100 protein-coding genes, 3 pseudogenes and 1 riboswitch (1 of these 104 running past the window's edge) are annotated in these 113,006 nt (G+C 72.5%); of the genes and pseudogenes, 64 read left to right on the forward strand and 39 right to left on the reverse strand.

What is annotated here, in order from left to right; genetic code table 11:
• Positions 1-15 precede the first annotated feature (15 nt).
• Positions 16-2,481, reverse strand: a complete 2,466-nt coding sequence (gene metE / locus ACH5HR_RS06650) for a 5-methyltetrahydropteroyltriglutamate--homocysteine S-methyltransferase (protein ID WP_416476917.1) — start codon at positions 2,479-2,481, stop codon at positions 16-18.
• Between the two features lie 106 nt (positions 2,482-2,587).
• On the reverse strand, positions 2,588-3,595 hold the full coding sequence (locus ACH5HR_RS06655; protein ID WP_416476919.1) for a methylenetetrahydrofolate reductase: 1,008 nt from the start codon (positions 3,593-3,595) through the stop codon (positions 2,588-2,590).
• A 5-nt stretch (positions 3,596-3,600) separates the two neighbouring features.
• A riboswitch (SAM riboswitch) is annotated at positions 3,601-3,708 on the reverse strand.
• Positions 3,709-3,802: 94 nt separating this feature from the next.
• Here ACH5HR_RS06655 and ACH5HR_RS06660 point away from each other — a divergent pair.
• The 10 genes and pseudogenes from ACH5HR_RS06660 to ACH5HR_RS06705 all read left to right on the forward strand — a co-directional run bounded on the left by ACH5HR_RS06660 (position 3,803) and on the right by ACH5HR_RS06705 (position 12,363).
• On the forward strand, positions 3,803-5,023 hold the full coding sequence (locus ACH5HR_RS06660; RefSeq protein WP_416476921.1) for an NYN domain-containing protein: 1,221 nt from the start codon (positions 3,803-3,805) through the stop codon (positions 5,021-5,023).
• A gap of 14 nt (positions 5,024-5,037) precedes the next feature.
• The gene (locus ACH5HR_RS06665; RefSeq protein WP_416476923.1) at positions 5,038-5,685 is read left to right on the forward strand and encodes a lysophospholipid acyltransferase family protein; all 648 of its coding nucleotides are present in this window, start codon (positions 5,038-5,040) and stop codon (positions 5,683-5,685) included.
• A gap of 12 nt (positions 5,686-5,697) precedes the next feature.
• Positions 5,698-6,564, forward strand: a complete 867-nt coding sequence (locus tag ACH5HR_RS06670) for a CPBP family intramembrane glutamic endopeptidase (protein WP_402374774.1) — start codon at positions 5,698-5,700, stop codon at positions 6,562-6,564.
• A 69-nt stretch (positions 6,565-6,633) separates the two neighbouring features.
• Positions 6,634-8,004, forward strand: a complete 1,371-nt coding sequence (locus ACH5HR_RS06675) for a sensor histidine kinase (RefSeq protein ID WP_416476926.1) — start codon at positions 6,634-6,636, stop codon at positions 8,002-8,004.
• Complete coding sequence (locus tag ACH5HR_RS06680) at positions 8,001-8,654, forward strand: response regulator (RefSeq protein WP_416476928.1); 654 nt, start codon at positions 8,001-8,003, stop codon at positions 8,652-8,654. The genes ACH5HR_RS06675 and ACH5HR_RS06680 overlap by 4 nt, the downstream gene beginning before the upstream one ends.
• 75 nt (positions 8,655-8,729) lie before the next feature.
• Positions 8,730-9,842, forward strand: a complete 1,113-nt coding sequence (locus ACH5HR_RS06685) for a hypothetical protein (protein WP_416476930.1) — start codon at positions 8,730-8,732, stop codon at positions 9,840-9,842.
• A gap of 60 nt (positions 9,843-9,902) precedes the next feature.
• Complete coding sequence (locus ACH5HR_RS06690) at positions 9,903-10,457, forward strand: DUF488 domain-containing protein (RefSeq protein ID WP_416476931.1); 555 nt, start codon at positions 9,903-9,905, stop codon at positions 10,455-10,457.
• Positions 10,458-10,721: 264 nt separating this feature from the next.
• On the forward strand, positions 10,722-11,150 hold the full coding sequence (locus ACH5HR_RS06695; RefSeq protein WP_416476933.1) for an FtsX-like permease family protein: 429 nt from the start codon (positions 10,722-10,724) through the stop codon (positions 11,148-11,150).
• Positions 11,147-11,687, forward strand: a pseudogene (locus tag ACH5HR_RS06700) (ABC transporter ATP-binding protein). Before ACH5HR_RS06695 ends, ACH5HR_RS06700 begins: the two are co-directional and overlap by 4 nt.
• A gap of 52 nt (positions 11,688-11,739) precedes the next feature.
• Positions 11,740-12,363, forward strand: coding sequence for a TetR/AcrR family transcriptional regulator (locus tag ACH5HR_RS06705; protein WP_416476935.1), 624 nt, complete (start codon positions 11,740-11,742; stop codon positions 12,361-12,363).
• A gap of 91 nt (positions 12,364-12,454) precedes the next feature.
• On the opposite strand, the gene ACH5HR_RS06710 is transcribed toward ACH5HR_RS06705, so the two are convergent.
• Both ACH5HR_RS06710 and ACH5HR_RS06715 read right to left on the reverse strand, forming a co-directional pair.
• Complete coding sequence (locus tag ACH5HR_RS06710) at positions 12,455-12,901, reverse strand: hypothetical protein (protein ID WP_402374759.1); 447 nt, start codon at positions 12,899-12,901, stop codon at positions 12,455-12,457.
• A 29-nt stretch (positions 12,902-12,930) separates the two neighbouring features.
• Positions 12,931-13,389: a DoxX family protein gene (locus ACH5HR_RS06715; protein WP_402374757.1), complete on the reverse strand. Its 459-nt coding sequence runs from the start codon at positions 13,387-13,389 to the stop codon at positions 12,931-12,933.
• A gap of 127 nt (positions 13,390-13,516) precedes the next feature.
• Here ACH5HR_RS06715 and ACH5HR_RS06720 point away from each other — a divergent pair, with 127 nt between their 5' ends.
• The 3 genes from ACH5HR_RS06720 (at position 13,517) to ccsB (ending at position 16,093) form a co-directional block, all read left to right on the forward strand.
• A complete protein-coding gene (locus ACH5HR_RS06720) occupies positions 13,517-14,653 on the forward strand; it encodes an App1 family protein phosphatidate phosphatase (RefSeq protein WP_416476937.1) in 1,137 nt (378 codons plus the stop codon).
• A gap of 121 nt (positions 14,654-14,774) precedes the next feature.
• Positions 14,775-15,122, forward strand: coding sequence for a hypothetical protein (locus ACH5HR_RS06725; protein ID WP_402374753.1), 348 nt, complete (start codon positions 14,775-14,777; stop codon positions 15,120-15,122).
• A 2-nt stretch (positions 15,123-15,124) separates the two neighbouring features.
• Complete coding sequence (gene ccsB / locus ACH5HR_RS06730) at positions 15,125-16,093, forward strand: c-type cytochrome biogenesis protein CcsB (RefSeq protein WP_416476940.1); 969 nt, start codon at positions 15,125-15,127, stop codon at positions 16,091-16,093.
• 105 nt (positions 16,094-16,198) lie between these two features.
• On the opposite strand, the gene ACH5HR_RS06735 is transcribed toward ccsB, so the two are convergent.
• Positions 16,199-16,915, reverse strand: coding sequence for an SDR family NAD(P)-dependent oxidoreductase (locus ACH5HR_RS06735; protein WP_416476942.1), 717 nt, complete (start codon positions 16,913-16,915; stop codon positions 16,199-16,201).
• A 95-nt stretch (positions 16,916-17,010) separates the two neighbouring features.
• Here ACH5HR_RS06735 and ACH5HR_RS06740 point away from each other — a divergent pair, with 95 nt between their 5' ends.
• Positions 17,011-17,958 (forward strand): LysR family transcriptional regulator, encoded by a 948-nt coding sequence (locus tag ACH5HR_RS06740; protein WP_416476944.1) that lies wholly within the window; start codon positions 17,011-17,013, stop codon positions 17,956-17,958.
• Here ACH5HR_RS06740 and ACH5HR_RS06745 read toward each other — a convergent pair.
• Positions 17,901-18,311 (reverse strand): RidA family protein, encoded by a 411-nt coding sequence (locus ACH5HR_RS06745; protein WP_402374745.1) that lies wholly within the window; start codon positions 18,309-18,311, stop codon positions 17,901-17,903. The genes ACH5HR_RS06740 and ACH5HR_RS06745 overlap by 58 nt on opposite strands.
• A gap of 79 nt (positions 18,312-18,390) precedes the next feature.
• Between ACH5HR_RS06745 and ACH5HR_RS06750 the strand changes: the two genes are divergently transcribed.
• Entirely contained in the window at positions 18,391-18,762 is a 372-nt protein-coding gene (locus tag ACH5HR_RS06750; RefSeq protein WP_402374743.1) for a winged helix-turn-helix transcriptional regulator, read from the forward strand.
• A 25-nt stretch (positions 18,763-18,787) separates the two neighbouring features.
• Here the strand turns inward: ACH5HR_RS06750 and ACH5HR_RS06755 are convergent, their stop codons facing one another.
• Positions 18,788-19,381, reverse strand: coding sequence for a DNA-3-methyladenine glycosylase I (locus ACH5HR_RS06755; protein ID WP_416476947.1), 594 nt, complete (start codon positions 19,379-19,381; stop codon positions 18,788-18,790).
• A 214-nt stretch (positions 19,382-19,595) separates the two neighbouring features.
• Here ACH5HR_RS06755 and ACH5HR_RS06760 point away from each other — a divergent pair, with 214 nt between their 5' ends.
• The 7 genes from ACH5HR_RS06760 to ACH5HR_RS06790 all read left to right on the forward strand — a co-directional run bounded on the left by ACH5HR_RS06760 (position 19,596) and on the right by ACH5HR_RS06790 (position 31,170).
• Positions 19,596-20,618 (forward strand): LacI family DNA-binding transcriptional regulator, encoded by a 1,023-nt coding sequence (locus tag ACH5HR_RS06760; protein ID WP_402374739.1) that lies wholly within the window; start codon positions 19,596-19,598, stop codon positions 20,616-20,618.
• Between the two features lie 132 nt (positions 20,619-20,750).
• Positions 20,751-22,019: a sugar ABC transporter substrate-binding protein gene (locus tag ACH5HR_RS06765; protein WP_416476949.1), complete on the forward strand. Its 1,269-nt coding sequence runs from the start codon at positions 20,751-20,753 to the stop codon at positions 22,017-22,019.
• A gap of 67 nt (positions 22,020-22,086) precedes the next feature.
• Positions 22,087-23,070 (forward strand): carbohydrate ABC transporter permease, encoded by a 984-nt coding sequence (locus ACH5HR_RS06770; protein ID WP_416476951.1) that lies wholly within the window; start codon positions 22,087-22,089, stop codon positions 23,068-23,070.
• Positions 23,067-23,885, forward strand: a complete 819-nt coding sequence (locus ACH5HR_RS06775; RefSeq protein WP_416476953.1) for a carbohydrate ABC transporter permease — start codon at positions 23,067-23,069, stop codon at positions 23,883-23,885. The genes ACH5HR_RS06770 and ACH5HR_RS06775 overlap by 4 nt, the downstream gene beginning before the upstream one ends.
• Positions 23,886-23,896: 11 nt before the next feature.
• On the forward strand, positions 23,897-25,891 hold the full coding sequence (locus ACH5HR_RS06780) for a glycoside hydrolase family 127 protein (protein ID WP_416476955.1): 1,995 nt from the start codon (positions 23,897-23,899) through the stop codon (positions 25,889-25,891).
• Positions 25,888-27,954 carry a glycoside hydrolase family 31 protein gene (locus tag ACH5HR_RS06785; RefSeq protein WP_416476957.1) on the forward strand — a complete coding sequence of 689 codons (2,067 nt, stop codon included), beginning with the start codon at positions 25,888-25,890 and terminating at the stop codon, positions 27,952-27,954. Before ACH5HR_RS06780 ends, ACH5HR_RS06785 begins: the two co-directional genes overlap by 4 nt.
• A gap of 237 nt (positions 27,955-28,191) precedes the next feature.
• Positions 28,192-31,170 carry a LamG-like jellyroll fold domain-containing protein gene (locus ACH5HR_RS06790; RefSeq protein WP_416476959.1) on the forward strand — a complete coding sequence of 993 codons (2,979 nt, stop codon included), beginning with the start codon at positions 28,192-28,194 and terminating at the stop codon, positions 31,168-31,170.
• 98 nt (positions 31,171-31,268) lie between these two features.
• Here the strand turns inward: ACH5HR_RS06790 and ACH5HR_RS06795 are convergent, their stop codons facing one another.
• The 4 genes from ACH5HR_RS06795 to ACH5HR_RS06810 form a co-directional block, all read right to left on the reverse strand.
• The gene (locus ACH5HR_RS06795) at positions 31,269-32,471 is read right to left on the reverse strand and encodes a beta-ketoacyl-[acyl-carrier-protein] synthase family protein (protein WP_416476961.1); all 1,203 of its coding nucleotides are present in this window, start codon (positions 32,469-32,471) and stop codon (positions 31,269-31,271) included.
• A 129-nt stretch (positions 32,472-32,600) separates the two neighbouring features.
• Positions 32,601-33,119, reverse strand: coding sequence for an O-acetyl-ADP-ribose deacetylase (locus tag ACH5HR_RS06800; protein WP_416476963.1), 519 nt, complete (start codon positions 33,117-33,119; stop codon positions 32,601-32,603).
• Positions 33,120-33,255: 136 nt separating this feature from the next.
• Complete coding sequence (locus tag ACH5HR_RS06805; RefSeq protein WP_402374722.1) at positions 33,256-33,480, reverse strand: PspC domain-containing protein; 225 nt, start codon at positions 33,478-33,480, stop codon at positions 33,256-33,258.
• 100 nt (positions 33,481-33,580) lie between these two features.
• Positions 33,581-34,171 (reverse strand): DUF421 domain-containing protein, encoded by a 591-nt coding sequence (locus tag ACH5HR_RS06810; RefSeq protein ID WP_416476965.1) that lies wholly within the window; start codon positions 34,169-34,171, stop codon positions 33,581-33,583.
• A 362-nt stretch (positions 34,172-34,533) separates the two neighbouring features.
• Here ACH5HR_RS06810 and ACH5HR_RS06815 point away from each other — a divergent pair, with 362 nt between their 5' ends.
• Together ACH5HR_RS06815 and ACH5HR_RS06820 are read left to right on the forward strand one after the other, a co-directional pair.
• Positions 34,534-35,325 (forward strand): ATP-binding protein, encoded by a 792-nt coding sequence (locus ACH5HR_RS06815; protein WP_416476967.1) that lies wholly within the window; start codon positions 34,534-34,536, stop codon positions 35,323-35,325.
• Positions 35,210-36,187 (forward strand): ATP-binding protein, encoded by a 978-nt coding sequence (locus ACH5HR_RS06820; RefSeq protein ID WP_416477230.1) that lies wholly within the window; start codon positions 35,210-35,212, stop codon positions 36,185-36,187. Before ACH5HR_RS06815 ends, ACH5HR_RS06820 begins: the two co-directional genes overlap by 116 nt.
• A gap of 6 nt (positions 36,188-36,193) precedes the next feature.
• On the opposite strand, the gene ACH5HR_RS06825 is transcribed toward ACH5HR_RS06820, so the two are convergent.
• From ACH5HR_RS06825 to ACH5HR_RS06835, 3 genes are all read right to left on the reverse strand, one after another.
• Positions 36,194-37,078, reverse strand: coding sequence for a DUF3418 domain-containing protein (locus ACH5HR_RS06825; RefSeq protein WP_416476969.1), 885 nt, complete (start codon positions 37,076-37,078; stop codon positions 36,194-36,196).
• Positions 37,079-37,119: 41 nt separating this feature from the next.
• The gene (gene hrpA, locus ACH5HR_RS06830; protein ID WP_518486615.1) at positions 37,120-40,620 is read right to left on the reverse strand and encodes an ATP-dependent RNA helicase HrpA; all 3,501 of its coding nucleotides are present in this window, start codon (positions 40,618-40,620) and stop codon (positions 37,120-37,122) included.
• Positions 40,621-40,856: 236 nt separating this feature from the next.
• Positions 40,857-41,468: a TetR/AcrR family transcriptional regulator gene (locus tag ACH5HR_RS06835; protein ID WP_402374710.1), complete on the reverse strand. Its 612-nt coding sequence runs from the start codon at positions 41,466-41,468 to the stop codon at positions 40,857-40,859.
• A gap of 68 nt (positions 41,469-41,536) precedes the next feature.
• On the opposite strand from ACH5HR_RS06835, the gene ACH5HR_RS06840 reads away from it, so the two are divergent.
• Positions 41,537-42,406, forward strand: coding sequence for a DMT family transporter (locus ACH5HR_RS06840; RefSeq protein WP_416476973.1), 870 nt, complete (start codon positions 41,537-41,539; stop codon positions 42,404-42,406).
• On the opposite strand, the gene ACH5HR_RS06845 is transcribed toward ACH5HR_RS06840, so the two are convergent.
• Positions 42,331-42,627, reverse strand: a complete 297-nt coding sequence (locus ACH5HR_RS06845; RefSeq protein ID WP_416476975.1) for a WCX domain-containing protein — start codon at positions 42,625-42,627, stop codon at positions 42,331-42,333. The genes ACH5HR_RS06840 and ACH5HR_RS06845 overlap by 76 nt on opposite strands.
• Here ACH5HR_RS06845 and ACH5HR_RS06850 point away from each other — a divergent pair.
• On the forward strand, positions 42,622-43,011 hold the full coding sequence (locus tag ACH5HR_RS06850; protein ID WP_416476977.1) for a hypothetical protein: 390 nt from the start codon (positions 42,622-42,624) through the stop codon (positions 43,009-43,011). The genes ACH5HR_RS06845 and ACH5HR_RS06850 overlap by 6 nt on opposite strands.
• 4 nt (positions 43,012-43,015) lie before the next feature.
• On the opposite strand, the gene ACH5HR_RS06855 is transcribed toward ACH5HR_RS06850, so the two are convergent.
• Positions 43,016-43,456 carry a DUF4190 domain-containing protein gene (locus ACH5HR_RS06855; RefSeq protein ID WP_402374702.1) on the reverse strand — a complete coding sequence of 147 codons (441 nt, stop codon included), beginning with the start codon at positions 43,454-43,456 and terminating at the stop codon, positions 43,016-43,018.
• Positions 43,457-43,534: 78 nt separating this feature from the next.
• Here ACH5HR_RS06855 and ACH5HR_RS06860 point away from each other — a divergent pair, with 78 nt between their 5' ends.
• Genes ACH5HR_RS06860 through ACH5HR_RS06870 form a run of 3 tightly spaced genes read left to right on the forward strand, consistent with a single transcriptional unit; the run spans position 43,535 to position 45,167 of the window.
• A complete protein-coding gene (locus tag ACH5HR_RS06860) occupies positions 43,535-44,383 on the forward strand; it encodes a siderophore-interacting protein (RefSeq protein ID WP_416476980.1) in 849 nt (282 codons plus the stop codon).
• Between the two features lie 47 nt (positions 44,384-44,430).
• Positions 44,431-44,751 (forward strand): FitA-like ribbon-helix-helix domain-containing protein, encoded by a 321-nt coding sequence (locus tag ACH5HR_RS06865; protein ID WP_402374698.1) that lies wholly within the window; start codon positions 44,431-44,433, stop codon positions 44,749-44,751.
• Positions 44,748-45,167, forward strand: a complete 420-nt coding sequence (locus ACH5HR_RS06870; RefSeq protein WP_402374696.1) for a type II toxin-antitoxin system VapC family toxin — start codon at positions 44,748-44,750, stop codon at positions 45,165-45,167. Before ACH5HR_RS06865 ends, ACH5HR_RS06870 begins: the two co-directional genes overlap by 4 nt.
• A gap of 13 nt (positions 45,168-45,180) precedes the next feature.
• Here ACH5HR_RS06870 and ACH5HR_RS06875 read toward each other — a convergent pair whose 3' ends face one another.
• On the reverse strand, positions 45,181-45,951 hold the full coding sequence (locus ACH5HR_RS06875) for a class I SAM-dependent methyltransferase (RefSeq protein ID WP_416476983.1): 771 nt from the start codon (positions 45,949-45,951) through the stop codon (positions 45,181-45,183).
• Between the two features lie 112 nt (positions 45,952-46,063).
• Between ACH5HR_RS06875 and ACH5HR_RS06880 the strand changes: the two genes are divergently transcribed.
• The gene (locus ACH5HR_RS06880) at positions 46,064-47,416 is read left to right on the forward strand and encodes a M20 family metallopeptidase (protein WP_416476985.1); all 1,353 of its coding nucleotides are present in this window, start codon (positions 46,064-46,066) and stop codon (positions 47,414-47,416) included.
• A 76-nt stretch (positions 47,417-47,492) separates the two neighbouring features.
• On the opposite strand, the gene ACH5HR_RS06885 is transcribed toward ACH5HR_RS06880, so the two are convergent.
• A complete protein-coding gene (locus ACH5HR_RS06885) occupies positions 47,493-47,909 on the reverse strand; it encodes an Hsp20/alpha crystallin family protein (protein WP_402374690.1) in 417 nt (138 codons plus the stop codon).
• A gap of 120 nt (positions 47,910-48,029) precedes the next feature.
• On the opposite strand from ACH5HR_RS06885, the gene ACH5HR_RS06890 reads away from it, so the two are divergent.
• Positions 48,030-49,316, forward strand: coding sequence for an amidohydrolase (locus tag ACH5HR_RS06890; protein WP_416476987.1), 1,287 nt, complete (start codon positions 48,030-48,032; stop codon positions 49,314-49,316).
• Positions 49,317-49,320: 4 nt separating this feature from the next.
• Here the strand turns inward: ACH5HR_RS06890 and ACH5HR_RS06895 are convergent, their stop codons facing one another.
• The 3 genes from ACH5HR_RS06895 to ACH5HR_RS06905 all read right to left on the reverse strand — a co-directional run bounded on the left by ACH5HR_RS06895 (position 49,321) and on the right by ACH5HR_RS06905 (position 52,345).
• Complete coding sequence (locus ACH5HR_RS06895; RefSeq protein ID WP_402374686.1) at positions 49,321-49,788, reverse strand: hypothetical protein; 468 nt, start codon at positions 49,786-49,788, stop codon at positions 49,321-49,323.
• Between the two features lie 74 nt (positions 49,789-49,862).
• Positions 49,863-51,557 (reverse strand): 5-oxoprolinase subunit B/C family protein, encoded by a 1,695-nt coding sequence (locus ACH5HR_RS06900; protein WP_416476989.1) that lies wholly within the window; start codon positions 51,555-51,557, stop codon positions 49,863-49,865.
• Positions 51,554-52,345: a LamB/YcsF family protein gene (locus tag ACH5HR_RS06905; RefSeq protein WP_402374682.1), complete on the reverse strand. Its 792-nt coding sequence runs from the start codon at positions 52,343-52,345 to the stop codon at positions 51,554-51,556. Before ACH5HR_RS06905 ends, ACH5HR_RS06900 begins: the two co-directional genes overlap by 4 nt.
• Before the next feature lie 139 nt (positions 52,346-52,484).
• Here ACH5HR_RS06905 and ACH5HR_RS06910 point away from each other — a divergent pair, with 139 nt between their 5' ends.
• From ACH5HR_RS06910 to ACH5HR_RS06925, 4 genes are all read left to right on the forward strand, one after another.
• Positions 52,485-54,803, forward strand: coding sequence for a M15 family metallopeptidase (locus ACH5HR_RS06910; protein WP_416476992.1), 2,319 nt, complete (start codon positions 52,485-52,487; stop codon positions 54,801-54,803).
• Complete coding sequence (locus ACH5HR_RS06915) at positions 54,800-55,135, forward strand: DUF2087 domain-containing protein (protein ID WP_402374678.1); 336 nt, start codon at positions 54,800-54,802, stop codon at positions 55,133-55,135. Before ACH5HR_RS06910 ends, ACH5HR_RS06915 begins: the two co-directional genes overlap by 4 nt.
• A complete protein-coding gene (locus ACH5HR_RS06920; RefSeq protein WP_402374676.1) occupies positions 55,135-55,629 on the forward strand; it encodes an aminoacyl-tRNA deacylase in 495 nt (164 codons plus the stop codon). The genes ACH5HR_RS06915 and ACH5HR_RS06920 overlap by 1 nt, the downstream gene beginning before the upstream one ends.
• A gap of 128 nt (positions 55,630-55,757) precedes the next feature.
• Positions 55,758-56,129, forward strand: coding sequence for an STAS domain-containing protein (locus ACH5HR_RS06925; protein WP_402374674.1), 372 nt, complete (start codon positions 55,758-55,760; stop codon positions 56,127-56,129).
• A 13-nt stretch (positions 56,130-56,142) separates the two neighbouring features.
• Here ACH5HR_RS06925 and ACH5HR_RS06930 read toward each other — a convergent pair whose 3' ends face one another.
• A complete protein-coding gene (locus ACH5HR_RS06930; RefSeq protein WP_416476995.1) occupies positions 56,143-57,186 on the reverse strand; it encodes a LacI family DNA-binding transcriptional regulator in 1,044 nt (347 codons plus the stop codon).
• Positions 57,187-57,246: 60 nt separating this feature from the next.
• Between ACH5HR_RS06930 and ACH5HR_RS06935 the strand changes: the two genes are divergently transcribed.
• From ACH5HR_RS06935 to ACH5HR_RS06970, 8 genes are all read left to right on the forward strand, one after another.
• Complete coding sequence (locus tag ACH5HR_RS06935) at positions 57,247-58,776, forward strand: alpha-N-arabinofuranosidase (protein WP_416476997.1); 1,530 nt, start codon at positions 57,247-57,249, stop codon at positions 58,774-58,776.
• 118 nt (positions 58,777-58,894) lie between these two features.
• Entirely contained in the window at positions 58,895-60,028 is a 1,134-nt protein-coding gene (locus ACH5HR_RS06940) for a winged helix DNA-binding domain-containing protein (protein ID WP_416476999.1), read from the forward strand.
• A gap of 4 nt (positions 60,029-60,032) precedes the next feature.
• Positions 60,033-61,286, forward strand: a complete 1,254-nt coding sequence (locus ACH5HR_RS06945) for an FAD-binding protein (protein ID WP_416477001.1) — start codon at positions 60,033-60,035, stop codon at positions 61,284-61,286.
• Between the two features lie 118 nt (positions 61,287-61,404).
• The gene (locus ACH5HR_RS06950; RefSeq protein WP_416477003.1) at positions 61,405-62,979 is read left to right on the forward strand and encodes a sodium-dependent transporter; all 1,575 of its coding nucleotides are present in this window, start codon (positions 61,405-61,407) and stop codon (positions 62,977-62,979) included.
• Complete coding sequence (locus ACH5HR_RS06955) at positions 62,976-63,143, forward strand: methionine/alanine import family NSS transporter small subunit (protein WP_402374662.1); 168 nt, start codon at positions 62,976-62,978, stop codon at positions 63,141-63,143. Before ACH5HR_RS06950 ends, ACH5HR_RS06955 begins: the two co-directional genes overlap by 4 nt.
• Before the next feature lie 141 nt (positions 63,144-63,284).
• Positions 63,285-64,229: an ABC transporter substrate-binding protein gene (locus tag ACH5HR_RS06960; protein WP_416477006.1), complete on the forward strand. Its 945-nt coding sequence runs from the start codon at positions 63,285-63,287 to the stop codon at positions 64,227-64,229.
• A 1-nt stretch (position 64,230) separates the two neighbouring features.
• Positions 64,231-65,220, forward strand: coding sequence for an amino acid ABC transporter permease (locus ACH5HR_RS06965; RefSeq protein WP_416477008.1), 990 nt, complete (start codon positions 64,231-64,233; stop codon positions 65,218-65,220).
• A complete protein-coding gene (locus tag ACH5HR_RS06970; RefSeq protein ID WP_416477010.1) occupies positions 65,217-66,008 on the forward strand; it encodes an amino acid ABC transporter ATP-binding protein in 792 nt (263 codons plus the stop codon). Before ACH5HR_RS06965 ends, ACH5HR_RS06970 begins: the two co-directional genes overlap by 4 nt.
• A 24-nt stretch (positions 66,009-66,032) precedes the next feature.
• On the opposite strand, the gene ACH5HR_RS06975 is transcribed toward ACH5HR_RS06970, so the two are convergent.
• Positions 66,033-66,773, reverse strand: a complete 741-nt coding sequence (locus ACH5HR_RS06975) for a hypothetical protein (RefSeq protein ID WP_416477012.1) — start codon at positions 66,771-66,773, stop codon at positions 66,033-66,035.
• Positions 66,774-66,955: 182 nt separating this feature from the next.
• Here ACH5HR_RS06975 and ACH5HR_RS06980 point away from each other — a divergent pair, with 182 nt between their 5' ends.
• The 3 genes from ACH5HR_RS06980 (at position 66,956) to ACH5HR_RS06990 (ending at position 68,860) form a co-directional block, all read left to right on the forward strand.
• Positions 66,956-67,489: an RNA polymerase sigma factor gene (locus tag ACH5HR_RS06980; protein ID WP_402374648.1), complete on the forward strand. Its 534-nt coding sequence runs from the start codon at positions 66,956-66,958 to the stop codon at positions 67,487-67,489.
• Positions 67,486-68,280 (forward strand): hypothetical protein, encoded by a 795-nt coding sequence (locus ACH5HR_RS06985; protein ID WP_416477014.1) that lies wholly within the window; start codon positions 67,486-67,488, stop codon positions 68,278-68,280. The genes ACH5HR_RS06980 and ACH5HR_RS06985 overlap by 4 nt, the downstream gene beginning before the upstream one ends.
• A gap of 100 nt (positions 68,281-68,380) precedes the next feature.
• Positions 68,381-68,860 (forward strand): hypothetical protein, encoded by a 480-nt coding sequence (locus ACH5HR_RS06990; protein ID WP_402374644.1) that lies wholly within the window; start codon positions 68,381-68,383, stop codon positions 68,858-68,860.
• 10 nt (positions 68,861-68,870) lie between these two features.
• Here the strand turns inward: ACH5HR_RS06990 and ACH5HR_RS06995 are convergent, their stop codons facing one another.
• Entirely contained in the window at positions 68,871-70,853 is a 1,983-nt protein-coding gene (locus tag ACH5HR_RS06995; protein WP_416477016.1) for an ABC1 kinase family protein, read from the reverse strand.
• A gap of 60 nt (positions 70,854-70,913) precedes the next feature.
• On the reverse strand, positions 70,914-71,855 hold the full coding sequence (locus ACH5HR_RS07000) for an excalibur calcium-binding domain-containing protein (RefSeq protein ID WP_416477018.1): 942 nt from the start codon (positions 71,853-71,855) through the stop codon (positions 70,914-70,916).
• A gap of 86 nt (positions 71,856-71,941) precedes the next feature.
• Between ACH5HR_RS07000 and ACH5HR_RS07005 the strand changes: the two genes are divergently transcribed.
• Entirely contained in the window at positions 71,942-75,616 is a 3,675-nt protein-coding gene (locus ACH5HR_RS07005; protein ID WP_416477020.1) for a TM0106 family RecB-like putative nuclease, read from the forward strand.
• Between the two features lie 53 nt (positions 75,617-75,669).
• Here ACH5HR_RS07005 and ACH5HR_RS07010 read toward each other — a convergent pair whose 3' ends face one another.
• Both ACH5HR_RS07010 and cspE read right to left on the reverse strand, forming a co-directional pair.
• Entirely contained in the window at positions 75,670-76,434 is a 765-nt protein-coding gene (locus tag ACH5HR_RS07010) for a hypothetical protein (RefSeq protein WP_416477022.1), read from the reverse strand.
• Between the two features lie 152 nt (positions 76,435-76,586).
• Positions 76,587-76,790 carry a transcription antiterminator/RNA stability regulator CspE gene (gene cspE, locus ACH5HR_RS07015; RefSeq protein WP_106265512.1) on the reverse strand — a complete coding sequence of 68 codons (204 nt, stop codon included), beginning with the start codon at positions 76,788-76,790 and terminating at the stop codon, positions 76,587-76,589.
• Between the two features lie 228 nt (positions 76,791-77,018).
• Between cspE and ACH5HR_RS07020 the strand changes: the two genes are divergently transcribed.
• Entirely contained in the window at positions 77,019-77,864 is an 846-nt protein-coding gene (locus tag ACH5HR_RS07020) for an aldo/keto reductase (protein WP_416477024.1), read from the forward strand.
• A 177-nt stretch (positions 77,865-78,041) separates the two neighbouring features.
• A complete protein-coding gene (locus ACH5HR_RS07025) occupies positions 78,042-79,340 on the forward strand; it encodes an ABC transporter substrate-binding protein (RefSeq protein ID WP_416477026.1) in 1,299 nt (432 codons plus the stop codon).
• Positions 79,341-80,742: 1,402 nt separating this feature from the next.
• Here the strand turns inward: ACH5HR_RS07025 and ACH5HR_RS07030 are convergent.
• The 4 genes and pseudogenes from ACH5HR_RS07030 to ACH5HR_RS07045 all read right to left on the reverse strand — a co-directional run.
• Positions 80,743-81,489: pseudogene (locus ACH5HR_RS07030) on the reverse strand (ABC transporter ATP-binding protein); the annotation flags it as partial.
• Positions 81,490-81,518: 29 nt separating this feature from the next.
• On the reverse strand, positions 81,519-82,430 hold the full coding sequence (locus ACH5HR_RS07035; RefSeq protein ID WP_416477028.1) for an ABC transporter ATP-binding protein: 912 nt from the start codon (positions 82,428-82,430) through the stop codon (positions 81,519-81,521).
• Positions 82,420-83,421 (reverse strand): branched-chain amino acid ABC transporter permease, encoded by a 1,002-nt coding sequence (locus ACH5HR_RS07040; protein ID WP_416477030.1) that lies wholly within the window; start codon positions 83,419-83,421, stop codon positions 82,420-82,422. Before ACH5HR_RS07040 ends, ACH5HR_RS07035 begins: the two co-directional genes overlap by 11 nt.
• A 13-nt stretch (positions 83,422-83,434) precedes the next feature.
• Positions 83,435-84,859, reverse strand: coding sequence for a branched-chain amino acid ABC transporter permease (locus ACH5HR_RS07045; protein WP_416477032.1), 1,425 nt, complete (start codon positions 84,857-84,859; stop codon positions 83,435-83,437).
• Between the two features lie 322 nt (positions 84,860-85,181).
• Here ACH5HR_RS07045 and ACH5HR_RS07050 point away from each other — a divergent pair, with 322 nt between their 5' ends.
• From ACH5HR_RS07050 to ACH5HR_RS07065, 4 genes are all read left to right on the forward strand, one after another.
• Entirely contained in the window at positions 85,182-87,401 is a 2,220-nt protein-coding gene (locus tag ACH5HR_RS07050) for a S9 family peptidase (protein WP_416477034.1), read from the forward strand.
• 84 nt (positions 87,402-87,485) lie between these two features.
• Positions 87,486-88,760: an inorganic phosphate transporter gene (locus ACH5HR_RS07055; RefSeq protein ID WP_416477036.1), complete on the forward strand. Its 1,275-nt coding sequence runs from the start codon at positions 87,486-87,488 to the stop codon at positions 88,758-88,760.
• Positions 88,757-89,047: a hypothetical protein gene (locus ACH5HR_RS07060; RefSeq protein WP_402374619.1), complete on the forward strand. Its 291-nt coding sequence runs from the start codon at positions 88,757-88,759 to the stop codon at positions 89,045-89,047. The genes ACH5HR_RS07055 and ACH5HR_RS07060 overlap by 4 nt, the downstream gene beginning before the upstream one ends.
• 260 nt (positions 89,048-89,307) lie before the next feature.
• Positions 89,308-90,045 (forward strand): hypothetical protein, encoded by a 738-nt coding sequence (locus ACH5HR_RS07065; RefSeq protein ID WP_402374617.1) that lies wholly within the window; start codon positions 89,308-89,310, stop codon positions 90,043-90,045.
• A 106-nt stretch (positions 90,046-90,151) separates the two neighbouring features.
• On the opposite strand, the gene ACH5HR_RS07070 is transcribed toward ACH5HR_RS07065, so the two are convergent.
• Both ACH5HR_RS07070 and ACH5HR_RS07075 read right to left on the reverse strand, forming a co-directional pair.
• Complete coding sequence (locus ACH5HR_RS07070; RefSeq protein ID WP_416477038.1) at positions 90,152-91,375, reverse strand: glycoside hydrolase family 3 N-terminal domain-containing protein; 1,224 nt, start codon at positions 91,373-91,375, stop codon at positions 90,152-90,154.
• The gene (locus tag ACH5HR_RS07075; RefSeq protein WP_402374613.1) at positions 91,372-91,821 is read right to left on the reverse strand and encodes an SRPBCC family protein; all 450 of its coding nucleotides are present in this window, start codon (positions 91,819-91,821) and stop codon (positions 91,372-91,374) included. Before ACH5HR_RS07075 ends, ACH5HR_RS07070 begins: the two co-directional genes overlap by 4 nt.
• A 458-nt stretch (positions 91,822-92,279) precedes the next feature.
• Here ACH5HR_RS07075 and ACH5HR_RS07080 point away from each other — a divergent pair, with 458 nt between their 5' ends.
• A complete protein-coding gene (locus ACH5HR_RS07080) occupies positions 92,280-93,212 on the forward strand; it encodes a hypothetical protein (RefSeq protein WP_416477040.1) in 933 nt (310 codons plus the stop codon).
• Between the two features lie 95 nt (positions 93,213-93,307).
• Here ACH5HR_RS07080 and ACH5HR_RS07085 read toward each other — a convergent pair whose 3' ends face one another.
• On the reverse strand, positions 93,308-94,582 hold the full coding sequence (locus ACH5HR_RS07085; protein WP_416477042.1) for a threonine aldolase family protein: 1,275 nt from the start codon (positions 94,580-94,582) through the stop codon (positions 93,308-93,310).
• A 196-nt stretch (positions 94,583-94,778) separates the two neighbouring features.
• Between ACH5HR_RS07085 and ACH5HR_RS07090 the strand changes: the two genes are divergently transcribed.
• The 4 genes from ACH5HR_RS07090 to ACH5HR_RS07105 all read left to right on the forward strand — a co-directional run bounded on the left by ACH5HR_RS07090 (position 94,779) and on the right by ACH5HR_RS07105 (position 100,250).
• Positions 94,779-95,801 carry a 3-oxoacyl-ACP synthase III gene (locus ACH5HR_RS07090; RefSeq protein ID WP_402374607.1) on the forward strand — a complete coding sequence of 341 codons (1,023 nt, stop codon included), beginning with the start codon at positions 94,779-94,781 and terminating at the stop codon, positions 95,799-95,801.
• On the forward strand, positions 95,795-98,644 hold the full coding sequence (locus ACH5HR_RS07095; RefSeq protein ID WP_416477044.1) for an alpha/beta fold hydrolase: 2,850 nt from the start codon (positions 95,795-95,797) through the stop codon (positions 98,642-98,644). Before ACH5HR_RS07090 ends, ACH5HR_RS07095 begins: the two co-directional genes overlap by 7 nt.
• Positions 98,641-99,669 (forward strand): NAD-dependent epimerase/dehydratase family protein, encoded by a 1,029-nt coding sequence (locus ACH5HR_RS07100; RefSeq protein ID WP_416477046.1) that lies wholly within the window; start codon positions 98,641-98,643, stop codon positions 99,667-99,669. Before ACH5HR_RS07095 ends, ACH5HR_RS07100 begins: the two co-directional genes overlap by 4 nt.
• Before the next feature lie 71 nt (positions 99,670-99,740).
• Entirely contained in the window at positions 99,741-100,250 is a 510-nt protein-coding gene (locus ACH5HR_RS07105) for a GNAT family N-acetyltransferase (protein ID WP_416477049.1), read from the forward strand.
• A 99-nt stretch (positions 100,251-100,349) separates the two neighbouring features.
• Here the strand turns inward: ACH5HR_RS07105 and ACH5HR_RS07110 are convergent, their stop codons facing one another.
• Together ACH5HR_RS07110 and ACH5HR_RS07115 are read right to left on the reverse strand one after the other, a co-directional pair.
• Complete coding sequence (locus ACH5HR_RS07110; RefSeq protein WP_416477051.1) at positions 100,350-100,988, reverse strand: response regulator; 639 nt, start codon at positions 100,986-100,988, stop codon at positions 100,350-100,352.
• Between the two features lie 55 nt (positions 100,989-101,043).
• Complete coding sequence (locus ACH5HR_RS07115; protein ID WP_416477053.1) at positions 101,044-102,411, reverse strand: sensor histidine kinase; 1,368 nt, start codon at positions 102,409-102,411, stop codon at positions 101,044-101,046.
• A gap of 174 nt (positions 102,412-102,585) precedes the next feature.
• Here ACH5HR_RS07115 and ACH5HR_RS07120 point away from each other — a divergent pair, with 174 nt between their 5' ends.
• Positions 102,586-103,410: a DUF4352 domain-containing protein gene (locus tag ACH5HR_RS07120; RefSeq protein ID WP_416477055.1), complete on the forward strand. Its 825-nt coding sequence runs from the start codon at positions 102,586-102,588 to the stop codon at positions 103,408-103,410.
• An 86-nt stretch (positions 103,411-103,496) separates the two neighbouring features.
• On the opposite strand, the gene ACH5HR_RS07125 is transcribed toward ACH5HR_RS07120, so the two are convergent.
• Complete coding sequence (locus tag ACH5HR_RS07125; protein ID WP_416477057.1) at positions 103,497-103,868, reverse strand: PepSY domain-containing protein; 372 nt, start codon at positions 103,866-103,868, stop codon at positions 103,497-103,499.
• Positions 103,869-104,453: 585 nt separating this feature from the next.
• On the opposite strand from ACH5HR_RS07125, the gene ACH5HR_RS07130 reads away from it, so the two are divergent.
• The 3 genes from ACH5HR_RS07130 (at position 104,454) to ACH5HR_RS07140 (ending at position 108,165) form a co-directional block, all read left to right on the forward strand.
• The gene (locus tag ACH5HR_RS07130) at positions 104,454-105,668 is read left to right on the forward strand and encodes a hypothetical protein (RefSeq protein WP_416477059.1); all 1,215 of its coding nucleotides are present in this window, start codon (positions 104,454-104,456) and stop codon (positions 105,666-105,668) included.
• A 422-nt stretch (positions 105,669-106,090) separates the two neighbouring features.
• Positions 106,091-107,500, forward strand: a complete 1,410-nt coding sequence (locus tag ACH5HR_RS07135; protein WP_416477061.1) for a DNA cytosine methyltransferase — start codon at positions 106,091-106,093, stop codon at positions 107,498-107,500.
• A 173-nt stretch (positions 107,501-107,673) separates the two neighbouring features.
• A complete protein-coding gene (locus ACH5HR_RS07140; protein ID WP_416477063.1) occupies positions 107,674-108,165 on the forward strand; it encodes a very short patch repair endonuclease in 492 nt (163 codons plus the stop codon).
• A 301-nt stretch (positions 108,166-108,466) separates the two neighbouring features.
• Here the strand turns inward: ACH5HR_RS07140 and ACH5HR_RS07145 are convergent.
• Positions 108,467-109,473 (reverse strand): annotated as a pseudogene (locus ACH5HR_RS07145) (IS481 family transposase).
• A gap of 289 nt (positions 109,474-109,762) precedes the next feature.
• Here ACH5HR_RS07145 and relB point away from each other — a divergent pair.
• Together relB and ACH5HR_RS07155 are read left to right on the forward strand one after the other, a co-directional pair.
• Complete coding sequence (gene relB, locus ACH5HR_RS07150) at positions 109,763-110,032, forward strand: type II toxin-antitoxin system RelB family anti-toxin (RefSeq protein ID WP_416477065.1); 270 nt, start codon at positions 109,763-109,765, stop codon at positions 110,030-110,032.
• On the forward strand, positions 109,974-111,380 hold the full coding sequence (locus tag ACH5HR_RS07155) for a HipA domain-containing protein (protein WP_416477231.1): 1,407 nt from the start codon (positions 109,974-109,976) through the stop codon (positions 111,378-111,380). The genes relB and ACH5HR_RS07155 overlap by 59 nt, the downstream gene beginning before the upstream one ends.
• Before the next feature lie 466 nt (positions 111,381-111,846).
• Here the strand turns inward: ACH5HR_RS07155 and ACH5HR_RS07160 are convergent, their stop codons facing one another.
• On the reverse strand, positions 111,847-113,006 hold the 3' portion of the coding sequence (locus ACH5HR_RS07160) for a DUF3352 domain-containing protein (RefSeq protein WP_416477067.1). Its footprint extends 736 nt past the window's final position; the window shows 1,160 of its 1,896 coding nt (coding positions 737-1,896); its start codon lies off the right edge, out of view — the gene reads right to left on this strand; the stop codon is at positions 111,847-111,849.

Raw genomic sequence — 113,006 nt, forward strand, 5'->3', positions numbered from 1 at the left:
CCACGACCGCGCCGCTCAGAGGCCGGCGCGCACCGTCTGCGCCGCCGCGACCAGGTGGCGCAGCGACGGCTCCACCTCGGCGTACCCGCGGGTCTTGAGCCCGCAGTCCGGGTTCACCCACACCACGTCCGGGTCGATCGAGCCCACCGCGAGCCGCAGCAGCTCGGTGACCTCGTCCACGGACGGGACCCGGGGCGAGTGGATGTCGTAGACGCCCGGCCCGACGCCCCGCGAGTACCCGGCGGCATGCAGCTCCGGCACGACCTCCATGCGCGAGCGTGCCGCCTCGATGGACGTCACGTCCGCGTCCAGCCCGTCGATCGCGCCGATGACCTCGCCGAACTCCGAGTAGCACAGGTGCGTGTGCACCTGGGTGGAGGCCTCCGCTCCCGCCGTCGCCAGCCGGAACGCCCCGACGGACCAGCGCAGGTACTCCGGCTGGTCGGCGCGGCGCAGCGGCAGCAGCTCGCGCAGGGCGGGTTCGTCCACCTGCACGACGGCGGTGCCGGCGTCCTCGAGGTCGCGCACCTCGTCGCGCAGGGCCAGCGCCACCTGGTTCGCGGTGTCCGCCAGCGGCTGGTCGTCGCGCACGAACGACCACGCGAGGATCGTCACCGGCCCCGTCAGCATGCCCTTGACGGGCTTCTCGGTGAGCGACGCGGCATACCGGGTCCACCCGACCGTCATCGGGGCCGGGCGGGTCACGTCGCCCCACAGGATCGGCGGCCGCACGCAGCGCGACCCGTAGGACTGCACCCAGCCCAGGTCCGTCGTCGCGAACCCGTCCAGCAGCTCGGCGAAGTACTGCACCATGTCGTTGCGCTCCGGCTCGCCGTGCACCAGCACGTCGAGGCCGATCTCCTCCTGGAGCGCGACCACCCGGGCGATCTCCGCGCGCATCGCGGCGGTGTACGCCTCGTCGTCGAGCTCGCCCTGGGCCCACGCCGACCGCGCCTTGCGGATCTCGGCCGTCTGCGGGAACGAGCCGATCGTCGTGGTGGGCAGCGGCGGCAGCCCGAGCCGCTCACGCTGGGCGGCGACCCGCTCGGCGTGCGCGCCGCGGGCGAAGTCGCCCTCGACGAGCGCGCCCAGGCGCTCGCGGACCGTGGGGACGACGACGCCCGGTGCGGTCGCCCGCTCGGCCAGCGCCGCGCTCGCCGCGTCGAGCTCGGCGCGCACCGAGTCCGGGCCGTCGGTGACGGCGCGGGCCAGCGTCGTGACCTCCCGGACCTTCTGGTCGGCGAACGCGAGCCAGCGGCGCAGCTCGGGGGAGCGACCCGCGCGCTCGGCGGCCGGCCCCTCCCACGACTCGTCCTCCACGTCGTGCGGCACGTGCAGCAGCGACGTCGAGGTGCCGACGGTCAGGGCGCCGGCGCCCAGCGGGCGCAGCGCGGCGAGCCGGTCGAACCGGGCGGCGAGGTCGGCGCGCCACACGTTGTGCCCGTCGACGACGCCCGCCACGAGGGTCTTCGTCTCCAGGCCGGGGACGGTCCCGTGCGGCCCGTGGCCCGTGGGGACGGAGCCCTTGACCAGGTCGATCGCGATGGCGTCCACGTCGGTCGCGGCGAGCAGCGCCAGGCCGTCGCGAGCGCCGCCGTCGGCCGCTTCGCCGGACGTGCCGGTCGCGAGCCCGCCGAACGGGGCGGCCACGAGGATGGCCGGGCGCTCCGCCTCGGCGTCGAGACCGTCGTCGTCGGACCGGGCGGCGAGGTCGGTCGCCATCGCGCGGTACGCGGAGGTGATCGCGGCATCGACCCGCTGGGCGGTAGCGTCGACCGTGTCCGAGACGAGGACGGGCTCGTCGAGCTGCACCCACGGCACGCCGACGGCGGCCAGCGCCCGGAGCAGCTCGGCGTACGCGGCGACCACGTCGTCGAGCCGGTCGAGGGGGTGGAAGCCCTCGCCCGCGTCGTCGGCGGCCTTGGACAGCGCGAGGAAGGTGACCGGCCCGACGAGGACCGGCCGGGTGGTGACGCCCGCCTCCTTGGCCTCGGCGAACTCACGGACGATGCGGTGGTCCGCGAAGGAGATCGGCGTCGTCTCGCTGATCTCGGGGACCAGGTAGTGGTAGTTCGTGTCGAACCACTTGGTCATCTCGAGCGGCGCGTCGTCGCCGCGGCCCCGGGCCACGGTGAAGTAGCCGTCCAGGTCGAGCGATCCGTCGTCGCCGTCGATCAGGTCCCGGAACCGGGTCGGGACGGCACCGAGCAGCGCCACGACGTCGAGCACCTGGTCGTAGAACGAGAAGGAGCCGGGGACGGAGCCGTCCTCGGGGTCCAGCCCGAGCGAGACGAGGCGTCGCAGGGTGTCGCGGCGCAGCGCGCCGGCCGCGACCTCGAGGTCGACGGCGTCGGCGCGCCCGGCCCAGAAGGACTCGACGGCGCGCTTGAGCTCGCGGCGGCGGCCGATGCGGGGATAGCCGAGGATCGTGCCGCCGGGGAACGCGGTGGTGGGGCGGTGGGGTTCGGTCGGTGTGGTCATGAGCACTCCAGGTGTCGGTGCTTCCGTGTCGCGACGTCGCCGAGCGTCGAGGTCGCGACCGCAATGACCGCGCATTGCGGGCGGGACCTCGATGTTCGGCAAGGCGTCAGACGGCGGGAGCCACGGTCGGGATGCCCGGTACCAGCGGCCTTCTGGCCAGGTCAGGGACGCCGTGCGGCGTCCGACCGCCGAGGTGAACACCCTCGAGCAGGTCCAGAGCGGGTCGGTACTTGTTGAACGTGTACACGTGCAGGCCGGGTGCGCCCGCGTCGAGCATGCGCTGGGCGAGCTCGACGGAGTACGCGGTCCCGTAGGCGTGCTGCGCCTCCGGGTCCGGCAGGGCGTCCAGCGCGTCCAGCAGGTGCTGGGGCGCGGGGACGCCGGTGAGCTCCTCGACACGACGGAGCCGGCGCGGCTCGGTCGTGGGCATCAGCCCGGCGAGGATCGGGATCGTCACGCCGGCCGCACGGGCCTCGGCGACGAAGTCGGTGTAGCTGTCCGCGGCGTAGAAGAGCTGGGTGATGGCGAACGAGGCTCCGGCCTGCTGCTTCTCCAGCAGGCGCTGCACCTCCTGCGTGCGGGTGGTGCCCGCCTGGCGGTTGCCGTCCGGAAAGGTCGCCACCGCGACGGTCAGCGGCCGAGCGGCGCCGCGGACGGCGGCGGCCGGGTCGACGGCGCAGCGCCGGGCCTCGACCTCGCGCAGCAGTGCGACCAGCTCGATCGAGGAGTGCACGCCGTCGGCCGGCGGGCGCCAGTCGGGCTGGTCCTTCGGCGGGTCGCCGCGCAGCGCGAGGAACGAGCGGACACCGGCCTCGAGGAACTCGTCGATGACGGTGGAGACGTCCTCGCGGGAGGCTCCGACGCAGGTCAGGTGGGCGATGGGCAGCACGGGGGTGCCGCCCAGCAGGGTCGCCACGACGTGCCGGGCGGTGGCGCGGTCGCCGCCGCCGGCGCCGTAGGTCACCGACACGAAGTCGGGGTTCGCCGCGACCAGTCGGCGCGCCGTCTCCCAGAACCGGGGGGCGGCGTCGGGCCGGCGGGGCGGCATGAGCTCGAAGCTCACCGTCGGGCGGTGCCGGTGTGCCGGGACGTGCGGGGGTGCCTCTGCGACCATGCGTCACTCCATCAGGCCTGGCGTTGAGCACCTTCGTCCTCGGGAGGCTTCCGTCGGAGAACGGGTTGCTGCGGCGTCGTCGAGCCAGGACTCTCGGCCGCTCTGGATGGCTTCGGGCTCGACTGTACGCATGGTTCACCCTGCGGACAACCGCGACCGTATGATGAGATGCACCGGTTCGGCTGGTGGCGCCGTAGGCTGGCGGGCATGGACACCGAAGAGCGCCTTGCCGTCTTCCTCGACTACGAGAACCTCGCGCTCGGCGCCCGGGAGCACCTGGGCGGGATGCAGTTCGACTTCCAGCCGATCGCCGACGCCCTCGCCGTGCGGGGCCGGGTGGTGACGCGGCGCGCGTACGCGGACTGGTCGTACTTCGACGAGGACCGCCGGATGCTGACCCGTCATCAGGTCGAGCTCATCGAGATGCCGCAGCGCATGGGCGCGTCGCGGAAGAACGCCGCCGACATCAAGATGGTCGTCGACGCCATCGAGATGGCCTTCGAGCGTGAGTACATCTCGACGTTCGTCATGTGTACAGGCGACTCGGACTTCTCCCCGCTCGTGCACAAGCTGCGCGAGCTCGACAAGCGCGTCATCGGCGTCGGGGTCGAGAAGTCCACCTCCCGCCTGCTGCCCTCCGCCTGCGACGAGTTCCTCTTCTACGACCGGCTCGAGGGCGTCGAGGTCCCCGACGAGTCCGAGGCACCCCAGAAGAAGAGCCCCGCGCGGCGCTCCGGCTCCGGCCGCTCGGGCAGCTCGCGCGCCACCGGCGGCCGGGCCAAGGCCGCGGCCGTCGCCGAGGAGCTGCCGCCCGCCGAGGAGGCCCCGGCCACCGCGGCGTCAGGCGGCAGGACCCGGCGCAAGAAGCCCGAGATCACGCTGCCCGAACCGGTCGACGTGCCCGACCGAGCGCCCGAACCGGCCACCGACGAGGACGACGACGCCCCCACCGGCGAGCCGCCCACCATGGAGGTCAAGGTCGCCCAGACCCTCGCCGGCCTGCAGGGCTCGGCCTCCGGCTCGGTGACGGCGTCGCAGCTGAAGCGCACGCTGGTGCGCAAGGAGCCGACGTTCAGCGAGTCCGACTACGGCTTCCGCACCTTTGGGGAGTTCCTGCGCTACCTCGCCGACCGGGACGTCATCGTCCTGAGCGACGGACCGTCGTCGGGCGACCCGGTGGTCGAGCTCCCGGAGCAGCCGGACAGCGCCAAGGCGTTCGACCTGCTGCGCGCCGTCGTGCAGGACGCGGGCGGCACCGCGGCCCTCTCCGGCCTGAAGAACCACGTGCGCAAGCGTCGCCCCGACTTCTCGGAGAAGGCCCTCGGCTACGGCGGGTTCCTCCAGTTCTGCAAGGCTGCCGCGGCCGCCGACGCCGTCCGGCTCGCCTGGGACGACGAGGCCGAGGACTACCTCGTCACCCTCGGCTGAGGGATGATGAGCCGGTGACGTACCGCATCCTCAAGCTCGTGTGCTCGCTCCTGGTGTACGTGTTCCTGCGTCCCCAGGTCACCGGGCTGCACAACGTCCCCCGCCGCGGGCCGGTCATCATCGCGAGCAACCACCTGTCGGTGATCGACTCGATCATCCTGCCGCTCGTGGTTCCGCGGCACGTCACGTTCATCGCCAAGGCGGAGTACTGGACGGGCCGCGGGCTCAAGGGTCGCCTCTCGCGCTGGTTCTTCACCACGATGGGCCACATCCCCGTCGACCGGGACGACCCGCGCGCCGGCCAGCGCTCGCTCCAGGACGCGCTGGACGTGCTCGAGCGCGGGGGAGCGTTCGGCATCTACCCGGAGGGCACCCGCTCGCGCGACGGGCGGCTGCAGCGGGGGCGCACCGGTGTGGCCTGGCTCGCGTTCGCGGGCGGGGCGCCCGTGGTGCCGGTCGCGATGCACGGCACCGACAAGGTCCAGCCGGTCGGACGGCGCCTGCCCCGGCCCGTCCGCGGCATCCGCGTCGACTTCGGCGTGCCGATCGACCCGAACCGCCAGATCACCGCCACGCTGCGGCCCGCCCAGGCCCGCCGCGAGCTGACCGACCAGGTCATGACGTCGATCCACCAGCTGAGCGGCCAGGAGCTCGCGGCGTAGAAGGGCTCGGGGATGGAGCAGGTGGCGGGGACCGGCGTGGGAGAGGGCGCGGCGGCACCGGACCGGCGTGCCGTGGTGCCGGCGCTGCTCGCCGCCGCGTGCCTCGTCGCGGCCGTCGTCGTGGGTGGGCACCCGGTGGCCGGGCCGCTGATCGCGGCGGCGGCGCTAGTGCTGGTGACGGCCGGTGCTGCGACGCGCGGCGGAGCGCCGTCGGGGTCGGGGAGCGTGGCGGCCCTGGCCCTCTGTCTCGTGGCGGTCACCGGGGTGCTCCGTGGCGCGGGTGCGGCTCTCGAAGCCGTCGGCGTCGCGGGTGCGGCGGGCGTGGCCCTGTGGCCGGTGCCGCTCGTCCTCGCCGTCGTGCTCTACGTCCTGGTGAGCCGGTGGCGCCGGCTCGCCCTGGTGACCGACTGGTTCCGGGCCGGGACGGTGAACCGGCCGGGGGTGTGGCTGACCGTCGCGATCGTCCCGGTCGCGGCGCTGGCCCTCGTGGTCTGGTCGTGGGCGGCGGACGAGGTCGGCACCGGACAGGAGGTCTACCGAGACATCCTCGACGGCCAGGGCGTCTGGGTGCTGGTGCTCGGGGCGCTGACGTTCGCCTTCGTCAACGCCGCGGCCGAGGAGTGCGCCTACAACGGGGTGGCGCAGCGGGCGTTGGGTCACGACCTGCGCGGCGCCGTCGCGGTCGTGCTCGCCGCCGCGATGTTCGGTGCCTCCCACTGGTACGGCTTCCCGAGCGGGTGGTGGGGTGTGTTCCTCGCGGGTGGCTACGGTCTCGTCCTCAGTGTGCTGCGCCGGGTCTCGCACGGCCTGCTCCTGCCGTGGGTCGCTCACGTGCTGGCCGACCTCACGATCGTGGCCATCCTCCTGGTCCTGTGGTGACCCGCCGGCGGTGACAGCTCCCCTGCGCGGGGGAGGCGCCGCCGCGCGCTCGTTGCCAGACTGACCGGCATGGACCCTGCACCCGGATCGCGCGGTGGGTGGCGCCGTGCGCTGCGCCCGTTGACGTCGGTGTCGACGCTGCAGACCGGGGTGTACCTGGTGCTCGGCGGCGTCGTGGCCGGCGCGTACGGCGTGCTCGTGACCGGGTTCGCGCAGATGTTCGCCGCGCCGGAGATCTCGCGGGTGGCCCTGGCGGTGCTCGTCGGCGTGACGGCGGCGATCGTGCTGGTGCCGCCGTTCCTGGGGGCGGTGCGCACGCTCGAGATCCTGGCGGTGCGGACGTTCCTCGGGGTGGAGGTTCCGGTCCCACGGTCCGACGGCGGCAGGCTGCTCGCCGCGACACGGTGGCGCGCGGCGGCGTGGTACGGCCTCCACCTGGCGGCCGGTGCCGCGGCGACCCTCGCGCTGCTGCTCGTGGTGCCGCTGGCGACGCAGCTCGTGCTGGTCGGGCTCGGCCTCGACCAGGACGTCGTGATCGGGGTGTTCCACGAGGTCGGAGGCTTCGGCGGCGGACTGCTGTCCCTGGCGGCGGCCCTGGTGCTGCTGCTCGCGCTCCCGTACGCGGCGGCCCTCGTCCGGGTGGTGCTGCGGCAGGCGGCGCTGCCGCTGCTCGGTCCGGACCAGTCCGAGCGGATCGCCGAGCTCGAGGCGACCGCCCGGCGCGCCGTCGAACGGAACCGGCTGGCGCGCGAGCTGCACGACTCGGTCGGGCACGCCCTGACCGTCACCACTCTGCAGGCCGCGGCCGCCGCACGGCAGATCGGGTCCGACGACGACGCCGCGCGGCAGTCGCTCGCCGCGATCGAGGCGACCGGCCGCGCCGCGATGGCCGATCTCGACCACGTGCTGGGGCTGCTGCGCGACCCGGGACCCGGTGGTGCCGCGGGCCGTCCTGCGGGCGACGGGTCGCCGACGGCGCCCGCACCGCCGGTCCGCACCCTCGCCGACGTCCCGCGCCTCGTCGAGGACGTGCGGCGCACAGGGGCCGACGTCGCGCTGGACGGCCTGCCGCCGTCGTCGGGCACGGCCGGCACGTCGCCGGAGCCCGACGTGCCGCAGGCCGTGTCGCGCGAGGCGTACCGGATCGTGCAGGAGTCGGTCACGAACGCGCTGCGGCACGCGCCCGGTACCCCGGTGGCCGTGCGGGTGACGGCCGACGACGGCGGGGTCGAGATCGAGGTGACGAACCCGCTGGCCGGGGGGCCGCCGTCGGGCACCCCACGCACCGGCCGCGGGACGGCGGGCATGGCCGAACGGGTGGGGCTGCTCGGCGGCACCCTGGAGGCCGGACCCCGTCACGGCGGCCAGGAGCCGGACCGGTGGGTCGTGCGTGCGCGGTTCGGCACCGCGGGCACCGGTGCGGCAGGATCGGTGCCGTGACCGAGGACGTCCGCGTCGCCATCGTCGACGACGAGCCGCTCGTGCGCGCCGGGCTGCGCGTGGTGCTCGACGCCGAGCCCGACATCGCGGTGGTCGGCGAGGCGGAGGACGGCGCCGGGGTCCCGCAGCTCGTCACCGACACCCGGCCCGACGTCGTGCTCATGGACGTGCGCATGCCGCGCGTGGACGGCATCGCCGCGACCCGTGCCGTCGTCGACCGTGCCGGCGGGCCGGTGCCGCGCGTGGTCGTGCTGACGACGTTCGAGAACGACGACCACGTGCTCGACGCCCTGCAGGCCGGTGCCCAGGGGTTCCTCCTCAAGCGGGCCCGCCCGGAGGAGATCGCCCAGGCGGTCCGGACGGTCGCGCAGGGGGATTCGCTGCTGTTCCCGGACGCGGTGCGCCGCCTCGCTGCCGGGCGTCCGCCGTCGGGCGACGCCCTGGTGTCCGCGCGGCTCACCGAACGGGAGGGTGAGGTGCTGCGGCTCATGGCCGACGGGATGTCGAACGCCGAGATCGCCGGCGAGCTGTACCTCGGCGTCGAGACGGTGCGCACCCACGTGGGCAACGTGCTGGGCAAGCTCGGGGTTCGCGACCGGACCCAGGCCGTGGTGCGCGCCTACACGTCGGGGTTCGTGCGGGCGGGCTGAGGTTCCCCCGCACGGGGGAGCGTGCTGGTCGCGGCGGGGGATCCGTTCGTGGGCGCGGGTCACGAGGCTCGAGACATGACCACACACGAAGCTTCGCAGCAGTCGTCACCACCGACCGGCCGGGCGCCGCGCGGCCGGCCGTCCCGCCCCCGCACGTCCCGCCGCCTCGAGAACCTCGCCGTCCTCTGGTGGGTGGCCGGACTCGTCCTGGCGCTCGTCTACCGGGGAGCGGTGGGCTCCGCCGTGGTGACGCCCGAGGCGATCAACCACGGCCTGCTCCGCGACGTGCCTGTCGCGACGCTGGCCACCGGCGTCACCGTCCTCGCCGCCGTCGGTGCGGCGCTCGCGGCGTGGCTGCGCTGGGGACGCTCCACCGCGAACGGCCCGCGCCGCGCTGCCGTCGGCGGCACCGTCGCGGTGCTGCTGGCCGCCGTCCTGCTCGTGGACGCCACCGTCCTGGCCGGGGTCGGCTACCTGCCTGCCGTCCTGGTGATGTCGCTCTTCAGCGCCGAGGTGCGGGCCTCGCTCGACCACTACGTGGCACCCGACTTCCTGTTCCAGGTCGTGGTGCTGTGCGGGGCGGTGCTCCTCACGGTCGCCGCGGTGCGCTCCACCAGGCGCGGCCTCGCCGCGTGCGACCGGTGCGGCCGACGGCACGACGGCGCCGACCCGGCCTGGACGACGCCGGCCGCGGCCGCGCGCTGGGGCCGGGTCGCGGCGCTCGTGGCCGCGGCGATCCCCGCCTTCTACGGCCTCACCCGCATCGCGTGGGCGCTCGGCATCCCTCTGGGTTTCTCCCGCGACTCCGTCGAGTCGATGCGCGGGCTCGACCTCATCGGCCCCATCGGTCTCGGTACGTTCGCGCTGCTCGGTGCGGTGCTCACGCTCGGGCTGTACCAGCGCTGGGGAGACGTCTTCCCGCGCTGGATGCTCGGTCTCGCCGGCAAGCGGGTCCCGGTGGGTCTCGCCGTCGTGCCCGCGACCCTCGTGGCCGTGGCCGTGCTGCCCGCCGGCGTCTCCATGATCGCCCTCGGGTTCTCCGAGGGGATGCTCGGGCTGGACGCCGGGACGTGGGGCGCCGTCGGGCCGGCGTTGCTGTGGCCGCTGTGGTCGGCCGCGCTCGGGGCGGCGACCTACGCGTACTGGCTGCGCCGTCGGGGCACCTGCGGAGCGTGCGGCCGGGGCTGAGCGGCGCTCGGCCGCAGGACCGACCTACGATGAGGTGGCCGCGGCGGGAGGAGGCCATCGGTGGACGTGACGGGGGAGATCTGGACGATCGGGCACTGGACCTGCCCGCGGGAGGTCGTGCTCGACACGCTCGCCTCGGCGGGCATCGAGCTGCTCGCCGACGTGCGCCGGATGCCCGGGTCGCGGCGCAGCCCGCAGTTCGACGCCGACGAGATGACCACGTGGCTCGCGGACGCCGGCATCGGCTACGAGCACCTCACCGAGCTCGCCGGGCGTCGGCCGAAGCAGCGCGACGTCGACCCGGAGCTGAACGCCGGATGGCAGAACGTCAGCTTCAAGAACTATGCCGACCACACGCTCACCCCGGAGTACGAGGCGGGCCTCGCGCGCCTGACCGGGCTGGCGCAGGACCGCCACGTGGCCGTCATGTGCGGCGAGCCGATGCCCTGGCGGTGCCACCGGCTGCTCGTCGCCAACACGTTGGCGGCGCGCGGCTGGCAGGTCGTCCACCTCATGAACGGCGCGAAGCCGCAGCCGCACGAGCTGGGGCGCTGGGGCGCGACGCCGTCGGTGGGCCCGGACGGTGCGGTGACGTACCCGCTCGCCGTCTCCTGACCCGTCCGCTGCTGCGGCCGTGTCCCCGCCGGTGGGGCCGTGCCGACGGCGGCCCACACCTCGGTCAGGTCGGCGACGAGACCGTCGCGTCGATGACCTCGGCGAGCTGCTCGACCTCCTCTCGGCGACTTCCACGCCGGAGTCCCCGAGGGGACCGAGGCGCGGCCCGAGATCTACGACGAGGCCACGGCGATCGCGCTCACCGCCGCCTCCGGGACGGACATCGACGCCGCGGCCGGGGACGAGGTCGCCGCCACCACGACCGTGAGCCTCGAGGAGTCCTTCGACGGTTCGCCCGGGTACTCCGCCGAGACGCTCACGCTCGAGCTCATCCAGGCGTTCCTGTACGCGATCTCGGCGCTCGTCGTCGGCGCGTTCTTCACCGTGTGGACCATCCAGCGCAAGCACGAGATCGCCGTCGCCCGCGCCATGGGTGCCTCGACCGCCTTCCTCGTCCGGGACGCCATCGGTCAGGCCGCCGTCGTCCTCGTCGTCTCCACCGCCGTCGGCATCGGCGTAGGTGTCGGGTTCGGCGCACTCCTGACCTCGACGCCGATGCCGTTCTCGCTCGAGGCCGGGCCGCTGGCCGCCGCTGCCGGACTCATGGTCGGTCTCGGACTCCTCGGCGCCGCCGTCTCCGTCGGCCGCATCGCCCGCGTCGACCCCCTGACCGCACTCGGAGGACAACGATGACGCACGCCGCCGAACAGCTCTCGAACTCCGCAGCACGCCACGCGGACGGCCTCGTCCTCGACCACGTCTCCCTGGAGCTGGGCGACGGCGACTCGACCGTCACCGCGCTGGACGGCGTGAGCCTCACCGTCCCGCAGGGCGAGCTCCTGGCCGTCCTCGGCCCCTCCGGTTCCGGCAAGTCGAGCCTGCTGGCCGTGGCGGGAGCACTCATCCAGCCGACGACGGGCGGCGTCCACGTGGGCGGCGTCGACGTGGGCGTGCTCAAGGCGAGCCGGCAGGCGGCGCTGCGGCGCGAGCAGATCGGGTTCGTCTTCCAGTCGGGCAACCTGATCCCCGCCCTGACGGCCGCACGAGCTGTCGGGAGGCGAACGGCAGCGCGTGGGCATCGCCCGCGCACTGGTCACCGCCCCCTCGCTGCTGCTCGCCGCCGAGACGCACGAGCACGGCGTGGCGACCGTCATGGTGACCCACGACCGTGACGTGCTCGAGCACCGCGACCGCATCGTCGAGATGGAAGATGGGAGACTCAGCGCTTGAGCTCACGCTCTCGGGCCCGGTCAGGGCCCGAGAGCCCGTCAGAAGGAGAGTCGTGCCGCGGATCAGCGCTCCCACGGTCGCCTTGCACCGTTCGGCACAGCAACGTGCGCTGCTCGACGCCGCCAGGTCCCTCCTGGCCGAGACCGGCCGTCCCCCGACGTTCGCGGCGCTCGCCGAGCGGGCAGGGCTCGCCCGGCCCAGCGTCTACCAGTACTTCCGCTCCGCCGAGGACCTGCTGCAGGCCATGGTCCAGGACGTCTTCCCCCGGTGGTCGGCGACGGTCGCACGCGCGATGGACGAGGCGCCCGACGAGCCGGCGCGCGTCCTCGCCTACATGCGCGCCAACCTCCAGCTCGTGGCCGAGGGAGAGCACGCGCTCGCGACGGCGCTCGCGAGCGTGGGCCCCTCCGGCGCCGTCGAGGAAGGCACCCGCGTGATGCACGACGAGCTCCTGCAACCGCTGGCCGACACGCTGGAGACGCTCGGCGTCCACGACGTCACGCGGTGCGCCGAGCTCATCAACGCCGTCGTGCACTCCGGGTCGCGGATGATCGAGTCAGGTGTGCCGCTGGGGCAGGTCTGGACGAGCGTCGAGGAGCTCGTCGCACCGTTCGTGGAGCGGCTGGCCCCGCACGGCGGGCCGAGTGGCGAGGCGAGCGGCTCCGTCCAAGAGTGAGGGGATGGCACGGATCCTGCGTTATCTCCCGTTCGTCGTCGCCGGGTGGCGGTGGTTCCGCAACCGTCGACGGCGGCCCGGCGCCTGAGCGCTAGCGGTCGACGTCGCCCGGCCCCACCTCGTGGCCGGGACGTGCGTGGGTGCGGCGCTCCTGCTTCATCCGCGCTTCCGCCAGGTGCCGGACGCCGTCGGCGAGCTCCTCACGGGCGTCCCGCTCGTGGGCGCGGAACGCGTGCCAGTAGCCGTCGTCGTAGTCCTCGACGATCTGGAAGGTCCAGCGGCCGGCGATCACGTTGCGGCCGACGAGGTCCTCGGAGATCCGGCGGGCGACGTCCTCGTGGCCGGCCTCGCGCAGCTTGTCCACCGCGTCCCCGAGGGCCAGGTCGGCCTCCCCGGTGAGCTGGTGGAACGTGTACAGGTGGCCGCGGGCGCGCTCGACGGTCTCCAACGCCTCGCTCAGCATGCCGAGCGCCTCGACGGTCGCGTCCGAGACGCCGGCGGGGGTCTGGTGCTCGCCGTCCGGCAGGTCCATGCTCATCGCAGCATGCTAGGCACGCAGCGCGTCGCTCACCTGCCGGACCGGTCGGTGCGACGGGCGGTCCGCAGCGCCGACCACGCTCCCGTCGACCACAGCGCCAGGGCGACGAGCACCGCCTGGAACGGCAGCCGGGCCAGGCGCTTGGCGTCGGTGTCGAGGCCGAACCCGTCCGTGCCCTCGAGCCACTGGGCGACGTTGCCGGGGAAGATCGCCACGAAGAACCCGGCGGCGACCAGACCGACGGCCACCTTCCACCGCGACAGCACCACGAGGGAACCGCCGATGGCGATCTCCACGACTCCGGACGCCAGCACCGTGACGTCGTCGTCGACGGGGAACCAGCTCGGCACCTGCGCCTGGAACTCCTCGCGCGCGACGGTGAGGTGCGAGATCCCCGCACCGGCGAGCGCCAGGCCGAGCGCGACCCGTGCCAGCGTGCGGGGCACGGACGTGCGCGGCGAGGGTCTGGTGAGCACGGAGAGATCCATGCCCGCGATCGTCGCACCGTGCGCACAGGCTCGCTACCTGGTCTGATAGCGGCGTGGAAGGCTTCTGGTGGAGACTCGTCGCTGATCATCGGCGCCTTCGGGCGCTCAGTGATCGGATGATGACCGCATGATGACCGTGACCCCGCACCCGTCGCAGCGGCCGCACCTGGCCGCGGTGGTCGAGGACCGCTTCTACGAGGCGGCGGGCTGGCTGCTGCGCCGCGTCGGCTGGCGGCCGCGGATGGAGACGTATTCCGGCTACGGTTCGCCGCGCCGGGTGCGGGTGCTCGCGAGGGTGCTGCTGACCCCGCCGGGCCGGGTCGCGGCGGACAACGCCCACCGCGCGGGGCGCCGCGGCTTCCGGCACTTCCTGACGGTGCCGGCCCCGCACCGCAGGGTCCTGGTCCAGGTCGGCGGCGCCCGACAGGTCGTGCAGAGCGACCGGGCCGGCTACGTCGACGTCCAGGTGGACGTGCCGGCCGACCCGCCGCTGCCGCCGGGCTGGCAGCGGGCCCGGCTGAGCGACGCGGGGGCCGCGACGGCGGCGGAGCGCGCGACGGAGCCGACGGTCCCGCCGGAGGAGGACACCGCGGACGCGCCGTTGCTGATCATCGGCCCGGAGACGCGGTTCGGCGTGATCAGCGACATCGACGACACGACGATGGTCACCTCGGTGCCGCGCCCGCTGCTCGCGGCGTGGAACACGTTCGTGCGCCACTCCAGCAAGCGGCGCGCCGTGCCGGGCATGCCCGCGTTCTACCGGCGGCTGCGGCAGGCCCACCCGGAGGCGCCGTTCGTCTACCTCTCGACGGGCGCGTGGAACACCGCGGCGACGCTGCGGGCCTTCCTCGCGCGCAACGCCTACCCGCCGGGTCCGTTGCTGCTCACCGACTGGGGGCCCACCATGACCGGCTGGTTCCGCAGCGGGCAGGCGCACAAGAACGCCAGCATCGAGCTGCTCATGTCCTGGTTCCCCCACGTGCGCTGGCTGCTCGTGGGGGACGACGGTCAGCACGACGCCGGCATCTACGCGCGCGCCGTCGACCGCCGCCCCGACCAGGTGGCGGCCGTGGCCATCCGCCGGCTCCGCCCCACCGAGCAGGTCCTCGCGGGCAACCTGCCCGACGGCGGGGCAGCGGCCGGCCCGGAGCGATCGGACCTCGAGGGCTCGGGTGCACGGGCCGCGGTGCCGACCGTCTCGGGTGCGGACGGCGACGAGCTGGCGCGCCGTCTCACGACGGTCCCGGGCGTGCTCGGCTCCTGACCGAGCCTGACGACCGCGGCGTCCGGCGGCGACGCCACGTCCCGGGCCGGGTGCGCCGACGGGCGAAGATCACAGCCGCCGCGTGAATGTTGCCGACGCCGCGTCGGCTAGTGTGACGGCCATGGATCTGATGGTGATGCTTGCCCTGTTCGTCCACATCCTCGGCGCCGCTGCCCTGGTGGGTGGATGGTTCGCGCGGTTCCGGACTCCGACGGTGACCATGTCGCAGTTCGTCGGCGGCTGGGTGCAGCTCGCCAGCGGTGTCGCTCTCGTGGGCCTGGCAGAGTCGGCGGACGGCGACGTCAACCACATGAAGATCGGCGTCAAGCTCGTCGTGCTGGTCGCTGTCCTGGTCGCGGCGTGGATCGGCCGTTCGAAGATCAAGCGTGACCAGACGGTCCCGGTGGGACTCGCGCACGCTGTCGGCGGCCTCTCGCTCGTGAACGTCGCCCTGGCCGTGTTCTGGTGAGCATGACCGGCACCGAGCTCAGCCAGCTCCTGGTGTGGTCCGCGGCGACCGCGCTGACGATCGGGCTGATCATGTTCGCCGTCGACCTCGCCCGGTTGGCCGACGTGCCCCGTCGGGCACCGGCCCGGGTCCCGCTCACCACGGAGGGCGACGGCCGAGCCGACGGCGCTGACGGCGTGGACGGCGTGGACGGCGGACCGCACGCTCCCCAGAACCGCCGGTTCGCCGCGATGGGGATGTCGGTGACCGTGCTCGGCACGGTGCTCCTGCTGGTGGCGATCGTCGCGCGTGGCATCGCTGCCGGGCGGGCCCCCTGGGCGAACATGTACGAGTTCACGATCGTCGGGGCCTTCATCACGCTCGCGACGTTCGTGCTGGTCGCGCGACGGGCCGAGGTACGGTTCCTGGGCTCGTTCGTCGTCGGGCTCTGCGTGCTCTTCCTGGCGCTGGCCCAGGTCGTCTTCGTCCCGGCGACGGCAACCCAGCCGGCGCTGCAGTCCTACTGGCTCGTCCTGCACGTCGGGGTCGCGATCATCGCGACGGGCATCTTCACCGTCAGCTTCGTCGTCTCGGTCCTCCAGCTCCTGCGGGACAGCCGGGAGAACGGCGCGGTCGCGCTCAGCGGCCGGTCCTGGCGCTGGCTGGACGGGATGCCCGTACCCGCTCAGCTCGAGATACTCAGCTTCCGCCTCAACGCCGTGGCGTTCGTCCTGTGGACGTTCACGCTGATCGGCGGCGCGATCTGGGCGGAGCACGCCTGGGGGCGCTACTGGGGCTGGGACCCGAAGGAGGTCTGGAGCTTCGTCGTCTGGGTCGTGTACGCCGCCTACCTCCATGCGCGGACGACGCGAGGCTGGTCCGGCCGCCGCGCGGCCTACCTGGTGCTGATCGGCTACGCGTGCGTGCTGTTCAACTTCACCGGCGTGAACCTGATCTTCAACGGCAAGCACTCCTACAGCGGCCTCGACTGACCCGACCGACCGACCCACCCTCCGTGTTGTGGGCGCGATTTCTGGCCCGATTTGTCTGCTTGAGGCCATCTTCAGTCCCAGAAATCGCGCCCACAACACGAACGGTTACCAGGGGAGCGGTCCGGCCTCGTTGAAGAACCCGCCGCGGGGACCGTCGTCGGGCAGCGTGGCCAGCCGGATCGCGACCGCGGCGCCCTGGTCGGGAGTGCGCGGGCCGTCGTGCCCGGTGAAGTCGGTCGCGACGTAGCCTGGGCACGCGGAGTTCACGATGACGTTCGTGTCGGCCAGCCGGCGCGCGTAGTGGACCGTGAGCGCGTTGAGCATCGTCTTGGACGCCGCATAGGCGGCCAGGAGAGGGCCGGTGTGCAGCTCCAGCGAGCCCATGTCGCTGGACATGTTCACGATCCGAGGCGAGTCGGCGCCCTCGAGCAGCGGCAGCATCGCGTTGGTCACGCGCACCGCCCCGAACGCGTTCGTGTCCAGCACGGTACGCACGACGTCGAGGTCGAGGGTCGTCGGGTCCTGGGCGCCGTCGGCGAGGCTGCCGGAGATCCCGGCGTTGTTGACGAGGACGTCGAGCCGCCCCGCTTCGGACGCGACGGCCCGCGCCGCCGCGGCGACGCTCTCGTCGGAGGTGACGTCGAGCGCGACGCCGAACGCGTCCACACCGTCCGCGCGCAGCTTCTGGACGGCCGCGTCCCGTCGTGCGTCGTCGCGGGCGCCGACGGCGACCCGAAAGCCTTCCTGGCCCAGACCATGGGCGATGGCGTACCCGATTCCCTTGTTGGCGCCGGTGACGAGGGCGATCTTCTGCTGTTCCATGGGAACGATGCTCGGGCGTGCGGGCCCGGTCCGTCCAAGATCGATCGGGTCGCCTGTGATACCTCACAGGTATGAACTGCGTAGGCTCGGACACCGTGGACACCCTCGAGACGCGCGAGCTGCGCTATTTCACGGCGGTGGCCGACGAGCTGCACTTCGGGCGCGCGGCCGAGCGGCTCGGCATCGCGCAGCCGCCGCTGTCGCGGGCGATCCGGCAGCTCGAACGGCGGCTCGGCGCGCAGCTCTTCGACCGCGACCGACGGGGCGTCGCGCTCACCGCCGTCGGGGAGGTGCTGCACCGGGAGGCCGGGCGGGCGCTCGCCGCCGTCGAGGCGGCCGAGCGGCGTACCCGTCGCGCCGCCGACCCGTCGCGGGTGATCACCTTGGTGACCAAGGCCGGCGCCTCCCACGAGCTGCTGCAGTCCCTGCTCGACGCGCACGCGAGCAGGGACGGCGCCGTACCGGTCGAGGTCATGCTGTGCGAGGTGGGGGAGCAGGCCGGCGTCCTGCGCCGCGGTGCGGCCGACGTCGCGCTGATGCACCGCCCCGTCGACGATCTCGCCGGGTTCGAGACGCAGGATCTGCTGACGGAGGGACAGGTGGCGATCGTTCCCGCCGCGCACCCGCTGGCCGCCCGGGCCGAGGTGACGATGTCCGACGTCGCACGCGTCCCTGACCTGCCGATGGCGCGATGGCCGCGACTGGACGGCACGTACCCCGACGGCCCCGGACCGGAGGTGCGATCGCAGTCCCAGCTCGCACAGCTCGTCGCACTGGGGCGCACCCTCCTGGTCATCCCCGCGTCGAGCCGGGCGTGGCAGTGGCCGGAGCACGCCGCGATCCCCGTGACGGACGCGCCGCCCGTGACGACGGTCCTCGGGTGGCCGGCGCACACCCGCCCCTCCGGGCTCGGCACGTTGCTCGCAGCGGCCGTCGCGGTGCGGCCCTCGCCGGCCGCCGACGACGGTCGGCACGGCCCGACGGGTCAGTCGAGCAGCGCGGTCGCCTCGACCTCGACGAGGACGTCCGGCTCGAAGAGGTAGTCGACACCGATCAGGCTGGCCGGCGGCATGGGGAGCGGGAGGCCGATCTCCTCGGCGACCGCCTCGATCCCGGCCATGAGGTCGCCGATCTTCTCCGGCGTCCACCCGGTCACGTAGAACGTCAGACGCAGCACGTCGGCGAACGACGCTCCGGCGGCCGTCAGGCCGAGGCCCGTGTTCTGCAAGGACCGGGCGACCTGACCGGCCAGGTCGCCCGGTGCGACCGGGGTCCCGTCAGCCTGGCGGGAGACCTGGCCGCTGACGTGCACGTGGGTCGTGCCCGTGCCGACGGCCACGTGGTGGTAGGGGGTGGGCTGCAGCATGCCCTCCGGCGTGAAGTGCTGAACAGTCATGGTCGTCTCTCCTTGTCGAAGCAGGTATCGGTAGGATATCTAGGCACGGGAAGGCACTTCAACGAGACGAGGTTTCGTCATGGATACCGACGGCGCGCTCCGCATCGACGCCCCCCACCGAGAGCTCCTCGACCAGGTGCTCGACAAGTGGTCCCTCGGAGTGCTCGACGAGCTCTGCGAACGTCCCTGCCGCTTCAACGAGCTGCGTCGAGCCATCCCCGCGGTGACGCAGAAGTCGCTGACCGCCACCCTTCGCCGGCTCGAGCGCAACGGCGTGGTGGAACGCGAGATCGTCTCCACGCGCCCGGTCGCGGTCCGGTACTCGATCACGCCGCTCGGCAAGACGCTGCGCCAGCCCGTCGACGTCGTCCTGGAGTGGGCGTCGGCGCACCTGCCCGCCGTCGAACGCGCGCGCGACGCCTACGACGCGCGCGACGAGGCCGAGCTCTGAGCCTCGGCCGGGCACACGGCACCGCTCAGCGGCCGGGCGCGCCCTCGGCGGTGACCACCGGGCACGTGGCGAGGTGGTCGTCGACCAGCCCGCAGGCCTGCATGGCCGCGTACGCCGTCGTCGGGCCGAAGAACCGGAAGCCCTCCTTCTTGAGCGCCTTGGCCAGCGCCTTCGACTCGTCCGTGGTGGCCGGGACGTCCTGCCACGTGGCGATCCGGGTCGCGCGCGGTGCGGGGGCGAACGACCAGAACAGCTCGTCGAGGGTCCGTCCGGACTCGTGCAGCGCCAGGACGGCGCGGCCGTTCGCGACGGTGGCCTCGATCTTGGCGCGGTTGCGCACGATGCGGGCGTCGCCCAGGAGCCGTTCGACGTCGTCGGCCGTCATCGCCGCCACGTGCTCGGGGTCGAACCCGCCGAAGACCTCGCGGAACGCGTCGCGCTTGCGCAGGATCGTCAGCCACGACAGGCCGGACTGGAACCCCTCGAGGGCGACCCGCTCCAACAGCTCGGCCTCGCCGTGCACGGGGTGGCCCCACTCGGTGTCGTGGTACTCGGCGTACAGCGGGTCCCCGTCACCGAAGCAGCGGGCGCCGGGGGTCGGCGTCGTCTCCTGGGTCATGCCCACAGCCTGACGGACGGGACCGACATGCTCCGGGCGTCACAGGCCGGCGAGGCGTCGTGGCCGAGGAAACGGATACGGGTAGCGAATCGGTTCGATAGCATCACTCCGACACCCACGAAAACCCGCCAAGGAATGCCTCTTGCGTCACCGACGCCACGCGCGCTAGTGTCGAACCGGTTCGCAACGAAGAGGTCGACAACGAGGAGGCACGGTGGCCACCATCGGGGACGTCGCCAGGGTCGCGGGAGTCTCGCGCAGCACGGCGTCGTACGCGCTGTCGGGCAAGCGCACCATCTCCGCCGACGTCCGCCGTCGCGTCGAGACCGCCGTCCGCGAGCTCGGCTACACGCCGAACGCCGGCGCCCGGGCCCTCGCCACCTCCCAGACCCGCGTCATCGGGCTGCTCGCGCAGTTCCTCGAGGACGAGTTCGCCCCGGCGATGCTGCAGTACATGCTGGGTGTCTCCAACACGGCCCGCGAGCTCGGCTACGACATCCTGCTGTCCACCGAGGCCGACGGGCGCAACGCGCTGCGGCGGATGACGGACTCGCGGATGGTCGACGGGATCGTCCTGCTCAACGTCGCCGAGCACGACGACCGCCTGCCGATCCTGCGCGAGGCACCCCAGCCGGGCGCGCTCGTCGGGCTGCCGGCGGACTGCACCGGCGTGGACGTGTTCGACCTCGACTTCGAGGACGCCGGCCGCCTGATGGTGGACCATCTGCACCGCCTCGGGCACCGCGAGCTGCTGCTCGTCTCGCAGCCCGAGCACGTCGTCGAGCGGGGTGGCGCCTACGTGTGGCGCCTGCAGAACGCGGCGATCGAGGCGGCCCGCACGCGGGGGATCACCCTGCACGCAGAGTTCGGCTCGTCGCACCAGCCGGAGGTGGGGCGCGACCTGCACCGTCTGCTGGACGCCTACCCCGGCGCGACGGGACTGCTCGTCAACAACGAGGCCGCCGCGGCAGCGCTGCCGACCGTGCTGCACGATCGCCGGCTGACCGCGCCGGCCGACCTGTCCGTCGTCGGGCGCTACTCGGACGAGTTCGCCCGTACGTTCTCCCTGCCGTACTCCTCGATCGAGAGCGCACCCGACCGGCTCGGCCGCATGGCCGTGCGCGAGCTGGTGCGGCGCATCGAGGGGCAGGCGGGTCCCGACGAGCCGCACGTGGTCCGGTTCGTCTCGCCCGAGCTGGTCGACCGGGGGAGCACCGCACCCCCGCGAGGGGACTGATTCCGCACCACCTGCACGACCGGTTCTCGCTGTGCACCGTCGAACCGGTTCGACGCTATTCGCCGTACAAGCACGAAGCACCCACCGGCCGCCGACGACGTCGGACCGGCCGCCGTTCAAGGAGGAACAGCCATGCAGCACCATCGGCGCACCCGCACCACCCTTGCCGCCACCACCGCCCTCGCCGTCGTCGGCATCCTCGGCGCCTGCTCGTCGTCCGACGGCGCCAGCTCGGACGGAGCGTCCGGGGACGCCGCCGGCGGCACCTACACCTGGTGGGACCCGTACCCCCAGCACGATGGCTCGTCCGACTGGGAGGCCCGCGTCCAGGCGTGCGGCGAGGACGCCGGCGTCACCATCGAGCGCACCGCGTACGACACGACGGCGCTGACCAACCAGGCGCTGCTCTCGGCGCAGGAGGGCACGTCGCCCGACGTCATCCTCATCGACAACCCGGCCGTGTCCACCCTCGCCGACACCGGCATGCTGACCACGGTCGACGAGTTCGGCCTGGACACCTCCGCGATCGACCAGAACCTCCTGGACGCGGGCGTCGTCGACGGCGAGGCGTACGGCATCCCCATCGGCGCCAACACGCTCTCGCTCTACTACAACGCCGACGTGCTCTCCGACGCCGGCGTCGACCCGGCCTCGATCACAGACTGGGACTCCCTGACCGCCGCGCTCGCGCAGGTCACCGACGCCGGGCACAAGGGCATCACCTTCGCGGGGATCGGCACCGAGGAGGGCTCCTTCCAGTTCCTGCCGTGGTTCTGGGGCTCCGGTGCCGACCTGACCGACCTGTCCTCGCCGGAGGCCGTCGAGGCCCTCGAGCTGTGGAAGGGCTGGCTCGACGAGGGCTACGCGCCCAACACCGTCATCAACAACTCGCAGAACACGGTGTGGGAGGAGTTCCTCACCGGTGACTTCGCCTTCGCCGAGAACGGCACCTGGCAGGTCAACAGCGCGGCCGAGGCCGAGTTCGAGACCGGTCTCGTCCAGCTCCCGGGCAAGCATGGCGGCGTGGCCCCCGCCCCGACCGGCGGCGAGTTCATCGTCGCGCCCGTCCAGGAGGACGCCGCGCGCTACGACGTGACCCGCCAGATCGTCGAGTGCATGACGACGCCGGAGGGCTTCGTCGAGACGGCGACCACGTTCGCGTACTACGTCCCGCCGACCGCCGAGGGCCAGGAGCAGCTGCTGGCCGAGAACCCGGACCTCGAGCCCTGGGTCGAGGCCGTGCAGAGCGCCAAGGGCCGCACCAGCGACGGTCTCGGGAACGACTACCCGCTGATCTCCGAGGCGCTGTGGACCGCCGTGCAGAACGCGCTGTCCGGTGCGGCGACGCCGCAGGAGGCGCTCGAGGCCGCGCAGGCCGACGCCGAGGCCGCCACGAGCTGACGGGCCGCCGCCCCTCAGCCACGCAAACCGCGCTCAATGCGAGCGCGACCGTCGAGAAGGACCTCTCATGACCAGCACCCCGGCCGACGTCGGGTCGCGCGGAGCGCCGCGCGGCGCGGCGGGCACCACGCCCGCCGTGCCGCCCGGCGGCCGTCGCCGACGGACGCTGAGCTCGAGCCAGTGGGCGGCGGTCGGCTTCGCCGCACCGCTCCTGGTGTACCTCGTGCTCTTCTACGCCTACCCGTTGTGGCGCAACATCGACCTGTCGGTGCACGACTACACGATCCGTGCGTTCGTGCAGGGCGACGCCGAGTTCGTCGGGCTGCAGAACTACGTCGACGTCTTCAGCTCCTCGACGTTCCCGACGGCCCTGTGGAACACCGTCGTGTTCACGTTCGGGTCGATCGCCTTCCAGTTCACGATCGGCCTGGCGCTGGCCGTGTTCTTCCGGTCGAGCTTCCGGCTCTCCAGCACCCTGCGGGCGATGTTCCTCGTGCCGTGGCTGCTGCCGCTGATCGTGTCGGCCTCCACCTGGGCCTGGATGCTCAACAGCGAGAACGGCATCGTCAACTCGGTGATCACCGCGTTCGGCGGCGAGCAGATCAACTGGCTCACCTCCCCGGACACGGCGCTGCTGTCGGTGACGATCGCGAACATCTGGCTGGGCATCCCGTTCAACCTGGTGATCCTCTACTCGGGCCTGCAGAACATTCCGGGGGAGGTCTACGAGGCCGCGTCGCTCGACGGCGCCGGCCCCTGGCGGCAGTTCTGGTCGATCACGTTCCCGCTGCTGCGGCCGGTCTCGGCGATCACGATCCTGCTGGGGCTGATCTACACCCTGAAGGTCGTCGACGTGATCTGGGTGATGACGACCGGTGGGCCGGGTGACGCGTCCACGACGCTCGCCATCTGGTCCTACCGCGAGGCCTTCGGCACGGGACAGCCCGACTTCTCGCCCGCCGCCGCCGTCGGCAACCTGCTCATCGTCATCGCGCTGGTGTTCGGGTTCCTGCACCTGCGCCTCCAGCACCGACAGGAGGCCTCGTCATGACGGAGCGCAAGGTCTGGTGGAAGACCGCCCTGGGCGTCCTCTTCACCGCGTTGATGCTGTTCCCGGTCTACTGGATGGTGAACGTCTCCTTCACGGAGACGCGTGACCTGCGGGCCGACCCGCCGCACTGGTTCCCGTGGGACCCCACGTTCGAGGGCTACGAGGCGGTGTTCGCCCAGCAGCTGCCGGCGCTGGGCACCAGCCTCCTCATCGGTCTGGGTTCGGTCGTGCTCACCGTGGTGATCGCCGCCCCGGCCGGGTACGCGCTGGCGCTGCTGCACCTGCGGGGCGGGCGCACGCTGAACTTCCTGCTGCTGGTCGCCCAGATGATCCCCGCCGTCGTCATGGCGATGGGCTTCTACGCCGTCTACAACAACCTCGGGCTGCTCAACACGGTCCCGGGGCTGATCGTGGCGGACTCGACCATCGCGGTGCCGTTCGGGGTGCTGCTCTTCACGGCGTTCATGTCCGGCATCCCGCGCGAGCTGCTCCAGGCGGCCCGCGTGGACGGCGCCGGCGCGTGGCGCACGTTCGTGTCGATCGTGCTGCCGATGAGCCGCAACTCGATCCTCACGGTGTCGCTGTTCGCGTTCCTGTGGGCCTGGTCGGACTTCATCTTCGCCTCGACGCTCAACCGCAACGGTGATCTCATCCCGATCACGCTCAGCATCTACCACTACATCGGCAACAACACCACGCAGTGGAACGCGATCATGGCGACCGCCGTCGTCGCCTCGATCCCGGCGTCGATCCTGCTCGTCGTCGCCCAGCGCTACGTGGCGGCCGGTGTGACCGCCGGTGCCGTCAAGGACTGAAGGACATCGACGTGACAGACACCCTCATCAGCAGCGGCGTGCGCGCCCGTCCGGTGGCGCCCGGCGGGAGCCGCCGCGGCCTCGGCATCGGCGAGCTGGCGCTGGACGGCGGATTCTGGGGAGAGCTCCAGGAGACGAACGCCCGCGCCACGCTGCAGCACTGCCTCGACTGGATGGAACGGCTCGGCTGGCTCGCCAACTTCGACCGAGTCACCGACGGAACAGCCGGGACGCCGGGTGTCCCGCGCCCCGGCTGGCAGTTCTCCGACTCCGAGGTCTACAAGCTCCTCGAGGCGGCGGCGTGGGAGCTGGGCCGCACCGCCGACCCCGCCGCCGAGGCCCTGTGGACGAAGGTCGTGGCGCGCGTGGCCGCGGCGCAGGACGACGACGGCTACCTCAACACCTGCTACGGGCACGGGAACCAGCCGGCGCGCTGGTCCGACCTGTCGACCGGGCACGAGCTGTACTGCACCGGTCACCTGCTGCAGGCGGCCGTCGCCCGGGTGCGCACCCACGGCCAGGACCTCCTGGTCGACGTCGCACGCCGTGCGGCCGACCAGGTCTGCCGGGAGTTCGGGCTCGACGGCCGCCAGGGGATCTGCGGGCACCCGGAGATCGAGCTCGGGCTCGCCGAGCTGGGCCGCGCGCTGGACGAGCCGCGGTACACGGAGCAGGCCCGCCTGTTCGTCGAGCGCCGCGGGCGCGGCACCCTCGCCCCGATCGCGCTGCTCAGCCCCGCGTACTTCCAGGACGACGTCCCGGTGCGCGAGGCCGACGTGTGGCGCGGCCACGCGGTGCGTGCGCTGTACCTCGCGGCCGGGGCGGTGGACGTCGCCGTCGACACCGGTGACGACGCCCTGCGCGCCGCCGTCGAGCGGCAGTGGACGCGCACGGTAGAGCGCCGCACGTACCTCACCGGGGGGATGGGGTCGCGCCACCAGGACGAGGGTTTCGGCGACGACTTCGAGCTGCCGCCGGACCGTGCCTACTGCGAGACGTGCGCCGGCATCGCGTCCGTCATGGTGTCGTGGCGCCTCCTGCTCGCCTCCGACGACGTCCGGTACGCCGACCTCATCGAGCGCACGTTCTTCAACGTGGTCGCCACCTCGCCACGGACCGACGGCCGCGCGTTCTTCTACGCCAACCCGCTGCAGCAGCGCGAGGAGGGCGCCCCCATGCAGCCGGACGCCGTGAACCCGCGCGCCGAGGGCGGTGCCCGTGCGCCCTGGTTCGACGTGTCGTGCTGCCCCACCAACGTGGCGCGCACCCTCGCCTCCTGGCACACCTACGCGGCGTTCGTCGACGACGTCGGTGGCCCGGCCGAGACCGGACCGGGTACCGACGGCGCGGCGGTCGTCACGCTCGCCCAGTACGCCGCGGGCGACGTCCGGGTGGCGGTGGGTGACGGCGCGCTCGCGCTGCGCGTCGACACCGGCTACCCCACGACCGGGACGGTGCGCATCGAGGTCGTCGACCTCCCCTCGGAGCCCGTGTCCCTGCGCCTGCGGGTGCCGCACTGGGCCGACGGCGCGTCGCTCACCGCGGCGTCCGGCACCGCGTCCCGCCCGGCCCCCGGCTGGGTGGAGGTGCCCGGGGCGCTCGCGGCGGGCGACGTCGTCGTCCTCGAGCTGCCCGTCGGGCCGCGGCTGACCTGGCCGGACCCGCGGGTGGACGCCGCCCGCGGCACGGTCGCCGTCGAGCGCGGACCGCTCGTGCTGTGCCTGGAGTCCGTCGACCTCCCGGACGGGGTCTCGCTGGAGAGCGTCCGCCTCGACGTCGCGGCCGCGCCGCGTGCGCACGCGGACGGCGCGCTCGTGCGGGCGCGCACCGGCCCGCTGCCCGACGGCGGCACGGGGACGCCGCCGTTCACCTCCGGCCCGCTCCTGCCCCTGCCCGACGGCGGCACGCCGGACACGTTCGACGTCCCGCTCGTGCCGTACCACCGGTGGGCCGAACGCGGCCCGTCGACCATGCGCGTCTTCGTCCCGGAAGGAGGGGCACGGTGACCGTGACCCAGCACCCCGCTCCGCACGTCCACGCCGACGGCACCCGCCTCGTCTGGCGCGGCGGCGGCGAGGTCCTCGTCGTCGAGCCCTGGGGCCGTGACTCGGTCCGCGTGCGCGCCACCGTCATGGGCGACGTCGAGGACACCGACTGGGCGCTGCTGCCCCCGGACCCGGCCGCGCACGCCGAGGTGCGGACCGAGGTGCGGACGGACGGCGCGACGCTCGTCAACGGTGCGGTGCGGGTCGAGCTCACGACGTCGTCGTGGTTCCACGAACCGGTGGGCTACGACGTCTTCCGGTGCGACCTCGCGTTCTACGACGCCGACGGGCGGCTGCTGTTCCGCGAGCTGGACCGGGGCGGCTCCCTGGACCTGCGGGCCCGGTCCTTCCGGCCGCGGCTCGGCGACGACGGGCACACGCTGACCGCGGCGTTCGAGGCGGACCCGGACGAGCACCTGGCCGGCATGGGGCAGTACCAGCAGCACGTCCTGGACCTCAAGGGATCCACGTTCGAGCTGGCGCACCGCAACTCGCAGGCGTCCGTGCCGTTCGTGGTGTCCAGCGCGGGCTACGGGTTCCTGTGGCACGACCCGGCGATCGGGCGGGCGACGTTCGCGCGCAACCGCACCGAGTGGCACGCGGAGTCCACGCGACAGCTCGACTACTGGGTGACGGCGGGGGCGACCCCGGCCGCGATCTCGCGGAACTATGCCGACGCCACCGGCCACGCCCCGATGATGCCGGAGCGCGGCCTGGGGTTCTGGCAGTGCAAGCTGCGCTACTGGAACCAGGAGCAGCTGCTCGAGGTGGCGCGCGAGCACCGCCGTCGGGGCCTGCCGCTGGACGTGATCGTCGCGGACTTCTTCCACTGGCCGCACATGGGCGACTACCGCTTCGAAGAGGAGTTCTGGCCGGACCCGGCCGCGATGGTGGCTGAGCTGGACGAGCTCGGCGTCGAGCTCATGGTGTCCGTGTGGCCGCAGGTGGCGCTGTCCTCGGAGAACTTCGCGTACCTGCGGCAGCACAACCTGCTGGTGCGCGCCGATCGCGGGCTCGACGTCCAGATGTCCTTCGAGGGGCCGAGCGTGTTCCTCGACGTGCTGAACCCCCAGGCCCGCGAGTGGCTGTGGGAGACCTGCCGGCGCAACTACGGCGAGCACGGCATCCGCACGTTCTGGTTGGACGAGGCCGAACCCGAGCTCGGCGTCTACGACTACGACGCCTACCGCACGCACCTCGGCCCCTACCAGCGGGTGGGCAACCTGTACCCGCAGGCCTTCGCGCGGGCGTTCTTCGAGGGGCAGGCCGCCGACGGCGAGACCGACGTGGTGAACCTGCTGCGGTGCGCGTGGGCCGGCAGCCAGCGGTACGGGGCGCTCGTGTGGTCGGGAGACATCTCCTCGACCTGGCAGGACCTGACGCGCCAGGTCACCGCGGGCATCCACATGGGGGTCGCCGGGATCCCGTGGTTCACCACGGACATCGGTGGGTTCCACGCCGGGGACGTGAGCGACCCCGGCTTCCGGGAGCTGATGGTGCGCTGGTTCCAGTTCGGCGCGCTCTGCCCGGTGATGCGGCTGCACGGCGACCGGCTGCCGTACGAGGAGGTCACCGCGGCCGACGGGTCGCGACGGCTCCGCTCGGGCGGACCGAACGAGCTGTGGAGCTTCGGCGACGAGGTGTACGGCGTCCTGGAACGCTACGTGCACCTGCGCGAGACGCTCCGCCCCTACGTGCGCGAGGTGATGCGCGCCGCGCACCTCGACGGTCAGCCCGCCATGCGCGGCCTGTTCCACGAGTTCCCCGACGATGCCGCCGCCTGGGACGTCGACGACCAGTTCCTGCTCGGGCCCGACGTCCTGGTGGCGCCGGTGCTGGAGGCCGGTGCCCGGGAGCGGGAGGTCTACCTGCCCGCCGGGGCGTCGTGGACCGACGCCGCGACCGGTGAGGTGCACGACGGCGGCGCGACCGTCGTCGTCGACGCGCCGCTCGACGTCGTACCGGTGTTCCTGCGCGACGGCGCGCTGACGCATCTCGTCGGACGGACCAGCAGCAACACCTGAGGAAGGAGCGACGACCCGAAGCGAACCGGTTCGACAGCGTGAGGTCGACGAAGGGAGGGAGCACGACGCCCCGGGCGGCCCCGGGGCGAGATCCGCGAGACTCGCACGTTGACGTCCGCGGAAGGCACGACGCGGTGCCTTCCGCCATGAACGAGGAGTACGAAGATGTCTCTGAAGAGAAGATCACCGGTGCCGGAGGCTCGACGCCGCCGGATCGCTATGACGGCGATGACGGCTGTGAGCGTCGTGGCCCTGGGCACCGTGGGCGCCGCAGTGAGCACGACGACGGCGGCGGCCGAGCCGGGCCCGGAGTCCACGCTGGTCGTCGAGGCCGACCAGCCGTTCCGTGAGGTGTCCCACGTGGCGACGGGGTCCCTGTACGGCATCGCCGACGAGGGCGTGCCGTCCGACGACCTCATCGCCCCGATCAAGCCGAACACGTTCGTCCAGATGCCGCCGGGTGGTCGCCAGCAGCCGACGGGCGACACCCTCGACGTGTGGCAGACCGCCGCGCGGCACGACGCCGGGATCGTTGTGCGGATCGTGGACTACTACCCCGGCTGGCCATACCAGTTCAGCTGGGAGAACACCGAGGACCGCAAGGCCTGGGAGGACGTCATCCGGGATGTCGTGGCAGACGTCGAGGCGTCGGGTGCGACCAACATCGTGGCCTACGCCCCGTGGAACGAGTCGGACCACACCTGGCTGGAGGAGAACGGTACCTTCGAGGAGCTGTGGGAGTTCAGCTACGACGTACTGCGCGAGGAGCTGGGACCGGACGTCCCGATCCAGGGCCCGAGCTTCTCGGACAACATCTCCGACATGCGCCAGTTCCTCGAGTTCGCGAAGGAGACGGATACCGTCCCCGACGTGCTCGAGTGGCACGAGCTGATCCGGTCGTCGAAGACCAAGGGTGACGTGGAGTCCGTGCGTGCCATGCTTGACGAGCTGAGCCTGCCCGATCTGCCGATCGACATCGCGGAGTACGCCTCCCCGCAGGAGGTGGGCTTGCCCGGACCACTTGTCGGGTACATCTCCAAGTTCGAGCGGTTCGGCATCGACCGCGCCGAGCTCGCCTTCTGGAACCAGTCCGGGACGCTGGGCGACCTGCTGGTCGAGCGCGGTGGCGCACCCAACGGCGCCTACTGGCTGTACACCTGGTACGCCGACATGACCGGGAACATGGTCACCACGACGCCGCCGTCGAACGAGAGCCCGCTGGACGGGGCTGCGTCGGTGAACGACGCGAAGGACGAGGTGCGGGTCATCGCGGGCGGCAACAGCGGCCCGACCTCGATCGAGGTCAACGGACTGGACCAGCTCGCTCTCGGCGACGACGTGAACGTGAGGCTGGAGGTCACGCCGTCCTACGGCAGGACCACGCCCACCGCAGGACCGATCACCATCTCGGACACGACCTATTCCGTCGGCGAGGACGGATCCATCACCGTCCCGGTCGTGATGAATCCGAACTACGGCTACCACGTCGTCGTGTCCGAGGCCGGGGAGACCGAGAACCTGGCGGGGACGTACACCCTCGACAACGTCCACTCCGGCCTGCCCCTCGGCGCGGATGACGGCGCTGCCGTCCAGTCCGCAGCCGGCGAGGGCAGCACGTGGGAGATCCGTGCCGCCGGCTCGGGCCTCTACACCGTCGCCGACACCGCCAGCGGACTGCTCCTCGGCGCGCAGCCGGGGGCGACCGGCAACGGCGCACCCACCGTCCTCCAGGAGGAGGACGGGAGCGAGAACCAGCTGTGGCAGCTCGTCCCCGACGGCCAGGGCAACGTCCGGCTCGCCAACTATGCGACCGGCCTGACCGTCGGCGTCGACCAGATGAGCACCGAGCCGGGTGCAGCCGTGGTCCAGTGGACCGACGGGGCCCCGACGTCGAACTGCACGCCCGACGGGCCGCGGCAGCCGGGTCAGTTCGCGACGGCGCTCGACCTGTGCGGAACCGACTCCTACGTCACGATGCCGGACGGCGTCGTCGACGGACTCGACGGTGACTGGTCGATCTCCACGTGGGTGAACCCGTCCGCGTTGCCGACCTGGGCCCGGGTGTTCGACATCGGCTCGGGCTCGGGCTCGAGCATGTTCCTCACCCTCAACGCCGGCAGCGGGCCGCGCTTCGTCATCACCACGGGCGGTGCCGGGGGAGAGCAGCGCCTCGACTACCCGGGGCAGAACCTTCCCCTCGACGAGTGGACGCAGGTGGCGGTCACCGTGTCCGGCACCACCGGCACGCTGTACGTCGACGGCGAGGCGGTCGTCACCAACGACGAAATCACGATCTCGCCCGCCGACCTGGGGGCGGCGAACGGACGCAACTGGCTCGGGAGGTCGCAGTACGGCTCTGACCCGGCGTTCGACGGCGCACTGGACGACGTCGCGATCTACAGCCGTGCGCTGTCCGCCGCCGAGATCGCCGAGCTGGCCGAGGGGCAGCCGGCTGACGGTGACGTGGTCAGCTACGCGTTCGACGAGCCGGACGGCGGCTCGACCGTGGTCGACTCCTCGGGCAACGGTCTCGACGCCACGGTCACCGTCGGGCAGGGTTCGGGCGGCACGACCACGGCGACCGACGAGGAGACCGCCGACCGGTTCTGGACGCTGACGCCGGCGGAGACCGGTCCTGCGACCGCGACGCCGGAGGTGTCGGTCACGCAGCCGGACTGCGAGGCAGGCTCGTCGGGTTCGATCGAGGGAGTCCCGGTCGAGGGCGTGCAGCGGTACGTGCTCAAGGAGTGGGTCGACGGCGCGGCGGGCGGCTACGTGCCGGCCGGCGAGGTCGACGCGGGTACCTACGTGGTGCGCGCCTGGCCGGCCGACGGCACCGAGCTGGAGATCACGGGCGACTGGGAGGCGATCTTCAAGGGTCGCGCCCAGCTGGTCGTCGAGATCGAGGACTGCGCACCGGAGCACCCGGTGTGGGACGCCTCGACGGTGTACACCGCGGGTGACCGGGTGATGCACGAGGGTGCGGTCTTCGAGGCGACGTGGTGGACGCGTGATGCCGAGCCGGGGTCGTCGCCGTGGGGGTCGTGGCAGGAGATCGCCGAGACCTCGGACGGGACGGCCGTCTGGACGCCGTCGCGGATCTTCGTGGCCGGTGACGTCGTGGAGCACGACGGCGCCACCTACGAGGCCCAGTGGTGGACCCGCAACCAGACCCCCGGCGACTCGCCGTGGGGCCCCTGGCAGCTGACCGACTAACCTCTCTCGGTGCCGAACGTCCGGGTTCGGTACGGTTCGAGACGCTGAACCGTACCGAACCCGGACGCTCGGCGTGTGGGCGTGTGGGTGGGTGGTGGTCAGGAGCGGGTCAGCACCAGTGCGGCCGAGTGACCCCCGAAGCCGAACGCGTCGATCAGGGCGACCTCCGCCGTCGTCGGCCGCGCCTCGGTGACGAGGTCCAGGTCCGCCTCCGGGTCCAGCGTGGAGGTGTGCAGCGTGGGCGGCACGACCCCGTCCCGCATCGCTCCGAGCGCGGCCAGCACCCCGAGCGGTCCGGAGCCGCCGAGCAGGTGGCCGGTCGCACCCTTGGTGGCCGTCACCGGCGCCGTGACCCCGACGGAGCGCAGCGCCCGCGCCTCGTTGAGGTCGCCCGACGGCGTGGACGTCGCATGGGCGTGCACCAGCCCGACGTCGGACGGCGTCACCCGCGCCGAGCGCAGCGCGAGGTCGATCGTGCGGGCCTGGTTCACGGGCTCGCCGCCGACGATGTCGTGCGCGTCCGAGGTGAGCGAGAAGCCCTCCACCGCGCCGAGGATCGTGGCGCCGCGGGCCCGGGCGTGCGACTCCTCCTCCAGGACGACCATCGCGCTGCCCTCACCCATGACGAACCCGTCGCGGGTCACGTCGAACGGACGCGAGGCGGTCTCCGGGCAGTCCGTGCGCGATGACATGGCCCGGGCCCGGGAGAACGCCGAGATCACCAGGTCGAGGACGCTCGCCTCCACGCCCCCGCAGACGTACACGTCCGCCTCGTCGGCGAGGATCGCCTGGCGGCCCATCCCGATCGCCTCGGAGCCGGCCGCGCAGGCCGTCACGGGAGCACGGGCGCCGGCCTTGGCGCCGAGGTCGATGGACAGCCACGCCGCCGGGCTGTTCGCCATCACCATCGTCACGGCGTGCGGTGACACGCCCCGATGACCGCGCTCGTCGAGGAGCGTGTGCTGGGCCAGCGTGGTGCCGTAGCCGCCGTTGGCGGTGCCGACCGCGACGCCCAGCCGCTCCGGCTCCACGTCCGGGCTGCCGGCGTCGGCCCACGCGGCCCGGCCGGCGACCAGGGTGAGCTGTGCGACGCGATCGGTGCGCCGGACCTCGCGCACCTGCAGCGCGTCGGCGAAGACGTCGTCCACACGGGCCGCGACGTGCACGGGAAGATCGTCGGCCCAGGGTTCCTTGAGCGTCGTCACGCCGTTCGCGCCGCCGCGCAGGCTGGTCCAGGTCTCGGTCGCTGTCAGGCCGAGGGGCGTGACCGCCCCGATCCCGGTGATGACTGCTCGTCGCACGTGTGCTCCCCATTTGTCTCGTCAGGCCCCCTGCGCGATGCTGCGCATGTTTTCACGGGCAACGAATCGGCGCCATGGCTGAATCGTCCGAACCGGCGAAGATCCGGCGGAGGTCCGGTGGCCGCCCGGTCAGCCCAGGGCCGCCTCGAAAGCGTCGAGGAGGGACTGGTGGAAGAGCACGAAGCGCACCGAGCGCACCGGTGCGTCTCCCGGTGCGCCCCACGCGCGGACCGCCTCGACCGCGACCCGCGCGACGTCGTCGGCCGCCCAGCCGTAGACGCCGGCGCTCACGGCAGGGAAGGCGACGCTGCGGGCGCCGACCTCGGCGGCGACGTCGAGCGAGCGGGTGAAGCACGAGGCGAGCAGCGCGGGATCGGTCTCGCCCGCGTGCCGGTTCGGGCCCACGGTGTGGATCACCCAGCGGGCCGGGAGGTCGAACCCGGGCGTCGCGACGGCGTCGCCGACCGGCAGGCCGTCCGGCAGGACCGTGCGCCGCAGCTCGCGGCACGCCTCCAGGAGCTCGGGACCGGCGGCCGCGTGGATCGCGCCGTCGACGCCGCCCCCGCCGAGCAGGCTCGAGTTCGCCGCGTCGACGATCGCGTCGCTCTCGGCGCGGGTCAGGTCGCCGGTCTCGGCGGTGATCTCCATCCGTCCAGCATGGGGCGGCACGCCGGGTTCCTCCAGCGGACGGCCCGGCTCCCTCCGCTCGCGAGCCAGTAGCGCTCCGCGCGAGGTAGTACCGCCCATCGCCGAGGCACTACCTCGGCCGCCGAGGTAGTGGTGGTCAGGCCCCGTAGACCTTGCGCTCGTCCGGCATGAGGATCCAGAACACGATGTACGCCAGGACCTGCGGGCCGGGGATGAGGATGGACAGCGCCGTCAGGAGCCGGACGAGGCCGCGGCTCCAGCCGAAGTAGTCGGCGATGCCGGCGCACACGCCGCCGAACACGCGGCCGTTGCCCGGCCGGTAGAGCTTGCGGGGCTGCTGGATCGTCTGAGGATTGCTCATGCTTCCACGCTAGGCACGACGGCGGTACCTCGGTATCCGGTGACCCCCGGATTCGACCCCGGGTCACCCTGACGCGGGCCGAACTGCCGGTCTGGACGTGTCAGTGGTCGGGGCGGGCCTCGCCGACGACCGACCGCTGGCCCAGCAGACCCTCCGGGACGAGATGGGCACCGATCACCCCGCTGAGCAGCTCCGGGTCGATCGGCGCACCACGACGCAGCACGCTGATCGCGCCGGTGGGCTCCAGCAGGGCGACGGCGACGTCGTCGTAGCGCGCCACGCCCGCGAGGCGGAGCCGGGACGCCAGCTCCGCGGGTGAGACGTGGGCGCGACGCAGCTGCTTCTCCAGCACGCGACCGTCGGCCAGGAGCAGCACCGGTTCGGAGGAGACCGCCCGGGCGCCGAACGGCACCGCCCGCAGTGCCCCGGAGACGGCCTGGAGCCCGACGAGCGTCAGCAGCGCCACCAGCCCGCCACCCAGCACAGCGACCTCGCCCAGAGCAGCGCGACCCAGGACGGCGCCGAACGCGATGATCGCCACGAGGTCGTAGCTCGACATCGCCCCGAGCATCCGCGGCCCCAGGACCCGTACCAGCAGCACCATCGCGAGGTACATCCCGGTGGTCGCGAGGACGACGGCGAGCGCCTCGGTCGGCGTGAGCCAGAGCAGGTCGCCGAGCGAGTCGAGCATCGAGATACCTCCGAAGGTCGGGCGAGGGGCACCCCGAGGATCTCATCACGGCACCCCGGGCCCGCTGCACTCACCGGCTGAGGAGCGGCCGACGGCGGCACCTGCGCGTGCAAGTCGGCTCCGGCCCGGCACCCGGGAGGTCACAACTGCCCGTCGAACCCGCCGACGCCGTTCGTCGTCGAGCTGGATGCGCCGTTGGGCGACCGGGTCGTCCGTGACGCCGCCGTGGTGCCGCCGCGAGCTGGAGCTGCCAGTACCGAGCGACGGCTGAGGTGCTCGCCACCCGCCCGCAAGGGGCCACCTTTGTGGCAAGTTTTGCGTTCCCCTGGCATGACAGGGCAACGCAAAAGACTGGAGAAACGATGGATCGCGTCGAGCTCTTGGCCGTGTTGGACTCGATCTACTCCGGTGGCACGGCGGACGGTGCAGAGTCGCAGACGCTCGACTTCAAGACGCAGAAGCGCCGATCCGTCCAGGACACGCTGGAAGACCTTGCCGATGCCGTGGCCTGCTTCGCCAACGCGGGCGGTGGGACTGTCGTGGTCGGCGTCGCCGACAGGATCGCTGGTCCGGACGCGTTCGTCGGCCATTCTCTCGATGTGGACGCGACGAGAAACCGCGTCTACGAGCTGACGGACCCGTCGGTCCTCGTCGAGGTGGAGTCCTTCGTGCATCGCGGCGGAGACGTCCTGGTCATGAACGTGCCGCGTGGCGTCACTGTCCACAAGGTCACGTCGAAGATGCCCACCGAGCGCGTCGGAACCTCGTGCATGCCCATGTCGACGCAACGGATCGCCTCGCTCGTTGCCGAACGCCAGGGGGACGACTGGTCGTCCCACGATTCTGGGGTGCCGGTCGACGAGGTCGACGAGGTCGCCGTGGCGATCGCCCGCTCGAGGTTGGAGCGTTCGGTCGATCCGCGACGCCGTGAGAGGGCAAGATCCGCGACTGTCGAGCTGCTCCGAGCACTCGGCGTCGTCACCGAGCGGAACAACCTGACGAACGCTGGAGCGTTGCTCTTCCGGGGGTATGGACCAGCTGCCCGTGCTCGTGGCCTACATCTTTCGTCGTACGCCGACAGGTGCGCTCGCCGCGAACGAGCAGCTCACGGGTCCGCTCGTGACCGTATTGCAGAGGGTGTTCGATCTGACTGAGGCGCGCATCGACCGGACCTCCGTGAGCGTTGGGTCGGGGCAGCAGCTCCAAGTCGGTGATCTTCCCGACGGCGCTGTCCGGGAGGCGATCGTCAACGCCGTCATGCATCGCGACTACCGGCGTACTGATCGGGTGACCGTCGAGCACTCGCCCACGCGACTCGCGGTGACCTCGCCGGGCGGATTCGTCACCGGAGTCCGGACGGACAACGTGCTCACCACCTCGTCACGGACGAGGAACGGGGGCCTTGCACAGGCGGTCCGAGGGCTCGACTTCGCGGAGACTGCGGGAACAGGGGTCGACAGAATGTACGCGGAGATGACTCGCATCGGTCACCAACCACCGGCGTACCAAGCCGACCCCGAGTCGGTGACTGTCACCCTGAGGGGCGGCGCTCCGAACGCCAGCTTCACCAGGTTCGTTGCCACCCTCCCCGCCGACGAGGCCGAGGACGCTGACACGCTCATGGTTCTCCTCACGCTGCTGACGCAGCGGATCATCGACGCCCGCAGCGTGACACCGCTGCTGCAGAAGCTCCGCGAGGAGCCGGTAGCGGCCCTCGGATCGGCGGTCACCTACCGTCGCCGGACAGCTGACCAGCTAGATCGCAAGGTGATCGCCCTCGTCAAGGAGGCAGGGACGATCAACTCCCGCATGGTTCGCCTCATGCTCGATCTCGATGTCCCCACGACTTCGCGCTTGTTGCGCGATCTCGTCGAACGCGGCTTCCTCGTCCGGACCTCGAAGGCCACCCGCGGCACGGCGGTGACCTATGGGCCGGGACCGAAGGCCACCTCGCGACGGAGACCTTCCCACCGGCCCGTCGACGGTCCGCAGCATGAGGAAATCGACCTCGACTGAGGGTGCTCACCACCCGCCAGGGTTCAGGATCTTGCGGATCCGCTTCTCCGAGACGGCGCCGTCGGTGCCGAGCTGCTGCGCGAACAGCGAGACGCGCAGCTCCTCGAGCAGCCAGCGCACCTCGGCGAGATCGGCCTCCCGCGCCGGGTCGGCCGCGCCGGCGGCGTACGCGGCCCGCGCTCGCTCGTACGCCTCGGTGACGTCGTGCACCTTCCACGCGAGCTCGGCGTCGCGGTGCGGGTTCGACTGCGCCTTCTCCAGGCGGTACGACGCCGCCCGCAGGTAGCGCACGAGGTGCGGCACCCGCCGTGCTGGTGTCGCGGACACGAACCCGGAGTGGATCAGTCCGGCCACGTGGTCCCGGATGTCCTGCAGCGTGTTGAGCAGGGCGAGGGACGACGACGCCCGCACCTCGCCCTCGACGGTGCGCCACGCGCTGAGCGCAGCCACCACATGGCCGACGATCCGGTGCACCTCGTCCTCCAGGTGCTGCCGCACGAACGCCACCGCATCCTCGTACGAATCGGCATCGCGAACCTGTACAGCAATCGGCCCACCTGATGGCGTGCCCGGCGCCTTGTCGTCGTCGGGGCTGGTCAGGGCCGTGACGGCGGCGAGCTGCAGGTCGGCAACCAGCGCCTCCGTGTTCCGGTACGGTGCCGCCGCGAGCGTCAGCGACTGCTTCGACGACCACCGCGAGGTCACGCGCGCCGTCGCCAGCCCGGTCTCGGTGAGCAGCAGCCGCCGCACGCCACGTTCGTGCGCGGCGTCCTGCGCCGCCGCGTCGGCCAGCACCCGCAGCGCCACCGAGGGAGCACCCTTGCGGTCGCGCTCCTCGACCAGCGCGGGATACCCCCGCACGACGACGCCGCCCCCCACGTCGGTCGACACCACCCGAGGCAACCCCCCACCAGCCAAACCACCAGGCCAGGTCAACAGCTCCGTCTCCTCCGCCACCACTGCCTGTCTGGTGGCGGCGCGACCGCCGGATCCGGGCCGACCAGCGGCGGCGGACCCATCGCCGTCGGACCCGGGGAGGTTGGTGTGCCGCCGTCAAGCCGTAGCGGAGGGCCCCAGGGGGCCCGTGAGCGAGGCGGCACACCAACCTCCGGGTCCGACGGCCCAGACCCAGAAGCAGCCCGCGCCGCCTCCTGAAGTGCGACCCCCACAGCCCCCTTGACAGCCGCCCGCACCGCCGCCTCGGCCTGCGGCGCCAGCCGCTTCTGCAGCGACAGCAGGTCCTTCGACTCGTCGAGCGGCACCGGCTCGTGGGACGTCGCAGCCCGGCCGGACCGCTTTCCACGGCCCTTGCCGGGCTTCCGCCGTCGGGCATCGTCGGAGCCCGAACCGGACGCGCCCGAGGCGTCCTCGACGCGGAACGTCATCCGCAGGTGCGCGGGCAGACGCTCGACGCGCTCGGCGTCCCACACGTCGTCGGGGATCACGACGTCGCGCAGCTCGCGCACGGCGCGCGAGAACTCGACGTGGAACGGCGACGCCATGTCACCCGCCCGCGTCATGTCCGACCACTCGGGCGTGTTCTCCCGCAGCCAGTGCGCGACGGCGGCCCCGACGTCGGGCGCGGGCACCAGCTCGCGCCGCACGGCCTTGGGCAGCGAGCGGATGGTGGCGACGCAGAGCTCGTCGAGCAGGCCGGGGACCATCCAGTCGAACCCGTCGGGGACCACGCGGTTGAGGATGGACAGCGGGACGTGGACGGTGACGCCGTCGGCGGCGCTGCCGGGCTGGAACTGGTAGGTCAGCGGCAGCGTGACGTCGCCCTGCGTCCACGTCTCGGGGAACTCGGTGGTGTCCACGGCGGCGGCGTCGACGAGCTGGTCGAGCGTGAAGGTCAGCAGGTCGGGGTCGTCGTGCCGGGCTTTCTTCCACCAGGAGTCGAAGTGGCGGGCGCTGACCACGGACGCCGGGACGCGCTCGTCGTAGAACGCGAACAGGTCGTCCTCGCTCGCGACGAGCCCGCGCTGGCGGGAGCGGGCCTCGAGCTCCTCGGCCTCGGCGAGCAGGCGCCGGTTCTCGGCGAAGAACCGGTGGTGGGTGGTCCACGCGCCCTCGACGAGGGCGTGCCGGACGAACATCTCGCGCGCGGCCTCCGGGTCGACCTTGGCGTAGAGCACCTTGCGGTCCGCGACGATGGGTACGCCGTACAGCAGCACCTTCTCCGTCGCCATCGCCGCGCCCTGCTTGGTGGACCAGTGCGGGTCGGAGTAGGTGCGCCGGGCGAGGTCGCCGGCGAGGTCCTCGGCCCACTCGGGCTGGATGCGGGCGACGTCGCGCGCCCACAACCGGGAGGTCTCGACGAGCTCGCCGGCCATGATCCAGGCCGGCGGCTTCTTGCTCAGCGGCGAGCCGGGGAAGATCGCGAACCGCGCGCCGCGCGCCCCGAGGTACTCGTTGCGGGCGCGCTTGGCGGCCTGCCGCAGCGCCCGGGCGCGGGCCTCGCCGCGCAGGTGCGCCACGGAGGACGCCTTGACCTCGCTGGTCTCCTGCATGCCGATCTGGGAGAGCAGTCCGGCGAGCAGCGAGCGGTGGATCGTGTCCCCGTCCCAGGCGTGCCGCCAGTCGTCCGGGTTGTCGGGGTCGGCGGGCTGTGCCTGGCGCGCGGGCCTGGACAGGTCGATGCCGAGCGGCCCGGACATCTGCCGCAGCTGCGCGACGACGTCCTGCCACTCCCGCACCCGCAGGAAGTTGATGTACTCGGCCCGGCACATGCGCCGGAACGCCGAGGACCCCATGGCGTGCTGCTGGGTGCGCAGGTACTCCCACAGGTTCAGGTACGTGAGGAAGTCCGACGTCGGGTCGGTGAACCGGGCGTGCAGCTGGTCGGCCTGCGCGCGGGACTCCGTGGGGCGTTCGCGCGGGTCCTGGATGGACAGCGCCGCGGCGATGATCGCGACCTCGCGGGCGACGCCGTGCTTGGCGCCCTCGATGATCATGCGGGCCAGACGCGGGTCCATGGGGAGCTGCGCCAGGGTGCGGCCGACGTCGGTCAGACGCGTCGCGCCCTCCTCCACCGCGAGCGCGCCGAGCTCGGTGAGCAGCTGGACGCCGTCGCGCACGGCCCGCGTGTCCGGAGGCTCGACGAACGGGAACCTCGCGACGTCGTCGGGCGTGGTGACGACGCCGACGGAGATCATCTGCAGCAGCACCGACGCGAGCGAGGTCCGCAGGATCTCGGGCTCGGTGAACTCGGGCCGGCTCTCGAAGTCGGCCTGCGCGTAGAGGCGGATCGCGACGCCGTCGGCCACGCGCCCGGAGCGCCCGGAGCGCTGGTTCGCGGAGGCCTGCGAGATGGGCTCGATCGGCAGGCGCTGCACCTTGGTCGCCTTGGAGTAGCGCGAGATACGGGCGGTGCCGGGGTCGACGACGTAGTGGATGCCGGGCACGGTCAGGGACGTCTCGGCGACGTTGGTGGACAGCACGATCCGCCGCGACGAGTGCTGCTGGAACACGCGGTGCTGCTCGGCGGCGGACAGGCGAGAGTACAGCGGCAGGATCTCGACGTGCTGCGGGTGCTTGGGGTCGCGGACGCGTTCCTTGAGGTGGCCTTCGAGGGCGTCGGCGGCGTCGTGGATCTCGCGCTCGCCGGAGAGGAACACGAGGATGTCGCCGGGACCCTCGCGCATCAGCTCGTCGCAGGCCTCGACGATGCCGGTGACGAGGTCCTTCTCCTCGCCCTTCTTCTTCGCGGGCGCGTCCGGGTCGGTGTCCGGGGAGAGCGGCCGGTACCGGATCTCGACGGGGTAGGTCCGCCCGGTGACCTCGACGACGGGGGCGTGGTCCGGCAGGACGCCGACGACGGCGTCGGGCGCCCCGCCGCCACGCGCCAGGGAAGCAGGCGAGAAGTGCGCCGCGAACCGCTCCGAGTCGATCGTCGCGGAGGTGATGATCAGCTTGAGGTCGGGGCGGCGCGGCAGCAGCCGGGACAGGTAGCCGAGCAGGAAGTCGATGTTGAGCGACCGCTCGTGCGCCTCGTCGATGATGATCGTGTCGTAGGCGAGCAGCTCCGGGTCACGCTGGATCTGCGCGAGCAGGATGCCGTCCGTCATCACCTTGACCAGCGTCTCCGCGCTGGAGGTGTCGGTGAACCGCACCTGGTAGCCGACGACGCCGCCGAGCTCGGTGCCCAGCTCCTCCGCGACGCGCTCGGCGACGGACCGCGCGGCGATGCGCCGCGGCTGCGTGTGCCCGATCTGACCCTTCCGGCCGCGTCCGAGCTCGAGCAGGATCTTGGGCAGCTGCGTCGTCTTGCCGGAGCCGGTCTCTCCCGCGACCACCACGACCTGGTGGGTCTCGATCGCAGCGGCGATGTCCTCGCGCCGCGCGGAGACGGGCAGCTGCTCGGGATACGTGATCTCGGGCACGACGACGGCGGCACGCGCCGCGGCTGCCCGTTCGAGCTGGTCGCGGCTCACCCGAGCCGGCCCGCGGCCGTTCTGGCGACCACCCGTGGGGCCGGACTTCCGTGCCCCCCGGCCGCGCCGCCGTCGGCCGTCGCCCTTGGCGGCGTGCTGCCCCCGCTGCTGCTCGGCCTGCGTCCCGCCGTCGCGGCGGTCCCGGCGGTCGCCGCGCAAGCCGCCGTCGTCGGCGGACTGCGGGGCGGGGGACGGCTCAGTGCTCACGACCCCTCATTCTGGCAGCCCTCGCAAGCTCATTGGATGGTGGGCGCGGATGCTGCCAGGAGTGCCTCCACCGTGGCGCGCGCCTCGGCGAGCGCGTCGGGGCGGCCTCCGGCGGTGGCGATCACGAGCGCCCCCTCGTAGAGCAGGTGGACTGCGGCGCCGGTCGCGTGGCGCGTGGTGGGGTGGGCTCCGGCGGCGAGGGAGACGAAGAGCTGTCGCATCCAGTCCTTCTCGCGGCGGATGACGTCGCGGGTCGCCTGGTCGTCGGCGCCCACCTCTGCGTAGGCGTTGACGAAGGCGCAGCCGCGGTCCTGCCCGGCGTGCCACTCCTCGAGCGCGTCGAAGACGGCGAGCAGCCGGGACCGGGCGTCGGTCCGCTCGGCGACGAGCTCGAGGACCCGGTGCTGCCAGCGGGCGCCGCGGCGGGTGAGGTACTGCGCGACGAGGCGGTCCTTGGAGCCGAAGCGGTCGTAGAGGGTCTTCTTCGTGGTGCCGGCCTCGAGGGCGACGAGGTCGACGCCGACGGCGCGGATCCCGCGCGTGTAGAAGAGCGTGCTGGCGGCGTCGAGCAGGCTGTGGCCGGCGGGCGTGAGCTCGGGCTCGGCGAAGACGGGGGTGGGGGTGTCGGTCGAGGTCGTCATGCGGCGCTCCTCGGCGGGGCAGAAGAGGGTACTGCGAGTATACAGACCGGTATGGTTACCTCGCCACCATGGGACGAGACACCATCGCGGCGATCGGGCTGATCGTGTTCTGGAGCTCCGGGTTCGTCGGCGCCGAGCTGGGCACGAGGGACGCCTCACCCGTGACCCTGCTCGCCTGGCGGTACCTCGTCGCGTGCGCGCTGGTCCTCGTGCTCGTCGCCGTGCTCCGCGGGCGACGCGCGCGGTGGGGGCGCGTGACGACCGGGCGCGCACGCCACGCCGTCGTCGTCGGCCTGCTGACCCAGGCCGGATACCTCGGGGGGATCGTCGGCGGCGTCGCGCTGGGCGTGCCCGCCGGGACCGCGGCGCTCGTCGCCGCGCTGCAGCCCCTGGTCGTCGCGGCGCTGGCGCGCGCGGCATGGGGCGAGCGGACGACGGCGGGCCAGCGGTTCGGCCTGGTGCTCGGCCTGGCCGGTGTCCTGCTGGTCGTGCTCGGGGATCTCGGTCAGGGGTCGGCGCCGTGGTGGGTGTACCTGCTGCCGCTCGGCGGGATGCTGTCGCTGTCGGTGGGCACGGTCCTGGAGCGGCGGGCACCCGGCGACGGCGACCTGCTCGGCGACCTGTCGGTCCACACGATCGCGGCGGGTGCGGCCCTCGTCGCGCTGGCCGTCCTGACCGGCCGGATGGCACCGCCCGCCGCCCCGCAGTTCTGGGTGGCGGTGGGGTGGGTCGTGGTGCTGTCGACGGTCGGCGGGTACGGGTGCTACTTCCTGGTGCTGCGGCGGCGCGGACCGCAGACCGTGAGCGCCCTGCTGTACCTCACGCCGCCGGTCACGGCGCTGTGGGCCGGGCTGCAGCTCGGTCAGGTGCCGGGGCTGCTCGCCCTCCCCGGGGCGCTGCTCTGCGCGGTGGCCGTCTGGCTGGTGGCCCGGGAGTAGCGCCCGGCCAGCACGCACAGGTGCTCGACCAGGCCCGGCGGCTCCGTGACGTGGAAGTCGTAGCCGAGCATGCCGATCCACACGGCGACCGTCTCGACGCTGTCGCCGCCCGTCACCAGCACCGACCGTCCGTCGGGCAGCGGCTCCACGGTCCCCACGGCGGGGTTGATCCGCGCGAGCACCTGCTCGGCGCCGGCGTCCACGACGATGCGGGCGTGCACCGCCCAGCCGGTCCGCGCGACCTCCCGGACTCGCCCGTCGCGACGCTGGCGTACTCCGAGCTCTTCGAGAGCTTCGGCAACGGCACGTCGCTGGTGCGCCCGGAGCAGGTGCTCGCCCAGGCCACGCTCTACTGGCTCACGAACACCTACGCGACCGCCGCGCGGTACCACTACGCGGAGCAGCGCAGCGGCGCGGAGCCCGTCGTCGCCGCCGGTCGTCTCGGCGTCGCGGTGTTCGCGGACGACTTCCGGACGATCCGCAGCCTCGCCGAGCGCGACAACTCACGCATCGAGCACTGGTCCGAGTTCCCGCGCGGCGGGCACTTCGCCGCGATGGAGGTGCCCGGCGACGTCGTCGCCGACCTGCGGGTGTTCTTCGCCTGAGCGATCAGTAGTAGCTGCTCGACGCCACGCCCATCGCGCCGAAGAAGAACACGAAGAACCCGATGTACGCGATGACCGCCAGCACGCCGAGCGACGTGAAGATGATCGACAGCCACAGGCCCCACTTGCCCAGCGCGTTGTCGTAGCCGACCTTCTTCGACTCCGACAGGGCCATGGCCGAGACCACGATCCCGGCGGGGGCGAGGACAAACGCCAGCACGAACCCGATGATCCCCATGGTCTTGCCGGGCGGGTCCGGCGCGTAGACCGGCGCGTAGCCGGGCTGGCCGTACGGGGTCTGCCCGTAGCCGGGCTGCTGCCCGTACCCCTGCCCGTACGCGGGCGGCGTCGGGTCGGCCTGCGGAGCGCCGCTGTGCGACTTCCCGGGGTCGCCCGAGGAGTCGGGGGTCGAGTACGGCTGCGGCGGCTGGTACGGATCGGTCATGAGGCCATCCTCCCGGACGCGAGCGCCGCGCACCAGCGCCGCCTTCACCAGGATGCGTATCCGTGATGAGATCGATGCGTGCTCTCGCGACCTCGAACCTCGCTCGACCTGATCCCGCGTCGCGTCCGCGTGCACGCCGTCCGGCAGCTCACCGGCTCGATGGTGCGCACCACGTTCCGGGACCCGGACGGCGCGGACCCGGGCGCGCCGTCGTCCCTCGCCGCGCTGCGGGCGCCCGGCCCGGAGGACCACGTCAAGGTCTTCCTGCCCGACCCGGCCACCGGTGAGCTGCACGCGCCGACCGTCGCGCCGGACGGCGGCATCCAGCGGCCGGCAGGCGTCGTCTCGATCTCGCGCGAGCTCACGGTGCGCGCGCAGCGGACCGTGGACGGCGCGGCCGAGGTGGACGTCGACTGGGTGCTGCACGGCGGGGGCGGGCCGGCGTCGGCCTGGGCGTCGCGTGCCGCCGTCGGCGACGAGGTGGTGCTCGTGGGGCCGAGCGTGAGCGTCGGCGTGCCGGAGGGCATCGAGCGGCTGACCGTCGTCGTCGACGAGACCGGGCTGCCCGCCGCGGCGCGCTGGGTGGACGCCGTCGGGCCGGACGTCCGCGTGACGGCGATCGTGGAGATCGGCGACGACGTCGACGAGGCGTTCGTGGAGTCCGAGCTGGGGCACGCCGACGTCGAGATCCTCTACCGCACCGACGGCCCCGGCCAGGTCGAGGAGGCCGTGCGGTCCCTGGGCGGCCTGGACGACGGCGAGCTCCTCGTCGCGCTCGGCGAGGCCGGCGAGCTGGTGCCCGTGCGCCGCTACCTGCGCCACGAGACGGGAGCGCGCCCGGACCAGCTCGCGATCTCCGGCTACTGGCGCCGCGGCACCGTCAACCTGGACCCCGCCGAGCCGCTGGACCCGAGCGACCCGGACTGAGTCGCCTTCCGGCAGGGTGCTAGCATTCTGCTGTCAGGGAGGTAGTGATGTCGATGACGATCACCGTGCGAGGGCTCGACGACGAGCTGCACCGGCAGATCAAGGAGCGTGCGCGCAGGCACCATCGCTCGATGGAGGCCGAGGTGCGCGCGATCCTCGCGGGCGCGGTGACGGCACCTGCGCTCGACGTCCGCTGGGGAGAGGCGCCGGAGGACGGCCCGCCTCGCGACGCGCCGGCCGGCGGCGACTGGATCGACCGCGCGCGCTCTGCCCTCCACGAGGTCTGGGCGGATCCGGCGTGGGATGACGACTGGCTTCCGGAGCGTCCCGAGGCGCCGTCCCGGCCGGCCGTGGAGCTCGAGGGGTGACCTACCTCCTCGACACGAACGTTCTCTCGGAGCTGACGCGTCGGGCGCCCGATCCCGCCGTCCTGCGGTGGCTGAGGTCGCACGACGACGTGTGGACGACGTCCGTGGTGGTGGGCGAGCTGCTCTTCGGCGTGGCCCGGCTACCTTCCGGACGCCGGCGAGAGGCGCTCCACGCGGTGGTGCTGGCGATCCTCTCGGAGAGGTTCCGCGACCGGGTGCTGCCGTTCGGAGAGCCCGCTGCCGTCGAGTACGCCGTGGTGCGGAGCCGTCAGGAGCGCGCCGGGCGACCGGCCGGTGACCTCGACGCGATGATCGCCGCCGTGGCCAGGGCGCACGGGGCCGCGGTCGTGACGCGCAACGTCCGGCACTTCGCCCACAGCGGCATCGAGGTCGTCGACCCGTGGAGTCGGGCCTGAGTCCGCGGCGTCGTCACCGGTGGGCCTGCACGAAGATCACGGAGTCGCCGAGCAGCGGCATGCGCTCCACCGTGCGCGCGTCGGCCAGGCCGGCTGCCGTGAGCAGCCGTTCGATGCCCCCGTCGGCGTTGTCGGCGTCGTGGGTGCGGCTGCCCGGGCCGTGACCCGGCTGGTGGCGGTGACCACGCCCGGGCCCGTGGTCGTGCTGCCCGTGGTGCGTGCCGCCGTCGTCCCCGTGCCCGGGTGATCCCTCGGACGCGTGCTCGTGCGCGCTCGCGTGGTCGCCGGCGAAGTCCGCGATCGTCACCCGCCCGCCGGGACGCAGCACCCGGGCGATCTCCCCGGCGAGGCGCTCCTTCTCCTCGGCCGGCACGTGGTGCAGCGCCAGGGAGGAGACCACGTGGTCCTGGCTCGCGTCCGGCACGGGCAGGCGGTGCGCGAACCCGCGAACCAGCGTGACCTCGCCACGCCGACGACGGCGGAGCTTGCGGGCGGCGTGGCGCAGCGAGTCGCCGTCGGGGTCCAGACCGGTGACGACCGCGTCGGGCGCGGCGCGCAGCACCTCGCGGGACAGGTTGCCGGTGCCGCAGCCGACGTCCAGCACGTGCTGTCCCGGCCCGACGGCGGCGACCTCGACCGTGCGGCGGTACAGACGATCGAGGCCACGGAAGCGGGCGACGACGTCGTACCAGGGGATCATCCAGCCTCGGCGCATGCCCGGGAGGAAGTCGTGGTCCGCTTCGTCGGGACGGACGTCGTCGAGCATGCGGACTTCGCGGGGCATCGGGCCTCCTGGCAGTGGGGGAACAGCACCATGGTGCCCCGGCTGTCCCTCGGGGCGACAACGGCTTTGCCGAACCGGCAAACGGGGTGGCCCCCGTCCGTACGATGGCGGCATGCCTGTGGATGGTCCGCCCCCGCCCAGCACCGCATACCTCGACCACGTCGTCGACGAGACCGAGGAGCGTCGCCGCCTCGCGCTCGCGGCGCAGGCCGCGGAACCCGGCCCCGGGGACGACGGCGGCGCACCGGCCGCGCTGCGCGCCACGGTCGAGTCGGCGGTCGCCTCGCTCGGGGCGGACCTGACCCGGATCGTGCGGACCCTGCACGCGAACCCGGAGACCGCGTTCGAGGAGCACGAGAGCGCGCGGCTGCTCGTGGACGTCCTCGCGCAGCACGGCGTCGAGGCGGAGCTCGGGGTGCACGGCGCCGACACGGCGTTCCGGGCCGTCCTGGGCTCCGGTGACGGGCCGACGATCGCGATCTGCGCCGAGTACGACGCCCTGCCGGTGATCGGCCACGCCTGCGGTCACAACGTCATCGCGGCCGCCGGGGTGGGGGCGTTCCTCGCGCTGCAGCCGGTGCTGGCGGGCGAGGGGGCGCCGTCGGGCCGGGTGGTGCTCCTCGGCACGCCCGCCGAGGAGGGGCACAGCGGCAAGGAGGTCATGGCGCGTGCCGGCGCGTTCGACGACGTCGACGCCGCGATCATGGTGCACCCGTACGGCGTCGACGTCGCCGATCAGGTGTGGCTGGGCCGCCGGCTGCTGACCTGGACGTTCACCGGTCGGGCGGCGCACGCCTCGGCGCAGCCGTTCATGGGTCGCAACGCCCTGGACGCGGCGAACGTGGCCTACCAGGGCATCGGGCTGCTGCGGCAGCAGATGCCGCCGTCGGACCGTGTGCATGCCACGATCGTCGAGGGCGGCACCCGGCCCAGCATCATCACCGAGCGCGCCGTGATGCACCTCTACGCGCGCTCGAAGTACCCGGACACGTTGCGTGACCTGTCGCGCCGGCTGGACGACGTCGCCCGCGGTGCCGCGCTCATCACCGGCACCGAGGTGCAGATCGACTGGGACGACGGCGCGCACCCGTCGTTGCCGGTACGGACCAACCAGGCGCTCACCCGGCGGTGGGTGGCGGCGCAGGAGGCGCGGGGGCGGGACGTGCTGCCGGGCGGGGTGGTGTCCGAGACGCTGGCGGCGTCGACGGACTTCGGCAACGTCAGCTTCCGGGTGCCGGGGATCCACCCGTTGATCCAGGTGGCGGACCCGTCCGTGGCGTTGCACACCGAGGCGTTCGCCGCGGCGGCGGGCGGTCCGGGGGCCGAGCGGGCCGCCGTCGACGGCGCCGCCGGGCTCGCGCAGACGGCGCTGGACTATCTGTGCGACGCGGGGCTGCGTGCGGCGGTGGATGCCGAGTTCGCGGCGGCCGGCGGTCCGATCGACGTGCCCGCCTACTTCGACTGACCACGCCGAACGTCACGGTCCGGACCGGTTTGACGCACCGAACCGGTCCGGACCGTGACATTCGCCCGACCTGGGGTCAGGCGGTGGTGACCTCGATGCGCTGCGGCGTCGTGCCCGCGAACACTCCGGCGACGGTGACCGTCAGGACACCGGCGTCGTAGGACGCGGTCACGGCCGTGCCGTCGACGGCCTTGCGCAGCGGGACGACACGACGGAACTCGCCGTAGCGGACCTCCGAGAACCGGCGGCCCTCGGCGTCCTCGTCACGGTGGTCCTTGCGCTCGCCGCGGACGACGAGCTGGCGTCCCTCGACCTCGACGGTGACGTCGTCGGCCGGGTCGATGCCCGGCAGGTCGAAGCGGGCGACGAGGTCCTCGCCCTGGCGGTAGACGTCCACCGGTGCGGTCTGGCGCTCGGCGGGTGCGAGCGGCAGACGGCGCGGGTCGCGGATCCGGACGTCGGCGAACGGGGGACGGTTCAGGGTGGCGATCATGATTCCTCCTCGGGTGGGTGGTGCTGAGGGGTGCAACTTGAGTCGTGCCGACTCAATTTCCGGATTCGCCCACGGCGTACGTGCGGCGACGTTCGCGGCTCGGCAGGGCAGGATGGCGGCATGAGCGCCCTCACCGCCGCGGAGCGCACCGCGGTCTACACCGACCTGCACGCGCATCCCGAGCTCGCGTTCGCCGAGCACCGCACGGCGGGCGTCGTCGCCGATCGCCTGCGCACGGCGGGCTTCGCGGTGCACGACCGCATCGGGGGTACCGGCGTCGTCGGCGTCCTGGCGAACGGAGACGGCCCCACGGTGCTGCTCCGCGCCGACATGGACGGCCTGCCCGTCGCGGAGCGCACCGACCTGCCCTACGCCTCGACGGACACCGCCACCCTGCCGGACGGGCGCGAGACGCCGACCATGCACGCCTGCGGGCACGACGTCCACGTGACGTGCCTCCTCGGCGCGGCAGCCCACCTGGCCGAGCGCCGCGAGGAGTGGTCGGGCACGCTCCAGGTGCTCTTCCAGCCGGCGGAGGAGGTCGGTGCCGGCGCACGAGCCATGGTCGACGACGGCCTGTACGCGCGGATCGGCACGCCCGACGTCGTGCTTGGCCAGCACGTCATGCCGCTCCCGGTCGGGACGGTCAACCTCACGCCGGGCACCGCCATGGCCGCCGCCGACTCGATGCGGATCGTCCTGCACGGTCGCGGCGGGCACGGGTCCAGCCCGGAGGGCGCGGTCGACCCGGTCCTCATGGCGGCCGCGACGATCCAGCGGCTGCAGGGGATCGTGGCGCGCGAGGTCGGAGCGCGGGAGGCGGCGGTGGTGACGGTCGGTGCGGTCCGCGCCGGCACGCAGGCGAACATCATCCCGGACCGCGCGGAGCTGCTGGTCAACGTCCGCACGTTCGACGAGGCCGTGCGCGAGCGCGTGCTCGCCGCCATCCACCGCATCGTCGACGCCGAGGCGGTGGCGTCGGGCGCCCCGCAGCCGCCGGAGTACGAGCAGGTCTCGACGTTCGGCGCCACCGTGAACGACCCGGAGGCCGCCGGGCGCACCCGCTCCGCGCTCGAACGCTCGCTCGAGGCCCGCCGCGCGACGATCGAGTCCGCGGGTGGGCGGCCCGCCGTCGTGGAGCTGCCGCCGCTCGCGGGTTCGGAGGACGTCGGCGTCCTGGCGGCCGCAGCGGACGCCCCGCTCGTGTACTGGTTCCTGGGCGGCTTCGATGCCGCGCTGTTCGAGGGCTTCGACCCGTCGACGGCCAGTATGGGCAACCTGCCCGCGGAGGTCGCGCCGAACCACTCACCGTTCTTCGCGCCGGTGCCCGAGCCCACGCTGGAGCTCGGCGTGGACCTCCTGGTCGCCGCGGCGCGGGAGTGGCTCGGCCGGCGGCGGCCGGCCTGAGGCCCTACTCGCCGGCGTTCTCCGTCTGGCCCCGCAGCGCGTTGATCTGCTCCTGCAGCTCGGTGAGGGCGGTGACGACCTCGGGGCTGGCGTCGGCGTTCGCGATCACGTAGCTCACCTCGGCGGAGGCGGCCTCGAGCGCGACCTGGGCGTCCGCGAGCGCCACGACGGCGCCGTCGGACGACTCCGCGGCCTTGTCGAGGGCGGAGCGGGCTTCGTCGGTGGCGGCCTGTGCAGAGTCGACGGCGTTCGTGACGTCCTCCCCGAGTGTGGTGAGCTCGGAGGTCTGGTCCGCGAGCTGCTGGAGGTCGGCGTCGAGGCTGTCGGCCTGGACCTGGGCATCGGCGATGTACCGCTCGACGTCGTGGGGGACGGAGCAGGCACCGAGGGTGAGGGTGACGGCGAGCAGTCCGGCCGCTGCGGCGCGGCCCGGTGCTCGACCGGTCGTCGTGCTGGTCGTCGTTGACGTCATGCCCCTATCCTGCCCGCGACCTTGCGCGATGTGTGTGGTTGTGGACAAAGAGTCCGTGGAGATCTTGCGCACACTCACGTCACACGGAAGCGCAGCCGGGCGCCGGGCGGCATCTGGCCGGCCACCCACAGGTCTGCCGTCGGCACCGCGGCCACGACGGGGTATCCCCCGGTGAGGGGGTGGTCGGAGAGGAACAGGACCGGCTGGCCGTCGGGCGGCACCTGCAGCGCTCCGGTGACGCAGCCCTCGCTGGGCAGCTCGGCGTGCGCGACGGCGGAGCGCCGGTCCAGCGGCGCCGCCCCGGCGAGCCGGAGCCCCACGCGGTTGGACCGCGCCGTGACCTCCCACTCCTGCTCGGTGAGCAGCCGCAGAGCCTCGGGGGTGAACCAGTCGTCGCGCGGGCCGAGCACCAGCGGCAGCGTCGCGACGTCGCCCGGTGCAGGCAGGGTGGCCGGGTCGGGCGCGCCCGTCGTGGTCAGGGCCACGGCGGCCGACGGCGGTGGCCCGGCGGGCAGCAGGGTGCCGGCGCGCACCGGGTCGGGGCCCAGCCCGGCGAGGACGTCGGTGGCACGTGAGCCCAGCACGGCCGGCACGTCGAGGCCGCCTCGCAGCGCCAGGTAGCTGCGCAGCCCGCGCGTCGGCGTCCCGATCGACAGCTCGTCGCCGTCGGCCAGCGCGAACGCCTGGCCGAGGTGGTGCGGGCGGGCGGGGCCTCCGCCGTCGGGCACCGTGCTGAGCGGGGTGGGAGCGCCGGTGACGGCGACCACGACGGGGCCGTGCGCCCGGAGCCGCAGGCCGCCGAGAGTCTCCAGGGCGGCGGCGTCGACGGGGTTGCCGACGGCGCGGTTCGCGGCGCGCAGGCTGCGGGGGTCGGCGGCTCCGGAGGTCGCGACGCCGAGGTCCGCCCGGCCGGGGCGGCCGAGGTCCTGCACGAGCGTCTGGAGGCCTGGGGCAACCACCTCGAGGATGCTGCGTTCGGCACCACCCGCGCCGGGGGGGGGGGCCGGCCGCCCCCCCCCGGCCGGGCGGCGGCCGGGGGCACCCCCCTGGAGGGGGGTGCGTTCGGCACCTCCCGCTCCGTTCGGCAGTCCGGACTGCCGAACGGAGCCGGAAGTGCCGAACGGAGCCGAGACACCGCGCACCGACTCCCGCACCGCCACGAACCGCACGCGGTCGCCCGGGACCCAGAGCGCGGGCGGGTCCCGCCGTTCGTCCCAGGTGACGACGGCGGTGCGCCCGACGATCTGCCAGCCGCCCGGGCTCTCGCGCGGGTAGACGCCGGAGTACGGCCCGGCGAGGGCCACCGCTCCCGCCGGGACACGCGTGCGCGGGCTCGCCCGCCGCGGCACCACCAGCCCCGGGTCGTCGCCCACGAGGTAGCCGAACCCGGGCGCGAAGCCCACGAACCCCACCGTCCAGCGGGCGCCCGTGTGCCGGCGCACCACCTCGGCCACGCTCCACCCGTGGTGGGCCGCGACGCCGTCCAGGTCGGCGCCGTCGTACACCGTGGGCACCTCCACGAGACGTCCTGGCTGCTCCGTGCCCGACGGCGGCACCTCGGCCCGCGCGCGCAGCTCGGCGGCGAGCGTCGTGGCGGGGAGGACCCGCGGGTCGAACGGCACCAGGACCGTCCGGGCCCCTGGCACCGGCTGCCCGACGCCGGGCACCGGGGCGCTCGACAGAGAGCGGTGCAAAGCGGTGGCGGCCGCCAGGTCGGCGACCTCCACGAGCAGCACGTCGTCCCGGGCGACCCGGACCCGCACGCTCACGTGCCCTCGACGAAGGATCGGAGTTGGACGCCGGCGCCGGCGAGCACCTCGCGCACCCGCTCGGCCATCATGACCGCACCCGGGGTGTCGCCGTGCACGCACACGGAGTCGGCCTGCACCAGGACGTCGGTGCCGTCCACGGCGGTGACGAGGCCGGACGCGACGAGCCGCAGCATGCGGGCGGCGACCTCCTCGGCGTCGTCGAGCACCGCGCCGGGCGTACCGCGGGGCACAAGGGTCCCGGCCGCTGTGTACGCGCGGTCGGCGAACGCCTCCGACATGGTCGCGAGCCCGGCGTCGGCCGCGGCGGCCAGGGCGACGCTGCCGGGCAGGCCGAGCACCACCAGGGCCGGGTCCACGGCGGCGACCGCCGCCGCGACGTCGACCGCGACCCGCTCGTCGGTGGCCGCCGTGTTGTACAGCGCACCGTGCGGCTTGACGTACCGCACCCGCGTGCCCTCGGCCGCGGCGACAGCCTGCAGCGCGCCGAGCTGGTAGACGACGTCGGCGCGCAACTCGTCGCTGGGCACGTCCATCGACCGGCGACCGAACCCGGCACGGTCCCGGTAGGCGACGTGCGCGCCGATCGCGACCCCGTGGGTGACCGCTCCGCGGACCGTGCGGCGCATCGTCGCGGGGTCCCCGGCGTGGAATCCGCACGCCACGTTCGCGCTGGAGACGACGGCGAGCATGCGGGCGTCGTCCCGGACGGCGGACCGCTCGGACCGCTCACCGAGATCGCTGTTCAGGTCGATGCTCGGGGGCGTCGATGCGGAGGGCCTGCTCATGGGTCCAGTGTGCCCTCGGGCGGACCCGGCCGGCTCCGGGCGAACGGTGGTTGGGAGGACTGGCGGGACTCGTCGCGGTGCCGCACAGTGGTTCTTGGGGGACGTTGCCCGCAGCATCTGGTCACGTTGGTGTGCGAGGATGCGTCGTGCAGCACAGCGGCTGGCAGAAGGGTTCCGCGTGGCGGTCGAGAAGAACGGTGACCTGGGAGGACGTGACGCCGAGAGCGTCGACGGCTCCGCGCCGCGCCGGCCCGCGTCCGCCGAGCGAGGCCGCTCGGTCCTGCGCACCGTCGGCGCCGGTGCGGCTGCTCTGACCCTCGCCGCCGGCATCATGGCCGGCTCCGTCTCCGACCTTCCCTGGAACGACTTCACCGAGCACCCTGAGTTCACTGCGCCCGTCGACACCGAGCCGGTGGTCGTGGGCGTCGTCGGCGCCTCGACGTCGACCGGCCCGAAGACGGTGGGCCAGATCCTCGACGTGGTCGAGCGGGCCGAGCTGGCCGCCGTGGACTCGGGCCGCGCGCTCGACCCAGAGGTGCAGCAGGCCGCAGCGGAGCTCGGCACCCTGCTGAGCATCTACGTCGCCCAGCGGGACGCCGCCGTCGCGCCACGGGTCGGCGTCCCCCAGCAGCGCGAGGACGTCGCCGACGCCGTACCGGACGAGCCCGCCGACGAACCGACGGCGCCGGACCCGGCCGGCGAGCCCGCGGGCGACGTCCCCTTCGGCGACCCCGAGGACTTCGGCAGCGGCGAGCTGCGGCCGCCCGCCGAGGTCGACGAGCCCGCGGACGACGACGGCGGGTCGGTGCGCCCGGAGGACCTCGCGGACGCCGGGGACCCCGAGATCGAGTACGGCGCGGCCGGTGACACCGGTGGGCCGCGGTCGACGGCGGACCTGGAGCCCATCGAGCCGGTCGACGTGCCGAGCCTCCGGCTCCCCACGCTGGACCAGCTGCTCCAGGGCGACGGGGCGCTGCGGGTCGCGAGCCCGGTCCTGCCGGACGACGGCGCAGCAGGGGGCGGTTCCGGGTCCGACGAGGAGGACGCCTCGGCCGAGCCGGAGATGCCCTCGACGGCCGGCGGCTTCGGCGGTGCCGAGGAGCCCGATGCCGAGGAGCCCGGTGCCGAGGAGACGCTCGGGGTGGAGGGCGACGTCGAGCACGAGCACGTGGACGACGCCGTCACGTTCGACGACGTCGTGGTGGCGGCGACGCGTCTTTCCACGCTCCTCGACCCGGCGGCAGCGGGCTACGTCGTCGACATCCGCCCGTCGGTCACCGAGCTGCCCGACGGGACCTTCGTGCTGAGCGACGGCACCCCGGTCACCGCGGGCGGCCTCCCGCTGGACGCCGCGGCCAACTCGCTGTCGCAGGCGCTGCGCTCGGTCGTCGATCAGCACGCCACCTCGACGGCGGGCTACAGCAACGGCCGGATCCCCACGTCGGTGCTGTGCGCCGTCCCGTGGGCGCCCGGCCACATGCTCCGGTGCGACGCCGCGCTGCAGCTCGAAGCGCTCAACGAGGCCTACCGCGCACGGTTCGGCACGAACATCCCCATCACGGACTCCTACCGCTCGTACGCCTCACAGGTCGCGGTGCGTGCGGCGAAGCCCCACCTGGCCGCCGTGCCTGGCACGTCGAACCATGGCTGGGGTCTCGCCCTGGACCTCTCCACCCCGATCTCGGGCGGCCGGTCCGCCGAGTACGCGTGGCTGCGGGTCAACGGGCCGGACTACGGCTGGGACAACCCCGCCTGGGCGCGTCTCGACGGCAGCAAGCCCGAGCCGTGGCACTTCGAGTTCTTCGCCGCCGGCCCGATCCCGGACCGCGCCACCTCGACGGACGACTTCGCCACGGACGGCGGCTCCTCCACCGGTGGCGGGTCGTCGGACGGCAACGGGTCCGGTGGCGACTCGACGGGCGGGTCGGACGGCAAGAAGGACTCCGGGGACTCGAAGGACGGCAAGAAGAAGGACGGCGACAAGAAGAACAAGAAGGACGGCAAGAAGAACAAGGGCAAGGACAAGAACAAGAAGGGCAACGGCGACAAGAAGGACCCGAAGCCCAAGCCGAAGCCCAAGCCCAAGCCCAAGCCCACGCCGACCACGCCGACCAAGCCGCCTGCCGACAAGCCGTCGCCGTCGCCGACACCGACACCGACGGAGCCGACGCCCTCGCCCGAGCCGACCGAGCCGCCCGCCGACGAGCCGTCGCCCGAGCCGACGGAGCCGCCTGCCGACGAGCCGCCCGCCGACGAGCTCTGCGAGGAGGAACCTGCCGCGGAAGAGCAGCCGGCGGACGAGAAGCAGCTCGCGGACGAGGAGCGTTCCGAGCAGGAGCCGGACTGCACGGAGGACGACGCGCCCGAGCCGAGGCCGCAGTCGCTCCTGCAGAGCCCTCTGGGACGTGACGACGCGGACTCGGACGACGCCGACGCCCAGGCCCTGAGGATCTCGTGACCGACCAGCAGCCCGCCGGGGACCCTCGCCGGTTCCTGGACGACGGACGGCTCCGGCGCAGCCCGCGACGATGGCGTGACAAGCGGGCCGTCACGCGGTACCTCGCGACGCTCGCGATGCCGCGCCTGCTCGAGCCGTGGACCGAGCGCGAGCTCACGGACCGGCTCGCCGAGCTGGCGGACGATCCGGTCGGTCTGCGCCGCGCAATGATCGATCTCGGGCTGGTCGCCCGGACGCGGGACGGCGCCGAGTACTGGCGCACGGAACGCACGGAGCACGACGGGCCGGTGGACGCGGCGGCGACCGCGCAGCGCGTCCTGGGGGAAGCATGATGACCGGGTCGGACACCGAGGCACGCGCGCGCCGCGGCCTGGTGGCGTCCGGGGTCGAGTTCGAGCTCACCCGGCACGGTCGTGTCGGCTCCCTCGCGGAGGCTGCCACGGCGCGCGGGCTCGAGCCGCACCAGATCCTCAAGACCCTCGTGGTGCGTCGCGGGGCGGACGACTTCCTGTTCGTGCTGGTCCCGGGCGGCCGGACGATCGCCTGGGCACGGCTGAGGTCGCTGCTCGGAGTGAACCGGCTGTCGATGCCGGACGCCGACGTGGCCCGGGAGGTCACGGGCTACGAGCGTGGAACGATCACCCCTTTTGGCGCGTCGACCGCTTGGCCGGTCGTCGCCGACGCCTCCGTCGCCGGTGCGGGGCGCGTGTCGGTCGGTGCGGGAGGTCACGGCGTCGCCGCGACGCTCGACGCCGACGACCTCATCCGGGTGCTCGGCGCCGAGGTCGCTGACGTCACCGACCCGGATCCACCTCCCGGGTCGTGAGCCTCGGGCAATGATCGTCCGGTTCCACTGGACGAATCCACGAGACCGGTGAACACTCGACCATGGCCTTCGACGGGGGGAGAAGCGCCACCACGGTCGCCGACGGCACTACGGGAGCCTGACACCCCATGGATACCGACCACAGCACAGAACTCGAGCCCGACCCTGGGTCCGGCATCGCCTGCCAGCAGCAGGAGGAAGGTACCTACCTGACCTTGTGGGGCGAGGTGGACGCTGCGTTGCGGGAGGCGGCGAGCGACGCGATGGCCACCGTCGTGGCCCGTCGTTCGGCGACCCCGATCGTGCTGGACGTCCGTGACGTCACGTTCCTCGACTCGTCCGGGGTGGCTTTCATCCTGCAGATCTACATGCTCGGCCAGGAGACCGGCTCGCCGGTCCAGCTGCTCGAGCCTTCCGACGCCGTGATCGAGGTGCTCGACATGGTGGGCATGGGTGGCCGCATCCCGATCATCCGTGAGGAGCAGCCCGCCGGCGCCTGACGCTGTCGCGTCCTCAGTCGCGGTGGTCCCGGGTCGTGCCGCGCAGGACGAGGCGCGCGGGTGCCGTGACGTGCTGCGGCACGTCCGCTGCGCCGTCGGCCGCTGCTGCCGGGCCGCGCGCGATCGCGGCCTCGAGGAGCCGCAGCGTCTCGGTGGCCAACCACTCGTGGCCGGGGTCCACCGTCGACAGGGCGGGGACGGTGAACTCGGACGAGGCGAGGTTGTCGAACCCGACCACCTGGACGTCGTCGGGCACCCGCCGTCCGGCCTCGGCGAGACCGGCGAGGACGCCGACGGCGAGGGAGTCGGTGACGGCGAGCACGGCGTCGAGGTCGAGCCCTTCGCGCACGATCCGGCGGACGGCGTCGCGGCCGGAGGTGAGGTCGGCGGGCGCGCGGACGATGAGCTCCGGCGCGGCCTGCACCCCGGCGTCGTCGTGGGCGAGCGACCATCCGAGGGTGCGTGCGGGCATCATGCCGGCCTCGGCGGAGGGTTCGGCGCCGCCGACGACGGCGATGCGGCGCGCTCCGGCGGCCAGCAGGTGCGCGGTGGCGAGGCGGGCGCCGCCGACGTTGTCCATCCGGACATGGGCGTAGCGGGCGGACATCTCCTGCTCGCCGAGCAGCACGAGGGGGACGGAGGTGTGCATGGCGTCGAGGTCGGCGGCGGTCATCCCGACGGCGGAGAGCACCACGCCGTCGTAGAGCTGCCACCGGGCGCGTGCGCGGGCGACGGCGGCGAGCTCGGCCTCGCGGCTGGCCCCGGTCTGCTCGACGACGAGGTGGCGGTCCTCCGCCGCGAGGAGTCCTGCGAGGCGGGCGGCGAGCTCGCCGAAGTAGGGGTGGTCGAAGTGCGGGACGACGAGCGCGACGGTGTCGGTGCGCCCGGCCCGCAGATGGCGGGCGGTGAGGTTCAGCTCGTAGCCGAGGTGGGTGGCGGCCTGCTCCACGCGTGACCGGGTGGCGGGGCTGACGCGCCGCCGCCCGGTGAGGACGTTGGAGACGGTCATCGCGGAGACGCCCGCGGCGCGCGCCACGTCGCTCATGGTCGGCCTCACGCCGGTCACGGTATCGGTCACCCTCTTTCGTCTCCATGATTATATCGATAAACTGCTCCCATGGAGCAGACGACAGCCATCATCGACCTCGACCTGCCGGGCCCGCGCATCTCCCGGCACGTGTACGGACACTTCGCCGAGCACCTCGGCCGCTGCATCTACGGCGGCTTCTACGTCGGCGAGGACTCCGACATCCCGAACGAGCGCGGCATCCGGTCCGACGTCGTCGAGGCCCTGCGCGCCCTGAACATCCCGAACCTGCGGTGGCCGGGCGGGTGCTTCGCGGACGACTACCACTGGCGCGACGGCATCGGCCCGCGCGAGGACCGCCCCCGGATGGTCAACTCGCACTGGGGCGACGTCGTCGAGGACAACTCGTTCGGCACCCACGAGTTCATGGACCTGTGCGAGCTGCTCGGCACCGAGGCGTACATCGCGGGGAACGTGGGTTCGGGCTCGGTGGCCGAGATGAGCGAGTGGATCGAGTACCTCACCCGCGCCGACGACTCGCCGATGGCCGACCTGCGGCGTCGCAACGGCCGCGACGAGCCGTGGAAGGTGCCGTTCTTCGGCATCGGCAACGAGGCCTGGGGCTGCGGCGGCAACCTGCGCGTCGAGCAGTTCGCGTCGCTGGCGCGCCAGTACTCGACGTACGTGCGCAACCATGCGGGCAACGACGTCTACCGCATCGCGGCGGGCGCCTCGGACGCCGACCTGCACTGGACCGAGGTGCTCATGCAGTCGTTCGACGCGCTGGACCGCGCGGAGGACGCCGGCACCCCCGCCGCGCCCTTCCAGGCCGTCTCGCTGCACTACTACACGATGACCGGCCCGTGGGCGGACAAGGGCTCGGCGACCGAGTTCACCGAGGACGAGTGGTACCTCGCCCTGGAGCGGGCCCGGTACATGGACCACCTGCTCACCCGGCACGGGCAGGTCATGGACCGCTACGACCCGCACAAGCGGGTGGGGCTGGTCGTGGACGAGTGGGGCACCTGGTGGAACGTGGAGCCCGGCACCAACCCCGGGTTCCTGTACCAGCAGAACACCCTGCGCGACGCCCTGGTGGCCTCGGTGCACCTCGATGCCTTCCACCGGCACGCCGACCGCGTGGTCATGGCCAACATCGCCCAGACGGTCAACGTGCTGCAGGCGATGCTGCTCACCGACCCGGAGTCCGGTGCGCTGGTCCGCACGCCGAGCTATCACGTGTTCGAGATGAACGCGGGTCACCACGACGCCGACTCGCTGGACGTGCACCTGCAGGGCGTGCCCTCCCGGCCCGGCGAGAAGGCCGAGCTGCCGCTGGTCTCGGCGTCGGCGTCGACCCGTGGGAACGCGGCGCTGGTATCGCTGACCAACCTGGACGCGACGGCCGAGCGCACCGTCGTGCTGGACCTGCGCGGCCGGGACGTCGTCGAGCACTCTGCCCGGGTGCTGAGCGCGCCCGGGCTGGCCACGCACAACACGCCGGACGCGCCCGACGCCGTCGCGCCCGTCGCGCTGGAGGCCGTCCGGCCGCACGCGCGTGGCCTCGAGGTGACCCTCCCGGCGCACTCCTACGCGACGCTGAGCCTCACCCTCGCCTGACCCGCAGGGGTTGTGGGCGCGATCTCTGGCCCGATTCGTCCCTTGTGGGGCGTCTGCGGCCCGGCGATCGCGCCCACAACAGCGGCGAGATGTCCGGACCTGGTGGCAGAGTGCCTCCATGAGCGTCGACGCCGTCACGGTCCGCGCCGCCCGGCTCCGGGCCCAGCGCCTGCGCGAGCCCGACCTGCCCGACCTGCCCTCCGCCGTCGGGCACCTGCTCGCCGTCCAGGGACAGGAGCTGCGCCCGACGCTCTGGGGCCTCAGCCGGCGCGTCACGCCCGGCACGCGGCCCGACGAGGCCGCTGCGCTCGGTGCGCTCGACGACGGCGCGGTCCTGCGCACCCACGCCCTGCGGCCCACGTGGCACCTGGTCCGGCCCGACGACGCGCGCTGGCTCCTCGAGCTCACCGCGCCCCGCGTGGCGCGCACGATGGCCTCCACCGAGAAGCAGTGGGGCATCGGCGACCCCACGGCCGCGATCGACGCCGTCGCCGACGAGGTCGCCGTCGGCGCGCGCACCCGCACCGAGCTCGCCACGGCGCTGGTCGCGCGCGGGCTCGCGGCGGACGACGCACCCGGCATCGTCGTCACGCACGTGCTGATGCACGCCGAGCTGCGCGGCGTCGTCGTCAGCGGGCCGACGGCGCAGGGCCGGCACACGTACGTGCCCTTCGACTCGCGCGTCCCGGCCGGGTACGGACCGCTCGGCAGGCGGTTCGACCGGGAGGCCGCCGTGCTGGAGCTGTGGCGACGGTTCCTGCCCGGCCGCGCCTACGCCACGGCCAAGGACCTCGGCCAGTGGTGCGGGCTGACGCTCGCGGAGCTGCGCGCGGGGCTCGCCGTCCTGCTCGACACCGGCGAGGCGGTCATGGTCCCCGGCAGCGGCGACCTCGACGGCCTGCTGCTCGTCAGCACGCCCGAGCTGCACGACGCCGCCACCCACCCGCCGCCGTCGTCGAGCCATGTGGTCGACCTGCTCTGTGGGTACGACGAGATCCTGGCCTCCTACCGGGAGACGCGCGGCATCCTGAGCGACCCGCGCGCGCCGGAACCCGGCCGCATCGGCGCCTTCGTCCACACGGTCGCCGTGGACGGGCTGCTCGCCGCCCGCTGGCGCTGGCCCGCCCAGCCGGCGCGCGGCAGCGAGCCCGAGCTGCAGTGGCAGCGCGACCCGACGCCGGCGGAGCGTGCCGCCGTCCGGGACGCGGCGACGGCGCTCGCGACCTACCGGGACGGAGCCGTGGCAGGCTAGGCGCGTGCAGAACTGGGCAGGCAACCTCCACTACGCGGCGCACACCCTCGCGCGGCCGTCCACCCTCGACGAGCTCGCGGCGGTGCTCGCCGCGGCGGGGCCCGTGCGCGCCCTCGGGTCGCGGCACTCGTTCAACGACATCGCCGACACGCGCGGCACGCAGGTCCAGGTGGACCGGCTCGACGACGGCCGCCCGGCCGTCGACCTCGACCCGGCCACCGGCGTCGTCTCGGTCAACGCGGGCCTGCGCTACGGCGAGGTCTCCCGCGCCCTGCAGCTCCAGGGGCGCGGGCTGGGCAGCCTGGCCTCCCTGCCGCACATCTCCGTGGCGGGCGCCGTCGCGACGGCGACCCACGGGTCCGGCGACACCAACCAGTCGCTCGCCGGGCCGGTCGTCGGGCTCGAGATCATGACCACGGCGGGTGAGCTGCGCCGGGTCACCCGCGCGAACGACCCGGAGGTGTTCCCGGGCGCCGTCGTCTCCCTCGGGGCGCTCGGGATCGTCACGCGGGTCGAGCTGGCGACCCGGCCGAGCTACGACGTCCGCCAGGACGTCGCCGTCGACGTGCCCTGGGACACCGTGCTCGGCAGCTTCGACGCCCTGACCGGCGCCGCCTACTCCGTCAGCCTCTTCACGAGCTGGGAGGAGTCGTCGGTGCGCCACGTGCTCTTCAAGTCGCTCGTCCCCGAGGGCGCCGGTCAGCGACCCTCGGCGGTGGACGGCCTGCGGTGGGCGACGGACCCGGTGCACCCCCTGCCCGGCGTCGACACCGCCGCCTGCACCGAGCAGCTCGGCGTGCCCGGGCCGTGGCACGAGCGGCTGAGCCACTTCCGGCTGGAGTTCACGCCGTCGTCCGGCAACGAGCTGCAGTCCGAGTACCTGATGCCGCGGCGCCACGCCGTCGCTGCGATCGAGGGCATGCGCAGGCTCGCGCCGCAGGTCGCGCCGCTGCTGCAGACGTGCGAGATCCGCACCGTCGCCGCCGACGACCTGTGGCTCAGCCCGTTCCCCGAGGACTCCGTCGCCCTGCACTTCACGTGGCACCCGCGCGACGCCGAGGTGGCTGCCGTGCTGCCGGCCGTCGAGGACCTCCTGCTGCCGCTGGGCGCCCGGCCGCACTGGGGGAAGGTCTTCGCGATCGATCCCACGCAGCTCGGAGCGCTCTATCCCCGGTTCGGCGACTTCAAGGCGCTGGCGGAGCGGTTCGACCCGGGCGCGCGCCTGCAGGGCGGCTACCTCGCCCGGCTGCTCGGCTGAGCCGCAGGCTCCGCCGACGACAGCTCGTCTGAGCCGTTGCCTGTGCGGGCCGTATCGCGCATGATCGCAGGTGACGTGGTTTGACTCGACGGCGAACGACCCGGAGGCTGTGGGACTCGTGAGTACTGACAAGACGACTGCGGCGCCACGCGAGCAGTTCACCGGACAGGTCGGCTTCATCCTGTCGGCGGTCGGCTCGGCCGTGGGGCTCGGCAACATCTGGCGGTTCCCCGGGGTGGCGTACGAGAACGGCGGTGGGGCCTTCCTGGTCCCCTACCTGATCGCTCTGCTGACCGCCGGCATCCCGATCCTCTTCCTGGACTACGCGCTGGGCCACCGGTTCCGTGGCGGCGCGCCGCAGGCGTTCCGCCGGGTCAAGCGGTGGCTGGAGAGCCTCGGCTGGTTCCAGGTCATGATCTGCGTGCTGATCGCCGTCTACTACGCGGCCGTGGTCGCCTGGGCTGCGAGCTTCTTCGTCTACTCGTTCGGCCTCGACTGGGGCGACGACCCGGAGGCGTTTTTCTTCGGCGAGCACCTGCAGCTGCCCAAGAGTGCCGGTGTGGACACGGTGCTGACGTTCGATTTCGTCGCCGCCGTCCTCATCCCACTGGTTCTTGTGTGGGTCGCCGTCATCGCGGTCCTCGCGGCCGGGGTGGTCAGGGGCGTCCAGCGTGCCAACGTCGTCTTCATCCCGCTGCTGATCGTCGCCTTCACAGCCCTGGTGGTGCGCGCGCTGACACTCGACGGTGCGGTCGACGGCCTCAACCTGCTCTTCACCCCGAACTGGAGTGCGCTCGGAGACCCGAATGTGTGGATCGCGGCCTACGGGCAGATCTTCTTCTCGTTGTCCGTGGCGTTCGGCATCATGATCACGTACGCCTCGTACCGTCGGCGCCGGTCGAACATGTCCGGACCAGGTCTGGTCGTGGCGTTCTCGAACTCCGGCTTCGAGCTGCTCGCCGGCCTGGGTGTCTTTGCGGCTATCGGATTCTTGGCGGCCGACGCGGGGATGGCAGTGGCGGACCTGAGTATCGCCGGTGTGGGGCTCGCGTTCGTGACGTTCCCGGCCATCGTCTCCGAGATGCCCGCGGGCGCGTTCTTCGGAGCGCTGTTCTTCGGGTCGCTGGTGATGGCGGGGTTCACGTCGCTGGTGTCGATCCTGCAGGTTGTCTCCGCCGCCCTGCAGGAGAAGTTCGCGCTGTCTCGCCGCGCAGCGACGATCGGCCTCGGCGTGGTGCTCGGCACGGTCTCCGTGCTCGGGTTCAGCACCACGACAGGCCTGATCCTGCTCGACACGGCCGACGCGTTCGTCAACAACATCGGCATCGTCGCCTCGGCGATCTTCATGTGCGTGTTCGTGATCTGGTTCTACCGCCGGGGCCCGGAGCTGCGCTATCACCTCAACGCGGTCTCGACGTTCCAGGTCGGCCGCTGGTGGTACGTCTGCGTCGGTGCGATCGTCCCGGTGATGCTCATCGTGATGCTGGTCCAGTACGTCATCACGCGGATCAACGAGCCGTACGAGGGCTACGACACCACGTACCTGCTGTTCGCGGGCTGGGGCTCGGTCGCGCTGCTTGTCGTCGGGGCGATCGTGTTCACGCTGCCGCGCTGGCGTGGCCGTGACGAGTTTGCCGCGTGGCCGCCGTACCCGGTCGATACCGTCTCCGAGCAGAAGGGTGCCGTCCGATGACCACCGAAGCGATCCTCATGATGGCCGTGGCCATGGTGATCATCTGGGGAGGGCTGATCGTCAGCATCCTCGCCCTCCGCGCCCGTCCCGAGAGCGCCGACCTCCCGCCGGGCGGCGAGGACGACCATCGCGAGGACGCGGGGATCATCGAGCACGACACGTAGGCCTCGTGCCTGCGCGGGTGACGCACGTCATGCCGCGCAGGTTTGGTCGCGCGAGGAATAGGTATGCATGCTCATGCATAGACGTTGGGTTCCCGACCGGGTCTCCGCGTCGTCCCCTCCCGCGACCCCTCGGAGACCGTCATGCGCGCCCGCCCCGCCAAGTCCCTGTCCGTGCTCGCCGTCGGCGCCCTCGGCGCCGCGCTCCTCGCCGGCTGCACCACCGCTTCGCAGGACCTCGGGTCCGCGTCGGGCGCCGCCGCCGACGACGGCGCCGGCACCGCCACGCCGGGCTACGACATCTCCGGCATCGAGGCCGACGCCGACCTGGCCGCCCTCGTCCCGGAGGAGGTCGCCGCCGACGGCGTGCTGACCGTGGGCGCCGAGCTGTCCTATGCGCCGGCGGAGTTCGTCGCGCCCGACGGCGTCACCCCGGTCGGGTTCGACGTCGACATCGCCGGTGCGGTCGCCGCGACGCTGGGCCTCGAGGCCGAGGTGGAGCCCTCCACGTTCGACGCGATCATCCCCGCCGTCGGCACCAAGTACGAGGTCGGCGTCTCCGGCTTCACGATCGACGCCGAGCGCCTGCAGGTGGCGCACATGGTCAGCTACTTCGACGCGGGCTCGCAGCTCGCCGTGGCGGCCGGCAACCCGGACGGGATCGACGCGACCGACCTGTGCGGCGTCGTCGTCGGCGTGCAGACCGGCACCGTGCAGCAGAGCGAGCTCGAGACGGTCTCGGCCGACTGCGAGGCCGCCGGCTCCGAGGCCGTCGAGGTGCTGCCCTACGACTCGCAGGCCGACGTGACCACCAACCTCGTCGGCGGCAAGGTCCAGGCCATGTACGCCGACTCCCCCGTCACCGCGTACGCCGTGGACCAGGCGGACGGCACGCTCGAGACCCTCGGCGACATCACCGACGCCGCCCCGTACGGCGTCGTCGTCGCGCAGGGTGACACCGAGCTGGCCGAGTCCGTCCAGGCCGCGCTGCAGCAGCTCATGGACGACGGCACGCTGACGGCGATCCTCGACGTGTGGGGCAACGCCGACGGCGCGCTGGCCACCGCCGAGCTCGACCCCGGCGCCTGACGTGCCCGCCGAGATCCCGCGCCCCGGCGCGTCCCTGCCCGAGCCGCTGCGCGCCCGGCCGGTGCCCCGGCCGGGCCGCTGGGTGTCCGGGGCGATCGTGCTCGTGCTCGCCGCGATGGTCGTCAACGCCCTGGTCACCAACGCGAACTTCCGGTGGGACACCGTCTGGCTGTACCTGCGGGACGTCAACGTGGTGCGTGGCGTGGGCTGGACGCTCGTGCTCACCTTCGGGTCCATGGCCATCGCCGTGGTGCTGGCGGTCCTGCTCGCGGTGATGCGCCGCAGCGACAACCCGGTGATGCGGTGGGTCGCCTGGTGCTACATCTGGTTCTTCCGCGGCACGCCCATCTACACCCAGCTCGTGTTCTGGGGGCTGATCTCGGTGCTGTACCCGCGCCTGAGCCTGGGCATCCCGTTCGGCCCCGAGCTGCTGGTCTTCGATACCCGCACGGTCATCACCGCGTTCTGGGCGGCCCTGGTCGGGCTGGCGCTCAACGAGGCGGCCTACCTCGCCGAGATCGTGCGCGCGGGGCTGGGGTCGGTGGACGCGGGCCAGGCCGAGGCGGCGCGTGCGCTCGGCATGAAGGAGAGCAGGATCCTGCGCCGTGTCGTGCTGCCGCAGGCCATGCGGGTCATCGTACCGCCCACCGGCAACGAGACGATCTCGATGCTCAAGACCACCTCGCTGGTGGTCGCGGTGCCGTTCACGCTGGAGATCACGTACGCGACCAGCGCCATCGGCTCGCGCACGTTCGAGCCGATCCCGCTGCTGATCGTGGCGGCCCTGTGGTACCTGCTCATCACGTCGGTCCTCATGGTCGGCCAGCACCACCTCGAGCAGCACTACGGGCGCGGGTTCGACGACGGTGCGCGGCCCGGCCGAGGCGGCGGCCCCGGCCGCCGACGGCGGAACCGGCGGCCGAGCAGGCAGGCCGCGATCCGTGCGGCCGGCACCACCCGTGACGACCCGTTTGCCGAGGTGACCCCATGACCGACGTCCAGGCGACCCCCATGGTCGAGGCGCGCGACGTGCACAAGGTGTTCGGTCACGGCAGCGACGGCCTGCACGTGCTGCGAGGTGTGGACCTCGAGGTGCCGCGCGGCTCGGTGACGGTGGTCCTGGGGCCGTCGGGCTCCGGGAAGTCCACGCTGCTGCGCTGCCTGAACGAGCTCGAGGAGATCACGGCCGGGTCGGTGCACGTCGACGGCGAGCTGCTGGGCTACCGCCGGGACGCGCAGGGCGTGCTGCACCGCCTGCACCCGACGCGGATCGCCGCCCAGCGCTCCCGCATCGGGATGGTGTTCCAGCGGTTCCACCTGTTCGGGCACATGACGGCGCTGGAGAACGTCATGGAGGCGCCTGTGCAGGTTCGCGGGCTGTCGCGGCGCGCCGCGCGCACCCGTGCGCTCGAACTGCTCGACCGGGTCGGGCTCACCGATCGCGTCGACCACTACCCCGCACAGCTCTCCGGCGGTCAGCAGCAGCGGGTGGCGATCGCGCGGGCGCTGGCGATGGACCCCGAGCTCATGCTGTTCGACGAGCCGACCTCGGCGCTCGACCCCGAGCTGGTCGGCGAGGTCCTGACGGTGATGAAGGACCTCGCGGCGTCCGGCATGACGATGGTGGTCGTCACCCACGAGATCGGGTTCGCCCGGGAGGTCGCGGACCACGTGGTGTTCATGGACGACGGCGTCATCGTCGAGCAGGGCCCGCCGGGCGACGTGCTGGACCAACCGAGCGAGCCGCGGCTGCAGGAGTTCCTCGCACACGTGCTGTGAGGGCGGTCGCGGACCGAGCGACGTTCAGAGCCTGGAGCAGGCCGAACCCCAGTCGGTGTGCCCGATGGCGACCTTCTTCCAGATGTGTCCGGAGTACCCGGTGGTGGTCGTCTTCGTCTTGGAGATGCTGCGGGTCATCCCGCTGCTCCAGGTGGAGTTCGGGCCGGTCAGCCACGTGCTGCCGCGGTAGCAGCTCGACGCGGACGCCGAGATCCGGTAGATGCGCAGGAATCCCTTGACGCTGCCGGAGCCCCGGTACTTCCACGAGGCGTAGACCCGCCCGCCGCTCTTGTACACGCAGGCGGTGCCGGGCCCGTGGGTGCTGCTGCACGAGGTGCCCCGCGACAGCGCCGTCGTGCTGACGTCACCGGTCGCGCCGTCCTCCGCGGAGCTCATGAGGCGCTCCGCCTTCGCTGACGAGCAGTCCTCCACGAGGTCCACGCGGTGGGTGGACAGGTCGTCGGGTGCGCCCATCGCCCGGTTGTAGTCGACGTCGACCTCGTCGGAGATCTCCACCTCCTGCAGCTCGCAGCCACGGGTCGCGGCGTCCGCGTCCCAGTCGGTCGCCTCGGCCTCCGCCCGCTCCTCGGCGGCCCAGGACTCCCAGACGTCGGCGGGGCTGCCCGGTTCCGGCACGCCCGGCAGGTTCTCGTCGGCGGCGACGGCGGCCGGTGCCGACGTCGGCGCGGCAGCCAGGCCGAGTGCGAGGGCGGCGGTGCCGAGGATCGCGACGGCGTGGCGGTGGACGGTCCTGCGTCGGCTCATGTCGTTCTCCTCGCCCTGTCGAGCGTCGTCGTCGATGTCGAGATCGGGTGCGGTGGCGCGTGCACGAGTTGGGTGCGAGCGTACCGGCCGAGACCTCCGGCGCAACAGGTCGTGCCCTACCGTGTAGACATCGCGGCCCTGCCGGCAATGACAGGGTGATGGGTGGAAGAAGGTTGCGGAGCGTGGACGACGCCGAGGCGCAGGAGCGGCTGACCGGGCTGTGGGTCGATCACCACGAGCAGGTCACGCGCTTCGTCGCGCGCCGGGTCGCGCCCGAGCTGGTCGACGATGTCGTCTCCGAGGTCTTCCTCGTCGCGTGGCGGCGGCTGGACGACGTCCCGGCCGACCCCCGGCCGTGGCTCTTCGGGGTGGCGCGCAACGTCCTCGCGACGCACCTGCGCACGCACGGCCGCTGGCGTGCGCTCAACGTGCGGATCGAGCAGCAGCCCACCCTCGTCCGGGAGGGCGCCGACGACGTCGCCGCGGACCGCGCCGACCTGCGCCAGGCCTGGGAGCTCCTCTCCGACGGCGACCGCGAGGTCATCGCGCTTGTCGCCTGGGACGGGCTGACGACGGTCGAGGCCGCCCGCGTGCTCGGCTGCCGGCCCTCCACCTTCTCCGTGCGCCTCACCCGCGCCCGCAAGCGTCTGCTCGCATTCTCCGAGGTGCCGAGCGAGACGGCCGAGGTCCTGCAGAAGCTCCAGGAGGCGCGATGAGGTCCCCGATGCTCGACGAGCTCGCCGAGCTCGACCCGGCACGCGAGCTGCGGGCACCGGGCCACGCCGACGACGACGCCCTGGCCCGGATCCTCGCGCAGCCGCGTGTCGCCCGCGCCGGCGAGCGCCGGCCGGCAGCCCGCCGCCCGGGCCGGGTCGCGGCCGCCGCGAGCGCCGCGGCCGCCGTCGCGGTCGCCGTCGTGGTCACCACGGTCACGCTGGACTCCCCGGCCGCGTACGCGTCGTGGACGCCGGTGCCGGACGCCGTGCCCGAGGCGGAGCAGGAGCTGCGCACCGAGCAGTGCGGTGCCGGGGCGGCCGAGATCGTCGACGGCCCGGACGGACCCGTGGTGCAGGACTCGCCCGTCGAGCCGGTGCTGGTCGACGTGCGCGGCGACTACACGTACGTGGTGATGGCCGGCGAGGGCGCGTACACCGAGTGCTTCGTCACGGCCCCGGCCGACGAGCCCCCGACGGTCGTCACCGCGGGCGCTGCCGGCGTCGACCTCCCCGCCCCGGACGCGCGGGACCTCACGACCCTGCAGCGCGGGACGGCCTCGTGGTCCGAGGGTGACGGCACGGAGGGCGCGCTGACGTCCGCGTTCGGCCAGGCCGGCGACGACGTCGCGGCCGTCGAGCTGACGCTCACCAGCGGCGAGCGGGTCGAGGCGTCGGTGGCCGACGGCTGGTGGGCGGTGTGGGCGCCGGGCGGTGCGGCGCTCGCGGCACGCGCCGAGGTCACCTACACGGACGGGACGACGGTGATGACAGATGTCATGGCAGGTCCGTGACCAGGCCACGTGAACCGGTGCGTCCTCGCACCGGTCCTGGCCTCCGACCGGCCCCAGGATGGTGTCACGTCCTTCCACCACCATCCAGGAGCGCCGAGCCATGATCGAGAACCTGCAGTCCTTCACCGAGTCCCTCCCGCCGCTGCTGCAGTGGGTGGGCGTGATGGTCGCGGGGGCCATCCCGTTCGTCGAGTCCTACGCCGGCTCCGCGCTGGGCGTCCTCGCCGGCCTGAACCCGGCGGTCGCGGTGGCGGCCGCCGTCGTCGGCAACTTGGTCACCATGGTGATCTTCGTGGTGGCGACGGCCCGTGTGCGAACCGCCGCCGTCTCGCGGAGGGAGAAGCCCGACTCCCCTCGTCGCGCGAAGCTCCGTGAGCGGTTCGACCGCTTCGGGGTGCCCGGCGTGAGCCTGCTCGGCCAGACGGTGCTGCCCAGCCAGATCACTGCCGCGGCCATGGTGTCGTTCGGGGCCTCGCGCAACGCCGTGATCGGCTGGCAGATCGTCTCGATCATCCTGTGGGGTGTCCTGTTCGGCGTGCTGGCAGTGATCGGCTCCGACGTGGCGGGATACGGCGTCTGACGCTGGCGGGTCAGCCCGCGTCCTCGTCGTCGGCGCCGCGGAAGATCACCACGAGCAGGCGCATCACGAGGATGACGGACCCGCCGAGCAGTGCGGTCCCGAGCACGTGGAAGATGCCGACCGCGTCGGTCACCATCGGGCCGGGAGCCGCCAGGTAGAGCGCCACGGACATCAGGCCGGCGGTGCAGGCGAGCACCACCAGCAGGGCCTGGTGCCACAGCCGGGTGACGAACCGGCGGTCGGCGGGGTCGGCGAGGAGCCGGACGCCGACCTGCAGCCGGCCGTGCTCGACGGCGTCGGTGATCCGGTCGATCCGGCGGGGCAGACGGCGCAGCACCGGCACCAGCCCGACGAGCTCGGACTCCAGCGTGGCGCGCACCTCCCGCGGGGAGGCGGCCCGGTGCGCCGACCGCTCGGCGTACCGGCGAGCACCGTCCACCAGGTCGTACTCGTCGCAGATCACCTGCAGCGTGCCTTCGAGGGTGGCCAGCGTGCGGAACGCGGCCGCCACCTGCGGCGGGATGCCGAGCCGGTGCCGAGCGACGAGCTGGAACAGCGCCGCCATCGCAGGTGCGGCCTGCGCCGCGGACGGCCCGGCGTACCGGGCGAGGATCTCCCCGACCTCCTGCTCGATGCGATGCTCGTCGACGACGTCCGGGCGGTCCACCACCTCGAGCAGCGCGTCGGTGACGGCCACCGAGTCGGCCGTCGCCAGCGCCGCGAGCAGCAGCACGAGCTGGTCGCGCGCCCGTGAGCCCAGCCGCCCCACCGAGCCCAGGTCCAGCATCGCCAGGGTGCCGTCGTCCGCGACCAGCAGGTTGCCCGGGTGCAGGTCCACGTGGAACACGCCGTGCGCCACCACCTGGTCCACCACCACGTGCAGCAGGTTCTCCGCGATCGCCCGACGGCGGTCCTCGCCCAGGCGGGCGAGCACCGGTCCCGCCGCCCCGAGCGGCGTGCCCGCCAGGTGTTCCATGACCAGCACGCGGGCCGTGCACAGGTCCGGATCGGCGGCCGGCACGACGATGCCGTCCGACCCCTCGAGCCCCGCCGCGACCGTCGCGAGGTTGTCCCGCTCGACGCGGAAGTCCAGCTCCTCGCGCAGGGCGGCCGCGAAGCCTGCCACCAGGTCCGCCAGCCCGAGGTGCCGCGCCCACGCGGTCCGCGCCGTCAACGTCCGCGCCAGCCGGTCCAGGATGTCCAGGTCACCGGCCACCTGGGAGCCGATCCCCGGGCGCTGCACCTTGACGACGACGGCGCGTCCCGCCGTCGTGCGCGCCGCATGAACCTGGGCGACCGACGCCGAGGCGAGCGGCTCCTGCTCGATCGAGGCGAACACCTGTGTCGGTGGGGCGCCCAGCTCCGCGGTCAGGACCGCCTCGACGGCGGGCCACGGCAGCGGGTCCGCGTCGTCCTGCAGGCGGGACAGCTCCGCGACGAACTCCGGCGGGATGTCGCGGCGGGTGCCGAGCTGCTGGCCGAGCTTGACGAACGTGACCCCGGCGTCCTCCATCGCGCGCCGCACCGAGCGGGCCAGCGCACGGCGGTCCTCCGGCGTCGCGACGCCCCGATGACGTCCACCGCGCAGGAACCGCGCCAGCCCGTGCTGGGCCAGCACCCGCAGGATCCGCAGGTAGCGGCGCGTGCGCCGCGCCCGGCCCCGGAGCCCACGTACGGTGCTGACCGGGCCGGGCAGGGACCCGTTCGGGACCAGCATCTCGATCGCGGCCAGCGCGAACATCGCCACCACCAGCGTGACCACGGACAGCAGCGCGGTGTAGAGCAGCAGGTCGAGGGTGTCGCTGGACGGGTCGGGGACCGGCATCATGCCCGTCACGAGAGCAGGGCCGAGCGTGATCCCGACCGCCGCGGCGAGCAGCGTGCGCGGCAGACCGAGCCGGACGCCGATCACCCGCCGCACGAACAGGGCGAACAGCAGCAGCGCGATGAGCGCGGACCAGGCGTAGAGCTGGGCTCCAAGGACGTCGACCACCCGTTCACGGTACGGGGGGCCACCGTGGTGCGACATCGGGGATCACCCCGATGTCAGGAACTACTCCCCGGGCTCGCAGGCGACGCCGTTGCCGTTGCCGTCCAGGCTGCCGCGGTAGCCGGGCTGACCCTGCTGGATCGGGGCCGCCCCTGCTTCACGGGCGCCGTTGCAGTCCCAGTACCACCACTGGTCGCCGCCCGGCTGCTGCTGCTCCTGCTCCTGCTGTTGCTGCTGCTCCTGGGCCTGCTGCTCGGCGTCGGCGATGTCGTTCTCGCGGTTCGTCAGCTCGGTGTCGCGGTCGGCCACCGCCTCCTCGCGCTCCTGGATCTCCTTCTCCAGGGCGTCGAGGGCGTCGGAGCGCTCGGAGAGCTCGGCGCGGTCGGCCGCGAGCTGCTCCTGGGCCGCCTCGGCCTCGTCGACCTTTCGCTGCGAGTCGGCCACCGCCTGCCGGGCGTCGGAGGTCTGCACCATCGAGAACATGACGCCCATGATGATCCCCAGCGCCAGGCAGGCGACGGCCACGCCCGCGACCATCATGGTCGGAGGGCGTCGCTTGCGTACCGCTCTGCCTCCTGCCGCCGGTTCCGTCGCGCTGCGGGACGGCGCGGGGCGGACGTCGGGCGTCGGGTGGCCGGGCGGCTGCACCGGCGTCGTGCCGTGCTCGGTGGGGTGGATCGCGTCCGCCGGAGGAACGGGCGGGGGCGCCGGCGCCGGTGGCGGGGCAGGCGCGGGCTCGGCAGCAGCGGGCCGCACGGCGGGCGGCGGGGCGGCGGCCGGCGACGCCGTGACCGGCGCGAGCACCGACGTCGCGCCGACGTCCTGCGCGGCGGAGGCCGCGGCCGGGGCGAACGAGGGGGCGGGCGCGCCCGCCGTCGGCTCATCGACCCAGTACTCCCAGCCGGGCGGCGCCGGAGGCCACGACGGGTCGGGTGACCAGCCGGCCTCGGGCCGGAACCCGGGAGGGACCTGCCAGCCTGGAGGGGGGTTGAACCGCACGGACATGGGACTCCTTCGAGATCGCGCGGGCCCTACTATGGCGGACGCGACCGCCCGAGGTCCATGTCGGGGGCCACTGGTAGACCTGTGACATGTTCCTGCTGAGCGATGGCGATGGTGGTGACGCGCCGACGGCGACGGCGCCGCGGCTCGTGCACTCGGCGAGCGACCTCGTGGTCGCCGCAGAGTGCGAGCATGCGCTGCTGCGACGCCTCGACGAGGTGCTCGGCCGTGCCCCCGCGCGTCGCCGCGAACGGGACGAGATGCTCGAGCGCACGGCCCTGCTCGGACAATCGCACGAGCAGGCGGTGCTCGACAAGTTCGTGGACCGGTTCGGCTGGGCACAGGGAGACGGCCCGGGCGGCGTGGTGGCGATCGCCCCGCCGCGGCGCATGGAGCACGACGAGCTCGCGGCCGCGCACGCGCGCACCCTGGGAGCCCTCGAGCAGGGCGCCGACGTCGTCTTCCAGGCCGCGTTCTTCGACGGCCGCTTCCACGGCCGGGCCGACTTCCTCGTGCGCGACGGCGGCCCCCGGTACGCGGTCTGGGACACCAAGCTGGCCCGGCGGGAGAAGGTCCGCGCCGTGCTGCAGCTCGCGGCGTACGCCGACCAGCTCCTCGCGGCCGGCGTCGACCCGACGGAGCACGCCCACCTGGTGCTCGGCACCGGGGAGGTCACGAACCATCTGCTCGCCGAGGTGCTGCCGGTGTTCCGGGCGCGCCGGGAGCGGCTGCTCGAGGTGGTCGAGCGGCACGTCGCCGCGGACGCCCCCGTCGAGTGGGACGCACCCGGTCACACGGCCTGCCGTCGTCTGGGGCAGTGCCCGGACTGTGCCGCGGCCGCGGAGGCGCACTCCGACGTCCTGCTCGTCGCCGGGGTCTACGGCCCGCAGCGTGCACGGCTCGGCGAGGCAGGCATCACCACGGTGGAGGCGCTCGCCGGTGCGACGTCACCACCGGAGGGGATGAGCGCCGACCGGTTCGCCGGGCTGCGTCTCCAGGCCGGGCTGCAGCTCGGCACGGAGCCGGGGCACGGGTCGGTCAAGATCGAGACCGACGACGGCCCGGCCGAGCTGCGGTGGGCGCTCACCGACCCGCGATCGGTCGAGCGGCTGCCCCCGCCCAGCGAGGGAGACGTCTTCTTCGACTTCGAGGGTGATCCGCTGTGGACACCGCCCGACGGCGTGGGCGCCCCGGCGGCGTCCGGCATCGACTACCTGTTCGGCTGGGTCACACGCGACCTCGACGCGGAAGGTCGCCCGGCGTTCCAAGCGCTGTGGGCCGACTCGCTGGCCGACGAGTCCCGCGCCCTCGTCGCGTTCGTGGACGAGATGGCTGAGCGTCGCCGTCGATGGCCGGACATGCACATCTACCACTACGCGGCGTACGAACGGACGCACCTGCTGTCCATCGCGGCGCGCCACGGCGTCTACGAGGAAGAGGTCGACGAGCTCCTGCGGGCCGGCGTGCTCGTCGACCTGTACGCCACCGTGCGGGCCGGGCTGCGCATCTCGCACCGGTCCCGCTCGATCAAGAAGCTCGAACCGCTGTACATGCGCGACGAGGCGGCACGCTCCGGAGTCACGGACGCCGCCGCCTCCGTGGTCGAGTACGCCGAGTACTGCGAGCTCGTCGAGGCGGGCGCGAGCGACGAGGCCGCCGCCCGGCGCGCCGAGATCCTCGACTACAACCGCTACGACTGCCTGTCGACCCTGCGCCTGCTCGACTGGCTGCGCTGGGCGCACGACGAGGTGGTCGGCCCGGTCGAGGTGCCCGTGGCGGCACCGCTCGCCGTCCCCGAGGAGATCACCGTCGACGAGGCGCGGGCCGCCCGCGACCGGCTCGAGGCCGATGTCCGTGCCGCCGTCGAGCACGCGCACCCGCACGACCCGAGGGACGTCGCGGCCGTCCGGGCGCTGAGCCTGCTCGGCGCGAGCGTCGGGTACCACCGCCGCGAGGGCAAGCCGTTCTGGCACGCGCACTTCGCACGCCTCGAGCTGCCCCCCGACGAGTGGCCGGGCCGGCGCTCGGCGTCGGTCGTCGAGTCGTGCCGGGTGCTGCGTGACTGGGAGGTCGAGCCCGGCCGGCGGACGCCGTCGCGCGTGCTCGAGCTGGGCTGCCCGGCCGTCGAGGGCTCCGAGCTGCGGGTCGGCGTCGGGGCGTTCCTCCTCTACGAGGCGCCCGGGCCCGCCGCCGTCGGTGAGATCGGGCCACGAGCGGTGCGCGGATGCCACGGCCGGGTCGAGATCCCCGCGGTCCGCCGGGTGTCCGACGACGGCGGCGAGCGGGACGTCTTCACCGTGCGGGAGGCGGTGGGCCGTGACCACGAGCCGCACGCCGAGGCGCCGTCCGCGATCTCCGTCAACGGGTTCGTCCAGGCCAAGCCGCAGGAGTCCGCGACGGCAGAGGCGGCGTCGGCGGCCCTCGAGGCGTGGCGCGCCGGGGAGTCGGCGGGCGCGCCGATGGCCGAACGGCTGCCCCCCGGGCCTATGACCGACCTGCTCCAGCGGCATCCGTCGCGGGTGACCGGCGGCCTGCCGGTCCCGGCGCTCGCCGAGGACGGCGAACCCGACGTCGTGGCAGCGGTCGAGGAGGCCGTCCGGCGCCTCGACCGGTCCTACCTCGCGGTGCAGGGCCCTCCGGGGACCGGCAAGACCTACCTGGCGTCGCACGTCATCGCGGCACTGGTGCGCAGCGGTTGGCGCATCGGCGTCGTGGCGCAGTCGCACGCCGTCGTCGGAAACCTGCTCCACGGCGTCCTGGCGGCGGGCGTGCCGGCCGAGCAGGTCGCCAAGAAGTCGTCGTCGGGCGACCCGGACGACGTCCCCTGGCAGCCGATGTCGCCCGAACCGTTGGAACGGTTCTCCGCGTCGGCCGGTGAGGCGGGCGACGGCTGCGTGGTCGGCGGGACCGCCTGGGACTTCGCGCACGAGCGGTGGCCGGACTCCGGGCTGGACCTCCTGGTGATCGACGAGGCAGGCCAGTTCGCCATCGCGAACACGGTGGCGGTGGCGCGGGCCGCGTCACGGCTGCTGCTGCTCGGCGACCCGCAACAGCTGCCACAGGTCACGCAGGGGAACCATCCCGACCCTGCCGTGGGTGGTTCGGCGCTCGGCTGGCTCGCCGACGGCCACGAGACCCTGCCGGACGGGCTCGGGTACTTCCTGCCCGCGTCCCGCCGCATGCACCCCGACCTGTGCGCCGGAGTCTCCGACCTCGCCTACGACGGCAGGCTGCACGCCCACGCCACCGCACGCGGCCGTTCGCTCGACGCTCTCGCACCCGGGGTGCACGAGGTGCTGGTGCCCCACGAGGGCCGCGCGGTGGCCTCGCACGAGGAGGCGGACGCCGTGGTGCGGCAGGTGCGCGCCGTCGTCGGGCGGGAGTGGGTCGGTGCCGCGAACGGCGCGGCCCGGCGGCTCACCCCGACCGACGTCATCGTGGTCGCGGCGTACAACGCGCAGGTCTGGGTCGTGCGTCGCGCGCTGGAGGCGGCAGGGCTCGAGGACGTCCCGGTCGGCACCGTGGACAAGTTCCAGGGCCAGGAGGCACCCGTGGCGATCCTGTCGATGGCGGCTTCCTCCCCGGAGGAGGTGCCGCGCGGCATGGCCTTCCTGCTGAGCCGGAACCGGGTCAACGTGGCCGTCTCGCGGGGACAGTGGTGCGCGATCGTCGTCCGGTCACCGCGGCTGACGGACTACCTGCCGACGTCCGTGCGGGACCTCGAACAGCTCGGCGCGTTCCTCCGCCTCGTCACGCCGAGGTAGTGCGGCTCGCGCCGAGGTAGTGCGGCTCGCGCCGACGTAGGTGCCCGGCCGGGTCAGATGTCGAACCCGCCGCCGTCGCCGCCGAAGAAGCCGCCACCGTCCCCACCGAAGAAGCCGCCGAAGATCCCTTCGTCGCCGGCCGCTTCGCCACCACCGGCGTCCGCTGCTCCGGCCTCCCCTTCGGCGCCGCTGCCGTCGCCGGCCGCGGCAGCATCTTCGGCGACGGGAGCCGAGGGATCACCGAACATCGGGCCGAACAGCGCGTTCGCGACCGCCGAGCCGATCACGACGCCGGCGACCGTACCGAGCAGGCTGGAGCCGACCATCGCGCCGAACCCGGGTGCCGCGCCACCTTGACCGCGGAACGTGTTCTCGAGCGTGCCGGGGCTGCGCATCTCCGCACGCGTCGCCATCCGCGCCAGGGACCGGGGATCGTCCGAGGTGGCGCGCTCGGACTCCGGCACGGTCGCCCCGACCTCCGTCAGGACGCGCTGGCGCTGCTCAGGGGTGAGCTGGGAGAACGCTTCGGCGTGCGCCTGCTCGACGGCGTCCGGCGGGGCGGTGCGGAGCAGGTAGCGGTAACGGTCGATCGCGACGTCGTCCGGGTGGCGATCCGGGGCCGGGCCGGATGTGCCCGGACCAGACGAGTCCGGGCCGGACGGCGGCGCCGTCCGTGCCGCCGTCGGCTCCTGCTGGTACATGCCGGGCTGATGCTGGGTGGGGGACTGGTAGCCGCGCGGTGTCCCGCCGCCGGTCATGCCGGGGATGGCGGGACGCTCGTCGCGTGACCTGCCGAGGAGTCGGTCGAGGAAGCCCATGCCGAGGGAACGCGCGGTGCCGGGCGCTGGTTCCCGGCGGACGGCGATCAGCCCGGAGACGAAGAACGGCCCGCACCTGCTGCCCTGAGGCAACGGGTGCGGGCCGTCCGCACGAGGAGAGGGCCGCCGTCAGGCGACCGTCACGCGTGAGATCAGACCGGGCGAACGTTCTCCGCCTGCGGGCCCTTGGGGCCCTGCGTGACGTCGAACTCGACCTTCTGCTCCTCCTCCAGCGAGCGGTAGCCCTGCGACTGGATCGCGGAGAAGTGAACGAACACGTCAGCGGTGCCGTCCTCGGGGGCGATGAAGCCGTAGCCCTTTTCGCTGTTGAACCACTTCACAGTTCCGGTGGCCATGGGGTACTCCTTCAAGAGTCGGCGACCCCGACTGTCGGGGGCGCTCATCACGGTGTTCGTCGTCAACTCTTGAAAGACCAAGGTCCGCCGACTCCGCTGCGTCAATCCTGACGACACAACCTCGTCGACGCAGGACGGAAGACCGTCCCGGTACGAGCAACACACTGCAACAGCCTCAACCGTACGCGAGCGCGCGCCATCGCACCAGCACAAGACACAATGTTGTGCATGACTGTTCCCAGTATCACCCTGAACAACGGTGTCCGGATCCCGCAGGTCGGCCTCGGCGTCTTCCAGGTGCCCGACGACGGCACGCAGGCGAACGTGGAGCAGGCGCTCGAGCGCGGCTACCGTCACATCGACACCGCCGCGGGCTACTACAACGAGGCCGGTGTGGGAGCGGCCCTGCGCGCATCAGGCATCCCGCGTGAGGAGCTGTTCGTCACCACGAAGCTCCGCAACGGTGATCAGGGCTACGACTCGGCGCTGCGGGCGTTCGAGGACTCGCGGCGGGCGCTGGGCCTCGACGTCGTCGACCTCTACCTGATCCACTGGCCGATGCCCGGCAAGGACCTCTACGTCGAGACGTGGAAGGCGTTCGAGAAGCTGCTGGCCGACGGGGCGGTGCGAGCCATCGGCGTCTCGAACTTCCTGACGGACCACCTGGAGCGCCTGGTCAGCGCGTCGGACGTGGTCCCGGCCGTGAACCAGATAGAGGTCCACCCGACCTTCCAGCAGCTCGACGTGCAGGCCGCGTGCCGCAAGCTCGGGATCGCGGTCGAGGCCTACTCGCCGCTCGGCCGCGGTGCTGACCTGGAGGCTCCCGCGGTGAAGTCGGTCGCCTCCTCGCTCGGCGTCACGACGGCCCAGGTGGTGCTGCGCTGGCACGTCCAGCAGGGGACGATCGTCATCCCGAAGTCGCTGTCCGCGGAGCGGCAGGCGAGCAACATCGACCTCTTCGCGTTCGAGCTCGACGAGGAGCAGATGGCCGCCGTCTCGGGGCTCGACGCCGGCGCGTCGGGCCGGACCGGTTCCGACCCGGCGACCGCAGAATTCACCCAGTTCCGCGCCTGAGCACGGTGGTCGTCCCGTGGCGCGCGGGTCGGCAGGTGTGAGACACATAACAGGTTCGTCACGATCCCGCCGATGTGGCGCATCTGACACATGCACGTCACACAATCGGGTTAGGTTCAGCGCCACTACATGCGGCATTGAGTGGCCGTGGGAAGTCCGACCCCGAAGGGGAAGCACATGAATCGACGCATGACGGCTGCCAAGGGCATCGCTTTTGCCGCAGTCCTCACCCTTGGCCTGGCGGCCTGCGCCTCCGACACGGAGCCTGAGGGTGAGTCGACCGCCGAGGAGACGACCGACGAGGGCGCGGCCGACGCCGAGCCGCTGACCATCGGCACGATCCTGCCGGTCACGGGCACTCTCGCGTTCCTCGGCCCGCCCGAGATCGCCGGTGTGGGCCTCGCGATCGCGGACATCAACGAGGCCGGTGGCGTCCTCGGCAACGAGGTAGCCGTCGAGTGGGGCGACTCGGGCGACACCACGGACCCGTCCGTGGCCAGCTCGACCGCGACGGACCTCATCAGCAGCGGCGTCTCCGCCGTCATCGGTGCGGCCTCGTCCGGTGTCTCCCTCTCGGTCGTCGACACGTTCGCCGAGGCCGAGGTCATGCAGATCTCGCCCGCCAACACGGCTGCGGACCTCTCGGGCTACGGCGACTTCTTCGCTCGCACCGCCCCGCCGGACACCGTCCAGGGCGCCGCGCTCGGTTCGCTGATCCTCGACGGCGGCCACATGGACGTCGCGATGCTCGTGCAGAACGAGGCGTACGGCACGGGCCTGCGCGACCACACGCAGTCGGCCATCGAGGCCGGCGGCGGCACCGTCGTCTACGGTGCCGGGGGCGCCGGCGAGGAGTTCCCTCCCGGTGAGACCAACTTCGGTGCCCAGGTGACGGCCGCGCTCGCCGCCGAGCCGGACGCGATCGTCGTCATCGCCTTCGAGGAGACCGTGGCGATCGTCAACGAGCTCGTCTCCCAGGGTTGGGACTTCGACGGGACGACGTACTTCTGCGACGGCAACCTGTCCAACTACGGTGACCAGTTCGACGAGGGCACGCTGGCCGGCGTCCAGGGCACGCTGCCAGGTGCTCAGGCCGACGACGACTTCAAGGAGCGCCTCAAGACCTGGTACTCGGAGAACGAGGGTGGCGAGCTCGCCGACTTCTCGTACGCCGCGGAGTCCTACGACGCCACGATGCTGGCCGCGCTGGCCGCGACCCGCGGGGAAGCGACGGACGGCCGGACCATCGCGGACAACATCCGCGCGGTCTCCGGTTCCGAGGGCGGCACCGAGGTGAGCTCGTTCGCCGATGCCGTCGCGGCGCTCGATGCCGGCGAGGAGATCACGTACAAGGGTCTCTCGGGCACCGGTCCGCTGAACGATGCCAACGACCCGTCGTCGGCCTTCATCGGTATCTACCAGTACGACGACTCGAACGAGTACTCGTTCGAGCGGGAGATCGAGGGTTCGATCTAGTGATGCCGCACGGCTGACCCTCGGGTCGGCGAGCACGACGGCGGCCCGGTCATCCACGCGATGGCCGGGCCGCCGTCGTCGTCCCCGCCGAGGTAGTGCTCCGCCCGGCGAGGTAGTGCGCCGTCCGCCGAGGTAGTACTTCGCCTGGCGAGGTAGGACGACGCCGCTCCGGTCACGCGGTGGCGGCGCGCCGCCCCGAGCCTGTCCCCAGGAGCGCTCGTCCACCATCGGGCCCGACGGCGCCACGAGGGCGAGTCGGTCCGGGCGATCCTCGCAGCATGAGCGAAGAGATCCATACTGCAGCGATCCGGCGGATCACTCGGATCCTGAACACGATGAGCGCGCCGGGATCGCCGCTGCGCACGATGTACTCGGCAGATCGGGCGGAAGCGCCGACAGCGCCACCTGCACTCCACATCACGCACGCCGACCCCGAAGCGCTCGCACGGCACGTCCAGCAGGGCAGGATCGAACGCCTCGGGCGGTCGCTCTACGTCGAGAGGTCCGAGGTTGAGGAAGGGGACGGTCACGAGCAGTACGAGCTGTCGCTCCTGACCGAGGTACGCCGTCTCCTGGCGACCGGACAGGCGACGCCCGCGTTCTCGCACTCGACCGCCGCGCTCCTGCACGGTGCCTGGACCTTTCATGTGCCGCGGCTCGTGCACGTCACGTACGCGGTGAACCGTCACGTCGTCGGCGGCATCCCCGTGACGACCAAGGAGAGGACGCTGGCCGACTGCATCCGCACCCTCCCCACGGCGGCCGCGCTGGTGACCTGTGGCTCGTTGTTCCGGCGTGGGGCCGACCCTCGCGAGGTCGACCGGCTCATGAGTGCCTCCAAGGGGAAGCGGGGCATCGTCCAGGCACGGCGCATCCTCGAGCTCTGTGACCCTCGTTCAGTCTCGCCCGGGGATTCGGTCGCGCGTCTCGCCGCCGTCGATGCCGGCCTCACGCGGCGGCGAGTACCGGGATCCGGCGATCGTGCGACAGGCCGAGCTGTCGCGTCAGGAAGCGCTGGAACACGAAGGGTGGATCGTGATCCGTGTGCGGTGGGAGGACCTGGAGGATTCGGCGGACCTGGTGCTACCTCGACGGGTCAGGTGCTACCTCGGTGCGGCGGGGGCGTCGGGTGAGTTCCGGCGTCGGCGCGAGCAACGACGAGGGCGGGCGTCCCGGTGTCCCGGAACGCCCGCCCTCGTCCGCCGAAGCGCCGACTACCTCGGCGCGGTCGTAACTACCTCGGCGTGTCGGTGACGGGTTGGGACCCGGTCTCGTCAGCGGGCTCCGCCGGCGCCTCGGCCTCCCTCACATCGGCCTCCGCGGCCTCAGCTGCCTCCGCGGCGTCGGCTGCCTCCGCGGCGTCGGCTGCCTCCGCGGCGTCGGCCGCGACGGCGGCATCGTCCACGTCCTCGGCGAGGGTGCCCAGGTACAGCGAGATGACCTTCGGATCGGCCTGCAGCTCCCGGCCGGTGCCGGTGTACGCGTCCTTGCCCTGGTCGAGCACGTAGCCGCGGTCGCAGATCTGCAGGCAGCGGCGAGCGTTCTGCTCGACCATGATCACGGAGACGCCGGCCTTGTTGATCATCCGGGTCCGCAGGAACGTCTCGTCCTGACGGACGGGCGACAGGCCGGCGGACGGCTCGTCGAGCAGCAGCACCGACGGGTTCATCATGAGGGCTCGGGCCATGGCGACCATCTGCCGCTCACCGCCGGACATGGCGCCTGCGCGCTGCGAGCGACGATCGTGCAGCACGGGGAAGAGGTCACCGATGAAGGACCAGCGCTCGGCGAAGATCTTCGGCTTGAGGTACGTCCCCATCCGCATGTTCTCCTCGACGGTGAGCGAGGGGAACACGTTGTTGTTCTGGGGGACGAACCCGACGCCGTTGGCGACGAGCTGGTTCGCCTTCATCCCGGTGATGTCCCGGCCTTCCAGCGTGACCGTGCCGGAGTAGACCTTCACCAGCCCGAAGAGGGCCTTCAGCAGCGTCGACTTGCCCGCGCCGTTGGGGCCGATGATGCCGACGAGCTCGCCCTTGGCGACCTCGAGCGAGCAGCCGTCGAGGATGTTGACGCCGGGGATGTAGCCGGCGACGAGGTTGTCCGCGTGCAGGAGCAGGTCTTTCTGGGGGACGCCGGCGGCCGACATCTTCTCGCCGGGGACCGTGGTGGTGGCGCTCATCGCTTCTCCTCCTCTGCCTCGAGCCGGGCCAGGATCTCGGGGTCCAGCAGGGCGTCGTCCCCGAGGTCGGTGTCGTGGTGCGCGCCGAGATAGGCATCCACCACGGCCTGGTTCTTCATCACGCTGTCGGGCGGGCCCTCGGCCACGATCCGACCCTCGGCCATGACGACGACCCAGTCCGAGATGTGGCGCACCGCGTGCATGTCGTGCTCCACGAAGAGCACGGTCATGCCTTCGTCCCGCAGCGCCTGGATGTGCCCCAGCAGCGACTGGACGAGGGCCGGGTTCACGCCGGCCATCGGCTCGTCGAGCATGATGATCGTCGGGTCGGTCATCAGCGCGCGAGCCATCTCGAGAAGCTTGCGCTGGCCGCCCGAGAGGGAGCCGGCGTAGTCGGAGGCCTTGGTGTCGAGCTTGAACCGGGCGAGGATCTCCATCGCCTTCTCGGTGGTCTCCGCCTCGTGCTTCTTCCACAGGAACGGCAACCAGGAGAGCGCGAGCCGCTCGCCGGGGTTGGACGGCGACGCGAGCAGCATGTTCTGCAGCACGGTGAGGCGCGACAGCGCCTTGGTGAGCTGGAACGTGCGGACCATGCCGGCCTTCGCCACGGCGGCGCCGCTCTTGCCGGTCAGGGACCTGCCCTGGAAGCTCCACTCGCCCGTGTTGGGGCGGTCGAACCCCGTGAGCAGGTTGAACAGCGTCGTCTTGCCGGCGCCGTTGGGGCCGATCAGTGCCGTGATGACGCCTTCCTGGACCTCCAGATGGTCGACGTCCACGGCGGTCATGCCGCCGAACCTGCGCGTGACGTGGTCGGCCACCAGGAGCGGGCTCGGCTTGGCCGATCCTGGGACGTGCTCGACGGAGCGCAGCACCTCGGCTGCCGCTGTCGTGGTCTCGTCAACGGACATTGAACGCCAGCTCCTTCTTGTTCCCGAGGATGCCCTGTGGTCTGAAGATGACCAGCAGCATCAGGGTCACACCGACGAGCATGCCGCCGATCTGCTCGACGTTGGTGGTCGTGATGACGTCACCGACGCCGGTGTTCTCGGCCAGCGCCCGCATGCCGGTGCGCATGAACATGTAGGCCGCGAAGAAGATCATGGACCCGAGCACAGGCCCGAACACGCTGGCCGCCCCACCGAGCAGCAGGATCGTCCAGACGAAGAACGTCATGGTGCGGCCCATCGAGTCGGGGACGATCGCCGCGGGCAGCGCGAAGATCACGCCACCGAGCGCGCCGATGGCGCCACCGATGACCAGCGCCTGCAGCTTGTAGGAGTAGACGTTCTTGCCGAGCGCGCGGACGGCGTCCTCGTCTTCCCGGATGCCCTTGAGGACGCGGCCCCAGGGGCTGCGGGTGATGAGCCAGACGAACAGGAGCACGAGGGCGACGAGGCCCCAGGCGACGATGCGGGTCCACCAGGAGTCGGAGCCCGTGTTGATGTACTCGAGCGGCCCGAGCGCCCACCTGCCGTCAGGGAGGAACGAGAGCTCCTGGAACGGTTCCTTGTAGTAGCGGCCCTGCAGGCCGGACGCGCCGCCGGTCCACTCCTGCCACAGGGTGGAGCGGCCGAACCAGCGGACGATCTCCGCGGCGGAGATGGTGACGATCGCGAGATAGTCGCCGCGTAGCTGCAGCGTCGGCATGCCGAGGATGAGGGCGAACAGGACCCCGGCGGCTATCGCGACCAGCAGGGCCAGCCAGAACGAACCGCCCGACGTGAGCGTGATGCCGAACCCGTAGGCGCCGAGCAGCATGAAGCCTGCCTGGCCCATGTTGAGCAGACCCGTGTACCCGAAGTGCAGGTTGAGGCCGATGGCGGCCATCGCGTAGGCCGCGGTCGTCGGGGCGAGCAGCTCGCCCATCGACTGCGTGAGGATGCGGAGGAATTCTTCCATGATGCGTCTCCCTTCAGCCGATCCGCTCGCGGCGGCCGAGAATGCCCTGCGGCCTGAACAGGAGCACGAGAATGAGGATCACCAGCGCGGAGGCGTAGCGCAGGTCGCTGGGGATGAACAGGTTGGACAGCTCGACGACCTGCCCGATGAGCAGCGACCCGACGAACGCCCCGAGGGCGGTGCCGAGGCCGCCGAGCGTGACCGCGGCGAACATGAGCAGCAGGAGCTGGACGCCGAGCTGCCAGTTGAAGGAGCCGAAGGACACGCCCCACATGAGGCCTGCCAGCGCGGCGAAGCCGGTCGCCATGATCCACACGATGCGGATGATCTTGTCGGGGTCGATGCCGGTGGCCGAGGCCAGCGCGGGGTTGTCCGACACGGCTCGCGTCGCCCGCCCGATGCGGGTGCGCGTGAGGAAGACGGCGATGCCGAGGACGCACACGAGCGCGACGACCATGGACAGCCAGGACGCGGTGCTGAGCGTGATGCCGGCGATCGTCAGGGGCTGCGGGTTGCGAGAGAGGATCCGCTCGGACCCGCCACCGATCATCAGCTGGATGACGTACTGCAGCGTGATGGAGAGCCCGATGGAGACGATCATCAGCTGCATCACCGGCACGTTGCGCTTGCGCAGGGGGCGCCAGATGGCGGAGTCCTGTGCCAGGCCGGTCGCCGCGCAGACGGCCAGGGTGAGGAGCCCGCCGAGCCAGATCGACATGCCCATCTGGTTGATGGTGATGTAGCCGACCGCGGCGCCGAGCGCGAACTGCTCGCCGTGCGCGAAGTTCGACAGCCCGGTCGTCCCGAAGACGAGGTTCAGCCCGATGGAGGCGAGCGCGAGGAGGAGCCCGAACCGGAGCCCGGAGCCGATCTGCTGCCACACCTGGGCGAAGGTGAGGTCGCGTTCGGAGGCGTCGCCCTCGGGCGCGGCCCCCACTCCCTCGCCGTCGTCGGCGGTGCCGTCGTCGGCCGGTGCGCCGTCGGACGACTCGCCTCCGGAGGGCGCGGCCGGCGCCTCGGCGCCGGGACCGACGCGGAACGCGGCGCGCGCCGTGCCACCGGTCTGCGCGGTGACGGTCAGCTCGGTCTCCGCTCCCTCGGGGAGCTGCTGGTCGCCGGGCAGCGTCGCCGGGTCGATGGTCACCGTGTACTTGCCGACCTCCGGCGCGGTGACGGTCGCGGGACCGTCGGCCGTGGTGGTCAGGTCCGTGGTGAAGCCGGCGCCGGCCACGGTGATCGCCACGTCGCTGATGCGGTCGTTGTCCGCGTTCAGCACGAGGACGGCTATGCAGGCTGTCTCGTCGTCGGGTTCGCAAGGGGGCTCGTCGGTGCTCGCCGTCGCTGGTGGTGCGACGAGCATCGCCGGCAGGAGCACGAGCGCGATCGCCGCGAGCAGGCGGCTCCATCGGCTCGTGATGGTGGGTCGGTCCGCTGTCATCGGACGGGGTCCTCCGTCGGGTCAAGGTCAGATGCCCCGGGTCACCCCGGGACGCGACCGCACCGGTGCCGACCATGTAGGCGTGCTGAAGCCCCCATTGACCGGCGAGCGGTACGAACGTGCGGGAAGTGTAGCGGCGCACTGTGACGTGGACGACACCCCTGCGTCACACGCGCGCGACGGGATCGGGCGATATCGGGGCAACGCGCGGCTTTGGCCGCGCAGCGGCCGTAAACCGTTGCAGAGACGTGACCATCGACGCGTCCGTGCCCGACGGCGGAGGTCCAGTCCCGCTGTCCGTCCTGCGCCGTACGCTGGTCGGGTGCCCGACGACGCCGCCCCCGCCCAGCCCGAGCCAGCCTCCCCCGAGAACCTCGTCCGTCCCGCCGTGACCGCTCCGGCGGCGGACCGTCGCCCGACGGAGCGCACCCATCACGGACACACGTTCGTCGACGAGTACGAGTGGCTGCGCGCCAAGGACGACCCGGAGGTGATCGCCCACCTCGAGGCCGAGAACGCCTGGACGCAGACGCAGCTCGTCGGCCTGGCGCCGCTGCGGGAACGGATCTTCGGCGAGATCAAGGGCCGCATCCTCGAGTCGGACCTGTCGGTGCCGGTCCGCCAGGGCGACCACTGGTACTACGTGCGCACCGTCGAGGGTCAGCAGTACCCCTTGCACGCCCGCGTGGCGGTCGCCGACCCGGACGACTGGACCCCGCCGTCGATCGAGCCGGGCGAGGTGCCGGCCGGCGAGCAGCTCCTGCTGGACCAGAACACGGAGGCCGAGGGGCACGAGTTCTTCTCGCTCGGCTCGTTCGCGGTCTCCGGGGACGGGAGCCGTCTCGTGTACGCCGTGGATACCACGGGCGACGAGCGTTACACGGTGCGGGTGCGCGACCTGGTCACCGGCGCCGACCTGCCGGACGTGATCGAGCGGACGTTCCCGGGGGCGGTCATCAGCCCGGACGGACGCTACGTCTTCTACCCGACCGTCGACGACGCGTGGCGGCCGTACCGGGTCTGGCGGCACGAGGTCGGCCGCCCGGCGAGCGACGACGTCATGGTCCTCGAGGAGCCGGACGAGCGCTTCTGGCTCGGTGTCGGCCTCTCCCGCGACGACCGGTTCCTGCAGATCGAGCTGGGGTCCAAGAGCACGAGCGAGTCCTGGATCCTCGAGGCGGACGACCCGGCGGGGGAGTTCCGGGTGGTGTGGGAGCGCCGCGAGGGCGTCGAGTACACGGTCGAGCCCACGCTGCTGCCGGGTCGTGGTCCGGCGCTCCTGATCCTGCACAACGAGCGGGCGCAGAACTTCGAGCTGGTCACCGCCGAGGTGCCCCCCGCCGGGGCCGGGCCGGCGGACCCCGCCGCGGCCGCCGTCGTCGTCCCCCACGACCCGGACGTGCGGCTGGAGGCGGTGGACGCGTTCTCGACCCACGTGGTGCTCGCCGTGCGCCGCGACGCCACGCCGCGCGTCGCCGTCGTGGCGCTCGACGGGCTGGTGCCGGGCGTGCCGTGGACCGCGCGCGAGCTGGAGTTCGACGAGCCGCTGCACTCGGCGGTGCTGGCCGCCAACCCGGAGTTCGCGACGCCGGCGCTGCGCGTGCACGGCACGTCGTTCGTCACGCCGCCCACGGTCTACGACATCGACCTGGCGACCGGTGAGCGGGTGGTGCGCAAGCGCCAGGAGGTCCTCGGCGGCTACGACCCGCGCGACTACGCCCAGAGCCGCGAGTGGGCGACGGCCGAGGACGGCACCCGGGTGCCGATCTCGCTCGTCTGGAAGCGTGACGCGGTCACGCTCGACGCCGCGGGCACCGGGGCGGACCCGGCTCCGCTGCTGCTCTACGGCTACGGCGCCTACGAGATCAGCATGGACCCCTACTTCAGCGTGCCGCGCCTGTCGCTCCTGGACCGCGGGGTCGTGTTCGCCGTCGCGCACGTGCGGGGCGGCGGGGAGATGGGCCGCGCCTGGTACGAGGGCGGCCGGCTGGACCGCAAGCGCAACACGTTCACGGACTTCGTGGCGTGCGCCGAGCACCTGGTCGGCACGGGCTGGACGACGCCGGAGCGCATGGTGGCCGACGGCGGTAGCGCGGGCGGGCTCCTCATGGGTGCGGTCGCGAACCTGGCCCCGGAGAAGTTCGCGGGCGTGCTCGCCGGGGTGCCGTTCGTCGATGCGCTGACCTCGATCCTGGACCCGTCGCTGCCGCTGACCGTCGTGGAGTGGGAGGAGTGGGGCAACCCGCTCGCCGACCCGGAGGTGTACGAGTACATGCGCTCGTACTCGCCGTACGAGAACGTGCCCGACGACGCCTCGCACTACCCGCGGATCCTGGCGGTCACGTCGTTGCACGACACACGGGTGCTGTACGTCGAGCCGGCCAAGTGGGTGGCGCGCCTGCGGGCCGCGGGGGCGCCGGCGCTGCTCAAGATCGAGATGTCGGCGGGTCACGGCGGGGTGTCCGGGCGCTATGCCCGCTGGGAGGAGATCGCGTTCGAGCACGCGTGGACGCTGCAGACGCTGGGGCTCGCAGAAAGTTAACAGAAGGTGAACAGATGAGGAACAGTTCACCGTGTGCTCGGACGATGGTCGCGCGCAGTTCATCGGCAGCCCCACCATGGACGGGTGACCGAGACGCTCCTGCTCGTGCTCGTCGTCGTGACGGCTCTGGCCTTCGACTTCACGAACGGCTTCCATGACACCGGCAACGCGATGGCGACGTCCATCGCGACCCGCGCGCTCAAGCCCCGGGCGGCCGTGCTGCTGTCCGCCGTGCTCAACATGGCGGGCGCGTTCCTCTCGCTGGCCGTGGCCGCGACGATCGCCAAGGGTCTCGTGGACGCCGGCGCGATCAGCCTCGAAGTCGTCTTCGCCGGGCTGGTGGGCGGCATCGTGTGGAACCTGCTCACCTGGTTGTTCGGGTTGCCGTCGAGCTCGTCGCACGCCCTCGTCGGCGGTGTGATCGGTTCGGTGCTGGCTGCCGCCGGCACCTCCGGCGTCCTCTGGTCCGGCGTGCTGTCCAAGGTGCTCCTGCCCGCGCTGCTGGCGCCGGTCATCGCGATCGGTGTGGCCTCGGTGGGCACCTTCCTCGTGGCCCGCCTGACCCGCGGCATCTCGCAGGACGTCACCACGCGGGGCTTCCGCTGGGGCCAGGTGGGCTCCGCGTCGCTGGTGTCCCTGGCGCACGGCACCAACGACGCCCAGAAGTCGATGGGCATCATCCTGCTGGCCCTCATCACCGCCGGCGCCGTCCCCGCGGACTCCAGCGTGCCGTTCTGGGTGATCGTCTCCTGCGCGTTCTTCATGGCGCTCGGCACCTACCTGGGCGGCTGGCGGATCATCCGCACGCTCGGCAAGGGCCTCGTCGAGATCGACAGCCGCCAGGGCATGGCCGCCGAGACGTCGTCCGCCGCGGTGATCCTGCTCTCGAGCCACTTCGGCTTCTCCCTGTCCACGACGCACGTGGCGACCGGCTCGATCCTCGGCTCCGGTGTCGGCATGCCCGGCGCGAAGGTGCGCTGGGGCGTCGCCGGCCGGATGCTCGCGGCGTGGGGCCTGACGCTGCCGGCGGCCGGCCTCGTCGGTGCGGTGTGCTTCTGGATCCAGCACGTCGTCGGAGGGTTCTTCGGCACCCTGCTGGTCTTCGCGCTGCTGGTCGGCACCTCGATCGCCATCTGGGTGGCCTCGCGGCGCAAGCCGGTCGACCACAACAACGTCAACGAGGAGTGGGACGAGGCCAAGGGCGCCCGCCTGCGGACGTCCGTGGCGACCACGGGCGAGGTCGGCGAGCCGCAGGTCGGGCCTGTCGTCGGGGAGCGCCGGGCCTCGGCGATGGCATCCGCGATCTCGACGACCGGCTCGGGCGCGACGAGCACCGACGGCAAGGGGAGGCAGTCATGAACGGACTCGTCGAGTGGAGCGCTCTCGGCCAGGTGGTCGTGGCGGGCCTCGTCCTCGGTGCGGGCATCCCCGCGCTGTTCGCGCTGGGGCTGCGTCTCGTGGCCGGGACCTCGCAGGAGGACCCGGACGCCGCGCAGCGCCGTCGGACGTCCACCGACACGAAGGGCCCGGTCGTCATCGCGCGGCCCTCGCCCGCCCGGCTCGTCGGCGCGCTGCTCTGTTTCGGCACGGTCGTCGGCGCGGTCGCGGCAGGTCTGGTCTTCCTCGCGGCCGGCGGGCACTCCTGAGCCCGAGCGGGTGAAATCCCGGCGCGACGCGCCGCATGCTGGGACCGAGGGCGATCCAGGCCCGCGTGCGTCTAAGATCCAGCGCGTCAGGTCGCAAGCCTCGCCGATGGCGCATGCCAGAGCCGGGCCGACGACGTAGCCCGAGCTGCGCGTGGGAAAGGTTCTCTGGTTGGGTCAGCGGCCTGCCAGCACGCCTGCACGCGCACTCGGAGCGTCCGTCACGGGGCCGACAACGGAATCGACCCTCTGGAAGGATCTCCATGCGCACAGCACTCAAGCTTGCCGCCACGACGGTGGCAGCGGCCTCGCTCCTGCTCGGTGGCCTCGTGGCACCCGCCTCGGCCGCGACGAGCTCGCCCGTCAACGTCACCTCGGTGTCGGTGAAGCCCAGCTATGGCGGCGCCGCCATCAGCTCGAAGACGAAGTACTACCGGATCACCACCAAGGCGAAGATCTCGGGCCTCGACGGCTGGGCCGACATCTACGGTGACGTGTACCGCGGCAGCAAGCGCGTGGCGTCCAAGGTGGACCTCGGCTACGCGTACCCGGGCGGCAAGAACCTCACCGGCTACCTCACGGCGAAGTCGTCCTGGGGCCGCGGCAAGTTCAAGGTGAAGAACGTCCGCGTCGTCTACGACTCCAAGACCTACAAGGACACGAAGGTCTCGGGCGGCTCGTTCAAGATGAAGTCCGCGATCGACGGCAAGCTCAAGTACGGCAACGTCGTCCACGTGAAGGCCAACGGCAAGAAGAAGACCGTCAAGGTCGGCGTCAAGCAGTACACGTCGAAGAAGGCCTGGGAGCCCTACGCGGGCAAGAAGGTCAAGATCCAGCACAAGGTCGGCGGCAAGTGGAAGACCAAGAAGACCGTCAAGCTCAACAAGAAGGGCAAGGCGACGTACAAGTTCTCCACGAGCAAGCGCGTCAAGTACCGCGTCGTGGTGCCCTCCACCTCCACGGTGGTCGGCGGTCGGACCGCGGGGACCTCGCGCATCTGACACCGGCGTCGCGTCCCGCGCGACACCACGAAGGCCTCCCGGGGGCCGGGGCGCGTTGCCGCTCCCGCCACGGGAGGCCTTTCGTCGTCCGGCAGCGGCTCGGGCGCTAGTCCCCGAGCGAGGCCTTGGCGGTCAGCACCCGTCCGACGGCGGCATCCACCTTCGCAGCGAACTCGGCGTCGTCCTGGGCCCGGGCCACGAGCGCGTCGGCCATCGCGGGCACGACCGTCGGGTCCGCGGACGCCAGGACGAGGTCCGCACCGGCGCCGACGGCCTCGAGCGCTCGCTCGGCCGGGGCGAGGCCCGTCACCGCCGCGGCCGCCGAGACGTCGTCGGTCACGACTACCCCGTCGAAGCCCAGGTCCTCGCGGAGCAGCCCCACCACCGCCGGGGAGAAGGCTGCCGGGTTCTCCGTGTCGATCCGGGTGTAGACGGCGTTCGAGAGCATGACGAACCGCGCTCCGGCGTCGATCCCGTCGGCGAAGACCTCGACCGACGCGGAGCCTGCGGTCACCGAGTCGTCGGTCACGCGCTCGGTGGTGTCCGTGTTCCGGGTGACGTGCCCCAGGCCGGGGAAGTGCTTGATCACGGGCTCCACGCCCGAGGCCTGCATCCCTGCGGAGAACGCGGTCGCCGAGCGCACCACCGACTGCGCGGTGTTGCCGTAGTTGCGCGAGAAGTAGCCGATCGGTGCGTTGGCGGACTGGTTGTCGGCCGGCACGAGGTCCATCACAGGCGCCAGGTTGAGGTTGACGCCCGCGTCCGCGAGCTCGGCGCCCCAGGCGGTGGCCTCCTCCTCGAGCCGTTCGGCGTCCCACGTCGCCTGCTCCGTCGCCCGCGGCAGCTCGGAGAAGCCGGGACCGCGCAGCACCTGGACCGACCCGCCCTCCTGGTCGGTCGCGACGAGCATCGGCGGCGCGTCGTCCGGCGCCAGGCCGATCGCCGACTCCACGAGCCCGCGCGTCGCCTCGAGACCCGCCTCGCTGCGGCCGTGCAGGAACACGTTGCCCACGTGGTGGTCCTCGATCGCCGTCCGGGTCGCGTCCCCCACGGTCACGGCGTCGGCGGGTGTCCCCACCACGAGCAGCTGGCCCACCTTCTGCTCGATGCTCCACCCGGCCGCAGGGTCCTGCGGGTCCGGGGTGCCGCCGTCGGGCACCGCGGACGGCGAGGGCAGCGGGACCGGGGTGCCCGACGGCGAGGGACCGGTCGCGCTGCCGGGGCCGGACCGCTCGGGGGAGGGGGTCGGTGCGGGCTGCGACCCCGGGCTGCCGCAGGCGGCGAGGGCCGCGCAGGTGAGCGCGACCAGCGCGGCCGTCCGGCGTCTCACGGGCCCGAGGTCGGGGCCGAGTCCCGGTGCGCGAGCGTGGAGAGGGCGTCGCGCCAGTGCTGCTCGGAGCGGGTGGCGTGCTCGGCGGTGTCGATGTTGCCCTGCTGCACCGTCACCTGGGTGCCGCCGTCGTCGGCCACGAGGGTGATGCGGATCTCGTGGTAGCTCGCGGGGACGTCGGGGAGCTCGCTGAGCGGCGAGTAGTGCGTGAAGTGCAGCAAGTGCGGGCGGTCGACGGCGATGACCTGGCCCTTGTCGGCGAACTGGCGGCCGAAGAAGTGGCCCTCGAACGTGATCGGGCTGCCGGGTCGGAAGTCGGTCTCGATGTTGGCGCCGAGCATCCAGCGGGCGCCCGGGTGCATCAGCTCGTTCCAGACCCGTTCCGGCGGCTCGGCGACGTGGGTCGAGGCGGTGGCGGTGAACCCGGTGGCGTGCTCGGTCGTCATGGCGGCTCCTGGGCTGGTGAGCGGGCGGGCCGCCCCGTCGCGGCCTGTCAGCACGACCGTAACGCGCCGGTCGTGACCCGGCCGAATCGGGCGTCCCGGTTCCGTGCGGCCGTCCAGTCCGGCGTGTCCGTTCCGCTCTGCGAGACCGTTCCGCTCCGCTCTGGCCGTTTTACCGATGTCGGTAGTTCGGGGGGGGGGGGGGGGGGGGGCGCCCCCCGCCCCCCCCCCCAAAACCCCCCCCCGACGTCCCGCGTCGCGGGGGGGGCGCGGGCCGCCGGGGGGCGGCCCCCCCCCCCCCCCCCCCACGAACTACCGACATCGGCAAAACGTTGGAGGCTGCCGGTGGAGAGAGGTCGCCCGCAGGCCGCGCAACGGTTCTCGGCGGTCCACTGTGGCGGTCGTCCACAGGGCAGCGCAGAGGCGCCGCGCGCACCGTCGGCCGGCGCCAAGGTGCCTGCATGACGACCGAGATTCTCATCGCACGCGAGCATCACCGCCTCCGTCTTCGTGAAGCGCTCCGGAACGGCTCTATCGAGAGGTTGCGCCACGGCGCCTACCGGCTGAAGCAACCGAGCAAGGACGCGCGGGCGGTCGCCGAACGCAAGCGGGCGCTCGACCGGATCCGCGCTGTCCACCGCCAGCTGCGTGCTGAGCACGTCTTCAGCCATGACAGCGCCGCGCTCCTCTGGGGCATGCGCTGCTGGCGGTCTCCCGCGAAGATCCACGTGCTGCAGGCATATCGGGCCGGCAAGGCTGCCGCCCAGGACATCGTCCGACGGCGCCCGCTGCCGCTGACGGTCGCGACGGTCGACGACATCCCGGTGACGGATCGCGCCGAGACCGTGGCCGACTGCCTGCGGACCATGCCTCCGCTGGACGGGCTCGTCCTGCTCGACGGCGCACTGGCGAACGGGCTCGACGAGGGCCGGGTGCGCGAGCACGTGGAGCGGAGGAACAAGCAGAGGGGGCGGGCGATCGCGAGGTATCTTCTCGATCTGGCCGACCCTGGGGCCGAGTCCGCCTGGGAGTCGTTCATCCGCTATCTCGCGGCGCATGCGGGCCTCCCGCGCCCGCGGACACAGCTGCCGGTCGAGACCGCGGAAGGGCTGTACCGCGTGGACCTCGGCTGGCTCGACCACGGCGTGCTCGCCGAGTTCGACGGTCAGATCAAGTATGTCGACGGGGCCTTCGGGGCGGAGTACGACGCGGACGCGGCACGGTTCGCGGAGAAGCTTCGCGACGATGCGATCACTGCCGCGACCGGTGTGCGGCCGCTGCGCTTCACAGCGAAGGACGGTTCCGTCAGAGCGATGCGCAAGCTCGTCGCGGCGTTCCCCGGGGACGTGCGGCGTGCTGCGCGGATCGACCCGTTGCTGCCCTTCCCATCCTGACCCGTGTGCCGTTCCCGCTCTGTCGGACATCGGTGTCGCCATCGGTCGGGCGCCCAACCGATCTCGACACGAATGACCGACATCGGTAAAACGCATCACAGGGCGGTGACGACGGCCTCGACGAACGCGTCCACCGCGGCGGCCGGGGTGTCCCACGAGCACATCCAGCGCACCTCGACCCGGTCCGGGGTCTCGCCGGGAGCCCAGTCGTAGAACCGCGCCCGCTCGCGCACCCGGTCGGCCGCCACTCTCGGCAACGTCGCGAACACCGCGTTCGCCTCGACGGGCCGCGTGATGCGCACGCCGCCGACGGCGGAGCTCACCTCCGGCGCGGATGCTCCACCCGGTGCCGGGTCGAGCGCCCCGGCGGCGTCCAGGCCGTCCCGCAGCCGGGCCGCCATCGCGTTGGCGTGCACGGCGTTGCGCCACCACAGCGGTTCGACGGCGGTGTCCACGCCGAGAGCACCGGCGCCCGCGGCACCTGCGGCACCCGCCGCGACCGGTTCCGCCGCGACGCCGCCGCCCACCGGCGCACCCGGCTCTCCGAGCAGCGCCAGGAGCTGTGCCGAGACGAACCGCGCCTTCGACGCGAGCTGCATCGTCGACTTGCGCAGGTACGGCACCGCGGCGGCCGCGCGCCGCCGCAACCCAGCGCCGTCGTACCCAGCGCCGTCGTACCCTGCGCCGTCGTACCCGGGGGCGGCGTCGTCCGGCCCGAGCACCACGACGGCCTCGCCGATCATGCCGCCGATCTTGGCGGCACCCAGCGAGACGACGTCGACGCCGAGGTCGGTGGTGAGCGCGCACAGGGAGCAGCCGAGCGCGGCGGCAGCGTTGGCGAGCCGTGACCCGTCCACGTGCACCGCCATGCCGAGCGAGTGCGCGGTGTCGGTCAGCGCCCGCAGCGCCTCGACGGAGTAGACGGTTCCGAGCTCGGTGGACTGTGTGAGTGACAGCACACCGGGGTGGGCGCGGTGCACGTCGTGGCGCTGCCCGGCCCACCGTTCCACGTGGAACGGCTCGATCCGCCCGTCCACCGAGGGGCAGGGCAGCATCTTGAGCCCGCCGACCCGCTCGGGCGCACCGTTCTCGTCGGTGTTGACGTGCGCGACGTCGGAGGTCACCACGCCGCCCCAGCGCTCCGACAGCGCCATGAGGGAGACGACGTTCGCGCCGGTGCCGTTGATCAGCGGGAACGCGACCGCGCCGGGGCCGAACACCTCGGCGACGCGGGTGCCGAGGCGTGCCGTCCACGGGTCGTCCCCGTAGGCGACGGCGAACCCGGCGTTGGCGGCGGTGATCGCGGCGAGCACCTCGGGATGGGTGCCGGCGTAGTTGTCGGACGCGAACGGCGGGAGCGGCGTGGTCACCGGACCAGGCTAGGACCCGGCACGGCGCGTCGTGACGTGTCGTGATCCACAGCGTGGTCCGGAACGGCGACGAGGCCCCGAGCGTCATAACCTCGAGAGCGGGTGTCGACACGCCCACCGAGCCGGAGCCCGCCCCCGGGAGCCGGTGAATCATCGTCGTTCCGGCGCCTCGAGCGGCCGGATGTCTGGAGCTCGAGTGTCTGGAAACGCCACCACCAGGTTCGCCAACGTCGCGTTGCTGTCCGTGACGAGCCGGCTGCCGTCGCGGGTCACGACCTCCGCCGAGGTGCAGGAGCGCCTGGCGCCGGCTCTGTCGCGCCTGAAGCTCCCGGTCACGCTGCTGGAACGGGTCGCGGGCGTGGAGGCCCGGCGCAACTGGGGTCCGGGGGAGGACGCGAACACCGCGACGATCGCGGCAGGCGTCGAGGCGCTGGACGCCGCGGGGGTGGAGCCGGACGACGTCGGCCTGCTCATCAACACCTCGGTGACGCGCAAGCACCTGGAGCCGTCGGTGGCGGTAGGGCTGCACCACGGGCTGGGGCTGCCGAGCTCGGCGGTGAACTTCGACGTGGCGAACGCCTGCCTGGGCTTCATCAACGGCATGAGCATCGCGGCCGGGATGATCGAGTCGGGGCAGGTGCGGTACGCGATGGTGGTCGCGGGCGAGGACGCCGACGACATCCAGGACGTGACGGTCGAGCGCCTGCTGCGTGACGGCGTCAGCCGCGAGGACTTCATGACGGAGTTCGCGTCGTTGACGCTCGGTTCGGGGTCTGCCGCGGCGGTGCTGGGCCGTGCGGACGAGCATCCGCAGGGCCACCGTGTGCTTGGCGGCGTGACGCGGGCCGCGACGCAGCACCACCTGATGTGTGTGGGCAGCACGGAGGGCATGTTCACCGACGCCCAGGGGCTCCTCGAGGGTGGTCTGGAGCTGGTGGTCGACGCCTGGAAGGACGCCACGGCCGACTGGAGCTGGGGTGCGATGGACCGCTACATCACCCATCAGGTCTCGCGCGTGCACACGAACGCGATCGTGGAGGCCGTGGGGCTGGACCGCTCGGTGGTGCCGACCACGTTCGGTCACCTGGGGAACGTGGGTCCGGCGTCGGTCCCGATGACGCTGGTCGAGCAGCAGGACTCGTTGACTCCCGGCGAGCGTGTGCTGCTCATGGGTGTCGGCTCGGGCATCAACACGGCGATGATGGAGCTTGCGTGGTGAGCTCGGGCGGGGGCACGGTCCCGCCGGGTCTGCCCGGACTCGATCCACGGTTCAGCCACGTGCTGCGCGTGCCCGACGGCGGTGGCGCGGCCGCGCACGGGCGGGTGGCCGAGTGGCACTACCTGGACAACGGACCGGAGCTGGCGGCGCGGGGGATCGAGCCGGTGGGCACGGTGCTGGCCGTGCACGGCAACCCGACGTGGTCCTACCTGTGGCGGGATCTGCTGAACCTCGCGACGGAGACGGCGGTGGCCGAGGCCGCGGCGACGGGCGAACGTCCTGGTGGTGTGCCCGACGCGTGGCGGGTGGTCGCCGTCGACCAGCTGGAGATGGGGTTGTCGGCGCGCAGCAGAGGTGTGCGGTCGCTGCCCGAGCGTGTGGCGGGTCTGGGGGCGTTCACCGACGCGCTCGGTCTGAACGGGCCGGTGGTCACGCTGGGGCACGACTGGGGCGGCGTGGTCTCGCTCGGCTGGGCGGTGGACCATCCGGACCTGCTCGCCGGTGTCGCGCTGCTGAACACCGCGGTGCACCAGCCCGCGGACGTGTCGATCCCGGCGGCTCTGCGGCTCGCGCTGGCACCGCCGGTGCACCGCCTGGGCACCAGCACCACGCGGGCGTTCCTGGAGACGACGCTCGCGCTGGCGCACCCCCGCCTGCCGTCTGCCGTCGCGGACGCGTACCGGCTGCCGTACCGGACGGCGGGCGACCGGGCAGGGATCGAGGGGTTCGTCGCGGACATCCCCGCGACCGCGGAGCACCCGAGCCGGCCGGAGCTGGACCGCATCGCGGCGAGCGTCGCGGCACTGAAGGTGCCCGCGCTGCTGCTGTGGGGTCCGCGTGACCCGATCTTCTCCGACCGCTACCTCGACGACCTGATCGAGCGTCTGCCGCACGCGCGGGTCCACCGGTTCGAGGGGGCGGGGCACCTGATCGCGGAGGACGTGGACTACGCGGGTCCGGTGCTGGACTGGTTGGGTTCGGTGCGGTCGGACGAGTCGCGCGCCGACGCGTTCACGGGCCCCGGGGGGCCCTCCACTTCGGGGTTGACGGGGGGGGCGGGGCGGGCGGGGGGGGGGGGGGGGGGCCGGCCGCCCCCCCCCCCCCCCCCCCCCCCCCCCCCCCCCCCCCCCACCTCCGCTGCTCCGGGGCCGGCCGTCTCGCCGTCGGGCAGCGCGTTCCGGCCGATGTGGGCGGGTCTGGACGAGCGGGCCGGCGACGACGCGACGCGCTCCGAGGCTGCCGTCCTCGACATGTCCGGCTCGGGCCCGGCCACGGTGAGCTGGGGGGCGCTGGACCGTCAGGTGCGACGGATCGCCGCCGGGCTGCACTTGATCGGCGTCCGTCGGGGCGACCGCGTGTCGCTGCTGGTCCAGCCGGGCCCGACGCTCACGGCGCTGGTCTACGCGTGCCTGCGCATCGGCGCGGTCGTGGTCGTGGCGGACGCCGGGCTCGGGGTCCGCGGGCTGACCCGTGCGCAGCGGGGCGCCTGGCCGCAGTACCTCGTCGGGCGGACGACGGCGCTCGCGGCCGCGCGAGCCTTCGGCTGGCCGGGGGTGCGGATCTCGGCCGACCCGCTCGATCCGGTCCGGCGGCGCGCGCTGGGCGTGGACCACGAGCTGGTCGACGTCGCCCGTGCGGGCGAGGGGCTCGACCTGCCACCCGAACCCGGGCCTGACGACGAGGCGGCCGTGCTCTTCACGTCCGGCTCGACCGGTCCGGCCAAGGGGGTGGTCTACACGCACGCCCGGCTCTCGGCGCTGCGCGACGTGCTGGCCGCGCACTTCGACGTCGGCGCGGAGACGGGCCTGGTGACCGGGTTCGCGCCGTTTGCGCTGCTCGGCCCGGCACTGGGCACGCGGTCGGTCACACCGGACATGGACGTGTCCGCGCCGCGCACCCTGACGGCCGGGGCGGTGGCTGCCGCCGTGCGCGCCTCGGACGCCCGCATGGTGTTCCTCTCCCCGGCGGCGATCCTCCACGTGGTCGACACCGCCGGGGAGCTCGACGCCGCGGACCGGGACGCGCTCGAGCGGGTCGAGACGTTCCTGTCCACCGGGGCGCCGATCAGCGCCGAGATGCTCACCGCGGTCCAGGCCCTCATGCCGGACGCCGCCGCGCACACCCCCTACGGGATGACGGAGTGCATGCTGGTCACCGACATCACCCTGGAGGGCATCCGCGCCGCGGCCACCGCTCCCGACGACGGCGTGTGCGTCGGCCGCCCGATCGTGGACGACGCAGCGGGCGGGGTGACCATCAGCGCGCTGGACGCCGACGGCGCGGCGACCGGGGCGCCGTCGTCGGCCGAGGTGCCCGGTGTGCTGGGCGAGGTGCTGGTGCGCGCGCCGCACCTCAAGGAGCGCTACGACCGCCTGTGGCTCACCGACGTCGCCGCCGAGCGGGACACGCCGCCCGGGCACTGGCACCGCACGGGGGACGTCGGGCACCTGGACGCCGAGGGCCGGCTGTGGATCGAGGGGCGGCTCTCGCACGTGCTGACCACGGCCGACGGGCCGCTCGCGCCGGTGGGACCCGAGCAGTCGATCGAGCGCGCGCCGGGCGTGCGGCGTGCGGCGGTGGTCGGCGTCGGCCCCGCCGGGGTGCAGCAGGCGGTCGCCGTGGTGGAGCCTCCGGCCGACGCCGGGCGACGGGACCGCCGGGCCGGGCTCGCGCCGCAGGAGCTCGACGCGGCGGTCCGGGCGTCGTCGTCGGTGGCGCTCGCGGCCGTGCTCGTGGTGCCGCAGATGCCCACGGACGTGCGCCACAACTCGAAGATCGACCGGGCGCGGCTCGCGCGGTGGGCCGAGGGCGTGCTGGCCGGGGGTCGGGTGTCCGCACCGTGACCGTGCTGGTCACGGGCGCGTCGGGGCTCCTGGGCGGCGCGGTGGCGCGGCTGCTGGTGGAGCGCGGCGAGCAGGTGCGCACCCTGCAGCGCAGCGCGTCCGGCGTGCCCGGTGCCGAGGACGTCGCCGGTTCGGTGACCGACGCCGCGACCGTGGCGCGAGCGGTGGACGGGGCCGACGCCGTCGTGCACCTCGCCGCGAAGGTGTCGCTGGCGGGCGACCCGGCCGAGTTCGAGCGCGTCAACGTGCGGGGCACGGAGGTGCTGCTGGATGCCGCCGAGCGGGCGGGTGTGCGGCGGTTCGTGCAGGTGTCGTCGCCGTCGGTAGCGCACGCCGGGGCGTCGCTGGTGGGCGTCGGCGCGGAGCCGGCCGACCCGGCGCGGGCGCGCGGCGAGTACGCCCGCACGAAGGCGACCTCGGAGGTGCTGGCGCTGTCCCGCGACCGCTCGCAACCAGGGGACGACGGCGGTACCCCGGCAGGGCGCGACGACTTCCGCGTCGTGGCGGTCCGGCCGCACATCGTGTGGGGGCCGGGGGACACCCAGCTCGTCGAGCGTGTGATCGACCGTGCGGCGAGCGGACGGCTGCCGCTGCTGGGACACGGGGCGGCGCTCATCGACACCACCTACCTCGACAATGCGGCCGCGGGGATCGTGGCGGCGCTCGACCGGCTGGGCGACCGTCCGGACGCGGTGCGCGGCCGGGCGTACGTGCTCACCAACGGCGAGCCGCGCACCGTTGCCGACCTGCTCGTGGGCATCTGCCGGGCCGGGGGCGTCGAGCCGCCGCGGTGGCGCGTGCCGGCGGGGCTGGCGCGGACCGCGGGCGGGCTGGTCGAGGCCGTCTGGCGTGTGCGACCCGGGGCGGACGAGCCGCCGATGACGCGGTTCCTCGCCGAACAGCTCTCCACCGCGCACTGGTTCGACCAGCGGGCGGTGCGTGCGGAGCTCGGCTGGCGTCCCGCGGTGTCGATCGACGAGGGGATGCGGCGGCTGGCCGCGCACTACGGGGGGACGGCGAGCTGATCGGGTGGCCGGGCTCGCGCCGGGTCGGAAATCGGGTGCGCCGGCCGGTCGCCGTCCGGCAGAATCCCGGCATGTCGCTGATCCTCCGCCCACCGCGCCCGGACGACGAGGCTGTGCTCCGCCGTCTGCACGCCGAGCTCGCGCCCGAGGGATTCACGTTCCTGCTGGCCGACGGCACGTGGGACGAGGTGCTCGAGCAGGTCCGGCGCGAGTCCGCCGGCACGGACCTCCCGCCGGGTCGGGTGCGCGCCGACTTCCTCGTGGCCGAGGTCGACGGCGAACCGGTGGGACGCGTCTCGATCCGGTATGCGCTCAACGACTTCCTGCGCGAGGTCGGCGGGCACGTCGGCTACGGCGTGGCGCCCGCGCACCGCCGCCAGGGGTACGCCACCGAGATCCTGCGGCAGTCGCTGGTGCTGCTCGCCGAGTCCGGCGTGGACCGCGTCCTGGTGACCTGCGACGAGGACAACGTCGGGTCCGCCGCCGTCATCGAGGCCTGCGGCGGCGTGCTCGAAGACGTCCGCGCCGTCGAGGGCGAGACGCCCAAGCGGCGGTACTGGATCGACGCGCACCCAGGGTGACGCTCGGTCACATCCCCGTGGCCAGGCGCACGCCGTCGGCGACCTGGCGCATCAGACAGCCCGGGACATACCGGTGGCCGGGCAGGCTGGACCATGGGGTCAGGCAGCGCGGTCCACGAGCAGGGCCAGGCGGACGCGGTTCACGCCGAGCTTGTGGCAGGCATGGCCCAGGTGGGTCTTCACGGTCGCCTCGCCGAGGTGGAGGCGGCCGGCGATCTCGATGTTGGACAGGCCCTCGGCCACGCGGTACGCGATCTCCCGCTCGCGGTCGGTGAGCTGGGCGAGCATGTCCTGGGCCTCGCGCCGGCCGCGTGCCGTCGGTGCCGCCGCCACCTGCTCCATCACCACGCGGGCCGCCCGGGCGGACAGCGCGCCGTCGCCGGAGGCCACGGCCTCCACGGCGGCGACGAGCTCGTCCGGCCCGGAGTCCTTGGCGAGGAAGCCCGCGGCGCCCGCGTGCACTGCGTCGAGGATCGTGGACTCGGTGTCGAACGACGTCATCGCGACCACGCCGGGAGGGTCGGGCAACGCGGCGACCGCCGCGGTGGCCCGCACACCGTCCATGCGTTCCATGCGCAGGTCCATGAGCACCACTTCAGGGTGGTGTGCCTGCACGGCGGGAACCACCTCGTCGCCGTCGGAGGCCTCCGCGACGACGTCGTTCCCGCGCTTCGTCAGGATCTGCCGCAGGAAGTTCCGCACCATCGCGTCGTCGTCGACGACCAGCACCCTCACCACGACATCGACAGTAGCGCCCACCTGCGACATCGCCACGGCCGGCCCGCGGGACGGCCTAGGAGGCCGCCGCCCACGGCAGGTGCGACCGCACGAGGAACGTGCCGTCGTCCTGCCATCCGGCGTCGAAGCTGCCGTCGAGGGCCTCGCACCGTTCGCGCATCCCGAGGATCCCGGAGCCGCTGCCCGGTACGGTGTCCGGCGCGCTCACCGACGGCGGCGCGTTGCGCACGGTGATGTCGATGCCGTCCCCCGGACGGGCCCGGACGCTCACCGCCACCCGGGTGCCGGGTGCGTGCTTGGTGGCGTTGGTCAGCGACTCCTGCACCACCCGGTACACGGTGCGTGTGAGCGTCGCCGGTGCGGCGTCCCCGTCGGTGATGAAGACGGTCGCGACCAGGTCGACACCCCGGTCTCGGGCCGAGTCGAGCAGGTCGGCGAGGTCGGCGAGCGACCACGAACGGGCGCCGTAGTCGTCCGCGCCCTCCCGCAGCGAGGTGATGAGCGTGCGCATCTCCTCCAGCGCATGGTGCGCCGCGGCCCGCATCGACCGGGCGGCGTCCCCGATCTCGCCGTCGTCGGACGACACCTCCAGCGCCGAGGCCTGCAACGACATGAGCGAGAGCTGGTGAGCGACCGTGTCATGCATCTCGCGGGCGATGAGGTCGCGCTCCTCCTGCCGGGAGAGCTCCGACTGCAGCGACTGCGACTGCTGCTGCCACGTGGCGGCCCGGTGAGCCTCGACGGCCGCGGCCGACCGGGCGGCGTCGGCGTGGGTCGCCAGGCGGCGCAGCAGGCCGACGCCGCCCGCGAGGCCCAGGGCGAGCGTCCCGAGGACCGTGTACCCGAGCGGCGTCATGTACGTCAGCGGGCCGCCGTCCTCGACGGCCATCGAGAAGATGACGTCCTCCCCGGAACGGGTGGTGTCGCGCCAGAACGTGACGGCCAGCGCGACCGCGGTGGCGATGCCGCACAGCAGGCTGCGCCGCCAGTCGGTGCGGGCCACCACCCACGGCAGCGCGATCAGCGGGGCCACCGCGCCGAGCGGGCTCACGACGCCGATCACGGCGGTCGCGAGGCACACCACGACGGGGTGCCGCTGCCGCCACACCATCGCGACCGCGACGCCACCGGCCACGAAGAACCACAGGATGACCGCCGCGAGCTGCGTGTCGGTGACGTCCGCCGGGTAGTCCATGGACAGGCCGAGCATCGCGCAGAACCAGGCGACGACGACGGCCCCGACGGTTCCGGCCACGCTCCAGAAGGTGCGGCCTCGCGGACGCGGCGGCAGCTGTGGTGCGGTCGGCAGGCTCGTCGACGGCGTGCCCGGGTGCGGGGCCGGCAGCGGGGCGCCGGGTCGCGTCCACCCGCCACCGGCCCCGGGCGGCGGACCGCCGGACGGGGAGGGTGACGGGCTGCTCATGCGGCGAGGCTACGGGGTGCGCCCGACGCTCGCCGTCGGCGGATCGGCTCGACCTCGCGCCACGGTCTCCCCCGATCGGCTCGACGGGTCGAGCCGACCAGGGGATCCGCGGCCGAGGTGCCGCAGCGCAGGATCGTGCCGTTCGCAACCGACCGATCCGCTCAGGGAGACGCCATGTCCACGCAGCAGCCCGACCCGTCGCAGCAGCAGCCCTCGTCCTTCGGGCCACCGCCTGCAGGCTCCGCGCCGGGCGGTGTGCCGCCGTCGTCAGCCGGGGAGCCGACCGGTGCGGTGCCGCCGGGATACCCGCAGCAGCCGTACGGCGCCCCCGGCGGCCCGCCGCCGCAGGGCTGGGGGCCGCCCCCCGCGCCCGAGAAGCGCAAGAGCTGGTTCGCCCGGCACAAGGTCCTCACGGGCCTCGGCGCGCTGGTGGGCATCGCGATCGTCGGGGCGCAGCTGGGCGGCGGGGACGAGTCGTCGGTGGCCGACGGCGGCACGACCGTCGTCGAGGACGCCGCGGCAGACACGCCCGCCGACGACGGCGGCGCGGCTGACGAGGATGCCGCGGCCGAGGAGGATGCCGAGGAGCCTGCCGCGGCCGACCTGCCCGGCCTGGGTGACGCCGTGCGCGACGGCAAGTTCGAGTTCACCGTGACCAAGCTGGAGGACGGCGTCAAGCAGATCGGCGACGACTTCCTCAACGAGAAGGCGCAGGGCCAGTTCGTGCTGGTCCACATGACGGTGGAGAACATCGGCGACGAGGCGCAGTACTTCGACGGCGACTCGCAGGAGCTCGTCGACACGAAGGGGCGGACCCACTCCGCAGACACCGGGGCGGCGATCTACCTCGAGGACTCGAACAGCTTCCTCAACGAGATCAACCCGGGCAACACCGTCGACGGCGTGGTCGTGTTCGACCTGCCGAAGAAGGCCACCCCGGCCACGCTCGAGCTGCACGACTCGATGTTCTCGGACGGGGTCGAGGTCTCGGTGAAGTGACCTCGTGCGCGGGCGGTGCGGCCGCGTCGGCCCTGGTCAGGACGGCTGGGGCCGGCGCCGGCGCCGGGCTGATGGGGGAGGCGAGGCTAGTCGTCGCGCGAGACCTCGCCGGTGGCGAGATCGACGCGATAGTCCTCGTCGTCATCTCCCAGGAGAACCGTGACCTCCCAGAAGGCGGCGTCGTCGTCCTCCTCGAGCTCGGCGCCATCGAGGACCCCACCTGTCTGCTCGACGACCCGCGCGATCGCCTCGCTCAGGCTGATCTGCGTGCTGCTCAGGGCGCCGCGGTCATCATCGTCGAGGTCGTCTCGGTCGGTCTTCGTCGTGGCAAGCCCGGTCCCGTCAGCCTCGGCCTTCACCTTGAGCCGTTCGTCGCCCCGCGCGAGCTCCAGCTTCCATTCCGTGCCGTCGTCGTCGCCCTCGACTTTGAAGGCGCCCGCGCCGAGCGTCGCCTCCATCGCTGCGATCGTCTGCAGAGCGCGGTCGGTACGTTCGTCGAACGGCGGGTAGGTGGGTGCGGCAGCGGGGGAGGACTCGGGTTCCTCGGACTCCGTGGGTTCCGGGATCGGGGTGTCCGACGGCGAAGATACGGCCGACGGTTCAGCCGGCGTCGCGCTCTGCTCGGTCGCCGGCGAGGCGGCTGCGGCGGAGTCAGGGGCCGGGGCCGTGTCGGCGGAGCAGGCTGTGAGGGCGAATGCCGCCGCGACGGCGGCGGTGACGGGCGCCGCACGTCGGGCGGAGGACGGGCGTGGGCGCGCGTTGCTGGGCAGCATGCGGGCCATTGTGTCGGTTGCGGCGGGGCTGCGACGTGGTGCAGACCTGTTCCCGTTCAACGAGTGGTCGGCAGGACGCCCTCCGCGTGCCGGTCCGGCAACCGCGCTCCTCGTGCAGGGTGCCTCGGGAGGAAGACCGGCACGACGCGCAGCGGGTCCTCGCCCGGGACGGTCGGGTGCCGCCCGAGCTGGTGCTCGTGACCCTCGACGAGAACCTTCGTTCCACCAAGTAGATCGCGCAATGGACCACCGACTGGTAGGAAAGCCCGCGTGGGAACTCTGAACGTCGACCAGATCACGCCGAGCGGCGCGCTGGTCCAGGACATCGACACGAAACTGTCGCCGATCCAGAAGCGCGAACTGCTGCTGGCGGCGCTTACCGACGCGACCTTCGGGAGGTACGCGGGCGTGCCGGCGGCCCGGCTCGGCGACTTGGTGATCTTCTACAAGCAGATCACTCACATGGGATTCCCCCACCCGGAGTTCAAGAAGCGCATCCAGATCCCGAAGAGCTGGCCCGTGGCCTACCGGCAGGCGGTCGCCGAGGGGCTGACACCGCACTTCGTCGGGATCTACCGCTACGACGACGTCACGATCTTCGTCGACTACGACCCGCACACCTACGCCGCGCGCAATGCCAACAACTCCTCGGCCTGGGTCTACACGAACGACCTCTTCCAGGCACAGACGCTGGGCCAGTTCTCCCGTGAGGACAAGAACGGCAACCACATCACGAGCGTCCGGGCGGACCTCTTCGCGGGCTACCTGGCCGCCCGGACCGAGGAACGGCACCCACACCTCGACGTCTTTGCCGGCTTCAACCGCGAGTTCCTCACCGGCGACCGGCTCGAGTGGATCGAGGCCCTGGAGCAGATGCACGACGCCAAGTGGAAGGACCGCAACCAAGGCGAGTGGCCGGGGTTCTACCTCGAGTACCGGCTGGACGCGTTCACCCGGACCGGCGACCATACTGACCTCGTGCAGTTCCAGAAGGAGAAGCGCAAGGGCCTGCTCGACTACGACCTGCTGCTCCTCGAGCGGGGCAAGCTCGACTTCTACGGAGACCTGAAGGCCAGTGACATCATCAAGCACGAGTCGCCGGGCAACGACGCCGAGGACCTCAAGCGCTGCATAGAGCAGTACGGCCGGTTCTGGTACGTCGTCTACGAGCACCGGACCTGGCACGCCCGCGACAATGGCGACCTGGCCACCATCGCGTGGAACGAGTGGCGGCGCGACAAGGGCTACGTTGCGAAGAAGGGCTACAACGAGCTGTCGTACGCGCGCCGCTTCAAGGAGGCCGTGCGGTTCGAGCGCATGAGGGTGCTCGAGATCAACGCGGCCAACTTCGGCGTCGTGCTCGGAAGCTTCAAGCAGGGCAGGCAGCCGGACGGCGCTTCGCGCGCGCTCAAGGTGATGATCAACAAGCGCAACATCGACAACTTCCTGATTTACAGCGAGTCGGTCGAGGTACCTGCCCCTTAGGGCGCATCGCCCCGAGTCGGGCGACTTGGGCCATCGTGGCGTCCCCTTCAGCGGGCGGCCTGATCGATCTTGTCGAGGGCTTCGCGGAGGTCGTCGGATAGGGGCTTGATGGGCAGGAGTTCCGATCTTGGCCCAGGTGGTGCGGCAGCAGCGTGCGGCCGTGACGAACCCGACTTCGGCCACGATCGCGGTGTTGTGTGGCCAAAGTCGGGTCAGCCGACAGGTGTCGATCGAGGAGGTGGCGGCCCGGTTCAAGCGCCACTGCCGACGGGCAGGCAGTGAGCCGCTCGGCACGGGTTTAACCGCGGGGCTATTCGGAGACGCCCCGCTCGCGCCGGTGGCCGCGGTACGATGGGCCGCTGTTCTCCACAGGCTCGGCGATGCCCCTTGCGCACATGCGTTCGAGCTGGCAAGCTGTCCTCATGGGAGCCCACGTGTCCGCAGGACGATCGTTCCGGTACATCGACCTCTTCGCTGGCATCGGCGGTTTCGCTGCGGCCCTCGAGGCGTTCGGTGGCGAGTGTGTGTACTCCGTTGAGATCGACCCAGCTGCTGCCGCCGTCTATGAACGGAACTGGGGTCACTCGCCCCTCGGCGACATCACCAAGGACGCCAACGACGACGTCGTCAGCGTCCCTCCGCATGACCTGCTCGCAGCCGGGTTTCCATGCCAGCCCTTCTCCAAGTCTGGTGCCCAGCGCGGGATGGAGGAGACCCGCGGCACTCTGTTCTGGAACATCCTGAGGATCATCCATGAGCACCGCCCCACGGTCGTCCTCTTGGAGAACGTGCGGAACCTCGCTGGACCTCGGCACGGCCACGAGTGGGACGTCATCATCCGGGAACTGCGTGACGCTGGTTACCGTGTGTCTGCGACGCCGACAGTGTTCTCGCCGCACCTGCTGCCCATCGAGCGAGGGGGCAGGCCGCAGGTGCGAGAGCGCGTCTTCATCACGGCGACGTACGACCCGGACGGTGCCTGCGAAGCCGACGACGTCCCAGCGGTCATCGAGAACATCTCGCAGCGAGGCGACGAGGAATGGCTGTTGACGACCGACCTTCCCCTGGGGGACGTCGAGGTCACCTCCGATCTGGAGCTCTCGTCCGAGGAGATTCTGTGGATCGATGCCTGGAACGACTTCGTGGAGCTCATGTGGGCAGAGGTCCGGCGCATCGACGGTGACGGGGCTAAACTCCCCGGGTTCCCCATCTGGGTCGACGCGTGGGTCGATGCCGCGACGTTGGAGATACCTGAGGGAACACCACGGTGGAAGGAGAACTTCCTCCGGAAGAACGCCGAGTTCTACACGAAGCACAGGGTTGCGCTCGACGCCTGGTTGAACAATTGGCCTGTCAATGAATTCCCGCAGTCGCGGCGCAAGCTCGAGTGGCAGGCGCAACAGTCACCCCGGCTGTGGGACTGCGCGATGCAGCTCAGGCCGTCCGGAATCCGGGCGAAGCGGATGACGCACCTGCCGGCGCTCGTCGCCATCACACAGACCTCGGTGTTGGGTCCGCTTCGACGCCGGTTGGCGTGGCGTGAGGCGGCTCGGCTTCAAGGCCTCCCGGACAACTTCGACTTCGGCGGCCAGTCTGCAGCCCAGACGTACAAGCAGCTCGGGAACGGTGTCAGCGTCGGGGCGGTATGGAACGTGCTGCGCGCACACGCTGAGCGCGACAAAGCGATCCTGGAGCGCTCAGAGACGGGACGCGCGCTCTACCGAGCGATCGTCACCGACGCACCCAAGACGCCCGACGACAGGCTCGAGATGGTGGTTGCCGCTGGTCAGCGTCGGTACGGAGAGCGCGCCGCAGACAAGCGGCTGTTCTGATCGCACCGACGCCATGGAGCCGCAGCACATCCCGCTGCATCCGAGCGCCTCGTCAAGTCAGGTCAGCCTGACGGCACGAGGGCGTCCGGCAACGCATTAGGGCGGCGGACTACGACAACGTGTGTCGAGCGACGTGGTCACGTCGCTGTGAACGAGGGTCAGCATCGTGGTCAATGATCAAGTGGACGCCCACGGGCGATCGCTTCAGAAGGTGGGTGGTGGTGGTGGATGCCGGAGCGGCACGGCACGTTCCTCCGCACCCTGGTTCTTCGTCGGCCGGAGTGTCACGGAGGATGAGCGCCGCACGCCGTCGAGATACCGCGGCCGAGCTGGCGTTGCGCCGTGAACTCTTCGCGCGAGGACTGAGGTATCGCGTCGCGTTCCCGGTGCCCGGCCAACGCCGCAGAACGATCGACGTTGCGTTCACCCGAGCCAAGGTCGCCATCTTCGTCGATGGCTGCTTCTGGCACGGCTGCCCGGAGCACGGCACGACCCCGAAGGCGAACAGCGAGTGGTGGAGTGTCAAGCTCACGGCGAACCGCGAGCGAGACCGCGACACCGACCGCCTGCTCGCCGAGCAGGGCTGGGCAGTCGTGCGCATCTGGGAGCACGAGCCACCGAAGGCGGCGGCCGCTCGCGTGCTGGCCCTGCTCGCGTCGCGATGACGAGATATGGTCGATCTGCACCAACCTGCGGGTAGTTGGGTCGCCGTCCGAGTTTGACGCATTCAGGGCCGGCAGAACTGCCACCGAGGTCCTGAGACACGACAGCGGGATCGCAGTGTCCACAACCGTCCGAAGCGTCCGATCGTTACGCCTGACCTGCGCGAACAACTGTGGGGACGCTTTCGGGCGTCGGACACTTCAAGGGGCTCGCAGGTGAGGCTGGAAGTCGTCGAGGAAGCTGTCCACGACGCGACGCGTGTACTGGCTGCTCACGCGACCTATCCAACCTTCTCAACCGCCTCTAGCTGTTGCCGGCCACGACGTTGGTGACGCTGGTCGGTAGTTTCGCGGCGGGGGCTGGTTCCCGACGGCGGTGTGGGGCCGATGGTAGTTGTAGTGCAGGTTCCAGATCTGCAGGGCGTTGGCGCGTTCGGCCTCGCTGGTCCAGGTGCGGGCGTAGAGGAGCTCCTCGGTCAGGATGCGCTGGTAGCGCTCGACCTTGCCGTTGTGGCGGGGTGTGTAGGGGCGGGTGCGCTGGTGGCGCGAGGCGAAGGAGCCCACGGTGCGTCCGAAGTCACGGGCACGATAGTTGGCGCCGTTGTCGGTCACGACCCGCACGATCCGGTTGATGCCGTGCGCGGCGAAGAACGCTCTTGCGCGGCAGAAGAAGCCGATGGTGGTGGCGGCCTTCTCGTCGGCCAGGTGTTCGGTGTAGGCCAGGCGGGAGAACCCGTCGACCGCGGAGTGCAGGTAGACGTATCCGGCCCTCGTGCCGCGGGTCTTGGCGCGCTGGGCGGCCTTGTCCTGGTCCGAGCCGCGGCCGTGGGCGCGCCATCCGCCGCCATCGGGGATGCGGCCGACCTTCTTGACGTCCAGGTGGAGCATGTGGCCCGGGTAGCGGGCCGTGATCCGTCCAGGGCGACGGTTGGACGACCCGTCGGGGTCCAGGTGCCAGCGCTTGTTGATGCCGAGGCGCTCGAACCAGCGGCCCACTGTGCGGGTCGAGACGTGGTGGCCCTCGGCTGCGAGCTCGAGCGCGATACGGGCCGCGGACCACTTGTGTTCGCGACGCAGCTCCTCGATGCGTTCGACGACCTTCGCCGGGGTCTGCGTCGGCGAGGTGTGCGGGATGCTGGCCCGATCGTGCAGACCTGCCTCACCGAACCGGTCGTACCGGTTCTTCCACTTCGACAGGCAGGCGCGTGAGACACCGGCCTCCGCAGCGACGTGAGCGATCGGGCGCGCCTGGCAGCGCTGGACCAGACGCAGGCGGCCAGCAGGGGTCAACGGGGCGTTAGCGTGAGTCATGAAGGGGTAGGTCTTTCTCGGCGAGGACGGTTGGTCGCACTTCCATCCTGCCGCCAGGGCCTACCCCTTCCTCACTCCCGGCCCCGCGTCACCAACGTCATGACCCGCAACATCTAGCCAACGTTTTTGACGCGCCCTACTGAACTTTTCTTACCCTCTGGGTGCGACGCTTCTTCCTCGCGCACGCCCCATCCGTCGGCGGGGTCCCCGGTGGCCGTGTCGCAGTTCTGTGACAAACCGGTATGTCACACATCTATGACAGACAGATATGTTCCGGTACCGTGACACCATGCCGCGAACGGTGAGCTCGATCGTCGCCCTCGGTGCTGAGATCCGGGCCGAGCGACAGTCGCGCGGGCTGACCCAGGCAGAGCTCGCGCGCCGCGCCGGCGTCTCACGCGCGTTCGTCATCGACGTCGAACGCGGGAGGCGTCCGGGCGCCGAGCTGTCCCGGACCTTCGCTGTCGTGCGCGCGCTCGGCCTCGCCGTCGCCCTGACCCCTGACGACGAATCGAACTTCGACGACGCGCTCGACCAGCTCCTGGGAGAGGAACCGTGAGTGGCGCGGAGCTCGCCTTCGGGCTCTACGGACGCCGCGCTGGGCTGATCAGCCGGGATCGCGGCCGGACAACTCTGCGCTACGACGCGGACTACGTCGCCCAGGAACCACACCACTGTCGTTGTCCATGCCCGTCTCCGACACCGAGTACCAACGACGCTACGTCGAGGCCTACCTCAAGGGACTCCTGCCCGACCGGACGGACGTCCAGGAACGATGGGCACGCGAGTTCGGCGTCCGACCGGGGGACACGCTGGGTCTGATCGCCGCCATCGGGCGCGACACAGCAGGAGCAGCGATCTTCGCGCCGCCGGACGAGCTGGACGGCGCGATGCGGTCCTCGGGCGACGTCGAGCCGGTCACCGAACCCGAGATCGCCACCCGGCTCCGGAACCTGCGCACCGACCCTGCGGCGTGGCACGACCTCGGTGAGCACTGGAGTCTCGCCGGCGCCCAGGGCAAGTTCGCCCTGGTCCGCACCGCGGACGGCTGGGGCTACCCACGCGGGTCCGCGCCGTCTACCCATATCGTCAAACCCGGCATCGTCCAGCTCCCCGCCCAGGCGCTCGCGGAGCACGTCAGCATGCGCACCCTGGCCCTCGTCGGCCTCGAGGTCGCCACCACGGCGTACCGGGAGTTCGAGGACCAGCCGGCCATCGTCGTCGAACGCTACGACCGCCGTCGTCGCCCCGACGGGAAGCTCGTCCGTGTGCATCAGGAAGACCTCGTGCAGACATTCGGGCTCGTGCCGCAACGCAAGTACGAGGCCGACGGCGGTCCGGGCGTCCAGCAGATCGCCGCCCGTCTGCGTGACGTCACACGCGACGGCTCCGCCGAGCGGTTCGTGACCGCCGTCGTCGCCAACTACCTTGTCGGTGCACCGGATGCGCACGCCAAGAACTACGCGCTCCTGCTCGTCGGGCGCCAAGCACGCCTCGCGCCGCTCTACGACGTCTCCACCGGCCTGCTCGCCGACGGCGCCGGTCGCCTCATGTTCGGGTCGGCCGCGCAATCGATCGGCGGGGAGAAGCGGTTCGGTGAGGTGGAGGAGCGGCATTGGCGGCGGTTCGCGACGGCGACCGGCACCGACGTCGGGTGGGTCCTGGACACCGTCGGCAGTCTGGCCGAGGCGATACCTGACGCGATGAGCGACGCCATCGCCGAGCTGCCGGTGTCGGCGGCGGGACGAACGGCGATGCTCCGCGAGATCCAGCCCCGCATCACAGCGCTCGCACGGCAGACGCTCTGGGGCCTGCACCACCGGCGGCACGAGGGTCGGGTGACGGATCTGTGGTTCGACTCGTTGCACGAACCGGCGGCCGAAGGGGAGCGCCGCTGGGGTGAGTAGGCGACGACTGACGTGTTCCAGCGCCGACGCCAGAGAGCGGCGACCACCTCGTCCCGCTCCCGGTCAGCCGCAGTCACCCGCGACGGGTTCAACGCCACAGCACCGGCCCAAGCAGCAACATCCGCCGCACCCATGAACGCCCTCACCGCGCGAGCCCCGGCCGCCTGCATCCCCACCCACTCGGCGGGCGTCGACGAGTACGGCGTCGCTGGGCACAGCGCGTTCAGGTCCGCATCGCTCCACGAGGCCCGCGTCGCCGCGACGTACCCCACCAGCGCCGCCCGGAAGCACGGGAACCCCGCGCGGAAACTGATGGACGAGTCGAGGCATCTCGCGGTCGGCCGCCCGGCCGCACGGGTATACGACGGCACCCGGCCACGGCCTGCGCAGCAGAACGGCCGTGGAGCGGCCCCTCGCGGGCCCGCTCCACGGCCGTCACGCCCACTGGGCCGTCACAGCCCTGGCGTCAGTCGAAGCTGAGGCGCAGCGTCGCCGTCATGTACGAGTCGTCGGCGCTGCTGGTCATCCCCACCGCGCGCAGCGGCTCGAGGTAGGCCAGGCCCGTCGGGTCCGACTCGAGCGCGGGGCGCAGCACACCCTCGAGCTGGTCGAGGTCGACGAACAGCACGCTGCTCACCTCGTCGTCCGCCACGACGCTGCGGTAGGCGTCGGTCGAGCCGAGTCCGCCGTCGCCGGCCAGCTCGGTGGCGTACGCGTCGTTCGTCGCGAACACGAACCCGTCGTCGGCGGGGGAGGTCGCGAGCGAGTCCTGACCGGCCTCGACGAGCAGGCTGTCGATCCGGCCGGCGAGGTCCTGCAGCGCGTCCGTGTCGCCCACGGTGCGGACGCCCACGGAGACGTCGGCCATGGTCTGGACGGTGTCGAGCGACTCCAGTCCGCGCGAGTCGACGGCGACGGCGACCTGCTCGCCGGCGAGCGTCGTGAGGTCGTCGGGCAGGTGGATGTCGTACTCGTCGGCGAGCAGCGCGACCATGCCGTCGAGGTCCGGCGGCGCCATCCCGCCCTGGCTCATCCCGCCCTGGTCCGTCCCGCCCCAGGGGTCGTCCGCGATCGTCGTCGGCTCCTCCTCGGTCGAGGCCCCCGTGCACGCGTCCATGAAGGCGTCCATCATCATCTGGTCCTCGGGGGAGAGGTCGTCACCGGTGATCCCGAGGCTGCTCTCGGCAGCGTCCCGGCAGTAGTCGGCCATCGGGTCGACGTCGGTGTCCAGCCCTGCTCGCGGCGAGGTGATGCCGGCGCCGGTGCTCGACATCAGCGCGCCCCCGCCGAGCGTGGAGCTCATCGAGTCGTACAGCTCGCGGAACTGCTCCCATGCGTCGTCGATGGCGTCGGGCGCTGTCGAGCCGGCGACGGCGACCAGCGTCGTCTCCGGCAGAGCGGCCGCCACGGAGGTGCCGGACGTCTGGTACGGGGCGAGGAGCTCCTCGTCACCGGCCGTGAGGAACTCTAGCTCGATCCCGTCGGCGTTCGCCCGCAGGGCACCGGCCATCGTGGTGTAGCCGTCCAGCTCGGCGAGGTACTCCTCGGTCAGCGCGTCGTCGGGGAGCTCGCCGGCGCTCTCGAGCGACCAGTCGAGGGCGCTCTGGGCGTCGGCCCAGAACGACA

Origin of the sequence: Isoptericola maris, from assembly GCF_048065335.1 — a bacterium.
GTDB lineage: Bacteria > Actinomycetota > Actinomycetes > Actinomycetales > Cellulomonadaceae > Isoptericola > Isoptericola rhizosphaerae.

What these genes read in the sequence shown, in the direction of transcription:
- metE (WP_416476917.1), bottom strand. Translation starts at nt 2,481, where the DNA reads ATGACCACACCGACCGAACCCCACCGCCCCACCACCGCGTTCCCCGGC.
- ACH5HR_RS06810 (WP_416476965.1), bottom strand. Translation starts at nt 34,171, where the DNA reads ATGCTCGACTCGCTCGGCGACCTGCTCTGGCTCACGCCGACCGAGGCG.
- ACH5HR_RS06660 (WP_416476921.1), top strand. Translation starts at nt 3,803, where the DNA reads ATGGACACCGAAGAGCGCCTTGCCGTCTTCCTCGACTACGAGAACCTC.
- ACH5HR_RS07140 (WP_416477063.1), top strand. Translation starts at nt 107,674, where the DNA reads ATGATCAAGTGGACGCCCACGGGCGATCGCTTCAGAAGGTGGGTGGTG.
- ACH5HR_RS06940 (WP_416476999.1), top strand. Translation starts at nt 58,895, where the DNA reads ATGAGCGTCGACGCCGTCACGGTCCGCGCCGCCCGGCTCCGGGCCCAG.
- ACH5HR_RS07115 (WP_416477053.1), bottom strand. Translation starts at nt 102,411, where the DNA reads ATGAGCAGCCCGTCACCCTCCCCGTCCGGCGGTCCGCCGCCCGGGGCC.
- ACH5HR_RS06805 (WP_402374722.1), bottom strand. Translation starts at nt 33,480, where the DNA reads ATGAGCAATCCTCAGACGATCCAGCAGCCCCGCAAGCTCTACCGGCCG.
- ACH5HR_RS06920 (WP_402374676.1), top strand. Translation starts at nt 55,135, where the DNA reads ATGACCGGGTCGGACACCGAGGCACGCGCGCGCCGCGGCCTGGTGGCG.
- ACH5HR_RS06925 (WP_402374674.1), top strand. Translation starts at nt 55,758, where the DNA reads ATGGATACCGACCACAGCACAGAACTCGAGCCCGACCCTGGGTCCGGC.
- ACH5HR_RS06975 (WP_416477012.1), bottom strand. Translation starts at nt 66,773, where the DNA reads ATGAGCCGACGCAGGACCGTCCACCGCCACGCCGTCGCGATCCTCGGC.
- ACH5HR_RS07045 (WP_416477032.1), bottom strand. Translation starts at nt 84,859, where the DNA reads ATGACAGCGGACCGACCCACCATCACGAGCCGATGGAGCCGCCTGCTC.
- ACH5HR_RS06710 (WP_402374759.1), bottom strand. Translation starts at nt 12,901, where the DNA reads ATGAGCATGGACCTGCCGGACGGCGAGCACCAGACCCCCGCCGGCGTC.
- ACH5HR_RS06715 (WP_402374757.1), bottom strand. Translation starts at nt 13,389, where the DNA reads ATGGATCTCTCCGTGCTCACCAGACCCTCGCCGCGCACGTCCGTGCCC.
- ACH5HR_RS06905 (WP_402374682.1), bottom strand. Translation starts at nt 52,345, where the DNA reads ATGAGCAGGCCCTCCGCATCGACGCCCCCGAGCATCGACCTGAACAGC.
- ACH5HR_RS06840 (WP_416476973.1), top strand. Translation starts at nt 41,537, where the DNA reads ATGGGACGAGACACCATCGCGGCGATCGGGCTGATCGTGTTCTGGAGC.
- ACH5HR_RS06880 (WP_416476985.1), top strand. Translation starts at nt 46,064, where the DNA reads ATGCCTGTGGATGGTCCGCCCCCGCCCAGCACCGCATACCTCGACCAC.
- ACH5HR_RS07065 (WP_402374617.1), top strand. Translation starts at nt 89,308, where the DNA reads ATGCGCACAGCACTCAAGCTTGCCGCCACGACGGTGGCAGCGGCCTCG.
- ACH5HR_RS06895 (WP_402374686.1), bottom strand. Translation starts at nt 49,788, where the DNA reads ATGACGTCAACGACGACCAGCACGACGACCGGTCGAGCACCGGGCCGC.
- ACH5HR_RS06770 (WP_416476951.1), top strand. Translation starts at nt 22,087, where the DNA reads ATGACCAGCACCCCGGCCGACGTCGGGTCGCGCGGAGCGCCGCGCGGC.
- ccsB (WP_416476940.1), top strand. Translation starts at nt 15,125, where the DNA reads ATGACCGGCACCGAGCTCAGCCAGCTCCTGGTGTGGTCCGCGGCGACC.
- ACH5HR_RS07080 (WP_416477040.1), top strand. Translation starts at nt 92,280, where the DNA reads ATGACGACCGAGATTCTCATCGCACGCGAGCATCACCGCCTCCGTCTT.
- ACH5HR_RS06800 (WP_416476963.1), bottom strand. Translation starts at nt 33,119, where the DNA reads ATGGAGATCACCGCCGAGACCGGCGACCTGACCCGCGCCGAGAGCGAC.
- ACH5HR_RS06675 (WP_416476926.1), top strand. Translation starts at nt 6,634, where the DNA reads ATGGACCCTGCACCCGGATCGCGCGGTGGGTGGCGCCGTGCGCTGCGC.
- ACH5HR_RS07120 (WP_416477055.1), top strand. Translation starts at nt 102,586, where the DNA reads ATGTCCACGCAGCAGCCCGACCCGTCGCAGCAGCAGCCCTCGTCCTTC.
- ACH5HR_RS06655 (WP_416476919.1), bottom strand. Translation starts at nt 3,595, where the DNA reads ATGGTCGCAGAGGCACCCCCGCACGTCCCGGCACACCGGCACCGCCCG.
- ACH5HR_RS07025 (WP_416477026.1), top strand. Translation starts at nt 78,042, where the DNA reads ATGAATCGACGCATGACGGCTGCCAAGGGCATCGCTTTTGCCGCAGTC.
- ACH5HR_RS07060 (WP_402374619.1), top strand. Translation starts at nt 88,757, where the DNA reads ATGAACGGACTCGTCGAGTGGAGCGCTCTCGGCCAGGTGGTCGTGGCG.
- ACH5HR_RS07005 (WP_416477020.1), top strand. Translation starts at nt 71,942, where the DNA reads ATGTTCCTGCTGAGCGATGGCGATGGTGGTGACGCGCCGACGGCGACG.
- ACH5HR_RS06720 (WP_416476937.1), top strand. Translation starts at nt 13,517, where the DNA reads ATGATGACCGTGACCCCGCACCCGTCGCAGCGGCCGCACCTGGCCGCG.
- ACH5HR_RS06815 (WP_416476967.1), top strand. Translation starts at nt 34,534, where the DNA reads ATGGATCGCGTCGAGCTCTTGGCCGTGTTGGACTCGATCTACTCCGGT.
- cspE (WP_106265512.1), bottom strand. Translation starts at nt 76,790, where the DNA reads ATGGCCACCGGAACTGTGAAGTGGTTCAACAGCGAAAAGGGCTACGGC.
- ACH5HR_RS06725 (WP_402374753.1), top strand. Translation starts at nt 14,775, where the DNA reads ATGGATCTGATGGTGATGCTTGCCCTGTTCGTCCACATCCTCGGCGCC.
- ACH5HR_RS06910 (WP_416476992.1), top strand. Translation starts at nt 52,485, where the DNA reads ATGCGTCGTGCAGCACAGCGGCTGGCAGAAGGGTTCCGCGTGGCGGTC.
- ACH5HR_RS06835 (WP_402374710.1), bottom strand. Translation starts at nt 41,468, where the DNA reads ATGACGACCTCGACCGACACCCCCACCCCCGTCTTCGCCGAGCCCGAG.
- ACH5HR_RS07135 (WP_416477061.1), top strand. Translation starts at nt 106,091, where the DNA reads ATGGGAGCCCACGTGTCCGCAGGACGATCGTTCCGGTACATCGACCTC.
- ACH5HR_RS06985 (WP_416477014.1), top strand. Translation starts at nt 67,486, where the DNA reads ATGAGGTCCCCGATGCTCGACGAGCTCGCCGAGCTCGACCCGGCACGC.
- ACH5HR_RS07105 (WP_416477049.1), top strand. Translation starts at nt 99,741, where the DNA reads ATGTCGCTGATCCTCCGCCCACCGCGCCCGGACGACGAGGCTGTGCTC.
- ACH5HR_RS06735 (WP_416476942.1), bottom strand. Translation starts at nt 16,915, where the DNA reads ATGGAACAGCAGAAGATCGCCCTCGTCACCGGCGCCAACAAGGGAATC.
- ACH5HR_RS06855 (WP_402374702.1), bottom strand. Translation starts at nt 43,456, where the DNA reads ATGACCGATCCGTACCAGCCGCCGCAGCCGTACTCGACCCCCGACTCC.
- ACH5HR_RS06755 (WP_416476947.1), bottom strand. Translation starts at nt 19,381, where the DNA reads ATGACCCAGGAGACGACGCCGACCCCCGGCGCCCGCTGCTTCGGTGAC.
- ACH5HR_RS06890 (WP_416476987.1), top strand. Translation starts at nt 48,030, where the DNA reads ATGAGCGCCCTCACCGCCGCGGAGCGCACCGCGGTCTACACCGACCTG.
- ACH5HR_RS07020 (WP_416477024.1), top strand. Translation starts at nt 77,019, where the DNA reads ATGACTGTTCCCAGTATCACCCTGAACAACGGTGTCCGGATCCCGCAG.
- ACH5HR_RS06765 (WP_416476949.1), top strand. Translation starts at nt 20,751, where the DNA reads ATGCAGCACCATCGGCGCACCCGCACCACCCTTGCCGCCACCACCGCC.
- ACH5HR_RS07040 (WP_416477030.1), bottom strand. Translation starts at nt 83,421, where the DNA reads ATGGAAGAATTCCTCCGCATCCTCACGCAGTCGATGGGCGAGCTGCTC.
- ACH5HR_RS06955 (WP_402374662.1), top strand. Translation starts at nt 62,976, where the DNA reads ATGACCACCGAAGCGATCCTCATGATGGCCGTGGCCATGGTGATCATC.
- ACH5HR_RS06960 (WP_416477006.1), top strand. Translation starts at nt 63,285, where the DNA reads ATGCGCGCCCGCCCCGCCAAGTCCCTGTCCGTGCTCGCCGTCGGCGCC.
- ACH5HR_RS06775 (WP_416476953.1), top strand. Translation starts at nt 23,067, where the DNA reads ATGACGGAGCGCAAGGTCTGGTGGAAGACCGCCCTGGGCGTCCTCTTC.
- relB (WP_416477065.1), top strand. Translation starts at nt 109,763, where the DNA reads ATGCCGCGAACGGTGAGCTCGATCGTCGCCCTCGGTGCTGAGATCCGG.
- ACH5HR_RS06745 (WP_402374745.1), bottom strand. Translation starts at nt 18,311, where the DNA reads ATGACTGTTCAGCACTTCACGCCGGAGGGCATGCTGCAGCCCACCCCC.
- ACH5HR_RS06670 (WP_402374774.1), top strand. Translation starts at nt 5,698, where the DNA reads ATGGAGCAGGTGGCGGGGACCGGCGTGGGAGAGGGCGCGGCGGCACCG.
- ACH5HR_RS06685 (WP_416476930.1), top strand. Translation starts at nt 8,730, where the DNA reads ATGACCACACACGAAGCTTCGCAGCAGTCGTCACCACCGACCGGCCGG.
- ACH5HR_RS06885 (WP_402374690.1), bottom strand. Translation starts at nt 47,909, where the DNA reads ATGATCGCCACCCTGAACCGTCCCCCGTTCGCCGACGTCCGGATCCGC.
- ACH5HR_RS06750 (WP_402374743.1), top strand. Translation starts at nt 18,391, where the DNA reads ATGGATACCGACGGCGCGCTCCGCATCGACGCCCCCCACCGAGAGCTC.
- ACH5HR_RS07035 (WP_416477028.1), bottom strand. Translation starts at nt 82,430, where the DNA reads ATGTCCGTTGACGAGACCACGACAGCGGCAGCCGAGGTGCTGCGCTCC.
- ACH5HR_RS07010 (WP_416477022.1), bottom strand. Translation starts at nt 76,434, where the DNA reads ATGGGCTTCCTCGACCGACTCCTCGGCAGGTCACGCGACGAGCGTCCC.
- ACH5HR_RS06970 (WP_416477010.1), top strand. Translation starts at nt 65,217, where the DNA reads ATGACCGACGTCCAGGCGACCCCCATGGTCGAGGCGCGCGACGTGCAC.
- ACH5HR_RS06875 (WP_416476983.1), bottom strand. Translation starts at nt 45,951, where the DNA reads ATGCCCCGCGAAGTCCGCATGCTCGACGACGTCCGTCCCGACGAAGCG.
- ACH5HR_RS06865 (WP_402374698.1), top strand. Translation starts at nt 44,431, where the DNA reads ATGTCGATGACGATCACCGTGCGAGGGCTCGACGACGAGCTGCACCGG.
- ACH5HR_RS06990 (WP_402374644.1), top strand. Translation starts at nt 68,381, where the DNA reads ATGATCGAGAACCTGCAGTCCTTCACCGAGTCCCTCCCGCCGCTGCTG.
- ACH5HR_RS07075 (WP_402374613.1), bottom strand. Translation starts at nt 91,821, where the DNA reads ATGACGACCGAGCACGCCACCGGGTTCACCGCCACCGCCTCGACCCAC.
- ACH5HR_RS07000 (WP_416477018.1), bottom strand. Translation starts at nt 71,855, where the DNA reads ATGTCCGTGCGGTTCAACCCCCCTCCAGGCTGGCAGGTCCCTCCCGGG.
- ACH5HR_RS07125 (WP_416477057.1), bottom strand. Translation starts at nt 103,868, where the DNA reads ATGGAGGCGACGCTCGGCGCGGGCGCCTTCAAAGTCGAGGGCGACGAC.
- ACH5HR_RS06935 (WP_416476997.1), top strand. Translation starts at nt 57,247, where the DNA reads ATGGAGCAGACGACAGCCATCATCGACCTCGACCTGCCGGGCCCGCGC.